Here is a 113,695-nt window from a genome sequence, read left to right as displayed (position 1 = left end):
GCCGGTCGATGATCAGCATATCCCGGATTTCAAGCGTGCGCAGCATCAGGCCAACCCGTCGGGCAGGGTGTTCCCCCGTCCCCCCTTATAGCCAGCGGCCTTGGACGGTCTGGCGATAGATCTGCTGCAACCAGCCATCTCCCGCCGCCTCCAATGTATAGCCCCGCCCGGTCAAGAGCTTGTAGCTGTCCTCATACCAATCTGTTCCTTGGAAGTTATGTCCAAGAATTGCGCCCGCTGTGCGCGCCTCGTTGACCAACCCCAGCGACAGATAGGATTCCACCAGCCGGTGCAACGCTTCGGCGGTATGGGTCGTGGTCTGGAAATCCTCAACCACCACCCGGAACCGGTTGGCAGCAGCGGCAAAATTATCGCGCTTGAGATAATAGCGACCGATTTCCATCTCCTTTGAGGCCAGATGGTCGAAGGCCAGATCGAACTTCAGGATCGCGGCATTGGCGTATTCGCTGTCAGGATAGCGCTCGATCACCTCACGCAGAGATTGCAGCGCCTGAAAGGTCAGCCCCTGATCGCGCCCCACCTCGTCAATCTGATCGTAATAGCTCAGCGCCAAAAGGTATTGCGCATAGGCCGCGTCCTCATCGGTCGGGTAAAAGTCGATGAACCGCTGTGCGGCGGCGCGGCTTTCTTCGTATTCCTTGGCCTGATGATGGGCAAAGGCCTGCATGATCACCGCCCGCTTGGCCAGATCGGAATAGGGATAGAGCCGCTCAACCTCGGCAAAGCTCGTCGCCGCCAATTCAGGATCGCGCTGCGCCAGATCATATTCGCCCCGCTCGAAAATTTGCTGGGCCGTGTAATTCTCGTAATTGACTGTGCCGCGCTCGACGCTTTCCTTATTGCCACAGCCCGCGATGGCCATTGCCACAGCAAAGGCTCCGAACAGCCTGGCCCGGGACGTGCCGATTCTCATGCGCGATCTCACTCTCAGTTACGAAAACGCGGGACAGTTCGCCCGCATCGCCTTGGTCCTAGCACATTAATTTGCGGTGCAAAACGTCTTTGGCACATTTCGCTCGGGTGATCTGAGGCGCGTTGCGGAATTTCACCGTCACGCTCCACACCCCCTGCCATTCACCCGTTAAACAGAAAAAGCCGCCGTGACGGGCGGCTTCTCCAAAGACCCGGCAAAGCGCAGGATCAGTTCGCCTGGCGGCGCAGAAATGCCGGAATCTCGATCTGCTCATCCTCGTCATGTGCCCGCGCCGGAGCGTGCTGCGGCTGCGCGCTACCCATGGTCGGCTGCTGACGTGTCGGGCGCGCGGCCGCCTGCGGACGCTCCGCCTCGGGGGCGGCATGCCCGGTCATCCGGTTGATCAGCGAGTTGATGCCAAAGCGTGGGCGCTCTTCCGGCGCGCGGGCCTCGGGCTCGGGGCGGCGCTGTTGTGGCTGCACCGGGGTTCGACCGACAGCAGCCTGCAACCGCTGCAATGCCTCAGGAGTGGGCGTGCCGGGGGCCGGGGCGCGCGGCGCGACATAGGCATCCAGATCATCCTCTTCGGCATAGGTGCTGCGCGCGAATTCCTCGACGCGCGGCTGATAGGCCGGCGGCGGCAAATCGTCAGCGGCGATCTCGTCGTCAAAGATATCCTCCATCTGCTCCTCGGCAGCGGCGCGCTGCGCGTCCATCGCTCCAAAGAGCGAGGGCTCAGGCTCGGCCACTCGCGCGGCAACCGGTGCAGGCTCGGGCTGTGCAACCGGGGCCGGGGCCGGAACTTCGGCACTGACTTGCTGCTTGAGCGGCTGCGCCATCGAGCGGCGCGGTACAGGTAAATCGGCGGCCACTTGGCTCACGTCGATACCCGTGGCCACAACGCTGACACGGATCGAGCCTTCCATCGACGGATCAAGGGTCGATCCCACGATGATATTCGCATCCGGGTCCACTTCCTCGCGGATGCGGTTGGCGGCTTCGTCCAATTCGAACAGCGTGAGGTCGTGACCGCCGGTGATGTTGATCAACACACCCTTGGCCCCGCGCAGGCTGATTTCATCCAGGAGCGGGTTGGCAATCGCCTTCTCTGCGGCCTGGATGGCGCGATCCTCGCCGCTGTCCTCGCCAGTGCCCATCATCGCCTTGCCCATCTCGTCCATCACGGCGCGCACATCGGCAAAGTCGAGATTGATGAGGCCGGGGCGAACCATCAGATCGGTCACACCCTTGACGCCCTGATAGAGCACATCGTCGGCCATGCTGAACGCCTCGGTAAAGGTCGTTTTCTCATTGGCCAGACGGAACAGGTTCTGGTTGGGGATGATGATCAGCGTGTCGACCATCTTTTGCAGCGCTTCAACGCCTTCTTCGGCTTGACGCATGCGCTTGGCGCCCTCGAACTGGAACGGCTTGGTGACAACACCCACCGTCAGCACACCCAACTCGCGCGCGGCCTGCGCGATGATCGGCGCAGCGCCGGTGCCGGTGCCCCCGCCCATGCCCGCAGTGATAAAGCACATATGCGCACCCGCCAGATGATCAACGATCTGCTCGATGCTCTCTTCGGCGGCGGCGGCCCCGACAGAGGCCCGCGCGCCTGCGCCCAGACCCTCAGTCACCTTGACGCCCAGCTGAATGCGGCTTTCCGCATTACTCTGGCTCAGGGCCTGTGCATCCGTGTTGGCCACCACGAAGTCCACACCATCGAGTTTCTTCTCGATCATGTTGTTCACGGCGTTGCCACCCGCCCCACCCACACCGAAAACGGTGATACGGGGCTTCAGCTCGTCATGTCCGGGCATAGTGAGGTTGAGTGTCATAGCTTGTCCGCCTGTCCTGATGCCCACATTCGCGGGCTGTTTTCCGCCTGATTGGCACCATTCTTACCGATGGTTGGCCCAATCGTCACCTAAAAAACACGAATTAGCCACTAAATATGGCGTCTTTCGTGGTCTTTTTCGCGGGATTTCGCCGATGACGCCACATCTTGCGGTCACCAGTTGTCCCGAAACCATTTCATCGCCCGCTTTAGCGAGCGTGCCGGATAGCGATCGACGGGAATCTCGAAATCCCACCATTCGTCCTGCGGATTGGCCGCAAAGAGACACATACCCACTGCACTGGCAAACCCCGCACCGGTCGCCGCCTGCGGCAGCCCATGCACCCGCAGAGGCCGCCCCAGACGCACCTGCTGCCCCAAGATCTTGCTTGCCAACCCGTCAAGACCGGGGATCTGGCTGCCGCCTCCGGTCAACACGATCTGTTGGCTTGGGAGATGATCGAACCCTGCGGCATCCAACCGCGCTCGCACCTCTTCGAGAATTTCCTCGACCCTCGGGCGCATGATGCCGATCAGTTCGGCCCGGCTCACGCGCCGCCGATCATGCTCGTAATCGCCGGTATCGCCCCCGATCTCGATCATCTCGCGGTCATCCATGCCGGTGGCCACGACCCCCCCGTAAAAGGTCTTGATCCGCTCGGCGGTGGCCTGTGGCACCTGCAGCCCCATGGAAATGTCATTGGTGACATGATCCCCGCCCATGCGCACGCTATCGGCATAGATCATGTGCTTCTTGATAAAGATCGACACACCCGACGTGCCGCCGCCCAGATCAATACAGGCGGCACCCAGTTCCTGCTCGTCCTCGACCAGCGCCGCGATGCCTGACACGTAGGCAGAGCTGGCCACCCCTGCCAATTCCAGATCACACCGCTTGACGCAATAGGCAAGGTTCTGGATCGCGGCCCCGTCAACCGTCAGCATATGCATGTCGGTGGACAAGACCTGCCCCATCTGCCCGCGCGGATCAATCAGGCCGCTGCGATGATCCAGCGCGAAATTGACCGGCTGCGCATGCAGCACCTCGCGGCCCTCACCAAAATCCGGCACATCGCAGGCGCTCAGCACGCGGCTGATATCCTGTTCGCTGACGGTATGGCCTTCAAGTTCGACTTGCCCGGCCAGACCATAGCTGCGCGGCCCTGCGCCCGAAAAACAGGCAATGACATGATCGACCCGGATATTGGCCATCTTCTGCGCCGCCTGAACGGCGGTGCGAATGGCGCGCTCGGTCTCGGCCATGGCGTCGATCTCGCCAAAGCGCACCCCGCGCGAGCGAGTCGTCGCCGCCCCGATCACCCGGAACCCGGCTTGCCCGGCCATCCGGCCAATCCCTTCGGCCTCGTGCAATCGCTCGGTGCCATCAAACCGCAGCACCAGACAGGCAATCTTGGAGGTGCCCACATCCAGCACCGCGACCACGCCCCTCTGCATCGCCGCCTTGCGCATATGGCGCATCGCCCTTTGGGATTCATACAGCTCGATCATCGTCAGTTCGTCCCCAAGCTCATCTGAGTTATCGTCCACCAGTCTTCCATGGCCGCTTCATTCAACCGGATCGTCGGACGCGCCGCGATCCGCATATCCACCGCCGCCAGATCCCGCTCCAGCATGTCCTGCGCCCCATGCAGCACCATCACCCGCTCTAACGCGCGCACCGCCCCGCTCTCGGGCAAGAGAACGCGTTTGCCATCCGACAGAACCAGATCCCAACGTCGCTCACCCATCCGCACAAGGCCGCGCAGCTCCAGTCCCATCGGAGCCGCAGCGCGCAGGAGTTCCAGCGCTTCAGCCACCTGCTCGGGTGCGCCTTCGCCTGCCACCACCGGCAAATCGGCGCGCTCAGAGCGGGCATTGATCACCCCGATCACCTGACCTTCGATATCAATCACGTTCAGCGCATCCCGCGTTTTCCAGAGCGCAACCGGCACGCGCTCGGTGATCTCGGCCACCAAAACGCCACCCTGCCGAATGCGCACCTCAGCACGCGCCACGGCGGGCAATTCCTCGATCATCACGCGAATGTCGTCGAGCACGAGGTCAAACGAGCTCGCGGGCAGATCATAGGGGAAAATCTCGCGAATATCCTCTTGCACGCTCGTGCTCGCGCCTTCGACCGACAAAAGGTTGACCATGAATTCGGGTCGCGTCTCAATCTGGTGGCGGAGGTCCGCAATCTGCTCCACCAGCGCCGTGCGCCGGGCATCGCTGCCCAGATACCCTCCGACCAGCCCTGCAATCACGAGCATCGGCAAACCGAACCGGATCAGGCGTCGATAAAGGGGCGTCAGCATCAGCCGCTGGAGGCGATATGACATCCGTGACGGCGCAGGATCAGCCCGCGGAATTACCGGTTGCATGACGCATCCTCCACCATCCAGCGGCACAGTTCAGGAAAGGAAATGCCCAGCGCCTGCGCCTGTTCAGGCACCAAAGAGGTCGGCGTCATCCCCGGCTGTGTGTTGGTCTCAAGCAGGATCAACCCGTCCAGCCCCTTGGCTTCGTCCCAGCGAAAATCAGTGCGGCTCACTCCGCGACAGCCCAGAACCTCATGCGCCCGCAGCGCATAATCGAGGCATGCGTCGAAAATGTCCTGCGGCACCTCTGCGGGCACCACATGGCGCGAACCACCGGGTTTGTATTTGGCGTCGTAGTCGTACCAGCCGTCGGTCAGGATATCCGTCACCGTCAGAGCCCGGTCACCGATCACCGTAGTCGTGAGTTCACGCCCCGGCGCATAGCTCTCGACCATCACCACATCGGGCATATCATCCGAGAGCGCAGGCGGTCGGTTGGCCCCGGCCTCGACCAGATAGACCCCCACAGACGATCCCTCATTGTAGGGCTTGACCACATAGGGCGGCGGCATCACATGCCCGGCCCGAACCTCGTCACGCCGCGCCAACACGCTGTCGACCACAGGCAGACCAGCACCGCGATAGGCCGCCTTGGTGCGCTCCTTATCCATGGCGAGGGCGGACGACAGAACGCCCGAATGAGTATAGGGCAGGCCCAGCCATTCCAGCATCCCCTGCACACACCCATCCTCACCCCAACGCCCATGCAGGGCATTGAATACCACGTCCGGCTTTATGTCTTGTAAACGCGCACAGAGGTCTGTCGCGGCATCCACCTCGACCACCTCAAACCCTGCTTCCCTCAACGCGACGGCGCATTCACGCCCTGAAGAGAGCGACACGTCCCTCTCCGCCGAGGGGCCGCCCATGATCACCGCCACTTTCGGGGTTGTTCTGCTCGAACCAACCACCATGTGCCTCAATGTCCCGGACCGGTTTACCGGCCCTGTTGTCGTATTGTTTTTGTTAGTCTGCCTGAGGGCTTGCGCCCGGAGCCGGTTCACCGACCCTCATGATTTCCCACTCTAACTCTATTCCACGCATTTGAAAAACCTTTTTTCGCACCTCGTCGCCGAGACCCTCAAGATCAGCAGCAGAGGCCCCGCCGGTGTTGATCAAAAAGTTGGGATGCATCTCGCTCATCTGCGCCGCCCCCCGCCGCGCGCCGCGCAATCCCGCCTCGTCAATCACCTTCCAGGCCTTGAGATCATGCACATCATCGGCCTGCCCGGTCGAGGAAAACCCGGCCGGATTGCGGAACGTGCTGCCGGCGCTGCGCTCTTTGGTGGGCTGTGTGGCGTCCCGCTTGGCGATCTGCTCGGCCATCTTGGCCTCCAGCGTCGCCGGATCGCCCAGCCCCCCCTCAAACGTCGCCTCAAAGATCACCCAGCCGTCGGGCAGCGCGCTGTGCCGGTAGGCGAATTGCAGCTCTCGCGGGCCAAGTGTAACCACCTCACCGCTCCGCGTGACGGCCCGCGCCTCGATCAGATGATCCGCCACATAGGTCCCATAGCAGCCCGCGTTCATCCGCACCGCACCACCGATGCTGCCCGGAATGGTGCGCAGAAACGTGAGATCCACTCCCGCCTCCGCCGCCCGCCGCGCCACATGCGCATCGAGCGCTGCGGCCCCTGCAATCACCCGATTGCCCTCAACGCGAATACCGTTGAACCCGCGTCCCAACCGGATTACCACCGCATGCAATCCGCCATCGCGCACGATGAGATTGCTGCCCACACCCATGGGAAACACCGGCACCGACGCATCCAGCCCAGCCAGAAACCCCGCCAGATCCTCCAGATCAGCCGGTTGAAACAGCCAATCCGCTGGCCCGCCTACGCGCAGCCAGGTCAGTTCGGCCAAAGGCCTGTTCGGGGTCAATGCGCCCCGCGTATCAGGAAATCTCATCATGGCGGTTCTTCTGCCTTCTGCCGCGCCCAAGGTAAAGCCCCATGCGCCCGAGCTACCCCAAGCGCTGCCTGATCCATCGCCCGAGATAGATCACCGGCCAACGCAAAACGCTCATGCCCGCGACCATCACCAACAGACCAATCCAAGGTCCGTTCTGCCATGTGACAAACCCGAGGATCGGCACGCCGAGCGCGATCAGAACATACGCCCGCCGCCAGTAATTGTTGCGGCTTGGCAGCATCGCCAAGACATTCGCAGCCACCGCCCAGAGGCACGCCACAACCAGAGATACCGTCATCCCAACCCTCCAAGGCTCGCGCCCAAGGCGGCCAGCGCCGCCACCAGACCAAACACCGGCACTGCCATCGGCACCCGAAACGCCGCCACCGGCACCCTCCGCTTCATCAGGATCAGCGCGCCATTGACCAACACGAACACCGTCAAGAGCAACGTCGAGGTCACACCCGCCAGCTCCGCCACCGGCAAGGTCAGCGCGCCCCCGATGACCGCCACACCGATCAGCACGGTTGCGCGCACTGGCGTGCCAAACCGGGGATGCGCGTGGTGAAACACGGACAACCATGCACTGCGACGTCCCAGACCAAACAAAACCCGGCTCGCCATCACCATCTGCGCCAGAACGCCATTCAATGCCGCCACCACAGCGATCAACGACAAAAACGCGGCACTGCCGCCCTGCCCCATTTGCCACACCAGCGCCAAGGGCTGCTCGCTCGCGCCAAGCCGATCGAGCGGCACCGACCGCACCGCCGCCCAAGTGACCAACGCGTAAAGCAGGCTCGTGATTATCAGGGACAACAGGATCGCACGCGGCAGGACGCGCTCTGGTTCGCGCACCTCTTCGGCCATGTTGACGATATCCTCAAACCCGATGAAGGCGAAGAAAGCCAGCACCGCCCCGGCCGTCACCCCCGACCAGACTATCTCTTGCGGCATCTGAAAATCCGCGACAGGCGCGGCGCTGAACCCTGCATAAACCACCAGACCCAGTCCCAAGACTTCAACCACCGTAAAGATCGCGGCCAGCGCAAGGCTCTCCAACACGCCGACCACCGCCACCGCCGCCAACAGCGCCCCGATCACCACCATGCTCGGCCCCGCAGGCCATCCCGTCACTGCGCCCAGATAACCCACGCCACCGCGCAACACCGCCGCTGCCGATACCGCCCCGGCCACCACAATCGCCAGCCCGACCAGCGTGCCCAACCATGGCGCTTGCACCCCCTTGGCGACAAAGGCCGCCTCGCCTGCGGCTTCCGGAAACCGGGTGGAAAATTCAGCATAGCTCAGCGCTGTGGGGGCGGCGATGACCCCCGCCAGCACAAAGGCCAGCGGTGCCCAGATCCCAGCTTCGGCGGCCACGGCCCCCACCAGAACGTAAATCCCGGCTCCAACCATGACCCCAACACCGTATGCGGTCAGCAATCCTAGCCCGATCCTGCGTTTGAGGATCTCGGCCATGTCTCTATCCCTTGAGACGCGCAGGTAGCCCGTTGGCCCAGGCACTGATCGTGCCCGCGCCCAGACAGACAACCATGTCCCCCGGTCCGGCCTGCTCGCGCACCAGCCGCTCCAGATCGTCTTCGTCACGGATCGCGCGGGCGTGTCGATGACCGTGCCGGATGAGCCCCGCCACAAGATCATCCCGGCTCGCCCCCGGAATCGGTTCTTCACCCGCAGCGTAGACCTCGGCAATTGCCACCACATCCGCCTCGTTGAAGCAGCCGCAGAAATCGTCAAACAGGCTCGCCAAGCGCGTATAGCGATGCGGCTGATGCACCGCGATCACCCGGCCGGTCGTCGCCTGCCGTGCCGCGCGCAGCACGGCGGCAATCTCCACCGGATGATGACCGTAATCGTCGATAATGGTGACACCGTCCACCTCGCCTACGCGGGTAAACCGCCGATTGACGCCGCCGAAACTGGCCAAAGCCGCGCGGATTTCATCAGCCTTCATGCCCAGATGCCGCGCCACCGCCACGGCACTCAGCGCATTGCTGACATTGTGATCGCCGGGCATCGGCAGGGTGCAGCCCTCGATCACCCGCCCCTCGGCCTGCAGCGCGATGTCAAAATGCGCGACACCCTTCTCATAGGTCAGATTGACCGCGCGCACATCGGCCTGCGCGTTGAACCCATAGGTCATGACGCGGCGATCGGTGATCCGTCCCACCAGCGCCTGAACTTCGGGATGATCGGTGCAACAGACAGCCAGACCGTAAAATGGGATATTGCTGACAAAGTCGTAAAAACCCTGCCGCAACCGCTCGAAATCGCCCCAATGCTCCATATGCTCGGGGTCGATATTGGTGACGATGGCAATGGTCGCGGGCAGACGGTTAAAGGTGCCATCGCTCTCGTCGGCCTCCACCACCATCCACTCGCCCTGCCCCATGCGCGCATTGCTGCCATAGGCATGAATCACACCACCGTTGATCACCGTAGGATCAATCCCGCCTTTGACCAACAGCTCCGCGACCAGCGTCGTTGTGGTCGTCTTGCCATGGGTGCCCGCCACGGCGATGTTGGACTTGAGCCGCATCAGCTCTGCCAGCATCTCGGCCCGGCGCACGACCGGCAAGCCACGCTTGCGTGCCTCATCCAGCTCGGGATTGCCCGGCTTGATCGCGGAGGAAATCACCACCACTTCGGCCCCATTCAAATTCTCTGACCGCTGCCCCTCGAATACCGTGGCGCCGATACCCACCAACCGCTCGGTGATGGGGGTGGATTTCAGATCGGACCCCTGCACCCGGTAGCCATGGTTGATCAGCACCTCGGCAATCCCCGACATGCCGATACCGCCGATCCCCACAAAATGAATGGGTCCGATATCGGTCGGTAGCTTGGTGGCTGCATTCATCGGCTATGCCCTTTATTCGCAATGTCTTCGACCATATCGGCCAGATGTTGTGGCGCGTCCGGCATCCCGCAGCTCAGCGCCGCCTGTGCCATCATCGACGCGCCCCTCGGATCGCTCAGCACGGCGCAGATCTGATCGCTCAGCACGGCCTCGGTCAGCCGGCTCTCGGGGATCACGATCGCCCCGCCAGCCGCCGCCAACCCACGCGCATTGGCGGCCTGATGGTCCCCCGCCGCGGCGGCATAGGGGATCAGGATCGCGGGCCGCCCGATGATGGAAATATCGGCGATACTCGACGCTCCCGCCCGGCTGATGACCAATTGCGCCTCAGTCATGCGCCGCGGCACATCGCGGAAAAACGGCTGGACATCCGCATCAATCCCGGCCCCGGCGTAGAACCGCGCCACGCGGTTCATATCCTCTTCGCGCGCCTGATGGCTCACCCGGACATTGCGCAGGATCGCCTCTGGCAGCGCGGCAATCGCGGCGGGCACCACATCACTGAGGATACGCGCCCCCTGAGAGCCGCCGATCACCAGCACCGACATCGGATAATCTCCGGGCGCGATATAGCCCGCCCCCGCCCGCTCCAGCACCGCTGCACGCACCGGATTGCCCACCGGCACGCCGTCTGCGCCCTCCGGCAGCGTTGTCGGCCATGTGCCGCAGGCCACCACATCGACCCGCCTCGCGAAAATCCGATTGACCCGGCCCAGAACCCCGTTCTGCTCATGGACCATGCGCGGACGCCGCAACGCCCATGCCGCGACCAAGGCCGGAATGCTCGGATAGCCGCCAAAGCCAACCACCACATCCGGCTTGTCGCGCATCATCCGCAGCCCGGCTCCCACCACGCCGCCCGCGACCTGAAACGGCACCATCACTTTGTTGAGAATGCCGCCCCGCGCAAAGGTCGCACTGGCCACCTGCTCGATCTCGACGGAATGCGGAAAGCCGCCCACATAGCGCGCCCCGCGCGCATCGGTGCTCAGACGCACCCGCCAGCCCCGCCGCAGCATCACCTCGGCCAGCGCCTGCGCGGGAAACATATGCCCGCCCGTGCCGCCCGCCGCGATGATCAAGAGGGGCTGCCGCGCGCTCACCGCCGCCCCCGCAGAATATCCCCGATCTGGCCCTGTGGCCGCGTCCGGGTAAAGGCAAGAAGCATGCCCACGGCTATGCCCCCCGCCACTACAGAGGATCCACCGTAGCTCACGAACGGCAGCGTCATGCCCTTCGCAGGCAGGAGGCGCACCGCCACACCCATGTTGATCATCGCTTGCGCCCCAAACATGATCACCAGCCCGGTCCCCGCCAACCGAATGAACGGATCGCGTTCCCGCATCAACCGCATCAGCGAGCGCACGACGACACTGGCATAAAGAGCGATGATGCAGAGCACCAGAACCAGCCCGTATTCCTCAGCCGCCACCGCGATGATGAAATCCGTATGCGCATCCGGCAGGCTCCATTTCACCTGCCCCTCACCCACGCCGACGCCAAAGAACCCGCCCTCGCGGATCGCATTGGTGGCAAAGCCAAGCTGCGTTGTCGGGTCCACCTCCGGGCTCAGAAACCCGTCGATCCGGCGCGCGAAATGCTCGGAATTGGAATAGGCAAAGGTGCCGACAAGCACCACGCCCCCTGCCATGCCCAAAAGCAGCGTCACCGGCGCACCGGCCACAAAATACATCACACCCCAGCCAAACAGCACCAGCGCCGCCTGCCCGAAATCAGGCTGCATTGCCAGAAAGGCAAGGATCACGATGGTCAGAAGAAACGACCAACTCAACCCCGGCGGCCCGTTCACCTGTTGGCTTGCGGCCATCATCCAGGCCGCCACCACCACAAACACCGGTTTGAGAAACTCGGACGGCTGAACTGAGGCAAAGCCCAGACTGTACCACCGCACCGCGCCCTTGCCGAAATCGGTGCCGAGAAACGGCAGCGCCATCAGGGCAAGAAACGCAGCAAGGAAGCCCAACACCGCCAGACGTCGCACCATCTCTGGCCGCATCATCGACACCAGCACCATCACCGCCAGCGCCATCCCGCCAAACAACGCCTGCCTCTGCACGTAATAAAACGCACCAAGCCCGTTTTTCTCTGCCAAGGGCGGCGAGGCCGCAAGGCCCAGCAACATCCCGATACTGAACAGGATCAGAACACAGGTCAGCGACCATTTGTCGATCGTGCGCCACCATTTCGGAAGGACGGGCTCTGCGTCCCGCAGGGGCATTGCCCCGTAGACCATTTCTGTCATCTGACTGCCGCCTCATGCATCTTGCGCCCCTTTTCGGGGTCTGACACATATCCTAGCGTTATTTTCACCTTAATGCCAGAACTATCCCCTTGCCAATCGGCAGCATTTCGCGTCAGAGGCATGCCCATGCGCCACGCCTGCACCACTCTCATCCTCGGCGCCGGGGCCGCCGGCATGATGTGTGCCGCCCATGCCGGGCCGGGCACGCTGGTGATCGACCATGCACGCGCACCGGGCGAAAAGATCCGCATCTCGGGCGGTGGGCGCTGCAATTTCACCAACCTTGGCACGACACCGGCGAATTTCATCTCGGCCAACCCGCATTTCTGCAAGTCGGCGCTGTCGCGCTATACCCAATGGGATTTTCTCGATCTCATCGCGCGTCACGACATCGCCTGGCACGAAAAGACCCTGGGCCAGCTCTTTTGTGACGACAAGGCGACCCAGATCGTTGCCATGCTGGTCAAGGAACTGCGCCAGGCCGGGGCCGATCTCTGGCTCTCGACGCAAGTGTCGGATGTCACCCATGACGGCCGCCATTTCTGCGTCACGCTCGACCGCGAGGGGCGGCGTGTCACCGTCACGGCCCGCAACCTCGTGCTCGCCACGGGGGGCAAATCCATTCCCAAGATGGGCGCTACCGGCATGGCCTATGACATCGCACGGCAATTCGGCCATCAGATGACGGACACTCGCCCCGCCCTTGTGCCGCTCACCTTTTCCGACGCGCCCTTTGCCGCGCTCTCGGGCACCGCGCTGCCGGTGCGCGCCAGTTGCGACGGGGTCAGCTTTGACGAGGCGGCGCTGTTCACCCATCGCGGCCTCTCTGGCCCCGCGATCCTGCAAATCTCGTCCGTCTGGCGTGAGGGTCATCCCATATCCCTTGATCTTGACCCCAACGCCACGCTCTATGACGCACTCCGCCAGCAGCGTCAGACCGCAGGTCGTCGCAACATTACCACCGACCTCAGCCATCACTTGCCCGCGAAACTGGTGGCGTATCTCGCCCCCGCACTTGGCCTCGCAGGCAATCTGGCCGATCACTCCGACGCACGGTTGGCTGCGATCACCGACGCGCTGCGCGGCTGGACGCTCAAACCCACCGGCACCGAAGGCTACCGCACCGCCGAAGTCACGCTTGGCGGTATCGCCACTGACGGGCTCTCGTCGAAGACCCTCCAGTCCCGGCATCTCCCCGGCCTCTATGCCATTGGCGAGGCCGTGGACGTTACCGGCTGGCTCGGCGGCTACAATTTCCAATGGGCGTGGTCGTCGGGCTGGGCCGCAGGCACAGCGATTGCCCAAGGCGGGACAGACGCCTAGCCGTTCGGTCCCAGCCCGCCTCGGTCAGGCCGACAGACCAAAGACTGTATTGCGGCCATTTGCTGACCTTGGCCTCAATCCCCAATGCGCGGAACTAAGGCGCGTAGCGTCGCCGCGCGGCGGCCACCCGCGGTCGGGCACCACGCGGCTCATCGCTTGGGGTCAACGTCAGCAAACGCCCCCACCGCCCCCCTTACATCCTATCCCCGCGCCTCGCGAATGAGCCGCAGAATGTCCTTGGCCGCCTCGGGAATATTCGTGCCCGGCCCAAAGATCGCCTTGACCCCCGCCTTTTGCAGGAACGCATAATCCTGCTGCGGAATGACGCCGCCGCAGATCACGATAATGTCGCCCGCATCGCGCGCCCGCAGCGCCTCGATCAGCTTGGGAGCCAGCGTCTTGTGCCCGGCGGCTTGCGAACTGATCCCAACCACATGCACGTCATTGTCGATGGCATCCTGCGCCGCCTCCTCGGGAGTTTGGAACAAGGGGCCGACATCGACGTCAAACCCGATATCGGCAAAGGCCGTGGCGATCACCTTGGCGCCCCGGTCATGCCCGTCCTGCCCCATCTTGACGACCAGCATGCGCGGACGCCGCCCCTCTACCTCGGCGAAATCCTCCACCGATTTCTGAATGGCGGCAAAGCCCGCGTCGCCCTCATAGGCCGCGCCATACACCCCGGCCAGCGTCTTGACCTCGGCCCGGTGCCGCCCGAATTCCTTTTCCAGTGCCATGCTGATTTCTCCCACAGTGGCGCGCGCCCGCGCGGCATCCACCGCCGCGTCAAGCAGATTGCCGCCCTCGCGCGCACGGCGCGTCAACTCGTCCAATGTAGCCTGACAGGCGGCCTCATCCCGGCTCGCCCGAATACGCTCCAACCGCGCGATCTGAGACCCCCGCACCTTGTCATTGTCGATGTCGAGAATGTCGATCGGGTCTTCCTTGTCCTTGCGATACTTGTTCACGCCGACGATCACCTCGTCACCCCGGTCGATCATCGCCTGCCGGGTCGCCGCCGTCTCCTCGATCCGCAATTTGGGCATGCCGCTCTCGACCGCGCGGGTCATGCCGCCCATTTCCTCGACCTCCTCGATCAGTGCCCAGGCCTTCTCCGCCAGATCATGCGTCAGCTTCTCGACGTAATACGACCCCGCCAGCGGATCGACCACCTTGGTCACCCCGGTTTCCTCCTGCAGGATCAGCTGCGTGTTGCGCGCAATCCGCGCCGAGAAATCCGTGGGCAGGGCAATCGCCTCATCCAGCGCATTGGTATGCAGCGATTGCGTGCCGCCCAGAACCGCGCTCATCGCCTCATAGGCGGTGCGAATGACATTGTTATAGGGGTCCTGCTCCTGCAAACTCACACCACTGGTCTGACAATGGGTGCGCAGCATCTTGGAGGTTTCGCGCGTCGCGGCGAACTCGGTCATGATACGGTGCCACAAGAGCCGCGCCGCCCGCAACTTGGCCGCCTCCATGAAGAAATTCATCCCGATGGCAAAGAAGAACGACAGACGCGGCGCGAAACTGTCCACATCCATGCCCGCCTCAATAGCGGCACGCACATATTCACGCCCATCCGCCAGCGTATACGCAAGCTCCTGCACAAGGTTCGCGCCAGCCTCCTGCATGTGATAGCCAGAGATCGAGATCGAGTTGAACTTCGGCATATGCTCGGCGGTATAAGCAATGATATCCGACACGATCCGCATCGACGGCTTTGGCGGATAGATATAGGTGTTGCGCACCATGAACTCCTTCAGAATGTCATTCTGAATGGTGCCCGACAGCAGGCTCTTGTCATGCCCCTGCTCCTCGCCCGCGACAATGAAACTGGCCAGAACCGGGATCACCGCACCGTTCATCGTCATGCTGACGCTGACCTTATCGAGCGGGATGCCATCAAAGAGGATTTTCATATCCTCGACGCTGTCAATCGCCACGCCCGCCTTGCCGACATCACCCTCGACGCGCGGGTGATCGCTGTCATAGCCGCGGTGCGTGGCCAGATCAAAGGCAACCGACACCCCCTGCTGCCCCGCCGCCAGATTGCGGCGGTAAAAGGCGTTCGACTCCTCCGCCGTGGAGAATCCGGCATATTGCCGGATCGTCCAGGGACGCCCGGCATACATCGTGGCCTTGACCCCGCGTGTGAACGGCGCTGCCCCCGGAATGCCCCCCATATGCGGCAGCTCCGCCACATCCTCGGCGGTGTAGAGCGGCGCGACGGGAATGCCCTCCAGCGTCTTCCAGGTCAGATCTTCGAGCGGCCGTCCCTTGAGTTCCGCCTCCGCCAGCTTACGCCAATCGTCTTTCTTCAAAGCCATTCTGATGTCCTCTTGCATTCTGGCCAGAGGGCAGGTGTCTCCCCGCCTCATCCGGTCCGGTTTCCTCACATAGTCGCGCCAGACCCTCCGCCCCGGCTCCGAGCCAGAACAGATCGTCGGCATAGGCCTCTTGCAGGGCCAATCTCTGATCCCGGTCAAAGGGCTGCCAACGCCCCTCGCCCTCGGGCAATTGCGTCACATCCCCACCCCGCGCCGCCACAGCGCGGCGCAAAGCCGCCAGATGGGGCGCGCGGTTGAGCCAGAGCCGTGACGCCTTGCGCGGCAACGCCTCGATCCCGGTCATGGCGCGCAAGCGATCCTCGGGCCGCCCGGCATGTGCCTCATGCGGCAGCACCACCAGATCGACACCGGGCAGCGCACAGGCCAGATCGCCGATCACCTCGCGCCAATGGCGATTGACCGTCACCAAGCGGTCCAGATCATCGACCTCCGGCACACCATGACCACGCCCGACGCCATAGGCCAATGCCGAGGCCCACCAACTGTCTTGTCCCCGCACCGACAGGGCCACGCGGGTGATGCGCCCATCGAATGCATGCGCAAACCGCGCCATTCGGTCGCCTATGCCCGGATAGAGCCGGCCACGCCGCAGGTTGCGCCGCGCCGCGCCGATCATGTTCTCGTCGCTCACCAGCACGCGGTTCAGCCCCTGCGCCCGCGCCTCGGCCAGCCGCAGCGCGATGCGCCCACGTGCACGGTCCAGCTGCACGGTGGCGCTCATCGCTCCGGCTATCGGAATGACCCCGCTGAGCACCCCGTCGCGCGTCACCTCCGGCCCCCAATAGCCCAGCCCTCGTGCCGCCAGCGCCGCCGTGTTGGCCCGCATGTAATGCTGAAACGATGTCGAGGCGGTGCGATGCGCCCCCAGATGCAGGATGATCTCCATGTCAGGTCTGACCTTTCGAATCGCCGCAATCCGCGGCCGGAAACTCTTGCCTCCGATCCTGCGACCAATTCCTGACCATGCGCTTAACCCTGAAAAATTCACACGGCTGCGGCATTCGCCCTTCGCAAACGCCTCCAACCGGCCTATATCTGTGCCAGCAGGAGAGCCCATGAAACCCATCTTATCCCTTGTTTTAGCGGCATTTATTGCCACTACCAGTTTTGCGCAGGACAGCGGTACAGCCCCCGCATCCGCCTCGATCCTCACGGCAGATGCGGTCAATTTGAATGATTTCCTCTGGCTCAAAAGACCGCTCGTGATCTTTGCGGATACCCCCGCCGATCCGCGATATGTCGAACAGATGGGGTATATCACCGAGCGACTGGATGTGCTGACCTCGCTCGATGTGGTGGTGATCACCGATACGGATCCCAACGCCCGCTCGGATCTGCGCAAGACACTGCGCCCGCGCGGGTTTGGCCTTGTGCTCATCGGCAAGGATGGCGTCATATATCTGCGCAAGCCCGCGCCTTGGCATGTGCGCGAGATCATCCGCACCATCGACAAGCTGCCGATGCGCCAACAGGAACTGCGCGAGCGCCCCGGCGACAGCTGATCACCGCGCCCCATCAGCCCTCTCCCATCGCCACGATCAAGAGCCCGGTGCCGGGATCCATCAGCATCAGCGCGCCGGTCTCCGCCTCCCAGGCCAGAACCGCGCCTGGCTTGCCCAGCAGATGATGAAACACGCTCTCGCTCACCTCGCCCATACAGGCCCGCGCCTCAAGTCCAACCCGCCGCATGGCCATGCCGGTGGGTCTGTCGACATTGGCCATTGCGATCATCGCGGCATCGGGGGCCTGCCCCGGCGCGCCCCATGCCGCGCGCCCCCGCGCGCCCAGCACTCGCGCCATCTCAGGCGCAGAGCCTGCCACGGGCATCGCAGCCTTGATCCGCCCGTCGGCCACCCGGTAGAGACCCACGGCACAGTGCATCGCCGCCGTGAATTCCACAGTCTCGCCCAAGGCAAACCACGCCGCCAACCGCCCCCGCTGCGCCACCTCTGCGTCCCGCGCACAGGCGGACAGCCCTACCAGTCCCGCCAAGCCAAAACCAAGGCCCGTGCGCCCGACACGGCCACATCGCTTGCGAAAGCCGACCAGCCACCCTATATTCAACGGGCAGAGCATGGTGCCCTGCGCAGGTTCAATCGAGGACACGGAACCAATGGAAAAAGATCCTGACATTCCCTTCACTCCGATCCCTGTGACCGGGCGGACAGGTCCGCGTCCCGGCTATTGATCAGCAGGCGCTCCGCCGCAGATGCCCCATCGGCGGCATAGGCCTTGATCAGTTTGAGCGCGAATTGCCCAGTATCAAAGGCTTGGCGCCGCATCTCCAGATAATCTGAATACAGCAGAATGCGCCGGTCCTGAGACAGGCTTTGAAACCGATCTCCCCGCATGTCATCGGCAAGGTTCGCGATTCCCTTGACCAGACTGTAATAGGCCACAACTGCATCAATCGTCTGCCGGGGCAGAACATCAATCTGCGTGGTGATCGCATCGAAAATGTGATCGTGATGCTCTCGCGGAATGAACGGGATGTAATCCGGCTCACGCTGCATCCGGTCTATGGTCTGTCTTGCATAGTCTTGCGCCCTGCCGCTGTCCCACAACGCCGCCAGAGCATTGCCAATCTCGGCATAAATCGCCTTGTGGAAATCGCGCAGCCGCTCGGCCTTGGCCTTGGCCTTGCCCAACTCGTTAAAGATTGCCCCCGTAAGCCAGCCGCCCGCGATCACCAGCCCCGCGATCAAGGCCTGCATGATCGGCACGCTCACACCCAGCCAAGACGCCAAAAGCAGCAAGGGCGCCACCACCAACACCAACAGCGGCAAGGCAATCACAAACATGAATTGCCCGAACACCCGCCGCGCCACCGGCGCCTCCTCCATCACGAAGAAGGCGACCAGCAAAATGCCGGTGGCGCAAGCCCCCAGCAACAGCAGGTTATTCAGGGCAAGCTCGATCATCCCTTCACTCGAACTCCATGATCACATCATCTACCGCCAGACTGTCGCCCGGTCCGGCATGGACCTTAGTCACCACGCCCTTGCGTTCGGCGCGCAGGATGTTTTCCATCTTCATCGCCTCCACCGTGCAGAGCGCCTGCCCCTCCTGCACCTCGTCGCCCGGCGCGACATTGACCTTCACGATCAACCCCGGCATCGGGCAGAGCAGCAGCTTTGATGTATCAGGCGGCAGTTTCTCGGGCATTAACGCGGCCAATTCCGCCTGACGGGGCGTGCGCACATGCACCTTGAGATCAGCGCCCCGCGTGCGGATACGGAACCCGCCGCTGATCTTGCCGACCTTGAGCACCAGCGTCCGGCCATCCACATCAAGCCGCGCCAATTGATCCCCCGGCGTCCAGTCGCTCGTGACCCGCAGCGTATCGCCATCCTCAAAGCGGACAGTCGCCCCCTCACGGTCGGCGGCCACCACCACGCCAAAGCTCTTGCCCTGAAGGCTCACAACCCAGTCCTCGCCGACATGGCGTTCGTGATTGTCCATCCGTCCCGACACCCGCGTGCGCCGGATTTCCGCCACCCGGTGCATTGCCGCCGTGCTCGCGGCAATCGCGCGCAGCGCCTCTTCCGGCAGGGTCACGCCGGTAAAGCCTTCGGGATATTCCTCGGCAATGAACGCCGTGGTGATGTCACCACTGACAAAGCGCGGGTGATCCATCACCGCGCTCAGGAACGGCAGGTTATGGCCAATCCCCTCAACTTCAAAGCTGTCTAGCGCCACTCGCATCCCCTCAATTGCCTCGGCACGGGTATGCCCCCAGGTGCAGAGCTTGGCGATCATCGGATCGTAATACATGCTGATCTCGCCGCCCTCGAAGACGCCGGTATCATTGCGCACCACCGCGCCGTCAATCGCCAACTCCTCGGGCGGGCGATAGCGGCTCAGGCGACCGATGGACGGCAGGAACCCGCGATAGGGGTCCTCGGCATAGAGCCGACTCTCCATCGCCCAGCCCTTCAGCTTCACATCCGCCTGGCGGATGCTCAACGCCTCGCCATTGGCCACCCGGATCATCTGCTCGACCAGATCGACACCGGTGATCAACTCCGTCACCGGATGCTCCACCTGCAACCGCGTGTTCATTTCGAGGAAAAAGAAGTTCTTGTCGCCATCGACGATGAATTCGACCGTGCCGGCACTGGCATAGCCCACCGCCTGCGCCAGCGCCACGGCCTGCTCGCCCATCGCCTTGCGTGTCGCCTCATCCAGAAACGGGCTTGGCGCCTCTTCGATGACCTTTTGGTTCCGGCGCTGAATGCTGCATTCCCGCTCGCCCAGATAGATGCCGTTACCGTGGGTATCGCAGAGCACCTGAATCTCGATATGGCGCGGCTGCGTGACGAATTTCTCGATGAAAATCCGGTCATCCCCAAAGGAACTCGCCGCCTCGTTCTTGGAGCTTTGAAAGCCCTCGCGCGCCTCCTCGTCCGTCCAGGCGATCCGCATCCCCTTGCCGCCGCCCCCGGCAGAGGCCTTGATCATCACGGGATACCCGATCTGGTTCGAGATCGTCACCGCCTCTTCGGCATCGGCGATCAGGCCCATATAGCCGGGCACAGTGCTCACGCCCGCCTCCTGCGCGATCTTCTTCGAGGTGATCTTGTCCCCCATCGCCTCAATCGCCTTTACGGGAGGCCCGACAAAGGCCACACCCGCCGCCTCCAGCGCCTGTGCGAACTTGGGATTCTCGCTCAGAAACCCATAGCCGGGATGCACCGCTTCGGCGCCGGTGGCCTTGACCGCTGCCATCACCTTGTCGATGACGATATAGCTCTCGGACGCAGGGGCCGGTCCGATATGCACCGCCTCATCGGCCATGCGCACATGCAGCGCATTGCGATCCGCATCCGAATAGATCGCCACCGTGGCAATGCCCATCTTGCGCGCGGTCTTGATGACGCGACAGGCAATCTCGCCCCGGTTGGCGATCAATATCTTCTTGAACATCTTCCGTCCCTTCCTCACGTTACGCGGCAGCCCCTCAGGCGGCGCGCCGGATCTCTCTTGGCACAACAAAAAAACCACCGGCGCAGGGCGCGCCGATGGTTCGGTTTGAAATCTTGCGGCGGGCAGGCAAATCGCCTGCATCCGCCTTGTGGATCAGAGGGTCAGCACCGACCAGGATAGGCTTGGCAATAGACCACATTGCCCGCAGCGCCGACCGCAGCCCCTGTAAGAACGCTGCCCCCGACAGCCGCCCCTGTAAGAGCGCCGGCACCGCCCCCCAACAGCGCCTGTTCGGGAACCGTGTCACCGCAGGCCACAAGCGTGCCAAGGGCAAGGACGGCCAAAATGGGGGCAAGGCCCCGTCGGATCGGGTGTAATCGGATATTCTGCATGTGTGGCGTTCTCCTTTGGTGATGCATAGGATATCGCGGGCATAAAACGCTGCGGACAGGGCCGCGTCAAAGCGATTGCGCCGGTGGTCGCCCGCGTCGGCGAATGCCCGCCCACCCGCAAAAGGTGATGGCCCATCACCTGCGCACATAGAAAATGTGGGCGATCCATGCACGCCCGCATGGGATCGCCCACAAGGGGAAGGGCGGCGGGACCGACGCAAGGTCGCGACCTCTGGGGAAAGGACTCCCGCCACTTGCCTCACTGTGCCAGCAACGCGCCGATGCGCCAAGCACGAGCTGCGCCAGACACGCGCGTCGGCAGACCTTTGCCCGTTTGCACAACCTATAGGCAAAATGCCGCCCAAAGCGCCGCCAAAAACTGGGTCACCCCCGCCCATTCTCACTCGAACACCTCGGGAAAGGACGACCGCGCCACATCGAGATCAAGCACCAACAGTGCCTCATAACTCGTGGGATCAAAGGGCTCCTCGGCAGGCTTCACCTCGCGCCCCAATAACCAGCTCAACCTCCCGGCATCCAGATTGCCCCGCTCAAAGGGCTCTGAGCCAAAACATTCCCATATGGCGCGCAAGAATCCGACATCCGCCCGCTTGTCGGCGGGCCTGCGGTCGCGAAACCGCTCACGGGGAAGCAGAGGGGTGGCCCCTTTGGGATTGGCGCGCCGAATCGTGAATTGGAAATCCGTGCCCGGCAAACGACCGGGAAAACCGCGATGCTTCAGCATGTTACGCCCTCCGAATCACTGGGGCGTTGCGCGGAAAGTTTGGTGGACGGGACGGCCCAACCGGTCCGTCCCGTACCTAGCCCAATGGGCTTACTTGTACTTGCCGGTCGAAACGGGCTCTGTGGTGATCGGCTCGACCACAACAAACTCTTCTTCGGCCTGCTGGGCGCATGCTGCAACAAAGGCAACGAGGCCGATTGCGAGAATGCTCTTAACGCTCTTCGACATGTATATCTCCTGTCTCTCGTATCTTCATGAAAAGACGCGCAAGGACACCATGTCCCTGCCCGCCTTAGGGGCGAGGTAAAGGTCGCTTGGGTGCAACCTCGATGCAGCTTATCGGAATTTTTTGGATTTGAACATCTGTCTTCACCAATCCCGTGCGCCTGTGTCTCCAAAGCCTCAGTTGCTCCAAGGTCTTGATTTCGCGGTGCAACATTTTGCGTTTGCATTAGAACATCTCCCAGATGCAGGCTCCGTCCTGCGGCCTGTAGGCCTCAAAGACCTGAATGACTGTGGGGTCGAAAACCCCGAATTCCGACGGTCGGTCCGCCAGCGAAATCACAACCTGAGCGGGCGTTGGCCCAGTATTTGCCAATCGCGGCAGCGCGTAGCTCTCGCACAGCCAGATCAGATCGGCCAGCACCGTTTCCAATTCCGACTCGTCCTCGGACACGCCCTCGAATCCTTCCGCCACGAACCGGAACCGATAGGTGAGTCCCACACCGGGTCGATCCGTCAGCACTTCCTGTATCCGCGCCACAAGACCCGAGGGTAGCGGCAGCGCCTCCTCCTGCGCTGCCGCCCCTTGGGCGAGAGCCAGCCCGGCGCTCAGCGCCACAGCCCGTCCCACCCGTCCCATCATGCGCGCCTCATCCAGCGCGCGCGATTGTCCGCATCCTCCAACACAACCGCAATCAGGGCCTCGCATTTGACGCGATCGAACCGTCCCGCCACAGCCCCTCCGGCCCGCACCTGCATCGCGTCCGCCCGGCGCGTCACCTGCACCACCGGGGCGTAGCCGCGCAGCGATTGCAACGCCCGCCAGAGATCCTGTCGCACCAGATGCGCCAACCGCCGCCGCCCGATTGTGCCAGGCAAGAGGGTGTCCACCGCCAGATCAAAGCGCACAGGCACCCGCCGCGCCACGATGAGAGCGCCCTCCTCCTCGATCACATGCCAGCGGTCCCTGCCCATCCTGCCTCACTTGCGCATCACGGTTCTGCAAATACTCCGGGGGTTTGGGGGCAGGCCCCCAATCCTCACCCCTCACAGCGGAATATTATCGTGTTTTTTCCAAGGGTTGCTCAGCTTCTTGTTGCGCAAGCTCGCAAACGCCCGGCTCACCCGCATCCGCGTGCTACGCGGCTGGATCACCTCGTCGATGAATCCGCGTTCCGCCGCCACGAACGGATTGGCAAACCGCGCCTCGTAATCTTTGGTATGGGCCGCGATCTTGTCAAGCGACCCCAGATCGGCGCGGTGGATGATCTCTGTCGCCCCCTTGGCCCCCATCACCGCAATCTCCGCTGTGGGCCAGGCATAGTTGAAATCGCCGCGCAGATGCTTGGACGCCATCACGTCATAGGCCCCGCCATAGGCCTTGCGGGTGATCACCGTCACCTTGGGCACCGTCGCCTCGCCATAGGCAAAGAGCAGCTTCGCGCCGTGCTTGATAACGCCGCCATATTCCTGACCCGTGCCCGGCAGGAACCCCGGCACATCGACGAATGTGAGAATCGGGATCTCGAACGCGTCGCAGAACCGGACAAAGCGCGCCGCCTTGCGGCTGCTGTCGATGTCCAGACATCCCGCCAACACCATCGGCTGATTGGCGACAACACCGACGGTCTGCCCCTCCAACCGGATGAACCCGGTGATGATGTTCTTGGCGAACTCCGCCTGAATCTCGTAGAAATCCGCCTCATCCGCGACCTTGTGGATCAATTCCTTCATGTCATAGGGCGTGTTGGCATTGTCGGGGATCAGCGTATCAAGGCTTTGCTCCACTCGTCCCGGCTCGTCAAAGAAGGGACGCACCGGCGGCTTCTCGCGGTTGTTCAGCGGCAGGAAATCCACCAGCCGCCGCACCTCGGCCAGCGCCTCCACATCATTCTCGAACGCGCCATCGGCCACGCTTGATTTCTTGGTATGGGTCGATGCGCCCCCCAGTTCCTCGGCGGTGACAACCTCATTCGTTACCGTCTTGACCACATCCGGTCCGGTCACGAACATATAAGAACTGTCGCGCACCATGAAAATGAAATCTGTCATCGCGGGGCTATAGACCGCCCCCCCGGCGCACGGCCCCATGATGAGGCTGATCTGCGGAATGACCCCGCTCGCCATGATATTGCGCTGAAACACCTCGGCATAGCCGGCAAGACTGGCCACACCCTCCTGAATGCGCGCGCCACCCGAATCGTTGATGCCGATGACCGGCGCACCATTCTGCATCGCCATATCCATGATCTTGCAGATCTTCTCGGCATGCGTTTCCGACAGAGACCCGCCGAACACGGTGAAATCCTGCGAAAAGACATAGACCATGCGGCCATTAATCGTGCCCCAACCGGTGACGACGCCATCGCCATAGGGCCGCTCTTTCTCCATCTCGAAATCGGTGCAGCGATGCGCCTTGAACATGTCGAACTCTTCAAAGCTGCCCTCGTCGAGCAACAATTCGACCCGCTCGCGGGCCGTCAGCTTGCCCTTGGCATGCTGAGCCTCGATCCGGCGTTCGCCACCGCCCTTTCGTGCTTCGGCGCGGCGGTTCTCCAATTCCTGAAGGATGTCTTTCATGGCACTCCCCTTGCGATGTTGCGCGCAGCATAGGGATTACAGCCGCGCGGACAAAGGAAAATCGGGCAAATTTGCAAATGTTCGCAAAACACATTCAGCAAATATGTAAACTTGCAAATAATGGCTCACGCGGCATGGACTTCACCGGATGCCACTCCTAGCCATAAGCGATGACCACCGCTCAGCCCCCCCGGTATCTGAACCGCACCACCCCACCGCATATTTCAACGCTGATCCTGCTTGCGGGACTATCGGCGCTTGCGATGAACATCTTTCTTCCCAGCCTGCCGGGAATGACCGCGTATTTCAACACCGAATACCGGTTGATCCAACTGTCGGTGGCGCTCTACCTCGGGGTCAATGCCGGGCTGCAACTTCTGATGGGTCCAATCTCGGATCGATGGGGGCGGCGTCCGGTGATTCTCTGGGGGCTTGGCCTCTTCCTCGTTGCCACTCTGGGGTGCATCTTTGCGCCCAACGTCACCGTGTTTCTCACCTTTCGCATGGTGCAAGCCAGCGTCGTGGTTGCTATGGTTCTCAGCCGTGCCATCGTGCGCGATATGGTCCCGCAGGATCGCGCCGCCTCGATGATCGGCTATGTGACCATGGGCATGGCGGTGGTTCCGATGATCGGTCCGGCCTTTGGTGGGCTGTTGGACGAGGCCTTTGGCTGGCAGGCGAATTTCTGGGCGCTCTTTCTTCTCGGCGCGGCGCTCTTTGGGGTCTGTTGGCGTGATCTCGGCGAAACTGCGCCGCTGTCGGGCCGCACCCTGATGCAGCAGTTCCGCGACTATCCTGCCCTTCTGACCTCTCGCCGTTTCTGGGGCTATGCACTGGCGGCGGGGCTGTCGTCCGGTGCATTCTTTGCCTATCTGGGGGGTGCACCCTTTGTGGGAGACAAGGTGTTTGGCCTGCCGCCCTCGACCCTTGGCATCCTCTTTGGTGCTCCGGCGATTGGCTATTTCCTTGGCAATTTCGCGTCGGGACGGTTCTCGACGCGCGTCGGCGTCAACCGCATGGTGCTCTGGGGCACACTCTTCAACGCGAGTGGTATCGCCCTCAACCTCTTTCTTTTCTATCTCGGGTTTGGCACGGCCTTCACTTTCTTTGGGCTGATGATGTTCATGGGCTTGGGCAATGGCATGGTGATCCCGAATGCGACCGCGGGCGCCCTCTCGATCCGCCCCGATCTCGCAGGCACCGCCAGTGGCCTGTCGGGCGCGCTGATGATCGGCATCGGCGCAGGGCTCTCGGCCTTGGCGGGAATGCTGCTCACCCCCGGAAGTGGGGTCTTTGCGCTTCTGTGGATCATGCTCACAACAGCACTGGCCGCCATCGTCACCATCCTCGCTGTGATCCGGCGCGAACGCAGGCTGGGCCTGGCAGGCTAGGATGCACGACGGACTCCGCCTTTTGCCCAAGAGCCAAGTCTTTCAACCTTAATCACAAATTCTTCATCGCCTCTGGTCCCCGTCGGATCAGGCCCCCACCTGAGACCTGTGCAACCAATAGGAGGTCACCATGTTAAACCGGAACACCCAGCCGCTCGAACCCTTCGCGCCTCTTCATCATCCCCCCGTCCTCGTTTTCTTCACCGATTGGGCAGCGATCTGACCCAAACACGCGACCCTATCGCCACAGTCTGGCTCGGAACGTAAGCATCAACCGCTTTTGATTTTTTCAATCGCGAACGCAGGCATTATATCTGAGTCGACATTTCAGGAGGTTCCGATGATTCATCGCCGCACATTCATGTCCACCGGCCTTGCCACCCTCGGCACGGCAACCCTAGCCCCGAATTTTGCCGGTGCCTTTGAGCTCAACCCGAAATTCGCCCCTCAAGAGGTGTCCTTCGATCCCGTCTATCAACCCGGTCAACTGATCGTGCTGCCGCGCGCGCATTTTCTCTATTTCGTCACCGCGCCGGGCCGGGCTCGCCGTTACGGCGTCGGCGTCGGCAAGGCAGGCTTGGAATTTACCGGCACCGCCACAATCTCTGTCAAAAAGGAATGGCCAACTTGGCGCCCCACGGACGAGATGATCGAACGTGACCCCCGCACTTATGGCCGCTTCAAGGACAATGACTATGTCCAGCCCGGCGGCTCTGACAATCCGCTTGGCTCGCGCGCCCTCTATCTCTTCCAGAATGGTCGCGATACCTATTACCGGATTCACGGAACCACTCAGCCCTCCTCGATCGGGCAATCGGTTTCGAACGGCTGCATCCGGATGATCAACGAGCACGTTCAGGATCTCTACGCGCGTGTGCCGATCGGGACGGTCGTCACCGTTCTCTGACCGGGTCTCTGACCGGGGCGCGGTCGCTCCCCCGGCAGGGATCGCGTGAACGTACGGTCTGACCGCACAAGCGTACGGGGGTCAGATGCGGGGGTCTTGCTTTTCATTTTGGAACTGGCCATATTTCTCGCTGCGACGTTACCGCTATCGACCATCTGTCCTTTACGGCTCAGTCACTCGATCTTGCACGACTTTGCCGGGCTGCCGCACTCCCGCGGGCAGCAAAAACAAAAGGATATCAGTACGATGGCTACTGGCACCGTAAAATGGTTCAACGCCACCAAGGGCTATGGCTTCATTGCGCCCGATGGCGGTGGCAAGGACATTTTCGTTCACATTTCCGCCGTTGAGCGCGCAGGCCTGACCGGCCTGGCCGACGACCAGAAAGTGACTTTCGACATCGAATCCGGCCGCGACGGACGTGAATCAGCGTCGAATATCTCCCTCGCCTGAACGAGAGACGAAGCGATAAATCGCCTGGAATCAAAGACTTATCGCGCCTTAATGTGGCGCGATAAGAGATCGGGCGCAAATACTCCCGAACCTTGCCTTTCCCCTTGAAACCGCCCGCTCGAACGATGACATAGGGCCTGTATCAGGAGGCGAACAATGGCGCTCCCCGTTAGGGAACAGATGAAGTACTGGGGCGCGGCGGCCGTCGTAGCCTTTGTTTTGCTTTGGTTTTTGGGTGATGTGATCCTGCCGTTCGTGCTTGGCGGCGCAATCGCTTATTTCCTTGATCCGGTTGCCGACCGACTGGAACGTCTGGGTCTCAGTCGCGTCACGTCGGTAGGCGTGATCACGCTTCTGGCCATCCTGGCCTTTGTTATCATTGCACTTTTGGTGGTTCCCTCTTTGGTCAATCAGGCCGTTGCCTTGTTCAACATAGCACCGGAACTTGCCAATGATCTCCATCGCTTTCTCAGCACGCATTTTCCCTCTCTTTTCGAGGCGGATTCGGCCCTGAACAAGACGCTGCTGTCCTTGGGAGAGACCATCCGTGAACGCGGCGGCCAATTACTCGAGACAGTGCTCAGCTCCGCCGCGTCAATGGTTAACATATTGATACTACTGGTCATTGTTCCCGTCGTTTCAGTCTACCTTCTCTACGATTGGGACAATATGGTCTCTGAAATCGACCGCCTCCTGCCACGCGACCACGCCCCCGTCATCCGCCGCCTCGCCCGCCAGATCGACAAAACGCTGGCCAGCTTCATCCGAGGCATGGGCACGGTCTGCCTGATCCTTGGCACCTATTATGCGGTCGCCCTGATGCTGGTCGGCTTGCAATTCGGCCTCGTGGTGGGCGCCATCGCCGGACTCATTACCTTCATCCCCTATGTCGGTTCCATCGTAGGCGGCGTGCTCGCCGTCGGACTTGCCCTCTTTCAGTTCTGGGGTGATTGGGTCAGCGTCGGCCTCGTGGCCGCAGTCTTTGTTTCGGGACAAATCATTGAAGGCAATTTTCTGACTCCCAAGCTGGTTGGCTCCTCAGTGGGCCTTCATCCAGTCTGGCTCATTTTCGCACTCTCTGCATTCGGTGCACTTTTCGGCTTTGTCGGTATGCTGGTCGCGGTGCCCGTAGCCGCAGCGCTTGGGGTTATAGCCCGCTTTGCGGTCGACCAATACCGCGACAGCCGGCTTTATCGCGGCATCGAAAGCGTTGATCGCGAATGACGCCCCACCAACTCAGCTTTGATTTGCCAGTGCGGCCTGCACTGGGGAGAGAGGATTTTTTCGTCTCACCGGCCAATGCCGAAGCAGTGGCCATGATCGAATCCTGGGAGACATGGCCCGCACGCAAGTTGATCCTCGCGGGACCCATCGGTTCCGGGAAAACCCATCTCGCACATGTTTGGGCGGCTCTTTCCGGCGCCCGCATCATTGCTGCCACTGATCTCGCCGATGCTGATATTCCCGCTCTTGCGCTCAGTCCTATCGCGATTGAAGACGCTGACCAGACAGCAGGCAACCGCGCTGCAGAAGAGGCACTCTTTCATCTGCACAATCTTAGCCTCGCGGAAGGCCATACGATCCTTCTCACGGCAGAGCGGCCTCCGCACGTCTGGCCACTCAGCCTGCCCGACCTGATGAGCCGCATGCAGGGAACGCTTGTGACCCAATTGCGCGCACCCGATGACGCTTTGCTCGCCGCTGTGTTGACCAAACTCTTTGCTGACCGCCAGATTGCCCCCAGCCCGGACACTGTCCCCTATCTCTCACGCCGCATCGACCGCTCCTTTGCCGCAGTGCGAGAGGTGGTAGAGACCCTCGATGCAGCAGCCCTCTCAGAACGCCGCGCCATCACCCGTGCATTCGCTGCGCAAGTGCTGGACAAAATGGTGTAATAGCGCCACGCTGCGTCACCAATCCGTTACATATCAGCGCGATAAGCCCCTCATGACCCAATCAGATTTCCTGAAACACCCCGCGCCCGAAGCTGTCGAACTGCCTGATCTGGACCTCAGCGGACCGGCGCGGTTCTATAACCGTGAACTCAGCTGGCTTGGCTTTAACTGGCGTGTGCTGGAAGAGGCGCAGAATCCACGCGTGCCGCTCCTTGAGCGGTTGCGCTTTCTGTCGATTTCCGCGACGAATCTGGACGAGTTCTACAATGTGCGCGTCGCGGGCCTGAGAGAGCTGGCGCAAGCGGGCAACACCACCCCCGCTGCCGATGGATTGACCCCTGCCGAACAGCTTGTCCTTATCAACGAGAACGCGCGCAAGCTCTTGGACTCGCAACAAAAAACCTATGACAGCCTGCGCCGAGAGATGGAGGCCGAGAACATCTCTATTCTCGAACACACCTCACTCGGCGAAGACGACAAAACTTATCTTGCGGATGTCTTTCTGAACAAGGCTTTTCCAGTGCTCTCGCCGCTGGCCATCGACCCGGCGCATCCTTTTCCGTTCATCCCCAATCTGGGCTATAGTCTCGCCCTGCATCTTGAGCGCAAGGCGGACAAACGCCCGCTTCAGGCGCTCTTGCCGATCCCGCAACAGATCGCACGATTCATCCCGCTGCCCGCGCCCGAGGGCACCTATCGCTTCCTGCCGCTGGAAGAGTTGCTCTTGTTGCATCTGCACAGCCTCTTTCCGGGCTATCGGTACAAGAGCCATTGTGCCTTTCGTGTGCTTCGCGACAGCGATTTGGAGGTCGAGGAAGAGGCCGAAGACCTCGTGCGCGAATTCGAGGTGGCGCTGAAACGCCGACGCCGCGGCGAGGTGGTGAGGATGAAGATCTCGGCCAATGCGCCAGAGGATCTGCGCCGCGTGATCATGCAGGAACTGCATGTCATCCCCGAAGAGGTGGTCGAAGTCGAGGGCATGATTGGTCTGGCCGATCTCAAGGAACTGGTGCTGGATGCCCGGCCTGACCTGCTCTGGCCGCCCTTTACTCCGCGCGTGCCGGAACGGGTACAGGACCATGGTGGAGATATGTTCGCGGCGATCCGGCAAAAGGACATGCTGCTGCATCACCCCTATGAGACCTTTGACATGGTGGTGCGATTTCTAACGCAGGCCGCGCACGATCCCGATGTGGTGGCGATCAAACAAACGCTCTATCGCACCTCACGCAATTCTCCCATCGTCGAGGCGCTCTGCGAGGCGGCGGAGGATGGCAAATCCGTCACCGCCCTTGTTGAACTCAAGGCGCGGTTCGACGAAGCGGCCAATATCCGGCAATCTCGGCGCTTGGAACGGGCGGGCGCGCATGTGGTTTATGGTTTCATCGACCTCAAGACACATGCCAAAATTTCGACCGTAGTGCGTCGCGAGGGTGACAATTTGGTCACGTATACGCATTATGGCACGGGCAATTACCACCCGATCACTGCCCGGATTTACACGGATCTCAGCTTTTTTACCTGCAATACGCAGCTTGGGCGCGATGCCACAAAGGTGTTCAATTATCTCTCTGGCTATGCGGAACCTGAGGGGCTGGAGAATCTTTCAATCTCGCCCAAGTCGCTTAAACCGCGCCTGCTTGAACTGATTGGTCTCGAGGCAGAGCATGCGCGTGCCGGCAAACCTGCGGCGATATGGGCCAAGATGAACTCGCTGATCGAGCCCGACATTATCGACGCCCTCTATGCGGCGTCAGAGGCAGGCGTGAAGATCGACCTCGTGGTGCGCGGCATCTGCGGATTGCGTCCAGGAATCAAGGGCCTATCCAGCAATATCCGGGTGAAATCCATTGTTGGACGTTTTCTCGAGCATTCCCGGATCGTCTGTTTCGGCAACGGGTTCGGTCTGCCATCAAAAAGGGCGCGGGTGTTCATTTCCTCGGCCGACTGGATGGGCCGAAATCTGAACCGCCGAGTCGAGACCCTCGTCGAAATCGAGAACCAGACCGTAAAGGCACAGATCGTCAGTCAGGTCATGGCCGCCAACATGGCCGATGTGGCGCAGAGTTGGGTCATGGCGCCCGATGGCAGCTTTACCCGTACGCCCGTCCCCGAGGGAGCATTTGCCTTCAACTGCCATCGCTTCTTCATGGAATACCCGTCGCTTTCTGGTCGCGGCTCGGCAGGCGCATCGGATGTGCCTAAATTGACCCATACGGATGATTGACCCACGCGCGCCCGTGTCGCATAGAGGGGGCGCGTAAGACTGGGACGGATATGGACGGCACCAACGATCCAACAGAACCCGACGGCGGCCCATTCGGCCGTCCTCTGTTCGATAGCCCCACCGCGCGTGCGCTCAGCCGCGTGGGTGTGGTTGATGTGGGCTCGAACTCCGTGCGCCTTGTGGTCTTTGACGGCGCTGCGCGCAGCCCCGCATATTTTTACAACGAAAAGATTATGTGCGGCCTCGGTGCGGGCATGTCGGAAAGTGGCCGACTGAATCCGACCGGGCGCAAACGCGCTCTGGAGGCCCTGAAGCGGTTTCAGATGTTGGCCGACGGCATGGACACCGGCCCACTTGTGGCCGTGGCCACGGCCGCCGTGCGCGAAGCCAGTGATGGTGCAGATTTCTGCGCCGAGGTTGAACGCGAAACCGGTCTCAAGCTCTGGGTCATCGACGGTCGAGAAGAAGCGCGCCTCTCGGCGCAAGGCGTTCTCTTGGGTTGGCCAGGATCTTATGGGCTTGTCTGTGATATTGGCGGTTCATCAATGGAACTGGCCGAGATCAATGGCGGCAAGGTCGGCGCGCGGGTGTCCTCGCCTCTTGGTCCGCTGAAACTTCGCGATCTCAAGGGCGGCAAGAAGGCGCGCAAGGCCTATATCCGTCAGACCTTGACTGCGATGCGCGACGAACTTGGTGAACAAAAGAACCGCCTCTTTCTGGTCGGCGGCTCTTGGCGGGCGATCGCCCGAATTGACATGGCGCGACGCAATTATCCGCTACATGTCCTGCACGAATACCGCATGAGCCCTGCCGATGTACGTGCGACGATCAAATACATCGAAAAGCAGGATGCCGAAACACTCCGGCTGCAATCAGGCGTGTCGATGGCCCGGATAGACCTTGTCCCGCAAGCGGTTGAGGTTCTGGGCGAGTTGATCAAAACCTTCAAACCCCGAGACATCGCCGTGTCCAGCTATGGCATCCGCGAAGGCCTGCTGTATGAGCAAATGCCTCAAATGCTGCGCGACCGTGATCCATTGATAGAGGCCTGCCGTTTTGCCGAGCAGAAGGATGCGCGTCTGCCCGGATTTGGCAAAGTCATCTATCATTTCATTCTTCCGCTCTTTAAATCCGCCAAGCCAGAGCGCCGCCGCCTGATGCGCGCTGCATGCCTCTTGCATGACGTCAGTTGGCGTGCCCATCCGGATTACCGCGCCGAAGTCTGTTTCGATAATGCCACCCGTGCCAATCTGGGCGGCCTCAAGCATTCAGAGCGGGTCTATCTGGGCCTCGCCCTGTTGCACCGCTATTCAAACAAGCGCGAGAACAGTCGATTTGCAGATCTTGATGGGCTGATTTCGGATAAGGATCGCCACGAGGCAGAGGTTCTGGGCAAGGCGATGCGTTTTGCCGCAATGCTCTGGCTCAAACGCAATGCCCACTTGGGCGAATTGCGCTGGTTTCCTCAGAAAAAGGTGCTTGAACTGCGCCTGTCGGCAGAGGCCGCCCCGCTCTTTGGCGAGGTGGCTCAGTCGCGCTTTGCGTCGTTGGCCACAGCGTTATCAGCCCGCGTCGTGATCAAGACCCCGAAGTGACAGGGAATTGAGCAGACCAAACCAGCTCAGAGTTCGATTTCACCTTCTGGCAGAGGGGCATCTTTCATCTCTTGCGGAGTCTTGCGGCGCAGGATGATGTCCCCATTGGGTAGAACCTCGGGGGCATGATAGGCGCTCAAATCGCCGACCTCGTCCATCAGGTCGCGCAGCGCTGGCCCCATTTCCTCGACAAACTGACGCAAGGCGGGCTCCATCTCTTGCGCCCTATCGCGCAACCCCTCAAGAGCAGGCCCCATCTCTCGCTGGAGACCCTCGAAAAACAGTCGCGCGCCTTCTTCAATCAGAGAGCGCCCCTCATCTTCGGCCTCTTGAGCGGCCACAGGGGCCGCGCTGAGCGCTGCAATCAGAAAGACAGTGCGGATCAGGCGAGATGGTTTCATTTCACTTATATAGGCAGGTCGGAGGAGGATTTTAAGATCAAAACTCAACATCCAGTGTGACGGGAAAATGGTCTGATGCCGCCAGAAGCGCCTCGCGGAGATCACGATTGTCCCAGCACCCCGGATCGTCGAACGGATGCCAGATCCGCCAGACAGGTCGGCGTGCCATCAGATCCGGTGAGATCAGGATATAATCCAGCAGGGCCTGCATGTAGCGCTTTTTATCGCGGATGTAGAACCGCGCTGTGGTGTGAATAGCCCCGATCCGCTGGGTTAATGCTCCATGCGCATGCGGATCAAAGAGTGTCAGAGCGGTGTCTTGCCCTTCGCCCGTGATAATCTCGAGGGACGAGCGGCCAAAAAGGTGCTCGTATTCATCAAGTCCGGGTCCGTCATTGAGATCCCCCAACACGATCAACGCATCCCCCACCTCCAGATGCGCCGCGATCCTCTGTCGCAACCATACCGCCTGCGCCAATTGCTTTCGCCGATTGGCAATAGCGATGCGCAGGGTCTCATCGCGGCCTTTGGCCCCATGCGGCGCCTTGGATTTCAGATGCGCTCCGATCAAGCGCAGCACCCTGCCCGATTTGGTGGTCAGTTCCACCTCGAGCGGCGGTTTGGAAAACTGGACCCGGTCGGCGTGGTCGTCGATATCGAGATCTATTCTGAATACACCGTCAAATCGCGGCGCCCCTGCCCCGCCGGGCATTGGGTCGCCCTGCGGATCATGCCGCGCGGTCAGGACATCCGGATCGTAGAGCAGCGCCAATTCCTGTTGCGTGTCATTGGCAAAGCCGATTACCGCCCGACGTGCTCTCAAGCCTACGAGCAAAGCGAAATTCTCAAGTGCCGTCACCGTGCTGCGCCGCCCGTTTTGATCTGGGGCCTCAACGACAAGAACAGCATCAGCATCAAGAGCGGAAAAGACAATTCCAAGGGCAGTCAGTTGATCCCCGCGAGTCACCTTGTATCGCGCCGACCATTCGGCATCGTCCAATGGACGCCCTAAATCATCAAAAAGCGCATTGAACCATTCGACGTTATAAGTGGCGATCCGCACTGATACGCGCCTCGCTGATTTCGTCCCACGCGCGATTGATATCGACCAGACGTCTCTCGGCGAGCTTGATCGCTTCGGGGGGCACACCACGCGCCTGCATCCTATCGGGATGTGTCTCGCGCACCAACTGATGCCAGACCTTGCGCACCTCGTCGATCGGCGTATCCACAGTGACTCCCAGCACAGACCAAGGATCGGGTGCGGCATTGGGAACAAACCGCGATCTCAGCGCCCGAAAAGACTGCGGCTTTAGCTCGAAAATCTCTGCCACGCGCTCCAGAAAGGTGTCTTCATTCGGATGATACACCCCATCCGCCATCGCGATGTGAAACAACCCCTCCATGAGGTCACAGAGCGTACCGGGCTGACCGTCGAACATCCGCGCAATGCGTCGAGCATACTCCTCAAACCCTGCCACATCTTGCCGCGCTAGGTTGAATACGCGGGCGGCATTGGCTTCTTCGGCCTCGGCAATCTGGAAGACTTCGCGAAACGCCGTCACCTCTTCACGCGTCACCAGACCATCCGCCTTGGCCATTTTCGCCGAGAGCGCGATAACTGCTATGGTAAAGGCAACACTGCGCTCGGGTGGGCTACGCAGACGGTCGAAAACGGCACTGAGCCCCTCGCCGCTGGCAAGGGCCGACAAGGCTTCGGAGATACGCACCCAGATCGACATGCCAAGTACCTTAGACCCAATCAAGAGCACTGTCAGTGCAAACCGTCACAGGGTTTTCTGTAATAGCACCAAATCCAACCAACGCCCGAATTTTCGCCCCACTTCAGGCATTCGCGCCACCTCAGAGTAGCCGATGGCCCGATGAAAGGCGATGGCCGCTGCATTTTCGCCACTCACACCCGCAACGAGCACATGCAGGTCCGCCGTGCGTGCCACATCCTCTAGTCGCGTCATCAATGCCCGGCCCAACCCGCGTCCCCGTGCGGCTTGGGCTAAAATCACTGTATGCTCCGCTGTACGCGCATAGCCCGGACCCGAGCGAAACCCGCCGTAGCTGGCAAACCCCAGAACCACGCCCTGTTCTTCAATCACCTGAAAGGCCACACCACGTGCGGCCATATCTGCACCGAGGGAGTCAGCCGTCTTTTCCACTGTCGTGAAGGTAACAGAAGTTTCTCGGATGAGCGGATTCCAGAACGCGAGGATCGGCCCGATATCACGCTGTTCCGCTTGTCTGACGATCATTGCAGCACTCTTAGACCATGCGGCGTGGCAATCTCTGCACGCAATTCCGCAGTCCCCGTTTCAAAAACCACTCTGTTGTCGCTTAGTTCGGGCCCAAGCACCGCTTGCAACGTCTTGGCATTTGGATGCGAGACTACCAACCGCAAGAGTCGCGCCCCGGATGGCGTCAATAGCGTCGCTGGATGCGCCGACCCGTGCCACTCGATCAGTGCCGGAAAAAGATTGTTCATCGGTAAAATTCCATTCTGCGGCACCGCCATCCGCCACTTCAGATCCCCACGCGACAGCGCCACTGGCTGTCCGGCCTGCGGATGCCGGATCAGCGTCGCCTCCAGATCGTTCACTCCACAAATCCAATTGTGCAGGCACGGTGGACCGGAAAACCGATCCAGATCGAACCAACGGGGATATCGCGGCGCGGGGGCCTCTGGATCAATCGCAATCACTTCAAGATAAAGGCCATCTGCCAACCCCAAGAGCAAGTTATGCGTGCCAAAATGGGCATGCTTGCCACCGGCTTGAAGACGCAAACCAAGCGCGTCCTCGACATGCGCGCGCCCCGCCTCAAGGCTCTCTGCTGCCACTGCCAGATGATCAATCCGCAGAACCGCGCCGCCCATGGTCAAAGACGCGCCAGAACTTGGGCCATGAAATCCTCACCGCGCTTTTCGAAGTTGTCGTATTGGTCGAAACTTGCCGCCGCCGGGGCCAATAGCACCACGTCACCGGATTCCGCATCGCTCATTGCACTGGCCACGGCCTTCGCCATGGTGGTGCAGACTTCTGAGTCAACCATTCCAAGAGCACGCGCGAATCCCGCTGCCTCACGCCCAATCACATAGGCCTTTCGCACATGCGCAAGCCCCGGTGCCAAGCCAGCAAGGCCGCCGTCCTTTTCCAACCCACCACAAATCCAGCGGATATTCTCAAACGCCTGCAAAGCCTTGAGTGCGCTATCGACATTCGTTGCCTTGCTGTCGTTGACAAAAATGATGCCATCTTTCTCCGCCACCCGCTGACTGCGATGCGGCAAACCCGCATAGCTGTGCAACCCTGCCTCAATCACGCGCGGGGCCAGCCCAAGTGTCCGGCATGCGGCATAGGCGGCGCAGGCGTTCTGATGATTGTGCGATCCGGGCAAACCCTTCACGCCGCGCAGATCAATAGACCCGACCTGCCGCCCGTGACGGTATTCGCTAAGAAATCCCTTGCGGGCAAAGACAGACCAGCCAGAACCCGTTAGTTTATGGTCAACAGAAATCCGGATCACCCGATCATCATTCGGCCCTTCCGCCATCTGCCCGGCAAGATACTGGCCTTCGGGCTCATCCACGCCGATCACGGCCCGGTCCGGCCCGCCTTCGGCAAAGAGCCTGCGCTTGGCCGCGAAATAGCCCCCAAGACCCGCGTGCCGATCCAGATGATCTGGGGAGAAATTGGTGAACACGGCCACATCAGGCGTCAAGGCCCGCGCCAGATCAGTTTGGTAGCTGCTGAGTTCCAGAACGACGACGCCCCCCTCTTCAGGCGGGTCGATATCCAGCACGCCACGCCCGATATTACCGGCGAGTTGGGCCGTTCGCCCTGCCTCGGCAAGTACATGGTGAATGAGCGCCGATGTCGTGGATTTGCCATTGCTGCCTGTGACGGCGATCACCTTGGGCGTCACGTCAAACCCGTCCCAGTCGTCAGTTGCCAGAGATCGGAAAAACAGACCGATGTCATTGTCCACTGGCACACCTGCCGCCTGCGCCGCCACGATCACCCGATTGGGTGCCGGATAGAGATGGGGAATGCCGGGGCTGACAATCAAGGACGCCACCCTGTCCAACGCGCCCGCCCTCGACAGATCAACGATGGCAAACCCCTCAGCCTCAGCGGCCACGCGCGCGGTCTCTGTGTCGTCCCATGCGAGCACCTCTGCACCGCCAGCACGCAATGCCCGTGCCGCCGAAAGGCCCGTGCGCCCCAACCCAAGCACCGCTACCTTTGCCTCGGAATATCCTATGACCGGTATCATCCTGCCCCCATTCAGCCAAATCTGGCCAGCCTTTGCGTATTTGCGCCGGGACTGGGTCAAGATGCAAGCGTCAGCGCCTAGTCTGGTTCAACCTCCTAGACGTGGAAGACGCCTTAGACGGTTCCCACCGCGCACAGCATCTAGCAACTCCAAGAAATTGGGATAGTGGGAGCATCAAAACGCTGCTCACTTGCGCTGTAGCCACATAGCAATAGCGGAGTTTTGTAATCTAAAATCTGACTTCGAGATCGCGTCTGAAAAAGCGGCGCTCACAGCGCCACCAGTGCTAACCACCTTGACCCGGAGTAGGGAACTCGAAGCTCTTTGCCAGCCACCTCGTTTGGATGCTCTCGCACCCAAAATATCCATGCCAAGCGACGGGATTTCGGATCTATCAGAGCTGACGTCAATCAGGGTGCTCTGTTTCAGGCACTGGCACGCGTCACGGCTATCTCCGCTTCTGCTGCGATCACCAGATCATCCAGCCCTTTCCCACCGGTCGCAACATAGGCATGGAGTTGCTCCAGCATGCGCGGCTCCCAATAATCCGTCAAATGCGCGGCGACACGCGCGGAGCGGTCGCTGCCGGGTTGGGTTTTGAAGAATGTGGCGATCTGGTTGGCCATATGGACCATCTTCTCAGGCGACATGAGGAACCTCGGTGTTGATGCGATGGGGATGAGAATAGAGATCAAAACCGCCGCCGCGCGCAAAGGCGGCGATTGAAAGGCCGGAGCTTTCCGCCAGCCTTAGCGCATGGGCGGTGGGCGCAGAAACTGCAATCAGAATGCTGCAGCCTGCCATCGCGCATTTCTGTACCAGTTCGACCGAGAGACGGCTGGTCATCACGATAGCCCCGCTCGCAGGGTCGATACCGTCACGCCACAGCGCGCCGATGAGTTTGTCGAGCGCATTGTGACGCCCCACATCCTCGCGCGCCAAGACCAGACCCTCGCCCGGACGGATGAATCCAGCCGCATGGGTGGCGCGGGTCAGATGATGGAGCGGTTGATGCGCGCTGAGCGCCTCAGTGGCGCGGGCAACCTCGTGCTGCGAGAAAATCGGACCGTGCTGTCTCACATGAGGCACCGACCGGATCGCCTGTTCCAGACTGTCGATGCCGCAAAGTCCACAGCCCACTGGTCCCGCCATGAAGCGTCGCCGAGTCGCGAGCGCCTCTTGCCGGTCGCCGCGCAGCCAGAACCGCGCCTCGATCCCCTGGCCGTGTTCGGCGATCTCGAAGCCCTCGATCTGCGCCAGATCGTTCACAATCCCCTCGGTCAGAGCGAATCCATGTGCGAAATCAGCGACATCCGAGGGCGAGGCCATCATCACCGCCTGCGTCGTGCCATCAAAGACAAAGGCCACCGGGACCTCTTCGGGCAGGGAGCGGGTGACGCAGCGCGCCCCCTCTTGCTGCACCGAGAGGCCCGGCCGGCTCTGGGTGGGAGAAAAGCCCATCGCCATCACTCTGCCGCGGGCAGGATGCGCCGCGCCTGGGCGGCCTGCGCGGCATAATCCTCTTGCCAATCACTTGGCCCGTTCGACAGGCTGATCTGCACCGCTGTCACCTTGTATTCCGGGCAATTCGTCGCCCAATCGGAATAATCGGTCGTGATCACATTGGCCTGAGTGTCCGGGTGGTGGAAGGTGGTGTAGACGACACCGGGACTGACACGGTCCGTGAGCTTGGCGCGCAGCGTCGTTTCTCCCGCACGGCTGGCAAGCCGCACCCAATCGCCCTCTTTCAACCCGCGCACCTCGGCATCGTGCGGGTGGATTTCCAGCAGATCCTCTTCATGCCAGATGACATTGTTTGTGCGTCTCGTTTGCGCGCCGACGTTATACTGGCTGAGAATGCGCCCCGTGGTCAGCAGGAGCGGGAAGCGCGGGCCGGTTTTTTCATCCGTTGCCACATATTCGGTAACAATGAACCGCCCCTTGCCGCGCATGAAACCGTCGACATGCATCAGCGGCGTGCCCTCGGGATGCGCCTCGTTGCACGGCCATTGCACGCTGCCTTTCTCCTCGAGCAGGGCGTAATCCACCCCGGCAAAGGAGGGCGTTGTGGCCGCGATCTCTTCCATGATTCGGGCCGGGTGGCTGTAGTGCCACGCCGCCCCCATGGCATTGGCGAGCATCTGGGTGATCTCCCAGTCGGCATAGCCATTGAGGGGCGGGATCACCTTGCGCACGCGGTTGATGCGGCGCTCGGCATTGGTAAACGTCCCGTCCTTTTCCAGAAAGGTCGAGCCGGGCAGGAACACATGCGCGTAATTGGCGGTCTCGTTGAGAAAGAGGTCATGCACGATGACACAGTCCATCGCCGCCAGACCCGCGGCCACATGTTTGGTGTCAGGGTCGGATTGCAGGATGTCCTCACCCTGACAATAGAGCCCCTTGAAGGTGCCATCGACAGCCGCATCGAGCATGTTGGGAATGCGCAGGCCGGGTTCTGCGTCGATCTGAACGCCCCATGCTTCTTCAAAGACCTTGCGGACTTCCGGGCCTTTGACGTGACGATAGCCGGGCAGTTCGTGCGGGAAAGAGCCCATGTCGCAGGCGCCCTGCACGTTGTTCTGGCCGCGCAGCGGGTTCACGCCGACGCCGGGCCGTCCCATGTTACCAGTCAGCATGGCAAGGTTGGCGATGCCCATGACGGTCGTGGACCCTTGGGAATGTTCGGTCACGCCAAGGCCATAATAGATCGACCCATTGCCACCGGTGGCGAATAGACGGGCGGCGGCGCGCAATGCTGCGGGATCAACGCCGGTCAGCAGCGCGGTTGCTTCGGGAGAGTGGCGCGGATTGCTGATGAAGTCGGCGTAATGCTGGAATTCGTCCCAATCGCAGCGCTCGCGGATGAAGTCCTGATCCATCAACCCTTCGGTCACGATCACATGCGCAAGGGCGCTGACCACGGCGACATTGGTGCCGGGGCGCAGGGGCAGGTGATGGGATGCCGCGACATGCGCCGACTTCACCAAATCAATCCGGCGTGGATCGACCACGATCAACTTGGCCCCCTCCCGCAGCCGCTTCTTGAGGCGCGAGGCAAAGACCGGGTGGCCATCCGTGGGGTTAGCGCCGATCACTACAACCACATCGGTATGCTCAACGGAATCGAAATCCTGCGTGCCCGCAGAGGTGCCAAAGGTCTGACCCAGACCATAGCCGGTGGGCGAATGACAAACGCGCGCGCAGGTATCGGTGTTGTTGTTACCAAAGACTGCGCGCGCCAGTTTCTGCACCAGATAGGTTTCTTCGTTGGTGCAGCGGCTTGAGGTAATCACGCCGATAGATTTCTTGCCATATTTTTCTTGAAGCCCGCGCATACGGCTGGCTGCGAAGCTTAGCGCCTCGTCCCAGTCAACCTCGCGCCACGGATCGCTGATCTGATCGCGGATCATCGGTTTGAGGATGCGGTCCTTGTGATGGGCATAGCCATAGGCAAAGCGGCCCTTGACGCAGGAATGCCCGCGATTGGCCTTGCCGTGCTTGTAGGGTGTCATGCGCACCAGCGTGTCGCCGTTCATCTCGGCCTTGAAGGAGCAGCCGACGCCACAATAGGCGCAGGTGGTGATCACCGAGCGGTCTGGCGTTCCCAGTTCGATGATGGACTTTTCCTGAAGCGTCGCGGTCGGGCAGGCCTGCACGCAGGCGCCGCAGCTCACGCAATCGGAGGCGAGGAAGTCGCCACCCGCATTGCCCGCCGACACCCGGCTGTCAAAGCCACGGCCCTGAATGGTCAGTGCAAAGGTGCCCTGCACCTCTTCGCAGGCGCGAACGCAGCGGTTGCAGACGATGCATTTGCTGGGATCATAGCTGAAATACGGGTTGCTGTTGTCCTTGGGCAGCCATTCCGGGTTTGCCTCGCCGCTCGTGTTGCGGGCTTCGAAATGGTTGACCATGCCGCCCTTTTCCGGGGCCTCGTAGCGCACATCGCGCAGACCGACCGCGCCCGCCATATCCTGCAATTCGCAATCGCCGTTGGCCGAACAGGTCAAGCAATCGAGCGGGTGGTCGGAGATGTAAAGCTCCATCACCCCTTTGCGGATCTTGCGCACTTTGCTTGAGCCGGTATGGACCACCATGCCGGGGGTTACAGGCGTGGTGCAGGAGGCAGGCGTGCCGCGCCGCCCGTCGATTTCCACGACGCAGAGGCGGCAGGAGCCGAAGGCCTCGAGGTTGTCAGAAGCGCAGAGCTTGGGGATGGAAATCCCCGCCTCAGCGGCCGCGCGCAGAACCGATGTGCCCTCGGGCACGGTGACGGCCATGCCGTCGATTTCCAAAGTCACCGGCGCACCCTGTTTGGCGGGCGTGCCCATGTCGCGGTCGTTGGGAATGATGAAATCTTTCATTCGGCGGCCTCCTTTTGGATGGCGAAATCATTGGGGAAATGCGTGAGGGCAGACATCACCGGCAAGGGGGTGAAACCACCAAGGGCACAGAGCGAGCCATCTTTCATGGTCTCGCAGAGGTCCGTCAAAAGCGGGATGGCTGAACCGTCACCGGCAGCGATCCGGTCGATGGTCTCAACACCTCGAACGGCACCAATCCGGCAGGGCGTGCATTTGCCACAGCTTTCCACAGCGCAGAATTCCATCGCGAAACGGGCCATTTGCAGCATGTCCGCAGCGTCATCAAACACCACAAGACCGGCATGCCCAAGCAGCCCGCCCCTATCGTCGAGTTCCTCATAACCGAGAGAGGCGTCGAAATTCGCCACGGGGATATAGGACCCGAGGGGTCCGCCCACCTGCACCGCCTTGACCGGGCGACCAGTGGCGGTGCCGCCGCCTAGATCGTTCACCACCTCGTCCAAGGTGATGCCAAAGGCGGTCTCAAACAAACCGCCCCGCGCCACATTACCTGCAATCTGAAGGGTCACGGTGCCGCGCGAGCGCCCAAGACCGAAATCGGCATAGTGTTGCGCGCCTTTCTCAAAAATCACCGGCACCGTGGCGAGGCTGATGACGTTGTTCACAACCGTGGGCCGCCCAAGAAATCCTTCGAGCGCCGGAAGGGGTGGTTTGGCACGGACGACGCCGCGCTTGCCTTCGAGCGAGTTCAACAGAGAGGTTTCCTCACCACACACATAGGCCCCGGCACCAACCCGGATTTCCATGTCAAAGGCGCGGCCAGACTCTAGTACACTCGCGCCCAAAACACCTGCCGCGCGCGCGATCTCGACTGCGCGGCGCATCACACGGATTGCATCGTGGTACTCCGAGCGCAGGTAAACATACCCGCGGGTCGCGCCCACACCGAGACCCGCAATCGTCATTCCCTCAATCAGGGTAAAGGGGTCTCCTTCCATGATCATCCGGTCCGCGAAGGTGCCGCTGTCGCCCTCATCGGCATTGCAGACGATGTATTTCTGCGGCGCTTGCGCCTCAAACACGGTCTTCCATTTGATGCCGGTCGGGAATCCTGCGCCGCCACGCCCGCGAAGGCCAGATTGTGTGACTTCTGCAACGATCCCGGCCCCGTCCATCTCAATGGCGCGACGCAGGCCCACAAGCCCACCATGCGCCTCGTAATCCGCGATGTTCAGAGGGTCAACGACGCCGACACGGGCGAAGGTGAGGCGCGTCTGCCGCTTCATCCAGTCCAAATACTCAACTGGGCCTAGCGCCTTGGCGCTGCTGCCATCGAGAATGCCCGCAACATCGCCCACGGTCGCCGGACCATAACCGTGACGTATCCCGTTGATCTCGACCTCGACCAGCGGTTCCAGCCAGATCATACCGCGCGTACCGGTGCGGATGATTTGTGCCTCCGGTGCAACGGTGAGGATGGCGGCGACCACCTCTTCAGCGCCAAGCGCCTTGGCGGCACTGTCCATGGGGATGTAAATCTTCATGCGCCCGCCTCCGCCAAGAGGGCATCCATCCGGGCGGCATCCATCCGGCCCACCACGCGGTCGTCCAGCATCGCCGCAGGCGCGCAGGCGCACAGGCCAAGGCAATACACCGGCTCGACCGTGACCGCACCATTCGCGGTGGTGCCGTGCCAATCAAGGCCCAGCTTGGTCAGTGTCGCATCGGCAAGCGCCGTGCCACCGACAGCCTGACAGGCCTCGGCCCGACAGATTTTCAAAATATGCCGCCCGGCGGGATTGGCACGGAAATCGTGGTAAAAGCTGATCACGCCATGCAGTTCTGCTCGGCTTATGTTGAGCGCTTCGGCAATGGGCCGATGCGCTGCCTCGGGGATGTAACCAAAGCTGTCCTGCATTGCGTGCAGGATCGGCAGGAGTGGACCTTCAAGATGCAGATGTTCTGTCAGGATAGCTTGAATATCATCCGGGGCGGGTGTTGTCATGGCTTGCCTCTCGCGGTTGCTGCGATCAGTCAATCAGTTCAAGCCATGAACAATCAATATCAATATACGGTCACTTGATAGGCATATTCTATCAACTATCGGCCCCTAATCGACGCGCCTCGCGCAGGAGGCTTTCCAAGACGGGTGTGTGCGGTTCGCGGTATGGGGCGACCAAACCGACAGAATGGGCAGGTTCGGGACCTGAGAGTGGGATGAGTTTCAGAGGTTTGCCATGGGCATGAAACCGGGCGGCATCTTCGGGGAGGACCGTCATCCATCCGCCGGTTTCTACGGTCGCCATCAGGACCACGGTAGAGTTCGATTCAATCCAGGCTTCTGGCGTCACATCGACGGCAGCAAAGTTGCGGTTGATGATCCTGCGGTTCTGCATATCTGGGGTGAGCAGGCAAAGTTGTTCACCCGCCAGTTCCTCCCAGCCGACGGCGTCGCGCGTGGCAAAGTGCGCAGTCTCCGCGCAAACCAGCATATAGCGTTCCTCATAAAGGGGCTCGGTGCTGACCCGACCCATCGGCTCGTTGTCCAGATAGGAAATACCGGCGTCGATATCGAGATTGTCCAGCATGCTCAGGATCTCGACCGAGGTGCGCGACAGAATGGTAAAGCGTACCTTGGGGTGTTTGGCGTTGAACCTATGACAGAGCCGCGCCGCCCATGTCAGCGCCGTCGGGATTGCCGCGATACGCAGTTGACCAGACAAGCCATGTCGTTTGGCGCGCATTTCTTCACGCAATTGCCGGGCGTCGCCGACGATTCGCCGTGCCCAAACCAGCGTCGCCTGCCCCTCTGGAGTGAGACCGCCGTAGCGTGAGCCGCGAAAAATGAGCTGCACGCCCAACTGTTCCTCAAGCTGTTTGATCCCCGCCGAGAGCGACGGTTGTGTGATCCCGATGCTAACCGCCGCACGGCCAAAATGACCCTCTTTCGCGACAGCAATGAACATCTCCAGCTTGTCCAACATGATAGATCAATCCTATGAGATATTGAGTATCTGATACGGAATAGGAATATATCCGGTAAATCAACCCCGGATGTTCAAGCTAGAAAACTCATCGGCGACACATTGAGGCAACCGGGCCTTAGGCCTCCAGTTCAGCATCCCAATATAGAAAATCGAGCCAGCTGTCATGCAGATGGTTCGGAGGAAATTTCCGCCCTTGATTCCGCAACTGCTCCGCTTCCGGCGTACGGGGTGGTTTGCGCAGGCTCAGACCGGATTGGCGTAGGCTTTTGGACCCTTTGCGCAAATTGCAGGGACTACAGGCCGCGACGACGTTCTCCCAGCTTGTGACCCCACCCGACGCGCGCGGCACAACATGATCAAAGGTCAGGTCCCCCCTGCCACCGCAGTACTGACACATGAATTCGTCCCGCAAGAATAAATTAAAGCGCGTGAAAGCCACGCGCTTTTGGGGTTTTACGTAATCTTTGAGGACGATGACCGAAGGGATGCGTATCGCTGTACTCGGGCTTCTGACCCACTGGTCGTATTCTGCGACAATATCAACCCGGTCAGACCATGCTGCTTTGATAGCTTCCTGCCATGTCCAGAGCGACAGCGGATAATATGACAGCGGGCGGTAATCGGCATTCAGCACAAGCGCCGGGTAATGCCGCAACGCTGCGGGTTCTCTTACAAATTCTGTCCTGAAATCGCCGTCCATCTGACTGACTATCCTCTCACCCCGGTCGTCAGGGGTCTAGGTGCCAGAGCGGGCACCTGACCCCGTCCTGAATCCACTATATATCGCGATTGCAACCTGACAAGTCCGATATGTAGCGCTCGATGAACGGATTTCTAAAGGGGCAAAGTAACTGTCCTATGACAACCCGTTCAAGCTGCCTCTTCTTCCTCTTCGCGCGCCTGCCGTTGCCAGAGCGCCGCGTACCGTCCCTGCCGCGCCAGAAGATCGGAATGTGTTCCCTGCTCAACCACAACACCTTGATCCAAAACGACAATTTTATCTGCGTTGGCCACAGTGGACAACCTGTGCGCAATCATGATGACCGTGCGCCCCTCTGCCGCAAGGGCCAAGGCCCCTTGGATATCCCGCTCAGTTTGGGTGTCGAGTGCACTGGTCGCCTCGTCCAGAAGCAGGATCGGTGGATTTTTGAGCAAAGTGCGCGCAATGCCGACGCGCTGCTTTTCGCCGCCCGAAAGTTTCAGGCCTCTCTCGCCTACCTGCGTGGCATATCCTTCAGGTAAACTGGCAATGAAATCATGGATTTGAGCGGCGCGCGCGGCGTCCTCTATCTCTGACTGCGTGGCACCGGCCCGCCCGTAGCCAATATTATAGCCGATTGTATCGTTGAAAAGCACCGTATCTTGAGGAACAACGCCGATCGCCGCATGCAGGCTTTCTTGGGTCACGTCACGCACATCTCGACCGTCGATCAGCACACGCCCCGCCTGAACATCGTAGAAGCGAAAGAGCAAGCGTCCAATGGTCGACTTGCCCGAGCCCGAAGGTCCAACGACTGCGACAGTCTTCCCGGCTGGCACATCAAGCGTCACGCCTCTGAGAATGGGCCGGTTTGCGTCATATCCAAAATCAATGCCTTCCAATCGAACAGATGCCAAATTCACTTTTAGAACATCTGCGTCAGACTTATCCTTTACATCTGGATTTTGCTCTAACAAATCGAACATTTCAGCCATATCAACCAAAGCCTGCCGTATTTCGCGATAGACCGTCCCCAAGAAGTTGAGTGGCATCGTGATCTGCACCATATAGGCATTGACCATGACGAAATCGCCAACGGTCATCTGTCCGGATTGCACGCCGATTGCCGCCATCACCATCACGATGACCAACCCACCCGTGATGATCAGGGATTGACCAAAATTGAGAAATGCCAGCGAATAGGAGGTCTGGAGCGCAGCTCGCTCATACCCGGCCATGGCGGCATCATATCGGCTGGCCTCGCGCCCCTCTGCTCCGAAATACTTGACCGTTTCAAAATTGAGCAGACTGTCGATCGCCTTTTGATTGGCGTCGGTGTCCTGATCGTTCATCTCTTTGCGCAGACGCACCCGCCACTCGGTTACCTTGAAGGTAAAGGCGATATAGGTTCCGATCACTGCCATGACCACGACCAGATACCAGATGTCAAAGACGACCGCGAGAACCACGCCGATCAGCAACAGTTCCAACGCCAATGGACCTATCGAGAACAGGAGGAACCGCAGCAGAAACTCCACACCCTTGACCCCGCGCTCAATGATCCGGCTGAGACCACCGGTCTTGCGGGTGATGTGGTAACGCATTGACATCGCGTGAATATGTTGAAAAGTTTGCAGTGCAAGCGCGCGGAGGGCACGCTGTGCAACGCGCGCGAAAATCACGTCACGGAGTTGTTGAAAGCCAACTGTCATCAGTCGCGCCATGCCATAGGCAACCGTTAGACCAACGGCACCTGCACCCAGCATCCAAGCTGCGGATTGCCCCTCACCCGCCAGCATATCGACCGCTGCCTTGTAGAAAAATGGTGTGCCGACACCAATCAGTTTCGCGACCAAAAGGGCGATCAGCGCAAGGACAACGCGGCGCTTAACCCACGGCTGATCTGCGGGCCAGAGATAGGGGGCGACGCGCCTGACTGTGCGCCAGCCATTGGCGGGCGCGTCTGAAGTGGTAATGCTGGCGTGACGCATGAGCTAGCCTTTTCAATCACTTGTCTCAGAGATAGCTCTGAGCCACAAGGATTGCCAGTCTGCTCTAGCGTGGCAGGGTAAAGACGTGCCCCGGATAGATCAGGTCCGGATCGCGAATGCGGTCGCGGTTGGCCTCATAGACCCGGACATAGAGCAGCCCCTCGCCATAAGTCTCTCGCGAAATTGCCCAGAGGGTAGAGCCGGGTTGCACCGTGACCGCGCGGATGGAACGGATATCTGCGGTTTGAGCCTCGGCCAAGACGCGTTGATCCTCGCGCTTGAACGGGGTTTCAACTCTCGACGTGACAACTCCTTCAGCGTCGACCTCGTCGACACGCAGGGTGTAGACGCCCGTATCAACCTCTGGCAATGCCGTGGTCCATTCGCCTTCGGGCGTGACCTGCGACGTGGTGACCGGATCATTGTTGAGATAAATTCGAACAAATCCAGTACCTTGCGCACGCCCAGACAGCTCGACCTCGCCATCGGAAGAATATGTGATCGCGTCCAGAGCAACGTTCGCCATCACATCGGGTGAGGCATCGGAGGACGGTGTTTGCAAGACGCGCACGCCGGTTTCGTCGGTCAGGAGAACGGTTTGCGAGCTGTCGGTCTCGCTCAGTTGCGGGGAGGATGTTGCGTCGACAGCGACAGGTTGCGGCGCGGGCATTGGCGTGACGGCGGGGTTGGCAGAGATGTCCGGCGCAACCTCTGGGGTGGGTGCTATGATAATCTCGTCTTGTGAGGCGATTTCCTGGCCAGAGGGGTCAGAGCGCATCTTCAGCGTCAGAACACGCGGCGAGGAGCTTGGGGGGAGATCGAGGAACTGGACGAATTTCCCTGCATTATCAGGGAGTACAAAGCCCATGTTCACGTCGTCCAGCATAATGGACACATTCCATCCCGGCTCTGCCTGACCGGCGATGATCATCTGACCGTTGGGCTCCAGACGAAAAGTGTCGATCGCCGGTGGGGCGGGCATTGGGGGGGTTACGAGGGAGTCGGGTGCGGTCGGGAGCGGAGCTTGCGCGGTTTCAACACTAGGGATCGGTAACCGCTCTGGGTCGGGCTGTGCCCGGAAATAAAGTGCCGCAATCACCGCGCCTAGAACGGCCAACCCGCCAAGACCCATCGCCGATCCAGAACCTAAACCGCCGAAATTGCTCATCTTTCTTACATCCCCATGCCCCAACATTATGTCAGGTTGCTCAAGAATAGCAACAAGGCTATCACGGGTCAAAACAACCCTGTATCAGCCCGGAGTGATTTCATGCCACCGCGTTCCGTCTGTGTCTTTTGCGGCGCACGCGCCGGGAAGAATCCAAGATATATGGAGGATGCATCCGGGACAGGCCAGATGTTGGCCGAAAACGGCTGGCGGCTGGTGTATGGTGCGGGGGATGTTGGCTTGATGGGGGCCACGGCGCGGGCGGCGCAGGCGGCGGGCGGGGAAACCTTTGGCGTCATTCCCGCGCATCTGGTGGCTTGGGAAGTGGGCAAGCGGGATCTGACACAATATGTTGTGACCGAGACTATGCATGAACGCAAGAAGGTGATGTATATGAACTCGGACGCGATCGTGGTCCTGCCCGGTGGCGCGGGATCGTTGGATGAGTTTTTTGAAGTTCTGACATGGCGGCAGCTTGGCCTTCACCAAAAACCTATTTTTCTATTAAATACAGAAGGATACTGGGCACCGCTCGTGCAGATTCTGGATCATGTCGTCGCCCAAGGCTTTGCCGAAGATACGGTGAAATCCTTTGTACAAGCTGTTGATACTGTTCAGGATTTGAGGATCGCCCTGCGTGCGGCCCTGTCCTGACGCAGGCTGGCGGTGGTGTAAATCGCCAAGGCGGTCCAGATCATGCCAAAGGCGATGGCATGCCAGAAGCTGAAGACTTCACGAAATAATACCGTTGCAACAAGGAATTGCAGGCTGGGGTTCAGGTACTGCACCAGCCCCACGGTGGCCAGTGTGATGCGTTTTGTCGCGTAACTGAACATGATGAGCGGGGACGCGGTGAGGATGCCGGAGAAGGCCAGAAGCAGGCTGTCGTGCCAATTGCTGCCAAAAGCACCATGCCCGTCTGAGTGAAACCACCACAAAACCCCCAAGGCGATGGGCGAGAGAAGCAGCACCTCGGCTGTGACCGAAACTACGGGACCGACGGAAAGCCCTTTTTTAACAAGACCATAAAAGCCAAAGCTGGTGGCCAGTATGAGCGCGATCCAAGGTGGGACGCCAAGGCCGATGGTCAGGGTGATGACCGCCGTCGCGGCAAGGGCCACGGCGAAAAGTTGAGCCTTTCCAAGGCGTTCGCGAAAGGCGATGGCCCCCAAGAGCACCGCCACCAGGGGAAAAATGTAATAGCCGAGCGACGCTTCAACCGCCTTGCCGATCTGGATCGAGGTGATGAAAACGAACCAGTTGGTCGAGATCATCAGCGCCGCAAAACCGATCAGGAACACCGAGCGCCGCGCGCCAAGCGCTTGACCCAGAACGGAAATTCTCCCCTGTATCAAAAGGACAAGCGAGAAGAAGATGCATGACCAAAGGGTCCGGTGGGCCAGAATTTCGATGGGGGGAATATGATCGAGCAGCTTGTAATAGATGCCCGACAGCCCCCAGACCGTGCAGGTGGCGACCATCGCCAGAATACCTTTGGTCGCCTCGCGCATGTGATGTCGTCCTTCAGATCCGTTGCCCGAGTGCTGCCGCATGTGGCCGGTGGGGGCAAGGGCAAACCTTAAGGTCTGTAAGGTTTGTAAGGTGATTTTGTAAGGTCTGGCGGCAGATTTCGGTTTGCGCGGCGTGGGTCTTGAGCACGATGCGTCTGATCAGGTTCACATCGCCCTGGCCCCCGAGCCGGGGCCTCTGCGCTGCCTCTGCGAGGTCCCGGGTCGAGCCCGGGACGGGTATGTTTCGATTGAGCGCAACACGCCCTAAATTCAGCGGGATGTTGAGAAACGGTTAACACCGCGGGCGCGATCCGCGCGGCACCTTCGGTGCACTTCGCGCAGGATGGGACACGAAAAAGCCCCCCACGACAGAGGTGGGGGGCTTTGACGTAAGTCAGAAGGTCGATCACATCCGCGAGGCGACGTTTTCCCAGTTGACGAGGTTGTCGAGGAAGTTGGTCAGATAGGCCGGGCGCTTGTTGCGGAAGTCGATGTAGTAGGAATGCTCCCACACGTCACACCCCAGAAGGGCGGTCTGGCCAAAGCAAAGCGGGTTGACGCCATTCTCGGTCTTGGTGACCTTGAGGCTGCCATCCTTGTCCTTGACGAGCCATGCCCAACCAGAACCGAACTGACCGGCGCCAGCGGCGGAGAACGCCTCTTTGAATTTGTCGACCGAACCAAAGCTCTCGGTGATCGCCTTTTCCAAGGCTCCGGGCATGCCGGTCTTGGTCGGGCTCATCATTTCCCAGAACTGGTTGTGGTTCCAGAGCTGGCTGATGTTATTGAAGATACCCGATTGCGCCACGGCGGATTTATCATAGGTGCCGGTGATGATCTCTTCCAGCGACTTGCCATCCCATTCGGTGCCGGCAATCAGCTTGTTGCCGTTGTCGACATAGGCCTTGTGGTGCAGGTCGTGGTGATATTCGAGCGTTTCGGCGGACATGCCATGAGCGGCGAGCGCGTCATGGGCATAGGGAAGGTCGGGAAGTTCAAAAGCCATTTGGGCCCCCTTGTTCGTTTGCAGTCATATCGGATGCCCCCTACATGGTGGCCGGATTGCGCAAAGGTCAACCCCGTGGCCAGAGTTTTTCAGTCAGGATTGACGGATCAGACGTAAAGACCGACCTCGCCACCGGGCTGGGCAGAGACCTTGAGCAGCTCAAAGGCATAGTCCGCAACCGACCGGAAGCAGATGAGATGGAACGTGCCCGTCTCGTCGAGCCAGACGGCGGCAGGCACCTGCGCCATGCGGGTGCGGCGGAACATGCCGGGTTTGAAGCCCTCGGGCGAAAGATCGACCGGGCAGAGCTTGGCCAGCACCTCGCGCGCGCCCTTGCCGGAAATACGCAGGAAGGTGCGCGCGTCCGAGACATTGGCGGCGAGGAAATGCTGACCCTTGAGTGCCTTCTCGAGGGCGGCGATCCGCTCGCCGACCTCGGCATAGGGGCAGAGGAGCAGGAGTTCGTCGGGCGACATCCAGAGGGCGGCGGTGCCCTGCCCCATCAGCGCCTGACGCTGGGCGGGCACGTCGAGGCCGGTGGCGGATTTGACCGCCGCCTTGATCCCGGCGCTGGCGAGATCGCTGCGCAGGGTAATCATGCCCGTGAGGCCCTGATCCGCGATGGTGGCGAGGCCCTGATAATTGGCCCCGTTGAGGGCTGTCACGGCGTTAGACATTCTGTTTCTCCCCGTCCTTGTCGAAGAAAATCGGATCGACGATCTTGGCCTTGATGATACCGCCGTCCACCTTTGGGAAATCGAGCACATCGCCCATGCGGTCGGGGCCGTTATGGACCAGACCCATGGCAATCCCGCGCCCGAGGGTGGGCGAGTAATAGGTCGAGGTCACGCGGCCTTGGGTGTTGCGTTGGCCGTTGGCATTGTGGCCGGAGGCTGTGGCATAGGCGCCATCGGGCAGGACCGAGCCGTCGAGCGTTTCCAGACCAACCAGTTTCCAGCGGTTGGGATCGGCCATATGGCTGCGTTCCTGCGCGCGTTTGCCCAAGTAGTCGTCTTTCTTCTTGGAAATCGCCCAGCCCATGCCCAAATCCTGGGGGATCACGGTGCCGTCGGTTTCATCGCCAATCATGATGAAGCCCTTTTCGGCGCGCATGACGTGCAGGCCTTCGGTGCCATAGGGGGTGACGCCATGTTCTGCCCCGGCCTCCAAGAGCGCATCCCAGAGGGCGCGGCCAAGGCTGGCGGGAACGGCCAATTCATAGCTGAGTTCCCCCGAGAAGGAGATGCGATAGGCGCGCACCGGCATGCCGGCCAGCGTGAGATCGGCCCAACCCATGAAGGGAAGTGCCTCGTTGCTGAGGTCGGCGTCGGTCAGTTTCGCCAGCGTTTCGCGGGCCTTGGGGCCGACGACGGCGATTTGGGCATATTGCTCGGTGACGTTGGCGGTGTAGACCTTCCAGTCCCACCATTCGCATTGCAGCCAATCCTCCATATGCCCATGGATCGATTCAGCGCCGCCGGTGGTGGTGTGGCAGAGGAAGGTATCCTCGTCGATGCGGGCAACGACGCCGTCATCCATCAGGAAGCCGTTTTCATTGCACATGAGGCCATAGCGGCATTTGCCGGGTTTCAGGGTGCTCATCACATTGGTGTAGAGCATGTCGAGGAATTTACCGGCGTCCGGTCCCTTGACGATGATCTTACCCAGAGTGGAGGCATCGAGCAGGCCGAGGCGCCCCCGCGTCTGGTTGATCTCGCGGGTCACGGCGTCGCGGTGGGTTTCCTCGCCCTTGGGGAAGCAATAGGGGCGGCGCCACTGGCCGACAGGTTCGAAATGGGCATTGTTGGCCTCGTGCCAGCCGTGGATCGGGGTTTTGCGGATCGGTTGGAACACCGGGCCGCGCGCCGCCCCTGCGATAGCCGAGAGGGAAATCGGCGTATAGGGCGGGCGGAAGGTGGTGGTGCCAGTCTGTGGGATGGGTTGGCCGAGCGCATCCGAGAGGATTGCCAAGCCGTTGATATTGCTGAGCTTGCCCTGATCGGTGGCCATGCCGAGGGTGGTATAGCGCTTGGCGTGCTCAACCGATTCGTAGCCTTCGCGGGCGGCGAGTTGGACGTCAGAGACCTTTACATCGTTCTGGTAATCGAGCCAGGATTTCATCCGCAGCTTGATATTAGCCCCTTGGGGCATGAGCCAGACCGCCTCAAGCGCCGCCTCGTCGGTGGCACTGGCGGTCGGGGCCTTGGTGGATTTGGGTTTGTGGCCGGTGGCCTTGGCCGCCGTTTTACCTGCGGTGTCGGCGTCGGTGAGCGTGGCCGCCAGATCAAGATAGCCGTTGGCCGAGCCTGCGACGACCACAAACGCCTCGCCCTGCGCGCCGCGCGGGGGGTTGGCGGGGTCGGGGCGGAAATGCGCCTGTGCCGCATCCCAGAGGAGTTTTCCGCCGCAATGGGACCAGAGATGGACCACGGGCGACCAGCCGCCGGACATGGCGACGGCGTCGCATTTGATCTCTTCCAGCACCGCGCCTTCGCCCGCCTGGGCGCAGATGGCGACACCTGTCACGCGCTTGCCGCCTTTGACCTTTGCGATGCCCTTGCCATTCTCAACCCGGATGCCCAAGCTGCGGGCCTCTGCCGCCAGAGCGCCGCCGCCAGATTGGCGGGCGTCGAGGATGGCGGGGATTTCAAGCCCGAATTTCTTGAGCGTGATCGCGGTGCGGTAGGCGTCATCGTTGTTGGTGACAACCACGGTGCGGTCGCCGATGGAGACACCGAAATTGACCGCATAGTCGCGGATGGCCGAGGCCAGCATGACGCCGGGGATGTCATTGCCTGCAAAGCTGAGCGGGCGTTCAATCGCGCCGGTGGCAGTGATGATCTGGCCTGCGCGGATGCGCCAGAGGCGGTGGCGGGGGGCATTGGCACCGGGGGTGTGATCGCTGACGCGCTCGTAGCCCAAGAGATAGCCGTGGTCATAGACCCCTGCCCCCATGCAGCGCAGGCGCAGGGTGACATTGGGCATGTCGCGCAGTTTGGCGATGGTGGCGGTGATCCAATCCTCGGCAGGCTGGCCATCAATCTCGCCGCCATCGACCGGCGCGCGGCCGCCCCAATGGGCGGTTTGCTCCATCAGGAGAACCTTGGCACCAGCCTCTGCCGCCGCGAGCGCGGATTGAAGACCGGCCACGCCGCCGCCGATCACGGCCACGTCGCAGAAGAAATAGAAATGCTCATACCGGTCGGGGTCGCCGGGGTTGGAGGCCTTGCCCAAGCCAGCAGACTGGCGGATGAACGGCTCGTAGACATGTTTCCAGAAGGGGCGCGGGTGGATGAACATCTTGTAGTAAAAGCCCGCAGGCAGGAAGCGCGCGAGATGCGTGTTGATCGCGCCGATGTCATACTCAAGGCTCGGCCAGTGGTTTTGCGAGGTGCAGGTCAGACCGTCGAAAAGCTCGGTCGTGGTGACGCGCTGGTTGGGCTCCATGCGCGTGTCCTCGCCCAAGTGGACGAGCGCGTTGGGTTCTTCGGCGCCAGAGGCCACGATGCCGCGCGGGCGGTGGTATTTGAACGAGCGCCCGACCAGCATCTGATCATTGGCCAGAAGGGCCGAGGCGAGCGTATCGCCGGCATGGCCCTTGAGGCGCTTGCCGTTGAAGGTGAAGTGAAGGGCGCGGCCCTTGTCGAGGAGGCGGCCACCCTTGGCCAGACGCGTGCTCATGTCTTAAACCCTCGTGCCCGGTGCGGGCGTCGTGTTGTGAGTATTTTCGGAACGGTGAAGGCTCATGCGAAGTCGCGCCATGTCCAGCCGGGGCGTTTGGCGGTGATCGCATCGCGGATATGCTGTGGCGGCTCATGGGTCTGGGCGGGATAGGTGCCGTAGACCTCGAGCGTTACGGTATCGCGGGCCATGATGAACCACTTGCCGCAGCCGTTGTTATGCCGCCAGCGTTCGAAATGCGCGCCCTTTGGGTTTTCCTTGGCGAACATATAGGTGTGGAAATCATCGTCCGCAGAGCCGGGGCCGAAACGCTTGAGATGCGCCTCGCCGCCTTGGTGGAATTCCGTCTCTTCGCCCGAAACGCCGCAGCAGGGGCAGGTGAGGATCAGCATGGGTCAAGTCCTCCTTAGTGGGCAACGCCAGCGGCGACGGATTCATCAATAAACCGGCCCTGATAGAAGCGGTCGAGGCCGAATTCGTCGCAGAGCGGGGAATGGCCTTTGGCCATCAGTTCGGCAAAGCCCCAGCCGGAGCCGGGGATGGCCTTGAAACCGCCGGTGCCCCAGCCGCAGTTGATGAAGATGCCATCAACGGGGGTTTTCGACAGGATCGGCGAGCGGTCCCCCGTCACATCCACGATGCCGCCCCATTGGCGCAGCATCTTGAGGCGGGCGACCATCGGGAAGGTCTCGATCAGGGCGCGGACGGTTTCCTCGATATGGTGGAAGGAGCCGCGCTGCGTGTAGTTGTTATAGCCGTCGGTGCCGCCGCCGATGACCATCTCGCCCTTGTCGGATTGGCTCATGTAGCCGTGCACGGTGTTGGCCATGACGACGCAATCCATGCAGGGCTTGATCGGTTCCGACACCAGCGCCTGAAGGGCGACGGATTCGATGGGCAGGCGGAAGCCCGCCATATCGGCGAGGTGGCCGGAGTGACCGGCCACAACGATGCCGAGTTTGTCGCAGCCGATGTCGCCGCGATTGGTGGTGACACCCGTCACGCGGCCATTCTCGCGGGAGATGCCGGTGACTTCGCATTTTTGCAGGATGTGCATGCCCATGGCGGAACAGGCGCGGGCATAGCCCCAAGCGACCGCATCGTGGCGCGCCGTGCCACCGCGCGCCTGATAGAGACCGCCCAAGACGGGATAGCGGGGACCGTCGAGATTGATGATCGGGACAATCTCTTTGACGCGGGCGGGCGAGATGAATTCGGTCGAAACCCCTTGCAGCGCGTTGGCATGGGCCGTGCGCTGATAGCCGCGCACCTCGTGTTCGGTCTGGGCCAGCATGATCAGGCCACGAGGGGAGAACATGATGTTGTAGTTGAGATCCTGGCTCAGCGTCTCATAAAGGCTGCGCGATTTCTCGTAGATCGCGGCCGAGGGGTCCTGGAGGTAGTTCGAGCGGATGATGGTGGTGTTGCGGCCCGTGTTGCCGCCGCCCAACCAGCCCTTTTCCAGCACGGCGACATTGGTGATGCCGAAGTTCTTACCGAGGTAATAGGCGGTGGCCAGACCATGACCGCCCGCGCCTACGATGATGACATCATATTTCTTTTTCGGCTCGGGCGAGGCCCATGCCCGCTCCCATCCCATGTGATGGCGGAGCGCCTCTCGGGCGACGGCAAAGGCGGAATAGTGTTTCATGCGCGCTCTCTGGAGTTGGCTGGATTCGGGCTTGGATGCGAGTGACACCGTAATGCGTCAGGCGGCAGGTTGAAAGGATACTCCGGGCGGCGGAAACGGTATCAATAGCGACATTGCGACATCGGGGCGCGGGCTGGGCGCGGCGATGTGACCGCTTGGGCCTTTTTTCCGGGCGCGCGGGCGGTTACATGAGGACAACACAGAAGGAAAAGACATGGGTTTCTGGATCATCGTTGCGGGTTTGGCGATTGGCGTGGGGGCTGTGCTGGGCCTTGTCCTGCTGCGCGGGCGGGTGGGCGACGCGCCGCCTGCGGCCTATGACTTGCAGGTCTACCGCGACCAGTTGAAGGAAATCGAACGCGACACTGCGCGCGGTGTGATTGCGCCTGAGGATGCCGAGCGGCTGCGCTCGGAGATTTCGCGCAAGGTGTTGGCGGCGGATGCGCAACTGCGTCAGGGTGGCGAGAGCGGCGGGCAGCCGCGCGGCGCAGGCATGGTCATGGCCGGGGTGATCGTGGCGGTGATCACGGGCGGTGGCGTGGTGATCTATGACCGGGTCGGCGCGCCGGGCTATGAGGATTTGCCGATGGCGGCTCGGATTGCGGCCTCGGACGCGGCGCGGGCGACGCGGCTGGATCAGGCGGCGGCGGAAGAGCGGTTTGGTCCCGGCGAGACCGGCGTGCCCGAGGGCACGAGTGAGGACTATCTCAAGCTGATCGAGCAGTTGCGCAAGACGGTGGCGGAGCGACCCGAAGATCAACAAGGCCTGCGCTTTCTGGTGCGCAGCGAGGCCGCGCTTGGCAATATGGTCGCCGCGCGCACGGCGCAGCAGCGGTTGATTGCCGTCAAGGGTGCGACGGCCACGGCGGCCGATCATGCGATGCTGGCGGATCTGATGATCAACGCAAGCGGCGGCTATGTCTCGTCCGAGGCTGAACAGGTGCTGCGTGCCGCGCTGGAGAAGGACGGGCGCGAACCGTCCGCGCGATTCTATCTTGGGCTCTACATGATGCAGGTGGACCGACCCGATGCGGCGTTCCGGCTGTGGGAGGCGCTGCTCGATGAGAGCACGCCGGAGGCCCCTTGGGTGCCCGCAATCCGGGCGCAGATCGAGGACTTGGCGGCGCGCGCCGGGGTGCGCTATACGCTGCCCCCCGAGGAGGGTGCGCCGGGGCCGACCGCAGCGGATATCGCCGCCGCCCAAGACATGGACCCCGAGGCACAGCAAGAGATGATCCGGGGCATGGTGGCGGGATTGGCGGAGCGATTGGCCACGCAAGGCGGCACCGAACAGGATTGGGCGCGGCTGATCAGTGCGTATGGCGTGCTGGGTGAGCAAGACAAGGCGCAAGAGATCTGGGCCGAGGCGCAGGCGGTCTTTGCCGATGAGCCGGAGCGGCTGGCGTTGGTGCGGGCAGCGGCGAACGCTGCGGGTGTGGCGGAATGATCTTTGAGGAGATTGCGGGTTTTGCCGGGGCGTTGCCGCGCGGTCGTGCGATCATGGGTCTCGATCTTGGGACCAAGACGATTGGCGTGGCGCTGTCGGATCGGCTCTGGTCGGTGGCGAGCCCGCATGAAACCGTCAAGCGGGTGAAGTTCACGGCGGATGCCGCGCGCTTGTTCGACATCATGACGGGGCGCGACGTGGGCGGGATCATTCTTGGCCTGCCGCGGAACATGGACGGGAGTGAAGGGCCGCGCGCCCAATCCACCCGCGCCTTTGCCCGCAATCTGTCGCGTTTGACGGACGCGCCCATCGGCTATTGGGACGAGCGTTTGTCGACGGTGGCGGCCGAAAGAGCGCTTCTCGAGGCGGATGCGACACGAAAGCGTCGCATGCAGGTGATCGACAACATTGCGGCGGCCTATATCCTGCAAGGGGTGTTGGACCGGATGAGCCATATGAGGGCTGAGCATGACAGATGAAAGCCCATGGGTGCGAAAAGAGGTCGAGAGCCCCTGCGTCAAGATCTGTGTGGTGCATCCAGAGGCGCGGGTCTGCACGGGATGCCTGCGCTCGATCGACGAAATCACCCGATGGACCAAGATGTCACCTGACGAGCGGCGCGAGATCATGGAGGCCCTGCCCGACCGCGCCGGATTGCTGCGCAAACGTCGGGGTGGGCGCGCGGGGCGCATGGGCCGCGTCTGATCCGGCCAGTATCAGACAGATACGTCCCGAGCCATGCCGCCCGCGCAGAGCGGGGTTGCATACTGTGGTATGGAAAATTGCTGCACCGCAGTATATTTATGCTGCATACGCGGCATATTCATTCGGCATCCTCAGGAGAGTTCAGCCATGGCTTATTCGTCCCACAGCACTGTTTCGGCACCGGCTCTCGGGAATTTCGCCCGCCTGGCGCTTGCGCCGCTGCGATTGATCGACGGGTTTTTCCAGTCCGTGGTCGCTGCAAACCGCTTTGCCCATGACGTTGAAATCCTGTCTGTGGCAAGCGATGCAAAGCTGACCAAACTGGGTCTGAAGCGCGAAACATTGGTTGCCGATCTGGCAGAGCGTTCGGATTTTTTCCGCGCCGCCTGATCGCTACCCCCGAGTTATGGATTAGAAAACGCCCCGGAGATCTCTGGGGCGTTTTTGTTTCGAAGAGAATTTCGTGACCAAATCTCGCAGAGGCGCGCGGTGTTGCGTGCTCTAATGCGTCCAGACCTGACGGCGGCTCGTGGCGAAGTTGTCGCCATAGCCACCGGGGCGGATATTGGGTTTGCGGGCGTGCGGTTCCTGAACCACGGCGTCGATGCCTTGATCCTTGGCATATTGCAGCGCCGCTTCCTTGGACTCGAACCGCAGTCTGACCTGCGCCTGCGTATCCGCGTTGGAGGTCCAGCCCATCAGCGGATCAACCTCACGCGCCGTCTCGGACACAAATTCCAGCACCCAATGCCGCGTCTTGGCGGTGCCGGATTGCATGGCGTTTCGGGCCGGTTTGTAGATGCGTGCGGGCATGTGGCTCTCCGTGATTGATCGCTAAGGTCTTATCCCAAATCGGGCTGGGCGCGGCAAGAGGCGAATAGCCGCGCTCAGGCGGCCTCGCCGTCGGTGAATTGCAGGCGCGCGAGCCGGGCATAGAGACCGTTTTCAGCCACCAGACTGTCATGCGTGCCCTGCGCCACGATCCGGCCCTGATCCATGACCAGAATGCGATCGGCCTTTTTCACTGTCGCCAACCGATGCGCCACGATGATCGTGGTCCGCGTGCGGGCCATCGTCTCGACCGCGCGCTGCACGGCGCGCTCGCTTTCGGCATCGAGCGCGCTTGTGGCCTCGTCCAAGAGCAGCACCGCCGCGTCGCGCAGGATGGCGCGGGCGATAGCGATCCGTTGCTTTTGTCCGCCCGAGAGCATGACACCGCGCTCGCCCACATAGGTGTCATACCCGTCGGGCAAGGCCGAGATGAAATCATGCGCGGCCGCCGCACGCGCTGCGGCCTCGATCTCGGCATCGGTGGCGTCGAGCCGTCCGAAACGGATATTCTCGCGCGCCGAAGCGGCAAAGATCACCGGGTCTTGTGGCACCAGTGCCAGATCCCGGCGGAACTCGTGCCGTGCCATATCGGACAAGGGCACGCCATCCAGCGTGATGCGCCCCGCGTCCGGGTCATAGAATCGCTGGATCAGTTGAATAACGCTGGTCTTGCCCGCGCCCGAGGGACCGACAAGGGCCACGGTCTCGCCGGGGCGGATCGTCAGGCTCACATGATCCAGGGCCGCGATGCCGGGCCGCGACGGATAGGTGAATTGCACATCCTCAAAGGCAATCTCGCCCCGCACTGGGCGCGGCACAGCCACAGGGCGGGCAGGATCGCGCACCGGGTCTTCGGCTTGCAGCAACTCGACCAGACGCTCTGTCGCCCCGGCCGCGCGCTGCAACTCGCCCCAGATCTCCGAGAGTGCTGCCACAGCGCCTGCGACCATCACCGCATAGATCACGAATTGCACGAGACTGCCTGCGGTCATTTCGCCGGCGCGCACATCGCGCGCGCCGATCCAGAGCACACCGACAATGCCGGTAAAGACGAGAAAGATCACGATCACCGTCATCAAGGCACGGGTGTTCACCCGGCGGCGCGCGGCGTCGTGGCTGCGCTCGGTCACATCGGCAAAGCGCGCGCGGGTCTCGCCTTCATGGGTAAAGGCCTGCACGGTCTGCACCGACAGGAGCGCCTCGGAGGCATTGCCGGAGCTATTGGCAATCCAGTCCTGATTCTCGCGGCTGAGCACGCGCATCCGCCGTCCGAGGGTCAGAATGGGCACGATGACCAGCGGCACGATGAGCAGGACGAGGCCGGTCAGCTTGGCCGAGGTCAGCAGCATCAGCCCCATGCCGCCCACAAGGATGAGCAGATTGCGCAGGGCGATGGAAATGGATGAGCCGATCACCGAGAGAATGAGCGTGGTGTCCGTCGTGATGCGGCTCAGCACCTCGCCGGTCATGAGTTTCTCGAAAAAGGCGGGGCTCATGCCGATCACCCGATCGAACACGCCCTTGCGGATGTCGGCCACGACACGCTCGCCCAACCGTGTGACCAAGAGATATCGAAGACCCGTTCCAACCGCCAACAGCGCCGCGAAGAACAGCGCAGCACCGAAATACTGATCAAGGATGGCTCCGTTTTCCGCATTGAAATTGTCCACCACACGGCGCACCGCCAAGGGCAACATCAGCGCGACGCTGGCCGTAACCACCAGGGCCAGTATGGCTGCGGCCAACAAGCGCCGGTAGGGGCGCAGGAAAGGCCACAATTCGGCCAGCGCGCCCACACGTTTCGATTTCTCGCGATCCAGCAGATCAGCGCCGTTTTCGGCTCTGCGCACCATCGGTCTTAATTCCTCACCATTTGGCAACGGTTCTTGGCGGGCGTTGACGTCCGGGTCAAGGGGACAGATCAGCCGCAGGGCATATTCGCTGGGATCAAAATGGAGCGGGCGGCGGGAATCGAACCCGCGTCTCTTGCTTGGAAGGCAAGGGTCTTACCATTACACAACGCCCGCACTTGGGGCGTAATTAGTTGAGCCGCGCGCGAGGGTCAAGACCATCCGGGCATTGGTCTGCACTGCGCGCACGCCCCCGCCCGCTTGATCCCACGCCGCAAAAGCGCCAGAGTGCGCTCAAGGCCGCATCACGTCGGTCCCCATACAGGACCGGCCACATGGGCCGGATTTTCAGAGAGCAGACATATGGCCATTCCCGACACCCTCGCCGCCCGACTGATCGAAACAGTCAAGAGCCACGATCTGGGCGGCAAGTTTCTGATGCTGGGGCGGCAGCGATGGATCGGATCGCGGCGCGGCGCGTCGTCGCGGGTGTTCACTCAGGTGATGGCGGACCATATGCCGGGCGTGAGCGAGACCGATCTCATCCCCGAGGGCGAGACCTATTCGGAAGGCTTCTTTGGAAAACTGGGGTTTGAGTCGGTTGACTCGATGGATTTCTCGGACTTCGAGAAAGCGAGCATCATTCAGGATCTGAGTGCGGACCTGCCAAAGAAACTGGAACGCAAATTCGACGTGATTTATGACGGCGGCACCTGTGAGCATATCTTTGATCTGCCCACCGCCTATCGCAATATCCACAAGATGCTGAAACCCGGTGGCGTGCTGATCGGGCATAGCCCGTGCAACAATTGGGTCAACCATTCCTTTTACCAGATCAACCCCGAGATGGTGTATGGCTTCTGGGAGGCAACGCTGGGCTATGAGGTGCTCCATTGCGCGCTGCAACCGATCAAACCCGCCCATGCCCGCAAGGTGGTGACGACCACTAATCCCAATGTGACCGGCAAGCGTCCGCGCCTGTCGGGATCTCTGGCCGAGGGCGGGATCATCCTCGACTATGCCGTGCGCAAGCCGAAACGCTCGACCAGATCGGCGGATAAGGTCTATCAATCCGATTATGTCAATCGTTGGACCGCGCCGGAGGCGGACGGCGCGGAAGACGCGGCCTGAGGCGTGAAAGCGTTTCAGATAGCGGGGGTCCTGCGCTAGTCTGGTCTTGGCTGACAGACAGAGGACACGCCCGATGCCCGATACAAACGACCCGCTCCCTGACTTGCGTGATCTGCCGTTCGATATCGACCTGCGCCGCATCAATCTTGGTGTGGGTTATGTGGCGCTTGGCCTGCCGGTGTCGCTTGGGCTGGTGTCGATCCTGACCAACACCTGTTTCAACGCCTCGATCAGCCATTATTATTTCAGCCGTATCGGCGGGGATATCCTCGTGGGCGCGCTGAGTTTTATCGGCCTCTTGCTGATGTTCTTTTACAGCTTTCGCGCGCCGGGGCGCGAGGGCTGTCTGGGCTGGCATTGGTATGATGTGGCGCTGCTCAAGCTCGCCGGGGTGGCTGCGGTTATCGTGGCCTTTGTGCCCACAACGGGCTCTGGCTGTGCCTATACCGGCGAGGTGGCGCGCGTGTTCCTGACCAAGGCCAGCGGCTCAGAAGGGTTCCACCCGCCGGGCGGCACGGTCGACGGCACGATCAGCTATGATTTCTGGGCCAGTTTTGCCGCTATCGGCCCGGATGTGCCCACCGCGCTACAGATGATGCATTTCGGCGCGGCGGGGGTGATGTTTCTCGTGTTGGGGTATTTCTCGACTTTCGTCTTTACCCGCGAGAATACGACCACCGCGCGACTTGCTGGCAACCGCAAGGACCTGCGCAATCGGTGGTATCGCATGCTTGGGCGGATCATCTTTGCCGTCGTGGGGGTGTTGGTGGTCAAAGCGGCGCTGCTAGAGGTAATTCTGCCCGTCGGGATCGCCCAAAGCATCCAAGCGCTGTGGGACAGCCTGCGCCTGACCTTTCTGTGTGAAGCGCTCGGGCTCTGTGCCTTTGGCCTCAGTTGGATGATCAAGGGGCGGTTCCTCATTGCCTTTGAGGATGCCGCCGCCCTGCCTCAGGCGCGTGCGGCGTAGAGCGCCACGGCGGCCGCGTTCGACACGTTGAGCGAGCCGAAATCGCTGGCGAACTCGATCCGCACCAGCGCATCGCAGACCTCGCGCGTCCGCTCTCGAAGGCCCGGCCCCTCGGCCCCAAGAACAAGCGCCACAGGTCGGTCACGCTTGCCCTCCATCGCCGCCTCAATGGTCATCTCTGCCTCACCGGCGAGCCCCAGCACCAGATACCCCATCGCCTGCAACTCGATGATGGCGTCCGCCAGATTACGCACCCTGAGGTAGGGTTGCCGCTCCAGCGCGCCGCTGGCGGTCTTGGCGAGCGCCCCGGTCTCGGGGGCGGCGTGGTGGCGGGGGGCGATGACCGCCCGCGCGCCGAACACCTCAGCGGAGCGCAGGATCGCGCCGACGTTATGCGGGTCCGTCACCCGGTCGAGGAGCACCACACGCGGAGCGGTGCGCCCGTCGCCAAGACAGACCTCGGCCATTGGCCCCCAATCAAGCGGCTTAACCTCGAGCGCTGCCCCCTGATGCACGGAGCCGGGATCAAGCGGCGCGTTGAATTTGCGTGGATCGACCTCTTCGGGGGTGATCGCGCTTGCGGCAATCGCCGCCTCCAGCTTGTCCGCGGCATTCTTTGTGACGATCAGGCGCAGCTTTTCACGGGATGGATTCTCCAGCGCGTCGCGCACCGCGTGCAGCCCAAAAAGCCACACGGTCTCAGCGGCCGACGCCCGTTTGGCCTGTTCCTTGTCGATCACCCAACGGGGTTTTTTCATGGCTATAAGGCCCCTCTTTTCCGGCCCGCGACAATGCGACGGGCAGGCATGGCTTGCAAGCGATTTTCCGGTTGACGCAGCATGCAGCCACTAGTAATCAGCCCCCCACGCCAGACGCGCAAGCGCTGGACAGTGGGCGACAGGCCGCAAGGTGTGGCAGGGGACTGTAACTCCCTCGCGGAGACGCACGCCAGGTTCGATTCCTGGGTCGCCCACCACTCTAACCCTCTCAAATTTCGACTGCAGTCTCGGTTTTTTGGCTGCTGGCATTTGCTTTGCGTTGACGCAGGCGGTTCGGTCTCTAGTTTAGATTGAGTGGATGGCGCGATTGGCGCCCTGCATGCTTGATTGACGCAGTTGGGAGAGAGCCTTTCATGTGCCAGATTTGCAGCCATACGGATACCCCGCCCCACGCCGCCCTTGATTGCTGTCTCTGCGGAGCGCCGACGACACAGGCGGCCTTTGCCCGGATTGAGGCGGATCTCAACCGCCGCAAGATGTTGGGCGGGACGGCGGCAATCCTCGGTCTCTACGCGGGCTTTGATCTTGCGCCGCGTAAGGCGCGGGCGCAGACGCCGGGACGCCCACTTCTGCTCAGCAATCTGCGTTATTTCGACGGTCACGGCGCCGCGCTGATCCAAGGGCGCGACATTCTGATCGAGGGCGGGCGGATCACCGCCCTGCCTGCCGCTGGACAGGGGCCAAGCGAGGCGGAGCGCATCGACTGTGGCGGACGGGCGGTCATTCCCGGCCTGATCGACGCGCATTGGCACAGCACGCTGGTCGGTGTGAGCCAGCTTCAGGCGATGACCGCAGACATCGGTTTCGTACATCTGATGGCAGGGCGCGAGGCGGAAGCGACGCTTATGCGCGGATTTACCACGGTGCGCGACACCGGCGGACCGGCCTTTGGCCTGAAACTGGCGATTGACCGGGGCGCGCTTGGCGGTCCCCGCATCCTTGCGTCTGGCGCCATGATCTCGCAGACCTCGGGCCATGGCGATTTTCGCATGATTTCAGAATTGCCGCGCGCCGATGGCGACCTGAGCTATAGCGAGAAGGTTGGTGTGGTGGCCATTGCCGACGGGCGCGCTGAGATTCTGCGCCGCACCCGCGAGCAATTGATGAAGGGCGCGAGCCAGATCAAGATCATGGCCGGAGGTGGTGTCACCTCGCTCTATGATCCGCTCGAGAGCCTGCAATTCACTGACGATGAAATGCGCGCCGCCGTCGAGGCCGCGACGGATTGGGGCACCTATGTTTGCGCCCATGTCTATACGCCCAAGGGCATCCAGCGCGCCCTGCGCGCCGGGGTGAAATCCATCGAGCACGGGCAATTGGCGGATCTCGAAACCGTGCGGATGATGCGCGATGCAGGTGCGTGGTGGTCAATCCAGCCGTTCTTGATGGATGAGGACGCCAATCCCCGCACTGATCCCGTCCAACGCGCCAAGCAGGAAGAGGTGTCCGCGGGCACTGTGCGCGCCTTTGAGATGGGCCGCGCCGAGAAGGTCAACATGGCCTTTGGCACCGACATCCTGATGAACCCTGCAGGCGCCAGCAGTCAGGGGCGGCAACTGGCCAAGCTGAGCCGGTTCATGCCCCCGCTCGAGGCCTTGCGCCTGGCGACGGGGGCGGCGGGCGAACTGCTGGCCCTCTCAGGGGAACGTGCGGGTTATGAGGGGCGGTTGGGCATCATAGCAGAGGGGGCGATGGCCGATCTTCTGGTGGTCGAGGGTGAGCCGGAAACCGGACTCGACTGGTTGGATACGCCCGAGCAAAGCCTCGCGCTGATCGTCAAAGGCGGGTCAATCGTGAAGGACCGGCTCTGATGTCGGCGCGGGTTTTGGCCCTGCTCGCTATCCTGAGCCTTGCTGCGCCGGCGCGCGCGCAGGACTGGAGCGCCCAGATCACGCCCTACGCCTGGGGGACGGGTATTGGTGGCACGATCACGCCACTTGCGGGCGGCCCGTCGCTGCGGTTTGACAAGGGGCTGTCGGATGTTCTCGAAGATCTCGACGCGGCCTTGTTTCTCACGGGGTATGCCCGCTATCAGCAGTTCGTGGTGATGGGGGACATTTCGCACTCGGCCAGTTCGCGGAGCGGGATCGTGCCCCTCCCAGCCCCTGCCCCCGGCCTGCCCGCGCAGGGCCGGATCGAGCAAACCTCACTGACACTCACCGCAGGCTACCGGGCGCTGACGACGCCCGATGCGGCGGTCGATTTCATGGTCGGTTTGCGCCACTGGGAGGTCGAGGGGCGCGCCACGACGCCGGTGCCGGGCCTTGCCGCCGGGATCGACGTGAGCTTTACCGATCCGATCCTGGCCGCGCGCACCAATATCCGCCTCTCGGAACGCTGGTCCTTTATCGGCTATGCCGATGTCGGCGGCTTTGGTGCGGGATCTGACATGACGTCCCAGCTGGTGGGCACGCTCAACTGGCAGGCCAATGACCGGCTCTGGCTCTCGGCGGGTTACCGGCATCTTTATGTGGATTACAGCAAGAATGGCCAAAAATTCGACGCGACATTCTCTGGCCCGCTTGCCGGCTTGACCCTGCGCTTTTGATCCATGCCGGGTGCGGCCATGCGATAACCGCTTTATCTGGACGGTGGAAAACCCCATAGTGGCGGCGGCAGTCAGGCAGGATCACGACAAGAATGGCCCCCAAAAAACAGGCGCCCCAGACATATAATATCCTGATCGTTGGTCAGGCTGGTCGGTTGCAATACGAGGCCATTCTCTTTGCCGCGTCGCTGCGGGCCACCTCGCCCGAGTTTCCGGGGCGTCTTTTTGTGGCGGAGCCGCAGCCCGGACCGCTATGGCGGGATGACCCGCGCATCAAGGACGAGGACAGTCGCGCGCTCTTGAACGAACTCGGCGCAGAATTCCTGCCGTTCGAGAGCCGTCATTTCGGCGCAGCCTATCCCTATGGCAACAAGATCGAGGCCCTCTTTGCCCTGCCCAAAGGGGAGCCCTTTGTGTTTTTCGACACTGATACGCTGATCTGTGGTGATCTTGCGTCCGTGCCGTTCGATTTCAGTCGCCCCACCGCGTCGCTCCGCCGTGAAGGCACATGGCCGCAGATCGAGCTCTATGGGCCAACCCATACCCAGATTTGGAAATCTCTCTACGACAAGTTTGGCATTGAGTTCGAAACCTCGCTCGATCCTGGCCAGCCCGAGGGCTACTGGCAACGCTATCTTTATTTCAACGCCGGCTTCTTTTTCTACCAATGCCCGCATGTCTTTGGTCAGCGGTTTCTCGATTACGCGCTCGGCATCCGCGATGACGCGCCGCGCGAATTGATCTGCCAATCGCTCGATCCTTGGCTCGATCAGGTGGCGCTGCCCCTCGTGATCCATTCGCTTGGCGGCGGACGGGACACGCTGCCGCCCGGTCTTTTGGATGGTGCGGTCAGTTGTCATTACCGGCTCTTGCCGCTGCTCTATGCGCGCGAGGCCGATCATGTGGTCAACGTCCTGCAAGATGTGACCGCCCCGAACAAGATCAAGCGCGTTCTCAAGGCTTACGATCCCGCCAAGCGGATGATCTATCAGGGACGGGGATTGAAGGTGCGGGCGCTCTTTGACCAAGACGACCTGCCACGCCGCGAGCAGGTGATCCGCAACACGATCAAGCGCAACGGATTCTGGATGCGGTGAGGGGCAAGCACCCGACTTGGTCAGGCACTCCCCCTCGGCCCGCGCGCGCGTTAATCTGCCGAATCGGCCGGGGTGGCATTGAGCAGGCCATACCGCTCGGCGCCCAATTGATCGAAGAGGTCGATCTGCGTTTCGAGGTAATCAATATGCCCCTCCTCATCCGCGATCAATTCTTCAAAGAGGTTCTTGGACACGTAATCCGCCACGCTTTCGCAACGGCCGCGCGCCTCGATATAGAGCGTGCGCGCGTCGTGTTCGGCGGCTAGGTCGGCCTCGAGCGTCTCGCGCAAATTCTCGCCGATCCTGAGCGAGTCCAGCTTTTGCAGGTTTGGATGCCCGCCCAGAAAGATGATCCGCGCAATCAGTTTGTCGGCGTGTTGCATCTCTTCGATGCTTTCCTCGCGGGACTTGGCGGCAATGCGGCCATATCCCCAATCCTCCTGCAAGCGGTAGTGCAGCCAGTATTGGCTGACCGCTGTCAACTCACTCCTGAGTGCCTGATTGAGATAGTCGATGACCTTGGCGTCGCCTTTCATATGCGTCTCCCTGTGTGGTCGCGCGGCGAAGTCCGCGCAGGTGCATAGGTATGCTAAGGCTATCCGCTTGACGCATGGTGTCAATAAAGAGTGGCAGACATCCGCCACAGTCAGCCCGCTTGCCCAAGGTGCGGTATACTTTGCCGGGGGTGATCAGCGTGTCCGGATCGGCCGCGCGCATCCAGTCGATGGCCCGGTGAATATCGGTATCGGTGATGGACATACAGTGACAGATCATCATAGCCAGTTCCCCCTGTCTTAATGCCGGGTGGCGCTTGTCGGTTCCGGAATCCGCGCGGATTTCGCACAGAGGTCTGCCCTGTGCAAACACAATCCAAAGCGCGCCGCCGCCTCGGTCAGCGGCAGAATGCCGCGCGCAGTGACAAGCACGCTTGCCATCATCAGGGCATCTTCGCGGTCGCCCAGCGCCGCCTCTTCGACAAACCGGGCAAAGGCGGCCTCGTCCATGCCGACACAGCCGCACTGCGGCGTGTGACAGCGCAATGGGCGGCGTAGAGTTGCCGCCAGCGCCTCGGTCAGATCATGCAGCGCCTCAAACGCCGCGAGCGCCATCGGTTCTGCCATCCGTTCGCACAGCAGGGCATGCGCGCGCAGTGCGCCGCCCGCGTTCCACGCCCGCAGCGAGGCCACCACCAGCCTGCTCAGGAGATGCATCTCAGAGATTTGGGCCACCGGCATCTGGCCGGTCAGATCGCGCGCATGTTTCATTTGGTGAGAATCAGCTTGCCTGCGCGGGTGATGCGCAGCGTGTAAATCTGCCCATCGAGCACGATCAAGGCCGTGTTGGCCCCATTCGTCAGCGCGCGGGCGTCGTGGCAGGCGGCCTCGGCCACCAGATCGGGGTCTGATTTGGTTTGTGCGCGGATCATGCCATGGCCCCCGCTGAGAAAAAATTTACATGTGCCATGCCTTGCAGTCCTCTGTTGCAGGTTACGCCGGGCTCGCACCGCGACGGGCTGGCTTGGCTCGTAATTTCTGACTTAATTAATAAGGTATGTCAATTCTGATTCTTTTGATCAGAAATAACCAGTGAAAATCTGCTGGCCCGATACCCAAGCCCCGCGTTATACGGATCGCAGAGATGTGTGGCGACATGGGGAGCGGACAGGCCGGTGACCCTTTTGAAACTCAAGCAGATGCCGCTCCTCTTGTCGGCGGTCCCCAAGTCGGAGATTCGCACGCAGTTCGCGGCGCTCTGTTTTCGCATGGTCGGGAACAAGCCCGAAATCCTGCTGATCACCAGCCGTGGATCTGGCCGCTGGATATTGCCCAAGGGCTGGCCCGCATCGGGCCGCACCCCGGCCGCCATGGCCCTGCGCGAAGCATGGGAAGAAGCGGGCGTGCAAGGGCGCGCCTACGACACCTGCCTCGGCCTTTATTCCTATGCCAAGGCCATCGGACCTGATCGCGGCCTGCCCTGTGTGGCCCTTGTTTATCCGGTTCGTGTGAAATCGCAGACCGCGCATTTTCCCGAAGCCGGACAGCGCCGCGTGAAATGGTTTCGCCCGAAAAAGGCCGCTGCGCGGGTAAGGGAACCCGAACTGGCAGAGATCATACGAAGTTTCAATCCGCAACGGCTTGGGCTGTAAGATCAAAAGCATAGCTTGAATTTCCCGCGCAGCGGCGTAACTATCGGCGGCACTGCAATGGATCAGGTTATGATTAAATTCACCCTCAAATGCGCCGCAGATCACCAGTTCGACAGTTGGTTTCAATCCGCTGCCGCTTTTGAGAAACTGCATGGCGCAGGCATGATCAATTGTGCAATCTGCGGCATATCCGACGTGCAGAAGGGGTTGATGGCGCCCAGCCTGCACAACACACCGGAGGCAGTGCCCGTTTCTCCCAGCCCTGCCGAACAGGCGCTTGCCCTGCTCAAACATCGAATCGAGACCCAATCTGAATATGTCGGGCTCAACTTTGCCCGCGAGGCGCGTGACATGCACGACGGGCTGACGCCGGAGCGGAGCATCTATGGCGAAGCCAGGCCCGAAGAGACCCGCAAGCTGATCGAGGACGGAGTGCCCGTGGCCCCGCTGCCGTTTATTCCGCGCCGCAAATCCAACTGATCCGAAAGGTCTGACATGCATATCCTCATCACAGGGGCCAATCGCGGTATCGGCCGCGCGCTCGCCGATCAGTACCGCAGCCAAGGGCACAGCGTCACCGCCACCGCACGTAGGCCCTCTGAGGGAGAAATTGCCCTTGACGTGACGGACCCTGCCTCTTGCGCGGCGCTTGGCGACCGCCTCGCCGGTCAGGCGATTGACCTATTGATCTGCAATGCAGGCGTTTATGCGGACAAGGGTCAAACGTTGGAGACTGGCTATCCGGTCGGGATGTGGGCCGAGACCTTTGCCACAAATGTCACCGGCGTGTTTTTGACCGTTCAGGCGCTATTGCCGCATCTGCGCGCGGGCCAATCCGCAAAGATCGCGATCATCTCGAGCCAGATGGCGAGCCACACCCGCGCGCCCGGCGGCAGTTTCATTTACCGCGCGTCGAAAGCGGCGGCTCTGAATCTCGGGCGCAATCTGGCCAGTGAGTTGCGCGGTGACGGGATTGCGGTGGGCATCTATCACCCCGGTTGGGTGCGCACCGACATGGGCGGTGACACTGCGGAGATTTCCGTGGACGAGGCCGCAACGGGTCTGGCGGAGCGTTTTGCCGCGCTGGATATCGCCTCGACGGGCTGCTTTCAGACATGGGACGGGCGCGACCATCCCTATTGAACGCAGAGGGCGGCGGCGGCGCCCGAGCCCTCTACCACACCTCCCCCCTTGCGCAGCGCCTTGCCCGCGCGTAAACCCCGCGCGATAAATCGGCTCAGGACTGCATCCATGCCCGTTCTCGTGATGAAATTCGGCGGCACTTCGGTCGCCAATATCGACCGCATCCGCCGCGCCGCCAAGCGCGTGGGCCTTGAGGTGGCCAAGGGCTATGACGTGATCGTCATCGTGTCGGCCATGTCCGGCAAGACCAATGAAATGGTGGGGTGGGTCGGAGAGATTTCACCGCTGTATGACGCGCGCGAATATGATGCCGTGGTCAGTTCGGGTGAGAATGTCACCGCTGGTCTGATGGCTCTGACGCTTCAGGAGATGGAAATTCCGGCGCGCAGCTGGCAAGGCTGGCAAGTGCCGCTCAAGACCAATTCCGCCCATAGCGCCGCCCGGATCGAAGAAATCCCGACCGACAACATCAATGGCCGGTTCGCCCAAGGCATGCGCGTGGCCGTGGTGGCGGGGTTTCAAGGGATCTCTCCCGAGGGCCGGATCACAACATTGGGGCGCGGCGGCTCTGACACCACCGCCGTGGCCTTTGCCGCCGCCTTTGACGCGGAGCGCTGCGATATCTACACAGATGTGGACGGGGTCTATACCACCGACCCGCGCATCACCTCAAAGGCGCGCAAGCTGGACAAGATCGCGTTCGAGGAAATGCTGGAACTGGCCTCGCTTGGGGCCAAGGTGCTGCAAACCCGTTCCGTGGAACTGGCGATGCGCTATAATGTGAAACTGCGCGTGCTCAGCAGTTTCGAGGAACCATCGGACGCGGCCGGCACGCTTGTATGCGCCGAGGAGGAAATCATGGAATCAAAGGTTGTCAGCGGCATCGCCTATTCCCGCGACGAGGCGAAAATGACCCTTATCTCGGTGGCTGACCGCCCCGGCATCGCCGCCGCCATTTTTGGCCCGCTGTCAGAGGCGGGTGTCAATGTCGACATGATCATCCAGAATATCGCGGAAGAGGGGCGCACCGACATGACCTTTTCCTGCCCGGTCGATCAGGTGATCCGCGCCGAAAAGGCGCTGCGCGATGCCAAAGAGCGCGGCGAGATCAATTATCACGACCTGATCGCTGATACGAATGTGGCCAAGGTCTCGGCTGTGGGCATTGGCATGCGCAGCCAATCGGGCGTTGCCGCCAAGATGTTCAAGACACTGAGCGATGAAGGTGTGAACATCAAAGTCATTGCAACCTCCGAGATCAAGATTTCCGTGCTCATCGACCGAAAATACATGGAACTCGCGGTTCAGGCGCTGCATGATGCCTTCGAGTTAGACAAAGCGGCCTGACCCGGCCCCCACATCACCGGTCCCGGGTCTGGCCAATCCCTGAATCCGCCCCGGGGGACAGCCGCGCATGAGCGACCACTTCAAGACCGACAGCCGCCAGATGTTGGGCCGCTTGCGCGCCATCATGGCCGAGGATGCAGGCGGCCAGACCCGTCTTGACCAGATTACACGCCTGATTGCCGAGGAAATGCGGATCGAAGTCTGTTCGATCTACCTGTTTCGCGACGAGGACACGCTGGAACTTTGTGCCACAGAGGGTCTCAAACCCGAGGCCGTGCACCAGACCCGGATGCGCATGGGTGAAGGTCTGGTGGGCCGTGTGGCGCGCACCGGCGAGGTGATCAACACTGACAATGCCCCCGCAGAGCGCGGCTTTCGCTATATGCCGGAAACGGGGGAAGAGGCTTATTCGTCGTTTCTTGGTGTCCCGATTCAGCGGCTTGGTGAAAAACTGGGCGTTCTCGTCGTGCAATCCAAACAGGCGCGACTGTTCTCGGATGAGGAAATCTATGCGGTCGAGGTGGTCGCCATGGTGTTGGCCGAAATGGCCGAGCTTGGCGCCTTCGTGGGGGAAGGGGCGGCCATGTCGGCCCGGCATCAGCAGGCCGTCCTCTTTCGCGGCACCAGCGCGCAAGAGGGCACCGCGCAGGGCCGTGTCTGGCTGCACGAACCGCGCGTGGTTGTCACCAACCCCATTGCCGATGATCCGGTCCGCGAGCTGACCCGTCTCAACGAGGCGGTCGAAACGTTGCGCGTGGGCGTTGATCGTATGCTGACGTCTGCCAAGGGTGGCGACAAGGACCAGATGGAGGTGCTCGAGGCCTATCGCATGTTCGCCAACTCCAAGGGCTGGATGCGCCGGATGGAGGCCAATATCGACAGCGGCCTCTCGGCAGAGGCCGCTGTGGAAAAGGAACAATCCGCAGCCCGCGCACGCATGACGCAGGTCACGGATGCCTATCTGCGCGAGCGTTTGCACGATCTTGATGATCTCTCGAACCGCCTGCTGCGCATCCTGACCGGGCAGGGCAAAGAGACCGGCGCCGATATGCCCGCCGATCCGATCCTCATCGCGCGCAACATCGGCCCGGCGGAACTGCTGGATTATGGCCGCAGCCTCAAGGGGATCGTGCTGGAAGAAGGCTCGGTCGGCTCTCATGCCGCGATTGTCGCGCGGGCGCTGGCGATTCCGTTGGTGATCCATGCCAATCGCATCACCACCGAGGCGCTCAATGGCGATCTGATTCTTGTCGATGGCGATCAAGGCATCGTGCATCTGCGCCCCGACGATACAGTCGTTTCCGCCTTTCGCGACAAGATGGCGATGCAGGCCGAGGCGCAGCAACGCTATGCCTCGATCCGCGACAAGCCCGCCGAGACGCTCTGTGGCCAGCATATCAAACTCAAGATGAATGCGGGCCTTATGGCGGATCTGCCGAGCCTTGCCGGATCCGGGGCCGAGGGGGTGGGCCTGTTTCGCACCGAGTTGCAGTTTCTCATCCGCAACCACATGCCCAAACGGGCCGAATTGTCAGAGCTTTATGCGCGGGTGATGGACGCCGCGGGCCAACAGCGCGTGGTGTTCCGCACGCTGGATATCGGCTCGGACAAGGTGCTGCCCTATATGAAACCCAATGACGAACCCAACCCGGCGATGGGCTGGCGCGCGATCCGGGTTGGGTTGGACAAGCCGGGGGTGATGCGGATGCAGCTTCAGGCGCTCATTCGCGCGGCCAAGGGCCGCCCGCTGACCATCATGTTCCCCTTTGTCGCACAGCGCGACGAGTTCACCGCCGCCCGCGCCGAGATGGAAAAGGCGCTGGAGCGCGAGCGCATTCTGGGCCATCCGATTCCCGAACAGATCGAAGTGGGGGCGATGCTGGAAACCCCATCGCTCGCCTTTGCGCCGGATGCGTTTTATTCCGAGGTGGATTTCATCTCGGTGGGGGGCAATGATCTCAAGCAGTTCTTCTTTGCCGCCGACCGCGAGAACGAGCGCGTGCGCCGCCGGTACGACACGCTCAACATCAGCTTTCTGAATTTCCTTGAGGGTATTGTCTATCGCTGCGCCACCCTTGGCACGCCGCTCAGTTTCTGTGGCGAGGATGCGGGCCGCCCCGTTGAGGCTGCGTGTCTTGCCGCCATCGGCTTTCGCACGCTCTCGATGCGCCCCGCCTCTATCGGCCCGGTCAAAAGCCTGTTGCGGCGGATCGACCTTGGGGGATTGCGTGATGTGATCCATATCGAGCGTGCGAATGGCGCGCAAAGCGTGCGCCCGGCTGTGATGGATTATCTACGCGAGCAGATGTAGGGCGAAGGGAACTTAGTGCCCGCCACCCCCGGCAAGACCCACGCCCGACACCAGCGATCCCCAGACCTTGATGCGCAACCCGACCGCCTTGATCACGCCCGTCGCCGCAATCACATGGCCAAAAAAGCCCGGAAGATTGCTGGTATAGGTCTGGATCAGGCATCCGCTGCCATCCAGCATGATCTTTTCGTGCTCGGGATACTCAAGCTCGAGATAAACCAGAATCGACCCGCGCCGCAGCATTTCGGCAGGGTCCAACAAGCGCCCACCCGGCACGATCTGCCCCGTGGAAATCGCAGGCTGGACAGAGACCACCCGCGCCGGCAGGACCGCGTTGCGGAACGACAGGCTGACGTTGCTGTCGCAGGCAATTTCAGCGGGCATTCCCTCATAAATGGTCCCGCGAGCGACCTGAGAAAACCCCGCGATCGTCCGCACCGGCCATCCCTCGGGCCGGTCCGGAATGATCACCATGGCCGGGCTGAGGATCAGGGTCGAGGCCGGACTGCCCAAGCTCATCGCAAGCTGCGTTACCACGCCCCCAGAATAGCTGCGCACCTCGGTCTGAGCGACCGCGACTTTTGCACTCTCCAGCACAGCTTCAGCCGCCCGACGTTGCGCCGGCAGGCTTTCGGAAATATCCGTTTGGGCGAGGCCCACTTGTGCCTCTGCGGATTCCAATGCGGCCTGCGCCATTGCGACCGAGGCCTCAAGCTCGCGAACCGCATCTCGTGTCCCGACATTTCTGGACACCAAAGTCTGCGCATTCTCCAGATCGACCCTCAGCTTTTCCAGCGATGCCGTCGCCTCGACCACACTGTACTGCGCCACCTTCAGGGTCTCACCAGCCTTGGTTTCTGCCGCGCTGATCTTGGCAAACTCGGCCTCTGCCTGTGCCAGAGCAGCCTGTTGGGACCGGCTGTCAACACGGAACAGGAGATCACCGGCTTCGACCCGTTGACCATTGCGGACTGGAAGGTCGGTGACCGGTCCACTGGCCTGCGCCACGACGGAAATGGTGCGAAAGGGGACGATGCCCGAATAGGATTTGGGGTGAAAGTAAAAGATGACGAGGAACAGCAGGAACGCCAGCACCGCCCAGATCAGCACCGCCGTGCGCATGTTCCAGACGGTCAGCGCCTCTCCCCGGCGCTTGAGCTGAAAGTAGCGGATGATGACCGGAAAGGACGTCAGCAAAAGCTCAAACATGGCCGCCCTCGCCCGTCTTCTCGCCCGTCTTAGGGGCTTGATCATGCGCCGCGTCCGGGGCCGCGCCGCGCAGGTTGAACCGCGACCAATCCGCCATGAGCGCAATCAGGATCGCACTGACCGGCAAGAGGATGTGGAAATGCCCAAGCGGAAAGATTTCATAAAGCAGGGCAATGGTCAGCATCGTGGGGATTGTTTTCGCAAGCGGCGTGCCATGCGATTCGCGCTCGGCCCAGCGGTCAAAGGCCGCGTAAAGCGTGACGAGCGCGTAAAGCGCTCCGATGATCAAGGCCAAAGACAGCCAAGCGAGGAAATCCGCATCACCGGGAGATGCGAACCATGACGGCAGAGCGTGTCCATGATCTGATTCTGCTGCCATATCGACCACCTGACTTAAATTCATTGTCCCGACGGTATGATCTCGGCAAAGAATATCAAGAAAATTCGCAGCCCGTGGCAGTATAGCGGTCGTTTTTGGCGGTCGCGGCCCCGGGTCGGGTGCTGTTTGGTCCTATCCAGCCGAGAGGCGCGTGTCGTGTCCTTGGGCACCGCAAGCCACGCGTTTCCGGACCGTTTCCGGGCCGTTCTGGGTAAATTCTGTAACGCCTAAGAAATTGATTTTGATAAACTTATACGCGCCAAATCCATCAATCTGTTCCCGATATTCGCTACCGTTTTCGGAGCCGTGCCTTGGCGGCTTTCGCGCGGAATTCCGCAACCACATCTTGTCTCTCGCGACCCGCATCAATCGCCAACCGCCGTAGCCCGAAATGCACCTGCGCCATATCCTGATAGTAGCGGGTATAGGCATAGTTGGTGGCCGCCCCCGCCGCAGCGCCCAGGATCGGAACCGTTTGCGCCGCCAGTTTTTGCCCAAGCACCGCCGCCAGACGCGGGGCCACCCGCGCGATCAGCGCGTTGAGTGCGGGGCCTGTGACCGTCATCCGCGTCCCGATAAAGCCCGCATTGGCCCCATCATCACGTTCAAGCGGACCGGCCGCGCCGAACACCTCGATGGAATCGAACCGAATACTGGGTTCGGACGGATCAAACCCATGCTCTAACGCAACATCTTGAATCGCCCGGAGCAGCACCGTCACCGTCATCGGCAACTCTGCCAAGGCCGTTGGCAAACCGCCCATGCCGCCCACAGCCCCCATCGAGGCGGTCAGCGCGCGTGTCCTCCATCCGGGTTGTTCGCCCACGACGCTGCGCGAGCGATGCGCCATCTCGGCAGCACGGCGGAGCGCCTCTTCGGTGGTCTCGTTGAGCCGCATCCGCAGCGCCGGTGGCAGGCGGTCCAGCAGCCCCTCGGCACGGCCACCCACGAGGTTGAGCAAGTCAATCACGCCATTGCCCGCCTGCGCGTTGCGCGCCACCAACGCTTTCATGCGCGTTTCGATCTCGGTCTCGCCGATTGGTCGGCCCAATAGCTCCATCTGCGTGCTCCGCAAGGGTTTTACCCGGTTGAACTGGCCACGGCGGCGTTAAAATTCAAGCATCGCGCGCCACTTTGCCCGCCACAGTGTCCCATGCACCCGGGCGCAGTTCCAGCCCCAGAACGCGCTCTGGGTTGGTGGGGGGCGGCATTTCCACCGAGGTCAGCTTGGCAAATCCAAAGCGGCTGTAATAGGGCGCATCGCCCACCAGAATGACCCGCTCCCAGCCCAGCGCCTCTGCCCGCTCCAAGCTGTCGCGGATGAGCAGCCCGCCCAGCCCCTCGCCTTGATGCGTGGGATGGACAGCGACGGGGCCCAGCAAGAGCGCGCGCGCCGCCCCGATCCGCTCAGGCCCTATACGGACTGGCCAAAAGCGGATCGCTCCGGCCAGAATTCCCATGCCATCGCGCACAACAAGGCACAGATCGCGCACTGGCGGCACATCGTCACGCAGCCGGTAGGACGACAGCGCCTCGCGCCCCGGTGCAAAGCACAGGTCATAGAGAGCCTCAACCTCCCAATAATCAACGGCTTTCTCCGTCTCGAGGGTGAACATGCCGCGCGTTGCCCTTGCCAAATATCGACTGGCCATGCGCGTAGCACGACGTTACGACGGGCACAAACCCGATGACCAAGGAGAGGCGGATGTTTTACAGACCCGAGGATGGCCACGGCCTGCCGCACAACCCGTTCAACGCCATTGTGACGCCGCGCCCGATTGGCTGGATCTCGAGCCGTGGGGCGGACGGGCAGGACAATCTGGCCCCCTATTCGTTCTTCAACGCGGTGGCCTATGTGCCGCCACAGGTGATGTTCGCCTCGACCAGCACCAAGCCGGATCGCGGCGATACCAAGGACAGTGTGGCCAATATCCGTGAGACCGGCGTGTTTTGCGTGAATATCGTGAGCGAGGCGTTGCGGGACGCGATGAATCGCACCTCTGGCGCATGGGGGCGTGAGGTAGATGAATTCACCGATGCGCGGTTGGAAAAGGCGGACTGCGAAATCATCGCCTGCTCACGCGTGGCGGCCTCACCCGCCAGTCTGGAATGCAAGCTGACGCAGATCGTGCAACTGCCGGGTGAGGCGAATTTCGTGGTGTTCGGCGAGGTGACGGGCATTCACATGCGCGATGACTGCATGGTCGAGGGCCGGTTCGACGTGACCCGGTTCAACCCGCTGACCCGGCTTGGGTATCAGGATTATTCCGTGATCCGCGAGACCTTCAGCTTGAAGCGACCGGGGGAATGAGGGCACTGCAGTGAGCCGCGCGGTGCCCGACCGCCGGGTGGGCGCAGCCACAGAAGTGATAGACAGTTTATGCCTGCCAAGTCTTTCGCGCTCTCAATGAGATGAAACGTTGCAAAGGCGCCCGCCCGTCACGCCAGAGGCGTGCCAATTTGAAGTGGCGCACCTACGGTGCGACGGGGCGGTCGGGCGCCGCGCGGCGGCGTGCAAGCACGCCTTGATTCCGCGCTTTGGTGCATGGTGCCGATGTCGGCTCAAGGTCAATCCCCAACTCACCCCGCCGAAATCGCCGTGCCCAGCTTGGCCGCACGCCGTCCCATACTCTCGCGGCCCAGCGTGCGACAGAGGATCAGCACCGGGATCAGGCCAAAGCCCACCAGCACCAGCGAGGGCACCGCCGCCTCTGAGAGCCGCTCATCAGCGGCGAGGCGATGCGCCTGCACCGCCAGCGTCTGAAAGTCAAAGGGATGCAGGATCAGCGTGGCCGGGAGTTCCTTCATCACATCGACGAAAACGATCAAGAGCGCGGTCACCACCGAGGTGCGCGCCACCGGCAAATGCACACGGGTCAGGAGCTTGGGTCCGGGCTGTCCCAAGGAGCGACCGATCGCGTCCAGATGCCCCGGCACCGTCGCCATGCCACTGTCATAGGCATTGAGCGCAGCCGCCATGAACCGCACGATATAGGCGAGGATCATCAACCAGATTGATCCCGTGATCAAAAGCCCGGTGCGGATGCCGAATGTCTCTTGCATGAAGGCGTCGATGGCATTGTCCAGCCCCGCCATTGGCACCATCAGCCCCACCGCAATCACCCCACCCGGCACCGCATAGCCAAGCCCGGCCCCCAACACCAGCCAGCGAGAGCTGCGCCCCGGACGGGTGCGCGCGCGAAATCCCACAAGGATTGCCCCCGCGACGGTCAGCACGGCGGCCACACTCGCAAGGAGGATTGAGTTGGACATGAACCCAAGATACCGCGCTGAGAGAATATTCTGCCCCGAGCCGATCGCCATCACCCCCAGCATGATCACCGGCAGCACAAAACCCAGGAGCACCGGAAGGAAACAGAGCAAGAATGCCCCCCAGCCCGCCGCTCCCTTTAGAACAGGCCGCTCCATCGTCTCGAAGCGCGCGCCGCGTCCGGCGGTGCGCGACCGTCCCCGGCTGCTGCGCTCCAGCCCCGCCAGCAACAGCGCAAAGGTCAGCAGGCAGAGCGCCAGTTGCGCGGCTGCGGCCCGGTCGCCCAAGCTGAACCACGCCTGATAGATGCCGGTGGCAAAGGTCTGAACGTTAAAGAACGCCACGGTGCCGAAATCCGCGATCGTCTCCATGATGGCAAGGAGCGCACCGCCCGCAATCGCCGGACGCGCCATCGGCAGGGCCACGCGCCAGAACGCCTGCATCGGCGAGCGTCCCAGCGTGCGCGCCACCAGAAACGCATTGCCCGATTGCTGCCGGAACGAGGCGCGCGCCAGCAGGTAGACGTAAGGGTAAAGCACGATGGTCAGCATCACCGCCGCACCGCCCAAGCTGCGGACCTCGGGAAACCAATAGTCACGCGGCCCCCATCCGGTCACGGCACGCAGCGCCGTTTGCACCGGGCCGGGGTGATCCAGCATATGAGTATAGGCATAGGCCATCACATAGGCCGGAAAGGCCAGCGGCAGGGCCAGTGCAACCTCCAGCAGCCGGGCACCGGGAAAGCGATAGACGGTCACGAGCCAAGCCGTGACCGACCCGATCACCGCCGTGCTCAGCCCGACAATCACGACCAGTGTCAGGGTCGTGGCTGTATAGCGGGGCAGGACGGTGGACAGCACGTCGCGCCAGGTCTGCAAATCGCCCGTCACCGCCGCGAGCGCCGCCGCGAGGATAGGGGCCACGCAGAGCACGACCACGACCCATGCAAGGCGGTGCAAAAGTTTTTCGCTCATGGGCCTGACGCTCCGGGATAATCCGACGATTTTAATCAGTATTCCGGGGCAACAGGCGGGTCAAGGCGATGACGCCAGAACAGGCAGCGTCATGCGCCCGTCACGCCCGCCTCTGCAAAGGTGGCCATTCCGGAATGGCAGGCCAAGGCCGCCTGAACCACGCTCACCGCCAGCACGCCGCCCGATCCCTCGCCCAGACGCAGGCCAAGCGACAGGACCGGCACCTTGTCCAAGACCTGCAAGAGCCGCGCATGTCCTGGCTCTGCGCTGACATGCCCAGCGACGGCATGATCGAGCGCACCGGGGCATTCTGCCTCAAGGCAGGCTGCAGCGGCAGTGCAGATGAAACCGTCGAGAACCACCGGAATGCGCAGGCTCCGCGCCCGCGCCATCGCCCCGGCCATCGCCACCAACTCGCGCCCGCCTAGGCGGCGCAATACCTCTAGCCCCCCTGCCCCGCTGGCCGCGTTGACCCTGACCGCGCGAGCTACGATCTTTGCCTTGTGCGCAAGGGCAGAGTCCGCCAGCCCCGTGCCACGCCCCGTCCAGCCAACCGCGTCACCGCCGTGGAGCGCCAAGGCAATTGCCGCAGCGCTGGTGGTGTTGCCGATGCCCATTTCCCCCACGACCAAGAGATCACTGGCCGGATCCACCGCATCCCAGCCGGTGCTAAGCGCGATCAGCATCTCGTCTTCGGACATGGCCGGGCCAAGGCTGATGTCACCCGTGGGCCGGTCGAGATCGAGCGCGTGCACGTCCATTCGCGCCCCCACGAGCGCCGCCAATTGGTTGACTGCTGCACCGCCTGCGCGGAAATTCGCGACCATTTGCGCCGTGACTTCGGGCGGAAAGGCGGAAATGCCCTGCGCCACCACCCCGTGATTGCCGGCAAAGACGATCACCTGTGGGGCCGTCACCCGCGCCCGTGCCTCGCCGCGCCAGCCGCAATACCAGAGCGCCAGATCCTCGAGCCGACCGAGCGCGCCGGGGGGCTTGGTCAACTGTGCGTCGCGCCTCTGTGCGGCTTGGGTGGCAGCCGTGTCGGGGCCGGGCATTTCGCCAAGGAGTGCCGCAAAATCGGACAGCGAAGAGAAGGCACCCGCCATGCAAAGCCTCATTGATTGTGATCTGTCCTTTCTGTATCGCAGGCAGAGCCTCCGCCCCAGACGAAAAAGGGCACGCCCATGGCAGAAAACGACAAAGCCTTGATCCGGTTCAGAGATGTGCCGCTGGCGCTGAGCCTCCTCAGCCGCTTGCCTGTGCCGGTGCGGCACTATGAGCGGGGCGCGCGGGCGGCTTGGGCCTATCCGCTGGCGGGCGTGGTGATGGGCGGGCTTGCAGCCTTGGGCGGGCTGGTCGCGCTCTGGCTGGGATGGCCGACACCGTTGGTGGCGCTCTTGGTCGTGGCCACTCCGATTCTGCTGAGCGGTGCCCTGCACGAGGATGGGCTTGCCGATACCGCCGATGGTCTCTGGGGCGGTTGGACGCGCGAGTGGCGGTTGGCGATCATGAAAGACAGCCATATCGGCAGTTATGGGGTGATCGCGCTGATCCTGTCCCTTGGGGCACGCGGTGTCGCGCTCTGGCTGCTCTACGAGGTCAGTCCGGGAGCGGCAACCTCCGCCATGCTGGCGGCAGCCCTGCTCTCGCGCGCAATGATGCCGGTGGTGATGTTTGCCCTGCCACATGCCCGCGACACGGGGCTGTCACAAGCACAGGGGCGCCCGACGGTCGCAACTGTGGCTCTGGGGATTGGGCTGGCGGCGGCAGTGGCATTTGGGCTGCTTGGCGGCGCGGGTCTTACAGCGCTGGTATGCGCAGGTTTCACGACGTTGGCCATCGCCTTGATTGCGCGCGCCAAGATCGGCGGACAGACGGGCGACATCCTTGGCGCAACGCAGCAACTGGCAGAAATCGCGGTGTTGATCAGCCTCTTGGCGTGAGGCACGAGAAAGGCCGCACCTTGCGGCACGGCCTTTGTCTATCTGAGGTGATCGGGCTCACGCGGCGCGCGAAACCAGCACCTCATCCACCTGACGCGCGGCCAGCACTTCATCTCCGCCGGAAACGGCAGCGACTTCGCGGGTCAAACGCTCGAGCGCGGCCTCATAGAGCTGGCGCTCGGAATAGCTTTGCTCGCGCTGGTCGTCAGAGCGGTGCAGGTCGCGCACCACTTCGGCAATAGCGATAAGATCACCGGAATTGATCTTTTGTTCGTATTCCTGTGCCCGACGTGACCACATCGCGCGCTTGACCTTGGCTTTGCCTTTGAGCGTGCTCATGGCCTTGGACACGACATCGGGGCTGGACAGGCCACGCATTCCGATCTCGGTGGCCTTGTTGGTCGGCACACGCAGGGTCATCTTGTCTTTTTCGAACGAGATTACGAACAGTTCCAGCGTGATGCCGGCGATTTCCTGCTCTTCGATCGAAACGATCTGGCCCACGCCATGCGCGGGGTATACAACATAATCATCAGGGCGAAATTCGGACTTCTTGGTCTTCGACATTCAGGTCTTCCTCGCAGGGCTGCCAGCTCAGACGCACAAAAACATATGCCAAGGGCCATATTGGTCCACGGAATATGTGACTCTGTCGCAGAGTAATCCACCCCCGGGCAGCAACGCGGGTGAATAGATATCAGGCTATCTCTTCATTTGTCATGAAACTGTATCACAAAAAACCGCTCATTGAAAGGGCGGTGTTCTGGCGGAGGGCACTCACGCCCTCAAATCAACGCCTTACGGCGTTCACGATTTCGCGCGCGGCCCAGTCTGCCGCACCCTGTCCCCGAATCAGTCTCAGCCGCCTTCGCCGGGAACCTCGGAAAAATATTTATCCAGCTTGCCAGTCTCACCGTCGCGCTCTTCGGCCTCGGGCAGCGGGTCTTTCTTGGTGATGATCACCGGCCACATCTCGGCATATTTGCGGTTGAACTCGACCCATTTCTCCATATCCGGCTCGGTGTCCGGGCGGATCGCGTCGGCGGGGCATTCCGGCTCGCAGACGCCACAGTCGATGCATTCATCCGGATGAATGACCAACATGTTCTCGCCCTCATAAAAACAATCGACCGGGCAGACCTCGACACAGTCGGTGTATTTGCAGGCGATGCAGGCGTCGTTCACGATATAGGTCATGGCCGTCTCTCATTCTTGCCGAATTGCGCCTCACCTAATCCAGTGGGGCGGATCAATCAAGCGGTCCCGGTCCATTGAGGTCGAGTTTGCGGCGGTCACGCTTGGTCGGGCGTCCTTTTCCCTCATATTTGGGCGCGGGCGGAACGCTGTCCTGCGTCACCGGGTCGCTGAGATCGTCATAGAGCGCCTGCGCCTCGGGTGCCGGGCCGCGCCGGGTGCCGATTTCGACGATCCGCACCACCCGCACCCGTGTGGCCTGTGAAAATGTGAGCACATCCTGCGGCCCGACGCCCTGCGCGGGTTTGCTCACCCGTGCTCCATTCACCCGAACATGCCCGGCCGATATTTCCTTGGCCGCCAGCGTGCGCGTCTTGAAGAACCGCGCCTGCCAGAGCCATTTGTCGAGCCTGATTTTTACGCTCGGCCCGTCCAAACGCTCAGCCCTTGGTCCTCAGCCCCATGAGCGCGGCGGCAAAGGGATTGTCCGGGTCGATCCGGTCATTCTTTTTCTCGGGCTTGGCGGCATAGGTCTTGGGCTGTTCTTCGCGCGCCTCGCGCGGTTTGCCCTTGCCGGGTTTGCCGCGTGGTTTGCCACCTTGACGCTGCGGTCTGCCGTCCCGCTTTTGCGCGTCGCCGCCGTCGCTTGGGGCACCCTGTGCCCCCTGCGCGCCACGCGGCCCGCGTCCGGTTTGCGCCGGACGTTCGCCACGGGGCCGACTCGCACGCGGAGCCCAGGTGAAGGTATAGAAAACCTCAATCTCGGGGGCGGCCACGTCCGGCGTTTCGCCGGGGACCAGTTCCTCGGCGGGGGCCGCATCCAGAGCGGCGGGCGTTTCGGCCTCGGTCACGGGCTCTGCCGCGATTGGAGCGACGCCCTCATCGGGAATATCCGCGACCACATCGCCTACAGTTTCAGCCTCGGCGGCTTGGGCGGCATCGGCAGGCGCATCGGCGATCGCCTGATCCACCGGTTTGACTTTTTCGCGCTCGCCACGCTCGGCCTTGTAGCCTAGCCCCTGCATCAAGAGGGCGAATTGCTCCAGCGTCATGCCGGTGATCGAGAGCATGTCCGGCTTGGCCTCGAACCCAACCCGCGTATCCTCGCCGCGCAGCATGTCCGCCAGACGCTCGAGCATATCAATCCGAATCGCCCGATCTCCGGCGGCGCGATAGCCAGCCATGGTAAAGTAGCCTTTGGGCGCGTCACTGCGCGCGGGAACCGTCACCAGACCCGGTGGCGGTGCTTCGGGGAACTCATCCATCCCTTGGCTCAGCGACCACAGCACCAGCCGCAGGCGCGTCGGCGCGGGCTTGAGCAGGAGCGGCAGGAATACCGTAAACTGACCAAAACGGATGCCATGTTTGCGCAGCGCGCCCCGGGCGTCCTGATCCAGCGCCTTGACTTCATCGGCCACTTCGCCGCGCGGGATGAGACCCATCGCCTCGACCATGCGAAAGCCGAAACCGCGCGCCAGACCGTTCAGCGTCTCGTCGCGCTGGATGTTCAGGAGCGGCTCGAACAGCGTTGCAATCTTGCGGTCGATGTAATGCTGCAAGCGGCGTTGCACCTTGGCGGCCACATCCGGCCCCGCCTCGTCATCGACAAAGGCCACGATCTGCGGCTTGAGCGGGTCGGCGCCGGGCGTCAGTTTGCCCACCGCCTCCTTGCCCCACAAGAGGCCGCCTTGCTCGGTAAAGTCGATCTCGGTGTCGGGCGCGTTGTAGAACCGGTCCGCCTTGAGATGAAAATGCGGGGCCAGTGCCGCCGTGCTCGCCTGTTGCAGCGTGCGCGCTTCGTTACCCGCCGCAGACCTGTCCTGCATAAAGCGGAACCCTTCGAGCCGTCCGACGAATTCGCCTTCGACGGTCACGTCACCTTGATCGTTCACTTCGGCCACCATGGCTTCCTTCTGCTTGAGCCGGCGCAAGAGCACGGATGTGCGCCGGTCCACAAATCTCTGGGTCAGACGTTCGTGCAGCGCGTCCGACAGGCGGTCTTCTACAGCGCGTGTCGCGCCGCGCCAATGTTTTTCGTCATCCACCCAACCTTTTCGCTGCGCGACATAGGTCCATGTGCGGATATACGCCAACCGTTTCGACAGTGTGTCGATATCGCCATCGGTCCGGTCAATGCGGTTCACCTGCTGTGCCAGCCAGTCATCGGGCACCCGACCATACTCAACCAGATCACAAAAAATTCGTTCCACAAGGCTCGCGTGTTCTGCCGCGCTGATGCCCCGGAAATCGGGAATTCGGCAGACATCCCAGAGCAGTTTCACCGCAGGCCCGCCGATGGCCCGCCGCGCCACGTCCGGAAGGTCAGACAAGGTCTTGAGCGCGGTGAGATCATCCGCCTCGCGGGCCCGGGCCAGCAACTCGTGCTCCGGTCGCGCCTCAAGACTGCCGATCAGTGCGGCCGTGGTGCCGAATTGCAGGCGCGCATTGCGCCATTCGAGTTTGCGGATCGGCGCAAAGCGATGCTCCATGATCGCCTCGGCCAGTTCGGGATCAAGATCGGGGGCGTCGCCGGTCACGCCAAAGGTGCCGTTGCTCATCCCCCGCCCGGCGCGCCCGGCGATTTGCCCCAACTCATTCGGCTGCAAATAGCGCATTCTGCGCCCGTCGAATTTGCTGAGAGAGGAAAACGCCACATGGTTGATATCGAGATTGAGCCCCATGCCGATGGCATCCGTCGCGACGAGATAATCGACATCGCCATTCTGATAGAGCTCTACCTGTGCATTGCGGGTGCGCGGGCTGAGCGCGCCCATGACCACTGCGGCCCCGCCTTTTTGACGGCGCAGCAATTCGGCGATGGCATAGACATTCTCAACCGAAAACCCGACAATCGCGCTGCGGGCGGGCATCTTGGCGATCTTCTTGGGGCCGGTGTATGTCAGTTGTGACATACGCGCGCGACTCAGGAATTCCACCCCCGGCACCAGCGCGGCAATGGTTTGGCGCATGGTGTGACTGCCGAGAAATTGCGTCTCGCGCAATCCGCGCATGCGCAACAGCCGGTCGGTGAACACATGCCCACGCTCAGGATCGGCGCAGAGCTGGATCTCATCCACCGCGACGAAATCCGTGCCCATCCCCTCGGGCATCGCCTCGACCGTGCAGACCCAATACTGCGCGCGCTCAGGCACGATGCGTTCTTCGCCCGTGACAAGCGCCACGACAGAGGGGCCGCGCACGGCCACGATCTTGTCGTAGACCTCGCGTGCCAAGAGGCGCAACGGCAGGCCGATGATTCCGGTGCGATAGCCCAGCATCCGCTCAATCGCGTAATGCGTCTTGCCGGTATTGGTCGGGCCCAGAACCGCAAAGGTTCTTGACTGCTCGGGCATCCGCCGTGCTCCTTGAAGGTGTCAGAGTTCCGCGCCGCCCAAGTCCCGGGTTACGCTCTCCCGGGCCTTGGTTACGTCCTCGTGATGGGGATGTATAGCCAAGGCGCGCGAAAACGCATCCTCTGCCAGATCGGGCTGGCCGAGTTCTTCCAAAAGCACACCCAAGCCGTAGATCACGTTGAAATGCCGCGGCTCGAGGGCCAAGGCCTGCTCGATGTCATGCAGCGCAAGACCGTATCTTTCCTGCTTGAAGAACGCGACGGATCGCAGGTGCCACGCCTCGGCAAAGTCCGGCGCATGGTCGATGGCGGCACTCAAATGCTCGATTGCCGCCCCAAGATCCCCCGCTTCGAGCGCATCCTGCCCGCGCCTCAGCAAGAGGTCCATCGCGGGCGACCCAGAGCGCGACAACGCCAGCTCTATCTCTGCGGCAATCTTGCGCGCCTCGGGCGCCTCGGCCTGCGAGAGCTGGGCGAAGAGTTCATCCAATCGCGTCTCCTCCGCCAGAACGGGTAGGGAAAACGTGACTATCGCGACACCTGCCGCGACGATACGGTTGAGATTGATGATTGCTGCACCCATAACATATGTGAGTTTAGCGCAGATTGTCCGGTTGCACAGCCCCGGCATCGCAAATGTGAAAGGAAGCGCAAATGAGCGACGTTATGACCGCAGCAGTGGCTGCCCTGAATGAAAAACTGGGCGGCGAAGGGTTTGACGGCACCGCGAAATTCGTGATCGAGGACGAGGGTGCGATCGTGATCGACGCGGATGGCGCGCGCGAAGGTGACGACGAGACCGATGTCACGATGACGGCAAGCCGCGACACGTTCGAATCGATTCTCGCCGGCGATCTCGATCCGACCGCCGCCTTTATGTCTGGCCGCCTCAGCGTCGACGGCGACATGGGCATGGCGATGAAGCTGGGCAGCGTGCTGGCCTGATGCACGAGGCACCGCTCTTTGACGACGTGGCCCACGGGCCCGAGGGCGGTGCTGCATGGTGGCTGACCGCAGCCGATGGCGTGCGCATTCGCGTTGGCTTGTGGAACCGGCAGGCGCCGAAGGGCACCATTCTGCTGTTTCCCGGACGGACGGAATACATCGAAAAATACGGTCAAGCCGCCACGCATTTTACTGCATGCGGCTATGCGACTTTGGCGATCGACTGGCGCGGTCAGGGTCTCTCTGACCGGCTGACCGAGGATGCCATGGCGGGCCATGTGCATCACTTCATAGACTACCAGCAGGATGTCATCGCTATGAGCGAGGCCGCCAAGCGCCTCAACCTGCCGCGCCCATGGTATCTCTTGGCGCATTCCATGGGCGGCTGCATCGGGCTGCGTGCGGTGATCCAGGGGCTGGACGTCCAAAGCTGTGCCTTTTCCAGCCCGATGTGGGGCATCCATATGGCCCAAGCGCTGCGCCCGGTCGCTTGGTCGCTGTCTTGGGGCAGTCGACAACTTGGCATGAGCCATCGCTATGCCCCTGGCACGGCGGGCGAACATTATGTGCTGGCCGAACCGTTCGAGACCAACAAGCTGACCAATGACCGCGAGATGTATGACGACATGGCGCGGCAGTTGCGGGCGCATCCGGAACTTGGGCTGGGCGGCCCCAGTCTGCACTGGCTGCACGAGGCCCTGCGCGAGACCCGCGATCTGGCACGCCTGCCCTCACCCGCCCTGCCCTGCTTGACCATTCTGGGCAGCGATGAGCAGATCGTCGATGTGCCCCGTGTGCACGAGCGCATGGCGCAGTGGCCGAGCGGACACTTGGAAGTGGTGCCCGGCGGGCGCCATGAGACGCTTATGGACAGGCCGGACATGCGCAAACGCCTGCTGCAACAGCTTTGCGATTTCTACGGCAGCGCCGCGCGCCTTGGCTCTAGCGGTCGCGCACCACGGGCGAGCGCTGCTCCCCAAGCCCGCTGATCCGCAACACCATTTCATCGCCCTCGGCCAGATAGCGCGGCGGCCTTTGGCCCATGCCCACACCGGGAGGCGTGCCCGTTGCGATCACGTCGCCGGGCTCAAGAGTCATCAATTCGCTCAGATAAGCCACGATATACGCCACCGGAAAGATCATCCGTGCCGTGCTGCCGGTCTGCATCCGCGTGCCATTGAGGTCGAGCGAAAGGTCGAGCGCCTCTAGATCACCCACCTCGTCAGGCGTGACCAGCCAGGGACCAATCGGCGCAAAACTGTCACAGCTCTTGCCCTTGGTCCATTGGCCGGCCCGCTCCATCTGATAGGCGCGCTCTGACACATCGTTGACGATGGTGTAGCCCGCGACATGGCACAACGCGTCTGCCTCGGTCACGTATTTTGCGCGACGACCGATTACCACGCCCAACTCGATCTCCCAGTCGCCCTTGCGCGCGCCACGCGGCAGGCTGACCGGGTCATAGGGGCCGGTGATGGCCGATGTCGCCTTGAGGAACACCACCGGCTCTGATGGGGCGTCAACGCCCACCTCCTCGGCATGGTCGGTATAGTTCAGCCCAATGCAGATCAGCTTGCCCACCTGACCCACCGGCGGGCCGATCCGGGGCGTTCCCTTGACCAATGGCAGGCTCTCGGGGTCGATGCGCGGCAGGTCCGCCAACAGCGGCCCCGCCAGATCAGGCAAAACGCCCGACAGATCGCGCAACCGTCCCTGATCGTCCAGAACCGCAGGCTTCTCCTGCCCCGCCGTACCATATCGTGCGAATTTCATGTCTCACCTCCCCGGTTCATGGTGCGCGCCACCCTAGCCAGCAGGTCGCGAATGGCAAGCACCAGTGGTGCCTGTCCTCTTGTAGCCCCGGCACCTCCGGCCTATGTCTGGGCCATATCAACACGAGGTACCCCCATGCTCAATCTGCCGTTTCCCGTCCGCGACGCCAATGCAACATCTGGTAACAGGAACCTGGGAAACCTGCCGGAATGGGATCTGAGCGATCTCTACACCTCGGAGACGGCCCCCGAACTCAAACGCGATCTAGAGTGGCTGCAGAGCGCCTGCGCCGAGTTTGCCGCTGATTACGAGGGCAAACTGGCCACGCTCGACGCCAAAGGCCTTGTGGACTGTATCCAACGCGATGAGGCGATCAGCAATATCGCGGGACGCATCATGTCCTACGCGGGCCTGCGCTATTACCAGCTGACCACCGATGGCGGGCGCGCGAAATTCATGTCCGATTGTCAGGAAAAGGTCACGAATTCGACCACGCCGCTGGTGTTCTTTTCGCTGGAGTTGAACCGGCTCGACGAGACAGCGCTGACGGCGATGTATTCCGAGAACGCCGAGCTTGCCCGCTACAAGCCGGTGCTCGACCGCATCCGCGCGATGAAACCCTACCAGCTCTCGGATGAGTTGGAGAAATTCCTGCATGATCTGGGCGTTGTGGGCGACGCATGGGAGCGGCTCTTTGACGAGACCATCGCCGGGCTGACCTTTACCGTCGATGGCGATGACCTCAGCATCGAGGGCACGCTGAACCTGCTCACCGAACAGGACCGCAGCAAACGCGAAGCGGCGGCACGCGAACTGGCGCGGGTCTTTGGCGAGAACATCCGCACCTTTGCCCGTGTCCACAACACGCAAGCCAAGGAGAAGGAGGTCATCGACCGCTGGCGCAAGATGCCCACGGCGCAGACAGGACGCCACCTCTCGAACGATGTCGAACCCGAGGTCGTCGAGGCGCTGCGCAACGCGGTTGTGGCGGCCTATCCGAAACTCTCGCATCGCTACTACGACCTCAAGCGCAAGTGGCTGGGGCTGGACCGCATGCAGGTCTGGGACCGCAACGCCCCCCTGCCAATGGAGGCCACGCGCATCGTTGATTGGGACGAGGCGCGCGAGACAGTGATGTCGGCCTACGGCGCCTTTGATCCTCGGATGGCCGATCTGGCGCAGCCGTTTTTTGAGCGGGGATGGATCGACGCGGGCGTCAAACCGGGCAAGGCTCCGGGGGCCTTTGCCCATCCCACCGTGACCAATGTGCACCCCTACGTGATGCTCAACTACCTCGGCAAACCGCGCGATGTGATGACATTGGCGCATGAGTTGGGCCACGGCGTGCATCAGCGGCTGGCGGCGGATCAGGGCGAACTGCTATCCTCCACCCCACTCACACTGGCCGAGACCGCAAGCGTGTTTGGCGAGATGCTCACCTTCCAACGCATGCTCGACGGGGCCAAAACGCAGGCCGAACGCAAGGTTCTGCTGGCGGGCAAGGTCGAGGACATGATCAACACGGTCGTGCGCCAGATCGCGTTTTACGATTTCGAATGCAAACTCCACGCAGCGCGACGCGACGGCGAATTGACCCCTGACGATATCAACGTGCTCTGGATGTCTGTGCAGGCCCAAAGCCTCGGTGAAGCGTTTGATTTCATGGACGGGTATGAGACCTTTTGGGCCTATATCCCACATTTCATCCACTCGCCCTTTTATGTCTATGCCTATGCGTTCGGCGACGGGCTGGTGAACGCTCTTTATGCGGTCTACGAGGAAAATCCCGAGGGATTTCAGGACAAGTATTTCGAGATGCTCAAGGCGGGTGGGTCCAAACATCACAAGGATCTGCTTGCACCCTTCGGGCTTGATGCCTCTGACCCGGCGTTCTGGGACAAGGGGCTCAGCATGATCTCTGGCATGATTGACGAGCTGGAGGCGATGGAGGGCTGAGGCTCGGTCGGGCTTTCATCTTGCCCAAAATACTTCGGGGGAATTGGCCGTAGGCCAAGGGGGCAGAGCCCCCGCTTTACCCCCTCACTTCAACTGGCTGTCCTTTGATCCGCGCCGGTTGATGCCGCCGCGTGGGGATTGGGCCGCGTCGCGCTCTTGCTGGCAGTCGATACAGAGCTTGACCCCCGGAATCGCCACACGCCGCGCCTCGGGGATCGGTTCCTCGCATTCGGCGCAATGCGTCAGGCTCTCGCCCTGCGGGCCGCGCCGCGCCTTCAGCCGCGCCAATTCATCGGAAATCGACGCCTCGATCTGTTCACTTACCGCACCGTCGCGCGCCCATCCTCCAGCCATGGCATCCTCCTTTCGCAGAGTTTCAGTCTACGCGCCCTGTCCTTTGCGTCAATTCCCACCTCCTCAGGGCTGCAACACTTTGGGTTTGGGAAGGCGCAGCGCCATGCTCTTGATGAAGTCACTGCTCTGTGCCCCGGATTCGGACAATATCTCGCGCAGAAGACCGATGGCGGCAGGCGATGTAACGGGCACAAAGTGATTGAGCCCGGACCCATCCGCCAAAGTGCTGAAGTCGAAGACCTGAACATCCGGGCGCTGCACCTTGTCGACGGTGTCGATCATGCCCAAACGCGGTTTGCGCCCGGTGATGAACCCCGAGACAGTCAGCGCCCGGTCCGCCTTGGTGATGAAGATCAGGAACGGTTGCGGCAGTTTGCCGATCACCTCGGCCTGACGGTCAAACACATCCGGGTCGATATCAGGCGACATCAGCACCACACCGCTGATCCGGTTCAGCAAATGGCGGTCCCCGCTGAGGGCGATTTCGCGCAGTGATTCCATCACAAGGCTCGACCCCATGGAATGCGCCAGCAAGAACACCTTGTCACCCGGCGCACGGGTCAGGTGGCGCAGCATACCAGTCAGATCATCGCGCGCATAAAGCACCGAGTCGCGGTCATAAATATAGCCACGCGGATCGCCCGCCGAGGGCCACGAAAACAACAGTCCCGGCATGCTCGTGTCGAAATCGGTCTGGATCTGTGCCAGCCGATACATCGCTTCGGACAGCGTGTTGTTGTAGCCATGCACAAAGAGCAGGGTCTCGCGTCCTGCGTGCTCTTGCCTGACCTCGTTGACCATCGCGCCGGGACTGGGGAAGACCTCGGTTCCGGTGACGACAAAATCCGTGGCCGCGTCCGGCGGGCCGTCCGGCCATTCGATTTGCCCCGGTTGATGGGTTGGTGGAACGGACACATCGGTCCGGAAATAGCGCAGACCCTCTGTCCGCTCCAACCCGAAAATCGGCCCGGTCTGATCGAGCCTGCGCCCCGTCGCAACATAGATCGGCACGACCGTTGCAGCGGGATTGGGGGCCGCACGCTGTGCAGTTACGCGCGGCGCACAGGCGGCGATGAGAAGAACCATGCCAAAACACAAAAACCTGACACCACGGTTTGCCCCTGTCACCGCCTGCCCTGCTGCTTGCTTCACTGTATCCCTCGCACATTTGTTGTCGGTCGAGAGATACGCGCATTGTTCGGTCGCGCCAAGCGTTGCTTCAGACTGATGCAAGCATGCCTTTTTCCTGCGCCAGCGCCCGCATCCGTTTTTGCAGTTTTTCAAAGGCCCGCACCTCGATCTGACGGATACGTTCCCGGCTCACGTCATATTCGGTGCTCAGATCTTCGAGGGTCACGGTTTCGTCGCTCAGGCGGCGCTGTGTCAGGATATCGCGCTCACGCTCGTTGAGCACGTCCATCGCCATGGTCAGCAATTCGCGGCGCGCATCCATTTCGTCGCGCCGCTCGTAATCACCAGCCTGATCGGCATCCTCATCCTCGAGCCAGTCCTGCCACTGCATCGACCCTTCGCCCTCAGAGCCAACCGTGGCGTTGAGCGATGCGTCAGCCCCTGCCATCCTCTGATTCATGCTGATGACTTCGGCCTCGGTCACACCCAGATCAGTCGCGATCTTTTTGACGACTTCGGGCCGCATATCGCCATCTTCCAGAGCGCCGATCTTGGCTTTGGCCTTGCGCAGGTTGAAGAACAGCTTTTTCTGCGCAGAGGTGGTGCCCAATTTTACAAGGCTCCACGAGCGCAGGATATATTCCTGAATGCTGGCGCGAATCCACCACATCGCATAGGTTGCAAGCCGGAAACCGCGCTCGGGGTCAAACCGCTTGACCGCCTGCATCAGACCGACGTTGGCCTCTGAAATCACCTCGGCCTGCGGCAGTCCATAACCGCGATAGCCCATGGCAATCTTGGCAGCGAGACGCAGATGGCTCGTGACCATCTTGTGCGCGGCCTCGGTGTCCTGTTCCTCGACCCAACGTTTCGCAAGCATGTATTCCTCTTCCGGCTCTAGCAGCGGGAATTTGCGGATTTCCTGCATGTAGCGGTTCAAACCGCCTTCCGGCGTTGGGGCCGGCAGATTCTTGTAATTTCCCACTCGGTTGTCCCTCCTGATGTTTACATCGTTAACATTGAACTAGGTACAGGCTGACACCCTTTCAAGGTGCTGTCGTGCTCTAAGTCAACTAACGTTGATCTAGGATGGTTCCGTCGCTACGCCCGCATTATGACAAAAAGTCACGCGATCTTGCGCCTCTGTCACGATCCACGCAGCGCAGCGATCAAGGTTGTCATGTCCTCTGGCAGCGCTGCCTCGAACCGCAGGGCCATCCCGCTCACCGGATGCATAAACCCCAGCACAGCCGCATGCAGCGCCTGCCGGGGAAAGTCGCGCGCGGCCACCACGGCCATGGCTGGAAGCGCCTTTTCCGAGAGTTTTCGGCGTCCGCCATAAACCGGATCACCAATCAGCCCGTGCCCGGCATGCGCCATATGCACCCGAATCTGGTGGGTGCGCCCGGTCTCCAGCCAGCACTCCATGAGCGAAACAACGCCGGGCGTCCCAAAGGACTCGATCACCCGTGCCCGCGTCACCGCATGCCGCCCACCCTCAAACAACACGGCCTGTTTTTGACGGTCTGTCTTGTGGCGGGCCAGACGGGTGGCGATGCGCAGGATATTGCCAGCCTCGAAACTGATGCCGGGCAGCCCCCGCAGACGCGGGTCGCCAGCATCGGGCACACCATTGACCACGGCGCGGTACGAGCGCTCGACGCTATGCGCCTCGAATTGCGCGGCCAGCCCCTGATGCGCGGCATCCGATTTGGCAACCACCAAGAGGCCGCTGGTGTCCTTGTCGATGCGGTGGACAATCCCCGGCCGCTTGGCCCCGCCCACCCCTGACAGGCTGTCGCCGCAATGATGCAACAGCGCATTGACCAGCGTCCCCTCCGGACTGCCGGGGGCCGGATGCACCACCATGCCCGCTGGTTTGTTGATCACGATCAGATCGTCATCCTCATACACAACGGTCAGCGCTATCGCCTCGGCGCTGATATGGCTCTCGCGCGCCTCTGGCACGAGGATTTCTATCAGGTCGCCCGCGGTCACCCGCGCCTTGGCGTCGCGCATCACCGCACCATTGACCTGCACAGCCCCCTGTTCGAGCAGCCGCGCCAGACGGGTGCGCGACAGAGTCGCCTCCTCTGGCACATCGCGCGAAAGCGCCTTATCAAGGCGTTGAGGTGGATCATCCCCGATCCGAAAGACAAGTGGTTCTAACCCCATGGATGACAACTCCGCGCCGATCAGTCCGGCGACACTGAAATTTCTGGCGCGGCTGGTCACTGTCCTGACCGCCACCATGATTGTGGGCCTTCTAGTGATCGTGGGGCTGCTTGTCACCCGCTTCTGGGGGTATGACACCGTGGCGCGGCCTGTTTTGCCCGACAGCATCGCCCTGCCAGACGGTACCGCCGCCACCGCCTTCACCCAAGGCCGCGACTGGTATGCGATCGTGACCGAAGACAACCGCATCTTGATTTATGACCGCCAGAGCGGAACGCTGCAGCAAACCGTGACCCTTGAGCGGCAAGACTGACCCCGAAAGACCGGGGGGCATCGGACCACATCGCGCAGCCACTCGGGCCCGAATGGCCGATCAACCATCTCACGGGGTCGCCACGGTCAGGGCCTATGAATTTTCCGGAAACTGCGCGTTGCACTGCTTTACGCCATTTGCGGCCCTGGCGGCGTAATCGGGCAACAAACGTTTGTATTGCAAAAGTTTTTCCTTCTCATGGCTGACATCAATCGCCACCGGCGTTGTCTGGGTCCGGTATTGGGTTGACGGGCAGGGATAGGGCAACGTCCGGTATGTATAGGGATCGGTCCGGTGGCAGATGCCTTGGACGGTATAGGGCACGCTTTGCGAATGGACCGCGTAGCCCCGAATGATATTTTGCTGCGTTTCGACCATCAGACTTTCAAGCGCCCTGTAGTCACGCGTCACAGAGGCGATGCAACTTTCGCGCGGCGTGCTGCAGCCAGCGGCAAATGATGCCAGCAAAAGGGCTGCAAAGATTCTTGAAACTCTGGTCAAAGCGTTGATCTCCGAATGTCGCGTGGCAGAGGCGGCACCAGCATGGCGCGTCACTGGAAGTAATACCCGGTCGGGCCACCGGGTAAACGGCAAAGGCACACGCGAGGGTTGCTCGTGCACAGTCCTGCACCCCAGTCCCGCGCCGCCGAACGGGGCGTCTTTCGCGCATTATGCATGATGCTGACGCCTTTCACGACTCCAGAGTTTCCAAGATTTGAGTGAAGCCCCGCAAACTCTGCTCGCCTGACCTCAGCCGAATGCGTGAATGACGTGCCATACTCCAGCAAAGGCAAGACAGGACGCCTGATCCGCTCTGCTTTGCCCATTCATTCCAGATGTCTGACCGTCTGTCAGCGATCATGACCCCTGCCGTTGCGCTCGACGTCAATCAGGCGGCGCGCCTCGAGATGGTCTTTCGAGATGTCCGCGCCGATGGTATCCTTCATCATCTTCGCTGTCCTTTGCGTGTCGTGCATGACGTCTTGCCGCTGCGCATCCGTTCAGGTCTCAGGCGAAGACGGGCCAACCACCCCACGACCGGACAGACTGAGGGAGAACACGAATGACAACTGGAACACTCCGAACCACCAAAGGCCGAGGACGCCTCTACGATTCGATCCTTGACACCGTTGGCGACACACCCGCCGTCCGCATCAACAATCTCGCGCCGGCGGGTGTGCGCGTTTACGTCAAGGCCGAATTTTTCAATCCGGCAGCATCAGTCAAGGACCGGCTAGCCCTCAACATCATAGAGGCTGCGGAACGCGCAGGCACTCTGAAGCCGGGTCAGACCGTGGTCGAGGCCACCAGCGGCAACACCGGCATCGGGCTCGCGATGGTCTGTGCGCAGAAAGGTTATCCGCTGGTTGTCACCATGGCCGACAGCTTTTCGGTCGAACGTCGGCGGATGATGCGGATGCTGGGCGCCAAGGTCGTGCTGACGCCGCGCGCGGAAAAGGGGACGGGAATGTATATGAAGGCCGTGGAATTGGCCGAAAAGAACGGCTGGTTCCTCGCGCATCAATTTGAGACATCGGCAAATGCGGACATCCACGAATCAACAACCGCGCGCGAGATCATCAATGATTTTGCCGGTGACAGGCTGGATTACCTCGTCACAGGATACGGAACCGGCGGCACGGTCACGGGACTCGCGCGGGTTCTGCGCAAGGAACGTCCGGAGACAAAGATCATTCTCAGCGAACCCGCGAATGCCGCGCTGATCGCTAGTGGGATCGCTCAGGAGCGTGGCAGCAACGGTGCCCCCGCGGGCAGTCATCCCGCCTTTGAGCCGCATCCCATCCAAGGTTGGACGCCGGATTTCATTCCACTGGTGCTCCAAGAAGCCCTGGACACCGGCGGCTACGACGACTTGATCCCGGTGACTGGTGCAGACGGCATCGCTTGGGCCAAGAAACTCGCAGCACGCGAGGGTATCCTGACCGGCGTCTCGGGAGGCGCGAGCTTTGCTGTCGCCATGCAGATTGCCGAACAGGCGCCCAAGGGATCGGTGATCCTCGCCATGCTGCCCGACACAGGAGAGCGGTACCTGTCCACGCCCCTGTTCGAAGACATTGTCGAGTTCATGGATGACGAGGAACTGGCCATGTCAAACTCGACGCCGGGATACCGAATGGCGGCTGAGTAGCCCGTGACTGAACCAAGGTGGTGACGGGCACGCGCCCTGACATGATCCGCAGAGGCCCAACGATGCATAGCGGTCGGGCTTGGGGCAAAGACACGCAGCGTAGAACCTAAACCGGATACACGTCAGACCACCGCAAACCTGTTCGAACCGGAGGGACCACATCAGTCCGTTGCAGTCGCATGGCGAGATCACGCAGGATCTCTGAACTAGTCAGATCCACTTGGCGTGATAGGGCCGTGCAGTTTAGTGACGGATGACGTCGCCCGCGTGCGATGCTGCTCGAGCCACGCGATCAACTCCGCGCGGCGGTAGAGCACGCGCCGGGGACCAATCTTGTAGTAGGGGGGACCGTCTCCGAACACGCGGCGCTTTTCGAGCCACGAGCGAGACAGACCTATGAAACAAGCCGCCTCTTTGCTTGTTAGATAGTCCTCATCGGTGTGTGCCATGCTGGCCTCCAGTTCCTGGTTTTCACACACCAAGAAATGGACTTACATCAGGATAAATTCTACGAAATGGTGAAGCGGGAGTTTTTCGTTATTTGGTAAATTGCTTGCTAATGTCGCGACCACGGGCGTACTGGTACTCCACACTGCGCAGCTCCTGCCCCGTCATTTCGGCGTATTTCACTTGCGCCTGACGCTTGCTCATTGGCTTGGAGACACCCCTTTTGCCTTCAGGGCTTTTCTTAAGTGCAATCTTGTCCAGTGTTAGAATGAGGTTCACCGAAGAATAGGTTTCCATGTCGCGAAAGGGTTTGCTTCCGCCTCGGTTTCCTCTGGGGTCACCTCGCAGGAGCGCAACCAATATGTCACGCACCTGATCATCAACTTTGCCACCAAACCTCAGGTACTCTGCAAGTGCACTCGGTTGGCCGTTCATGATGAATTTCATCCACGCATAATTTGCTCGGTCATTCTGGTAGACGTCTCGTTCCTCATCTGAACTCGGAAGCGGTTCAACGTCTTGCCGAAATTTCTTCACCATGCGCCTAGGTATCCGGAACGTTTATAATTCGAAAAAGGGTACCAAAATTCTGAGAGTGAGTCCCACTTTTTTCCGGCATCAACACCCGCCCTTCAAGGTACCCGCCAGGCCAATGGCGCGCACAAAGTGATCAACAACGCGTATAGAGGTGCCGCTGATGCGGTCACCTGCGCACCTAGCAGTAAGTCTGATCACAAAGATGTTTTGCACCAGCCCAACGCAAAAGGATCCGTGTTTGGCACTGTTTGCGCACGCGTTCGGGTGCCGCTCCAGTCTCGCAAAGTACCTGCATGGTACCATCACGGACAGGGGCTATGGGGGAGTTTTCTGAACCGCTCTGCGCGCGCGAACCGCCAGCATCGCCCGGGTTCAGGGTCGTTGACTGGGACCAATTCGTTTCATTGCGAACACAAGAAACTCCTGATCGCCAGAGGGTTTTCACACCGGCCAAACTCAGCGGCCAAAGGCCAAAAAATCCGCGACGTTGGACCCATGCCACAGTCAGAGGTGCTCGCAATGATACAATCACGGACGAGTTCGCGGAGGCAGTTCCGCGCGCGCGGAGGCCAATTGCCAAGTTTGTCTCCCTGAGTTTAGGCGGGATATTTGGGTATGACGATTGTCGCCTCTTGCAAGGCGCGCGCGATGCCAGTATTCTGTCCTTGCATAAAGAGCGGGCCTTGAGCCCTCACCAACCTGCTGACCCAGCAAGGTGGTTCCCTCATCGGGAGATGCGGCCGAAAGTCAGGCAACGAAAGGGTCTCTCCCATGAGGCAAGCTGAGATATTCTGTTTGAATGCCGTTAAGAACGGCACCCTGAAGGGCCTTTGGTCTTTTCTGTATTCCCAGAGAAGGCGAAGGCACGCGGCACAATATCACCCCCAGAGCTTTGACCAGATAACTCGTGCCATGTTTTTGCGGTTGACGCCTGCACGTGCAGCAATACGCCGGTTACGCCAGCGCGCTTACAGCAAACGGCGAGACCGAGCAAAGCGATGCCATACGGCGATGGCGGCTCAACCGGTGTTGAGCGATAAAATTTTCAAGAAAAGCCTAGTTTCAACATCAATCCTCCCATGAAAGGAGATACGCGCATGTCCGAACTGACCAGAAGAAGCTTTTTGACCGCACTACTGGCGGCCGGGTTCTGTTTTCCAGGCGAGGAAAGCAACGCAAGTGCCTTGGCGGATCTTGATGTCCTCGGACGCATACTGAAAACCGAACCGCTGATCTTTGACGTTCTGCAAGATGGTGAACTGGTTGCGTTCAATTATTTGCCGAATGCCGATCGCTACACGGCGTATGACGTATCACCCGAAGACCTGGAGTTTGGCGAGGGAACCTATGACCTGCTCGATCGCATTCAGGCCATGCAAGACGCCATCTACACATACGCCTTTGATATCACCGAGGATGCCGAGGCGTTCGAAGAGTGGGATACCGATATGGCTGCCGACTTCGTCGACACCCTGCCGGACGACAAACGAGCAGACCTGACCCGATATCTTCGGCGTTGGTTCGAAGAGGCGCCTGACTTCGAGGAACGTGATAGCAACGATATCGTCCGTCCCACGGACGGGCGTCAGTTGGCATTCCGACTGTTCAGGGACCTCGACCCTGAAATTCTTGACGCCTTGGAGATCTTCGTCGTCGAAGGCGACAGTCCTGGCAGCGCCTATTATGCGGCTGAAATGCATGGCGACGTTGACGAGGCTAATCGCATAGCACGGGAGCTTGAGATGCCTTGGAACTTCAGGCGCGGATGATCATTCGCAATGTTTCAACGCATCGCGAGCACGTCTTCTACCTTTGCCAACCCGGCTGACCCGGCAAGGTCGCCGCCCGAAGCTGTTGCACTCAGCCACACTCAAACGGCCTTTCACGCCCATCAAAGGAGAATACCATGATCACGCGTCGAAACTTTATCGCTGCCAGTGCCGCGACGGCATCGGCCCCATTGGCCCTAGGAGCCGCCGAAGAGGACCGGCGTCTGCCCCTGAAGGCAGAGCCAAGGGTCCGGACCATTCTTGCAAAATCAGCCGAGAATGGGCGGCTCCTCCTGATCAGCGACGGGCCGGAGGCTCCCGCCAAGCTGATCAGGCCAGAAGCGCTTGAGCGCGTCTTTGGCACGGGCACTGAGCTCGTTTTGCATCAGCCGGATCACTGGCGGATGATAGAAGAAGGATGGTTCAAGGAAGAGGACCTCTACGAGCCCAGCGATGGCGAGGATGCCGCCTTTGACATCTGGCAGGCCAATTACAGGCCAGAGATCGAGGCTCATGACCTTCTCTACAATTTATTCGAAGACGATATCACCGGACCGTTCGGTGCGCGTATCGAGCAATGCGGGCTCGTACTCGGCGAGCATCCGACCACGCCGCGTTATGCGACCGCGAAGCTCGATGGCGCTTGGTGTCTGAACGCCTTGGCCGCCGAAGTCGCCAAGCGAACGAGTTGGGTTGTAATCGGAGATCTGGGACGTCCCGTGTCAAAGGCTGCGCAAGGTTAGGCCATTTGAGGCGCCGCGTACGAAAATGATAGACTGCGCATTTAACTGACCGTCACGAAGGCCAATCAGTGCCACCATGGCGCGGGCATTCAACACACGTTTGCTTCTTTGGACTCGAGTAGGGAGGCAAAGAAGCAGGCCGCGCGTTCCAGAAGTCTGCCTCTGCTGCGTCATCGGTCACGCGCTCACTCGAGGGGTACGCAACTGCGGCAAGCTGCGGCAACCTGCCTTGTCCCCGACGCTTTACGCCGGGTGACGTGGCAAGAGGTAATTCGGGCCTGCTCGGATTCTGCCGATCTGACCTGGCTGCCGAAGGCTATGAAGGAGAAGCACGGGATATATCCGCAAACTTTACCCTGTTGGGTCTTCTCGGTCTTTGGCGCGATCCTGCTTCGCCGCTACAACCAGTGGGGTGCTCTGGTTAAAGAGACGCGTTTGAACGGCCCATTCTGAATCGCCAACTGTCTCAACGCCGCACTGCAGCTTTCGCTTTGCGGCCAGTCACAAGTCAAATAGCATTTCGTTGAGAACTCGACGAATAAGACAAGTCATACGCTTTACAGCAGCCTGACTATGTCTTCTGCGCTCAGCACCTTGCCTGTCGACACGACCTTTTCGTCGATGACAAGGCCGGGTGTGGCCATCACGCCGAAGGCGGCAATCTCGGCGATATCCGTGATCTTGATAATTTCGGCCTCTTTCCCCGAAGCATCGGCCGCCGCTTTTGCATTTTCACCAAGTGCGATGCACTTCTTGCAGCCTGAACCTAAGATTTTGATGATCATGGAGATTTTCCTTTCAGATGAACCAGTGGGTGATGGCGTTAAACACAAAACCTATGCCTAGGATGCCGCTGACCACCACGGTCAGGAACAGAATCAGCAGCGGCATCTTGACCACACGCTTGAGCATGATGATCGACGGGAGCGACAAGGCGGTGACGGCCATCATGAAGGCGAGCACCGTTCCCAGCCCCACGCCCTTGCCCACCAGCGCCTCGGCGATCGGCAGGGTGCCAAAGATGTCGGCGTACATCGGCACGCCTACAAGCGTCGCCAGCGGCACTGACCACCAATTGCCCTGCCCCAAAAGGGCGGTGATAACGTGCTCTGGGATCCAGTTGTGGATGGCGGCCCCGATCCCTACACCGACCAAGATATATGGCCAGACCCTTTGAACTATCTCGCTCACCTGATCGCGGGCAAAACGGAGGCGGTCCACGCGGGTCATGACGTGATCCATATCCTGAACCGGAACGGTGCGGACGAAATCGGCCACCTGATCCTCCATCCCGGCGCGTCCGATCAGCGTGCCGCCGACAATCGCAACCACAAGCCCGACACCCACATACGCCAGCGCGATGGGCCAGTTGAAGATTGAAGCCAGCAGGATGACCGAGGCCAGATCCACCAGCGGCGAGGAAATCAGGAAAGAAAACGTGATCGCCAAGGGCAGCCCTGCGGCGGTAAAGCCGATGAACAAGGGAATCGACGAGCAGGAACAGAACGGCGTGATCGTCCCCAGCAATGCCGCGAGCGTGTTGGCCCATATTCCCGTTCGCCCGCCAAGGATACGGCGGGTCCGTTCCGGTGGGAAATAGCTTTGCACCCATGAGATCGAGAAGATCAGAACTGACAGCAGGATGAAAATCTTGACAACGTCATAGACGAAAAAATGCACCGACCCCCCCAGCCTGGACGCCGGATCGAGGCCCGCAGTTGAGACGCCGGTTGCGACCAGATCGGAAAGCCACAGCATCCGGAGAAGCTGGTCGTTCAACCATTCCAAAATATTCATAGTGCGATTACCTCACGCACATCGAATCACATGTGGACGTTCAGCACATTGATTTGCATCAGCGTCGGCTGTTTTGCAGACCAGAATTTCATCTTCGGCGAAGTTACACGCATCGGATGCTCGATCGGCCCATTAGCGGACATCGAGGGAGCAACCTCTGAAAGGCAGCTTTCGGCGTCGCGGCCGGTACGGCTGATCCGTCCGCAAGGGATGCCGACTCAGAGGTTGGCAGCGACCCTACGATCTCGCGGGCAGCGGGCAGACCCTTTCATAAAACCAAAGCGCCGCCTGGACCGCCGCTTTCCCGGTCAAAAGCCTATAGGCTGAATTTTGCCGATACGCTTACGTAGGGTAAATGTCATCCAGTTTGAAACACTTGAAGCATGGCCGCACAACCATGGGTGGACGAAGTCGCCCCAGTTCCAGAGGTTTCGGCGAAATTCTTGGATTTTTCACGGATCGGCTCGCGTTAATCGTGTATTCTGGGGCCTGATAATCCATATTTGATAGGTTGGTCATGGCATTTCGCGCTTCGAATTTTGCAATCATCCTTTTCGCAGCAGCAGTCCTTTCGCAGTCGGCTGGGCACGCCCGTGCCCAAGAGGATAGACCGGACAAGCCAATGGAATGCGCGCCGTTTCACGGCGCGGTGAACGCACTTCGGGCCGATACCGAAGGTCCACTTCCTGCCAAGTTCGAACGTACGGTTTGCGCGGATATCGTCGCCCTGGACCAGACGCTGGTCTACAATCGGTTCGGCAGCTTCAATCCTTTCGGGATGATGTACGCGCTGCGCCGCGACGTGGTGTCGGCCGATAGCCCGATCAAGAGCCTGACGGCCGATGACTGCGATGCCCTGACCGGCGTCGAAAGCGGCATTCCCGGCCAGCCCCAGACGCTCAGGCCGGGCGACGTCCGTCTCAAGGACTGCAAGCGTCCGCGACCGCTGACCTTGCGGGCCAATGTCGGCGACATTTTGCACCTGCGCCTGACCAACCTGTTGCGGCCACTTGAACCGGGCGTCGCGCGGCCCGGCAATGCGCCGGACCTGTCGCGGGATTTCTGCAAGGAAACAGACCCGTCGCGCTTTGGCCAGCTCTTTGCGGTGCTGCACGACTGGGTCAGCTGGGGCAGCGACAGCGAGGTGTCTCATGGAGAGGCCACCTGCGTCGAAGAGCCCGTGTCGACCGGCGTTGACCCAGCGATAGGCGATCCGAACTGGCCTCTGACGCGCGGCGCAAACCTTGCCATTCAGGGCCTCACGGCGTTCCGTTTGCAGGACGGCGCGCTGGTCGAGGCGGCAGATGCTTGCAAGGGTCTTGCGGCGATCCCGCCGGGCGAAGCCATCGACTGCTACTACATGGTGGAACACGAGGGGCCGTACTTCATGGCCTCGACCGGGGCGCCTGCGGGTGGGCAGGGGGACGGTGGATCCCTTGTCCACGGCCTATTCGGCGCAGTTGTCGCGGAACGTCAGGGCAGTGCATGGTACCGCAGTCAGCTGACCTCGGCCGGCTTCGATCTTGCGTTCCGCCGTTCCGAGACCTCGGACCGGCCTCATGCGCGCCGCGGCGACGATATCATGGACCATTCGCGTTTCGACGTCATGGCCAAGGACGAGGCCGGCGAGGAGGAAATTCCCGTTCTGGCCATGCTCAAGCAGCGCGGCCGTGGCGCGTTCGAACTGGTCCATGGCGATCTCAATGCGATCATCCACATCCCCGATGCGCCCGACGAGAGCTTCCGCGAATTTTCCGTCTTCTTTCATGACGAGCTCAAGACCTTTTATCCCCGCAACTTCGAGGAACTGGGCGATTTCGCAGGGGGACAGCTGGCCGGCGTGCGCGACGGTTTTGCGATCAACTACGGCGCCAGCGGCATGGGCGACATGCTTCTGGCCAACCGCAAGGGCATCGGTCCCGCGGCGAACTGTCAGGAATGTCTTTACGAAGAATTCTTCCTCACGTCCTGGGCCAATGGCGATCCGGCTTTGCTGGAACAGTTTTCGGACGATCCCTCGAACGTGCATCATTCCTATCTCAACGACCGGGTGGTTTTCCGCAATTTCCATGCGGGTCCGAAGGAAACCCACGTTTTTCACCTTCATGCGCATCAGTGGTTCGCCGGCAATGATGGCGGTCGGGGATCTTATCTCGACAGCCAGACGGTGGGGCCGCAGCAGGGGTTCTCTTACGACATCTACGGCGGCGGCACAGAGATCTACCACAGGGGCGAGGGCGACGCGCCTGGCTGGTTCGAAACGCTGGGTTCGGGCAACCGCAACCGGACGGTTGGCGATTCGATCTTTCACTGCCACCTCTACCCGCACTTTGCCCAAGGCATGTGGGAGCTGTGGCGCGTGCATGACGTGCTCGAGGACGGCACCCGCAAGCTGCCGGACGGGCAATGGGAACCGGCCCTGTCCCTGGCCGAGATGTCGGCCGACACCCGGGCCAAGAAGCGGCCCGGGTCGGTCGATCCCGCAACCGGGCGTCTGATCGTGCCCGGCGCGGACCTCGAGGCGAAGAACATCGGCACGCCCGTTCCCGCGCTGGTCCCGCTGCCGGGTCAGGCCTGGCCCGTCCTGCCCAGCTATGCCGAGGACACGGTTGCGCTGCAGACGGATGGCACGCTGTCCAAGCCAGCCGAGATCGTGGCAGAGGCGACGCCCTCCGCGCTCAAAGCCTTTCCCGGTTATCCGTTCTACATCGCCGGCAAGCCGGGCCACCGCCCGCCGCAGGCCCCGATGGACCTCGCGCGCGAACTGGAAGAAGGCAGCGACGATGTCACCGACGGTTATCTCGACGGCGGCCTGCCGCGCCATGTGATGACCGATGACAGCACCCGCAAGCTGCCCTTTGAATTGCCGCAGGCGGCCGCAGAGCGTCTGGGCAAGGATGTGACCCCGACCACCCTGGCCGAGGCGTTGACGGACAGCGATCTGCGCGACCGCGAGGCGTTGCAGAACCAGGTGGTTGCCGCGGCTCTTGCCTTGGGCGATCTGACGCTGAAGCTCGAGACCGCGACACTGGACCTGCTGCCTTACGATGGCACCGCGCTGGAACGCAGCGCCATGGCCTTTCACCACCGCGGCGAGGCGGACGGCGTCGTGCTGGACATCGTGGCGGCCGACGGGTCGACCGCCGCCTATGATGCAACCGAGGGCGGATATGTCGGCGCCGACGGCAGACCCTTTGCCGTCAACAGTTCCGCGCCGAAACCCGGTGCGCCCTTCGCCGACCCCTGCGGCGCACCATTGGCGCTCGGGACGCTGATCCGGCAGGAAGCGGGCAGCTACGTCTGGATCGAGGGCGGCAGCGAAGAGCCCGTCTTTACCGATGCGGCCCTCACCGTTCCGGCGACCGACAGGGATGTGACCCACTGGGTTCACCGCGAACGGCCGACGACCGACCCGCGTCCTGATTTCTTTGTCGCGGGCCGGCCCGATCCCTTGCCACGCGACACGATGGTGCGCGAGCAGGATCCCTTTCTATCCGGCCTCGAAACCCTCGCCGGGTTCGGCGATACCGCATTTACGCCCGATCCGGCCGTCGTGGGCTACCGCCGGTACGAGGCTTCGGCCGTGCAGGTCGACATGGTCACCAATCGCGCGGGCTGGCACGATCCGCAGGCGCGGATCAACGTCCTGACCGACCGCTCCGACGGGTACAAGACCGGCGATGGCAAAATCTCTCCAAAGGTGACGGCCAGCGAAGAGCCGTTCTTCTTTCGTGCCCTCTCGGGTGAATGCATCGAGTTCCGTCACACGAACGAACTGCCGAAGGACCTCGAGCTGGACGATTTCCAGGTAAAGACCCCGACCGATACGATTGGTCAGCACATCCACTTGGTCAAGTTCGACGTAACCTCGTCGGACGGTTCGGGCAACGGCTTCAACTATGAAGATGGCACGATGGCGCCGGGCGAGGTTGCCGCGCGGATTTGTGCCGCCAAGAACACGGCGACCGCCGCCAATGTGACCGAAAATCGCACGGCAGGCGTGCTGATGATCCGCGAATTCCCGGGCCTGTGCAGCCAGGATTCAGAAGGGCACTGGCACGTCGCGGACCAGTTCTACAAGAAGATCTGGCAATTGCCGATGCAGGACAAGACGAATGACAGGCCGAACCGGGACCTGTTCCAGACGACGACGCAGCGGTGGTTCGCAGATCCGATCCTGTCCGACATGCGCCGGGGGAATGACGAGGCGGGGCGCACAGACCGGACGCTTCGGACGGTCTTTAGCCACGACCATTTCGGACCCTCGTCGATCCAGCAGCATGGTTTTTACACAGCGCTGGTGATCGAGCCGCAATCGGCGATGATCTGCGACGAGTCCAGCACCGACTGCACCGATCCGCGGTCCGACCGCAGCCTGGTCGTGGCCTCGGACGACGACGTCGGAGCGCGCAAGGTCATCGTCGACCTGCATCCTGTCACGGCGCGCGAGCCGAACCTGGACGACGCCGCGATCCGCCGCGAATTCGCGGTCTCGATCGCGGATTTTGCCACGCTCTACGATCCACGCGCGGCGATTTCCGAGCGCCAGTTCGAGGCCGAGTTGGCCGCAGAGAACGAGGTGCCTTTCGACGGCATGGCCACCTTGCTCTGCGAGGCGCGCCATGCCGCATCGCCCGAGGACGCCGCGAAATTCTGCGGCAGCCCGCTGGACAAGGACGCGACCGGCTGGCACGGCGCGGCGGGCGAAATGGTGCCCGCATGGGTGGCCGAAGGGCACCCCGACGATGCCCCGGACCACCAGCAGGGTATGGAGCCCGGTTTCTTCACGGCGTTGCGCATCGACGATCACGGCACGCTGCTGGCGCCGGATGCCTTCCTCGACCACTACGTCAAGGATTACCGCGCGAAGGCGGCCGGATATGACAGCCACACCGCTCGCGGTGCCCGGCTTGCCAAACCCGTCGCGCCGCCATCGCGGCCCGAAAGCATCTCGGTCGACCATCATGATCCCTACCTCGTCAACTATCGCGGCGAGCCGTTCCCGCTGCGGGTCGGCACCGACAGTTCTTCGGGCAGCGATTGTGCTCTCAAGCCGCTTGGCCACTGGGTCGGCGCGCTTGGGTCCGGCGTCACGGAAACCTGCGAGATCAGCGAACAGAAGCCGGACGAGAGCGGGGATTTTGCCAACGTCCTGCGGTCGGAACCTCATGACGACCCGGTCGTGCCCATCCTCAACAGCTTTGACGAGGAAGCACTGCAATTCCGCCTGATCCAGGGCGCGCAAGAGGTGCAGCATACCTTCAACATCGAAGGCTACACCTGGACGCGCAACATCGATCAGCGATTCCCGTCCATGATGCGCGAACTCGATGACAACACGCGCCGCCGCACGCTGGTGCGGGCCTGCTATGAAACTCCGGGCAACGCATCAGGCCTGAGGATCGCGCGCGAGGGGCGACCCGAGGAATATCACGTCTGGATGAACGAGGGCCTCGATGCGTTCGCCCTAGGCAGCGCGGAGCGGCTTTTCTGGAGCGATATCGAGACGTTCATCGCGACCTGCTTCAACGTCGACGGGCGTGTCGCGGCGCAGGAAATCGGTATCTCGGAACACTTCGAATTTGCGGCGGCGTTTCATGAAGGGACCAACGTGCCCTACACGCCCCGCATGCTTATCGCGCCTCCGCCCTTGGCCGACAACGGGGATGAGCATGCCACCACCACGGTCAACGACATCCAGCGCAACCTTCGGGCGCGGCTGGATGAAATCGCCACTTTCAGCGACACGCCCTATCACTTTGGCACCCAGGATGCACAGTGGAACGGCGCCTGGGGTCTCGTGCGTGTCCGGCGCCTGCCCGCCATCGAGGAAGAGGTCGACGACTACCGTCGGGATCTGTCGGACCTGCTGCGGGATTTCTCGCGGGTCGATCGCTCTTTGACGCTCGACCGGTTGCGGGCCGATCCGCGCAACCGGCTGCTGGCCGACCGTTTCGGTGACCTCACCCTGCGCGATCCGCGGCTGATCCCCCGTCCGCGCCCGATGCCCAGCCCGAGCCCGGCGGTCGAACTGATGCCGCCGCGCGGCGCGGAAACCGAAGACGAGGATATCCGTAGGGTGCAGCAGGCCACGGCGCTCGTGCCGCTGGAAACCTACCGGACCGACCCGTTCGTGGTGGACCGGGTGACCTCGGCCTTCGGCGCCGATGCGGCGCAGTCCGGGCCGTCGGACCGGCCGGGGCGCGGCACGCCCTCTCCGGGCGAAGACACGATCGAGATGGCCTGTGACGCGGCCGCGCCGCGCGTGCATACCGCCATCGCCGCCATCGAGGTCGAGGACGTCTTTGACAGCGACGGTGTCGAGGGCACGGCCTATTCCGAAGAACTCAGCGATCCTGACGGTCTGTTCTTTGCGCTGATCGATCCGCGCCGACTGCTGAACCCTCGCGACCCTGCGTCGGTGACGCCGGACCGGATCCGCGATCCGAACCAGTGGACAGGCATCCGCCGCAACGCGGTCATCGACGCGATCCGTCTGGCCTACGACCGGCCCGAGCCACTGGTGATGCACGTCAAGGCGGGCGATTGCGTCCACGTCACGGTCATCAACGCGCTGACCTACGAAAACGACGGCCCGCGGCAGGACAACGGCGACCAACCCGGCGACGCGCGCATGCCCGGCATCACGTCGATCAACACCGATCCCGATTGGGATCCGGCGATAGAGGGTGGCAACACCCCCATCATCACGACGCTGGTCGCGGACAGCCGCCGCAAGGACGTCAAGCCCTCTGCGCGGCTGGCGGTTTCTCTGCCGCTGCCGATCATGACCAACCAGTCCAACTACGCGCGACCCTTCGGGGAAAATCCGCTGCTCGCCCTGTCCGGCACGCGCGCCTCTGAGACAAATCCGCAGCTGTCGATGCGCGGGACATTCTTCATGTCCGGCGATCCCAACATGGAGCAGTTCGAGTTCTACGCCGGACTTGCAAGTGGCAAGCGGGCGGACCCGAACGCGATCAGCGGCCAGTCCGCACCCTCGCTGGTGCTTGGCAATCTGGCTCCGTCGCTTCGGACGGTTGACTTGCCGCTCCAGTCGGGCAGCCCGGTTCGTGTCGACGATCTCGTCAGCCGGATTTCCACACGGACAAACGCGGTGCGGACACTGGCCAGGGACGTCGAAACGCTGTCCGACAGCGGTCCCGAAAGGCTGAACCTTTCCGGCGGGATTGCCGAACTCTCGCAAGAGATGGAAATCCTCGGCGCCGACATGGAAACGCTTGGGCGGGACGTTCAGGCCATTGCCGCCGACAACCTCGTGGCATCCCAGCTGGCGGTCGATCTGGCCCAGCTTGGCCTTGCTGTCGATTTCAAGCCCTATGCCTTTGGCGCGGTGCCGCTGAAATCCTTTGGCGACCTCATCGGACATCCGACCCACGGACTGATCGGTGCGGTCACCGTTGCACCGAAAGGCGCGCAGCTCTCGGAAGAACGCGTTGTCCGGACGACCCTTGCGGGCTGCGACCGCCTGATCTTCGATCCGGCGACCCTGCGCCCTGTGATGCGTCAGAGCATCGCCGAGAAACTGGGGATCGACCTGGCCCGGACGCCGTTCGGCCGCAACGACATTAACGATCTGCGCATCCGCCTGAACCGGTGCCAGGACTATGTGCTGGTCCCGCGCGCGCGGCCGGAGCAGGGAACGGGCATACAGTACATGCCGCTCGCCTCGACCCTGATCAAGATGAAGGGCCTGGGCGAGGAAGGCGATCACAGCATCCGCCAGTTCACGCTGTTCTGGCAGGACGGGCTGCACATGCGTGACCGCGCCAGTGCCAACCGCTGGCGGCTTCCCTCGGGTCTGACGGTGCCGCAATTCGAGATCCCGGACCTGACCATACCCGAATTCGAGCCCCTGCGCCCCGAGATCGGGCGTCTGCCCCTGCGCGATCTTCTGCCGCCCGATGCGGTGGAGCGTCTGCGTGGACGGTTGCCCGAGCCGACGCTTGGCGCGCTGAGCGAAGCGGCGCGCGAGGATCCGTCTGCGCAGCGTTTCCTGCGGCTGATCGAACGCGAGGATCTCGTCCGGGTGATCGACGATTTGCGGATCGTTCCGCGCCCGCGGCCGGCGGAACGCATCGTCTGGGACTGCGCCATCTGCGACGACACCTACGATTTCGGCGAGGCCGGAATCAGTTACAAATCCGAACCCTTCGACATCCGCCTGCGCGACTGGCAGGGCAACAAATCCGGGATCGAACGTCACTACGACTTCAACCCCTACGAATTCGGTTCCGGGCCGGCGTCCTTTTTCAGGCTGTCCGGCTCGGAAGATCCTCGCTGGCCGTCGTCTCCTGTGCCGGTTCTGCGCGTGATTGAGGGCGAAGAGCTGGTCATCCATGTGGTCCACCCCGGCGGCCGGGCGCGCCAGCGGGCGCTGACGACATTCGCCCAAAGTTATGACGATCTCTTCCCCGGTTTCGGCTTTCCGAACGCGGCGTTGCTGGCTCCGGGAAAGGCGCTGACGGCCTCGGTCCGCAAGACGATGGAAGAGGGGTGTTACCTCTTTGGGGACGGCCCGACACAGATCCGGGGCAGCGGGGTCTGGGGTTTGATCGACGTGGTCAGCACCCAAAGCCTTGGCGGTCGGCCGATCGAAAGCAGTCGCCAGAGCAGCTGCATGAGGGCGCGCCGGTGATCTGCCGACGCATTCTTGGCCCCGCGCTGGCGTTGACGCTTGCTGCGGCAACACCTGTGTCGGCGCAGGTCAGCCTGCAGGCCGACCTGGCACTTCTCGATCCGGTCACCGAGCGGCCGATGCGCCCCGGCGACGGCGAAAAGGTCAGGCTGCAGGTGCGCCTGACAGAGCCCGCCACCGGCGCCACCCCGCGCGGGCTTTACCTCTGGGCCTGGGCGCGCCCCGTGACGCAGGGCGACGCGGACTGCGCCCGCGCGGCGCAGAACTTCCGCGCCACGCGCCAGACGCCGGTCGGATCGGTCAGCCTCAACGGGGTGATCTTCACGACGCTCAATCGCGACGCATCGCTCAGCGTCGTCGATCCGCGCCTGAACCTTTACAGTTCGAACATGCTGTCCGCCCATGTCTTTAACGCAGCACCTGCAGCCATGGCGATGGATCCGGGGCGGATGCGCGCGCTTCTGGCCCATACCACAGGGGACATCATCGAGGCTGACCTTGCGGGACCGTCGCGGCGGACGCTGGCGACCGGGCTTGGCCCGCTCGCGGATATAGAGGTTGCGCGCGAAGGTGACATCTGGCTGGGCACCGCGGATGGCAGGCTTGTGCGGCTTGCGCCGGACGGCACGGAGATATCGCAAAGCGTCTTCGGATCCGGAGAGGTGCAGCTTGAAAGGCCGCTGGATCCCGATAATCCGCTGTTGCTGGTCCATGAATCGGATGGCAACGCCCGGCTTCTGGATGCCGATACGGGTACCGACCGCGTGACGACCCGGTTTCCCGCGCCGCTTGTGGATGTGGCGGCCATGCAGGACGTGGGAATTCTGGGGCTGAGCGCCGGGTCGTCCAGCCTGCAGATTCGCTATGCCGATGCGCCCGATCAGCCGTTCGACGTGCCCCTCGGCGCGCAGTTCACCCGCGTCGACACCGGTCCCGAAGGCCGCGTGGCGGTGGTCTGGACACCGGCGGATTCCCTTGTGGCGCTTGTCGATCTTGCCGAAGGTCGCGTGGTGCAGCAGGTGTCGCTGTCCGGTGCCGGCGTGACCGAGGTCGCCTTCACCGACAACGCCGCCTGGCTGCTGAGCCATGATGGCGGTTTCGTTGGCGTTCTGGATCTGGCCACGGTGGCGCTGGGGCAATCCGCCATCCTGCGCCAGGTACGGCTGGGCCTGAACGCCGACATCCCGCCGCCCGAGGGGCGCCTGCTGCTGCCGCTTCTGCCCTCGCCGCAGGTTCTGGCCGTCTCTCCGGAGAGCCAGACGGGGTGGCTGATCGGCGAGCTTGCCTCAAGCGTCGAGATGCCGCCGATGGAGAGCCTGAGACTGCGCGGCGGGATCCCGGCGGATGTTCACGCCGTCGACCGCAGTTTCCGCGAAGTCGAACCGGGCGTCTATGAGGCCG

General features: G+C 61.7%; 107 protein-coding genes, 2 tRNA genes and 1 riboswitch (2 of these 110 cut by a window edge). Of the genes, 36 read left to right on the top strand and 73 right to left on the bottom strand.

The window, feature by feature from the left end:
• The 12 genes from recN to ftsW form a co-directional block, all read right to left on the bottom strand.
• Positions 1-46: the 5' end (the start) of a DNA repair protein RecN gene (recN, locus tag ACSSVY_RS04435; RefSeq protein WP_454268215.1), read on the bottom strand. It extends 1,604 nt beyond the left edge of the window; only the first 46 of its 1,650 coding nucleotides appear in the window; its start codon is at positions 44-46; its stop codon lies off the left edge, out of view.
• 39 nt (positions 47-85) lie between these two features.
• Positions 86-934, bottom strand: coding sequence for an outer membrane protein assembly factor BamD (locus tag ACSSVY_RS04430; RefSeq protein WP_454268214.1), 849 nt, complete (start codon positions 932-934; stop codon positions 86-88).
• Positions 935-1,161: 227 nt separating this feature from the next.
• Entirely contained in the window at positions 1,162-2,775 is a 1,614-nt protein-coding gene (gene ftsZ / locus ACSSVY_RS04425) for a cell division protein FtsZ (RefSeq protein WP_454268213.1), read from the bottom strand.
• A gap of 173 nt (positions 2,776-2,948) precedes the next feature.
• Entirely contained in the window at positions 2,949-4,283 is a 1,335-nt protein-coding gene (gene ftsA / locus ACSSVY_RS04420; RefSeq protein WP_009819504.1) for a cell division protein FtsA, read from the bottom strand.
• 2 nt (positions 4,284-4,285) lie between these two features.
• Positions 4,286-5,089: a cell division protein FtsQ/DivIB gene (locus tag ACSSVY_RS04415; RefSeq protein ID WP_454268212.1), complete on the bottom strand. Its 804-nt coding sequence runs from the start codon at positions 5,087-5,089 to the stop codon at positions 4,286-4,288.
• A 53-nt stretch (positions 5,090-5,142) separates the two neighbouring features.
• On the bottom strand, positions 5,143-6,066 hold the full coding sequence (locus ACSSVY_RS04410; protein WP_454268211.1) for a D-alanine--D-alanine ligase: 924 nt from the start codon (positions 6,064-6,066) through the stop codon (positions 5,143-5,145).
• 52 nt (positions 6,067-6,118) lie between these two features.
• The gene (gene murB / locus ACSSVY_RS04405) at positions 6,119-7,060 is read right to left on the bottom strand and encodes a UDP-N-acetylmuramate dehydrogenase (RefSeq protein WP_454268232.1); all 942 of its coding nucleotides are present in this window, start codon (positions 7,058-7,060) and stop codon (positions 6,119-6,121) included.
• 55 nt (positions 7,061-7,115) lie between these two features.
• Entirely contained in the window at positions 7,116-7,361 is a 246-nt protein-coding gene (locus ACSSVY_RS04400; protein WP_454268210.1) for a DUF2484 family protein, read from the bottom strand.
• A complete protein-coding gene (locus ACSSVY_RS04395; protein ID WP_454268208.1) occupies positions 7,358-8,545 on the bottom strand; it encodes an APC family permease in 1,188 nt (395 codons plus the stop codon). Before ACSSVY_RS04395 ends, ACSSVY_RS04400 begins: the two co-directional genes overlap by 4 nt.
• A 4-nt stretch (positions 8,546-8,549) precedes the next feature.
• Positions 8,550-9,947, bottom strand: coding sequence for a UDP-N-acetylmuramate--L-alanine ligase (gene murC, locus ACSSVY_RS04390; protein ID WP_454268207.1), 1,398 nt, complete (start codon positions 9,945-9,947; stop codon positions 8,550-8,552).
• Positions 9,944-11,050: a UDP-N-acetylglucosamine--N-acetylmuramyl-(pentapeptide) pyrophosphoryl-undecaprenol N-acetylglucosamine transferase gene (locus ACSSVY_RS04385; protein ID WP_454268205.1), complete on the bottom strand. Its 1,107-nt coding sequence runs from the start codon at positions 11,048-11,050 to the stop codon at positions 9,944-9,946. The genes murC and ACSSVY_RS04385 overlap by 4 nt, the downstream gene beginning before the upstream one ends.
• Positions 11,047-12,210: a putative lipid II flippase FtsW gene (gene ftsW / locus ACSSVY_RS04380; protein ID WP_045681976.1), complete on the bottom strand. Its 1,164-nt coding sequence runs from the start codon at positions 12,208-12,210 to the stop codon at positions 11,047-11,049. Before ftsW ends, ACSSVY_RS04385 begins: the two co-directional genes overlap by 4 nt.
• Before the next feature lie 126 nt (positions 12,211-12,336).
• On the opposite strand from ftsW, the gene ACSSVY_RS04375 reads away from it, so the two are divergent.
• Positions 12,337-13,533: an NAD(P)/FAD-dependent oxidoreductase gene (locus ACSSVY_RS04375; protein ID WP_454268231.1), complete on the top strand. Its 1,197-nt coding sequence runs from the start codon at positions 12,337-12,339 to the stop codon at positions 13,531-13,533.
• 200 nt (positions 13,534-13,733) lie between these two features.
• Here ACSSVY_RS04375 and scpA read toward each other — a convergent pair whose 3' ends face one another.
• Both scpA and ACSSVY_RS04365 read right to left on the bottom strand, forming a co-directional pair.
• The gene (gene scpA / locus ACSSVY_RS04370) at positions 13,734-15,863 is read right to left on the bottom strand and encodes a methylmalonyl-CoA mutase (RefSeq protein ID WP_454268204.1); all 2,130 of its coding nucleotides are present in this window, start codon (positions 15,861-15,863) and stop codon (positions 13,734-13,736) included.
• Positions 15,835-16,770, bottom strand: coding sequence for a hypothetical protein (locus tag ACSSVY_RS04365; protein WP_454268203.1), 936 nt, complete (start codon positions 16,768-16,770; stop codon positions 15,835-15,837). The genes scpA and ACSSVY_RS04365 overlap by 29 nt, the downstream gene beginning before the upstream one ends.
• A 169-nt stretch (positions 16,771-16,939) precedes the next feature.
• Between ACSSVY_RS04365 and ACSSVY_RS04360 the strand changes: the two genes are divergently transcribed.
• On the top strand, positions 16,940-17,386 hold the full coding sequence (locus ACSSVY_RS04360) for a DUF4174 domain-containing protein (RefSeq protein WP_454268202.1): 447 nt from the start codon (positions 16,940-16,942) through the stop codon (positions 17,384-17,386).
• Between the two features lie 13 nt (positions 17,387-17,399).
• Here ACSSVY_RS04360 and ACSSVY_RS04355 read toward each other — a convergent pair whose 3' ends face one another.
• The 9 genes from ACSSVY_RS04355 to ACSSVY_RS04315 all read right to left on the bottom strand — a co-directional run bounded on the left by ACSSVY_RS04355 (position 17,400) and on the right by ACSSVY_RS04315 (position 24,749).
• Entirely contained in the window at positions 17,400-18,017 is a 618-nt protein-coding gene (locus ACSSVY_RS04355; RefSeq protein ID WP_454268200.1) for a hypothetical protein, read from the bottom strand.
• Between the two features lie 5 nt (positions 18,018-18,022).
• On the bottom strand, positions 18,023-18,805 hold the full coding sequence (locus tag ACSSVY_RS04350; protein WP_454268199.1) for a hypothetical protein: 783 nt from the start codon (positions 18,803-18,805) through the stop codon (positions 18,023-18,025).
• Positions 18,806-18,809: 4 nt separating this feature from the next.
• Complete coding sequence (locus ACSSVY_RS04345) at positions 18,810-20,810, bottom strand: acetyl-CoA carboxylase biotin carboxylase subunit (protein WP_454268198.1); 2,001 nt, start codon at positions 20,808-20,810, stop codon at positions 18,810-18,812.
• A 161-nt stretch (positions 20,811-20,971) separates the two neighbouring features.
• The gene (locus ACSSVY_RS04340; RefSeq protein WP_454268197.1) at positions 20,972-21,202 is read right to left on the bottom strand and encodes a hypothetical protein; all 231 of its coding nucleotides are present in this window, start codon (positions 21,200-21,202) and stop codon (positions 20,972-20,974) included.
• Positions 21,203-21,602: 400 nt separating this feature from the next.
• On the bottom strand, positions 21,603-21,947 hold the full coding sequence (locus ACSSVY_RS04335) for a hypothetical protein (protein WP_454268196.1): 345 nt from the start codon (positions 21,945-21,947) through the stop codon (positions 21,603-21,605).
• A 90-nt stretch (positions 21,948-22,037) separates the two neighbouring features.
• A complete protein-coding gene (locus tag ACSSVY_RS04330) occupies positions 22,038-22,175 on the bottom strand; it encodes a hypothetical protein (RefSeq protein WP_009819523.1) in 138 nt (45 codons plus the stop codon).
• 223 nt (positions 22,176-22,398) lie between these two features.
• A complete protein-coding gene (locus ACSSVY_RS04325) occupies positions 22,399-22,812 on the bottom strand; it encodes a DUF6497 family protein (protein WP_454268195.1) in 414 nt (137 codons plus the stop codon).
• Positions 22,809-23,144, bottom strand: a complete 336-nt coding sequence (locus ACSSVY_RS04320) for a hypothetical protein (RefSeq protein WP_454268194.1) — start codon at positions 23,142-23,144, stop codon at positions 22,809-22,811. The genes ACSSVY_RS04325 and ACSSVY_RS04320 overlap by 4 nt, the downstream gene beginning before the upstream one ends.
• A gap of 72 nt (positions 23,145-23,216) precedes the next feature.
• The gene (locus ACSSVY_RS04315) at positions 23,217-24,749 is read right to left on the bottom strand and encodes an acyl-CoA carboxylase subunit beta (protein WP_454268193.1); all 1,533 of its coding nucleotides are present in this window, start codon (positions 24,747-24,749) and stop codon (positions 23,217-23,219) included.
• 170 nt (positions 24,750-24,919) lie between these two features.
• Here ACSSVY_RS04315 and ACSSVY_RS04310 point away from each other — a divergent pair, with 170 nt between their 5' ends.
• The 7 genes from ACSSVY_RS04310 to ACSSVY_RS04280 all read left to right on the top strand — a co-directional run bounded on the left by ACSSVY_RS04310 (position 24,920) and on the right by ACSSVY_RS04280 (position 33,217).
• Complete coding sequence (locus ACSSVY_RS04310) at positions 24,920-26,140, top strand: multidrug effflux MFS transporter (RefSeq protein WP_454268191.1); 1,221 nt, start codon at positions 24,920-24,922, stop codon at positions 26,138-26,140.
• Between the two features lie 340 nt (positions 26,141-26,480).
• The gene (locus tag ACSSVY_RS04305; RefSeq protein WP_454268190.1) at positions 26,481-27,047 is read left to right on the top strand and encodes a L,D-transpeptidase; all 567 of its coding nucleotides are present in this window, start codon (positions 26,481-26,483) and stop codon (positions 27,045-27,047) included.
• A 246-nt stretch (positions 27,048-27,293) separates the two neighbouring features.
• Positions 27,294-27,500 carry a cold-shock protein gene (locus ACSSVY_RS04300; protein ID WP_454268230.1) on the top strand — a complete coding sequence of 69 codons (207 nt, stop codon included), beginning with the start codon at positions 27,294-27,296 and terminating at the stop codon, positions 27,498-27,500.
• 156 nt (positions 27,501-27,656) lie between these two features.
• Positions 27,657-28,724 (top strand): AI-2E family transporter, encoded by a 1,068-nt coding sequence (locus tag ACSSVY_RS04295; RefSeq protein ID WP_454268189.1) that lies wholly within the window; start codon positions 27,657-27,659, stop codon positions 28,722-28,724.
• Positions 28,721-29,395, top strand: a complete 675-nt coding sequence (locus tag ACSSVY_RS04290; protein WP_454268188.1) for an HdaA/DnaA family protein — start codon at positions 28,721-28,723, stop codon at positions 29,393-29,395. The genes ACSSVY_RS04295 and ACSSVY_RS04290 overlap by 4 nt, the downstream gene beginning before the upstream one ends.
• Before the next feature lie 52 nt (positions 29,396-29,447).
• On the top strand, positions 29,448-31,622 hold the full coding sequence (locus tag ACSSVY_RS04285) for an RNA degradosome polyphosphate kinase (RefSeq protein WP_454268187.1): 2,175 nt from the start codon (positions 29,448-29,450) through the stop codon (positions 31,620-31,622).
• Between the two features lie 50 nt (positions 31,623-31,672).
• The gene (locus ACSSVY_RS04280) at positions 31,673-33,217 is read left to right on the top strand and encodes a Ppx/GppA family phosphatase (RefSeq protein ID WP_454268186.1); all 1,545 of its coding nucleotides are present in this window, start codon (positions 31,673-31,675) and stop codon (positions 33,215-33,217) included.
• 26 nt (positions 33,218-33,243) lie between these two features.
• Here the strand turns inward: ACSSVY_RS04280 and ACSSVY_RS04275 are convergent, their stop codons facing one another.
• From ACSSVY_RS04275 to ACSSVY_RS04205, 15 genes are all read right to left on the bottom strand, one after another.
• On the bottom strand, positions 33,244-33,618 hold the full coding sequence (locus ACSSVY_RS04275) for a hypothetical protein (RefSeq protein ID WP_454268184.1): 375 nt from the start codon (positions 33,616-33,618) through the stop codon (positions 33,244-33,246).
• 37 nt (positions 33,619-33,655) lie between these two features.
• The gene (locus tag ACSSVY_RS04270; RefSeq protein WP_454268183.1) at positions 33,656-34,681 is read right to left on the bottom strand and encodes an endonuclease/exonuclease/phosphatase family protein; all 1,026 of its coding nucleotides are present in this window, start codon (positions 34,679-34,681) and stop codon (positions 33,656-33,658) included.
• Positions 34,662-35,360, bottom strand: a complete 699-nt coding sequence (locus ACSSVY_RS04265; RefSeq protein ID WP_454268182.1) for a TerB family tellurite resistance protein — start codon at positions 35,358-35,360, stop codon at positions 34,662-34,664. The genes ACSSVY_RS04270 and ACSSVY_RS04265 overlap by 20 nt, the downstream gene beginning before the upstream one ends.
• A gap of 45 nt (positions 35,361-35,405) precedes the next feature.
• Positions 35,406-35,885 (bottom strand): N-acetyltransferase family protein, encoded by a 480-nt coding sequence (locus tag ACSSVY_RS04260; protein ID WP_454268181.1) that lies wholly within the window; start codon positions 35,883-35,885, stop codon positions 35,406-35,408.
• Complete coding sequence (locus tag ACSSVY_RS04255; RefSeq protein ID WP_454268180.1) at positions 35,882-36,505, bottom strand: VOC family protein; 624 nt, start codon at positions 36,503-36,505, stop codon at positions 35,882-35,884. The genes ACSSVY_RS04260 and ACSSVY_RS04255 overlap by 4 nt, the downstream gene beginning before the upstream one ends.
• Before the next feature lie 2 nt (positions 36,506-36,507).
• Entirely contained in the window at positions 36,508-37,905 is a 1,398-nt protein-coding gene (murD, locus tag ACSSVY_RS04250; RefSeq protein WP_454268179.1) for a UDP-N-acetylmuramoyl-L-alanine--D-glutamate ligase, read from the bottom strand.
• A gap of 425 nt (positions 37,906-38,330) precedes the next feature.
• Positions 38,331-38,555 (bottom strand): formate dehydrogenase subunit delta, encoded by a 225-nt coding sequence (locus ACSSVY_RS04245; RefSeq protein ID WP_454268178.1) that lies wholly within the window; start codon positions 38,553-38,555, stop codon positions 38,331-38,333.
• On the bottom strand, positions 38,545-39,372 hold the full coding sequence (fdhD, locus tag ACSSVY_RS04240; protein ID WP_454268177.1) for a formate dehydrogenase accessory sulfurtransferase FdhD: 828 nt from the start codon (positions 39,370-39,372) through the stop codon (positions 38,545-38,547). The genes ACSSVY_RS04245 and fdhD overlap by 11 nt, the downstream gene beginning before the upstream one ends.
• The gene (gene fdhF / locus ACSSVY_RS04235; protein ID WP_454268176.1) at positions 39,372-42,266 is read right to left on the bottom strand and encodes a formate dehydrogenase subunit alpha; all 2,895 of its coding nucleotides are present in this window, start codon (positions 42,264-42,266) and stop codon (positions 39,372-39,374) included. Before fdhF ends, fdhD begins: the two co-directional genes overlap by 1 nt.
• Positions 42,263-43,771, bottom strand: a complete 1,509-nt coding sequence (locus ACSSVY_RS04230; protein WP_454268174.1) for an NADH-ubiquinone oxidoreductase-F iron-sulfur binding region domain-containing protein — start codon at positions 43,769-43,771, stop codon at positions 42,263-42,265. The genes fdhF and ACSSVY_RS04230 overlap by 4 nt, the downstream gene beginning before the upstream one ends.
• A complete protein-coding gene (locus ACSSVY_RS04225; RefSeq protein WP_454268173.1) occupies positions 43,768-44,232 on the bottom strand; it encodes a formate dehydrogenase subunit gamma in 465 nt (154 codons plus the stop codon). The genes ACSSVY_RS04230 and ACSSVY_RS04225 overlap by 4 nt, the downstream gene beginning before the upstream one ends.
• A 91-nt stretch (positions 44,233-44,323) precedes the next feature.
• Positions 44,324-45,211: a LysR family transcriptional regulator gene (locus ACSSVY_RS04220; protein WP_454268172.1), complete on the bottom strand. Its 888-nt coding sequence runs from the start codon at positions 45,209-45,211 to the stop codon at positions 44,324-44,326.
• Between the two features lie 118 nt (positions 45,212-45,329).
• Positions 45,330-45,914 carry an HNH endonuclease gene (locus tag ACSSVY_RS04215; protein ID WP_454268171.1) on the bottom strand — a complete coding sequence of 195 codons (585 nt, stop codon included), beginning with the start codon at positions 45,912-45,914 and terminating at the stop codon, positions 45,330-45,332.
• A gap of 170 nt (positions 45,915-46,084) precedes the next feature.
• Positions 46,085-47,905 (bottom strand): ABCB family ABC transporter ATP-binding protein/permease, encoded by a 1,821-nt coding sequence (locus ACSSVY_RS04210; RefSeq protein ID WP_454268170.1) that lies wholly within the window; start codon positions 47,903-47,905, stop codon positions 46,085-46,087.
• Positions 47,906-47,969: 64 nt separating this feature from the next.
• Complete coding sequence (locus tag ACSSVY_RS04205) at positions 47,970-49,073, bottom strand: LysM peptidoglycan-binding domain-containing protein (protein ID WP_454268169.1); 1,104 nt, start codon at positions 49,071-49,073, stop codon at positions 47,970-47,972.
• A 102-nt stretch (positions 49,074-49,175) separates the two neighbouring features.
• Here ACSSVY_RS04205 and ACSSVY_RS04200 point away from each other — a divergent pair, with 102 nt between their 5' ends.
• Positions 49,176-49,727 (top strand): LOG family protein, encoded by a 552-nt coding sequence (locus ACSSVY_RS04200; protein WP_454268168.1) that lies wholly within the window; start codon positions 49,176-49,178, stop codon positions 49,725-49,727.
• Here the strand turns inward: ACSSVY_RS04200 and rarD are convergent.
• From rarD to ACSSVY_RS04170, 6 genes are all read right to left on the bottom strand, one after another.
• The gene (rarD, locus tag ACSSVY_RS04195; protein ID WP_454268167.1) at positions 49,688-50,584 is read right to left on the bottom strand and encodes an EamA family transporter RarD; all 897 of its coding nucleotides are present in this window, start codon (positions 50,582-50,584) and stop codon (positions 49,688-49,690) included. The genes ACSSVY_RS04200 and rarD overlap by 40 nt on opposite strands.
• 406 nt (positions 50,585-50,990) lie before the next feature.
• Positions 50,991-51,590 (bottom strand): superoxide dismutase, encoded by a 600-nt coding sequence (locus tag ACSSVY_RS04190; protein WP_009819567.1) that lies wholly within the window; start codon positions 51,588-51,590, stop codon positions 50,991-50,993.
• A 107-nt stretch (positions 51,591-51,697) separates the two neighbouring features.
• Complete coding sequence (locus tag ACSSVY_RS04185) at positions 51,698-52,267, bottom strand: sarcosine oxidase subunit gamma (RefSeq protein ID WP_454268166.1); 570 nt, start codon at positions 52,265-52,267, stop codon at positions 51,698-51,700.
• The gene (locus tag ACSSVY_RS04180) at positions 52,260-55,271 is read right to left on the bottom strand and encodes a sarcosine oxidase subunit alpha family protein (protein ID WP_454268165.1); all 3,012 of its coding nucleotides are present in this window, start codon (positions 55,269-55,271) and stop codon (positions 52,260-52,262) included. The genes ACSSVY_RS04185 and ACSSVY_RS04180 overlap by 8 nt, the downstream gene beginning before the upstream one ends.
• Positions 55,272-55,333: 62 nt before the next feature.
• A complete protein-coding gene (locus ACSSVY_RS04175; RefSeq protein WP_454268164.1) occupies positions 55,334-55,663 on the bottom strand; it encodes a sarcosine oxidase subunit delta in 330 nt (109 codons plus the stop codon).
• A 14-nt stretch (positions 55,664-55,677) separates the two neighbouring features.
• Positions 55,678-56,922: a sarcosine oxidase subunit beta family protein gene (locus ACSSVY_RS04170; RefSeq protein ID WP_454268163.1), complete on the bottom strand. Its 1,245-nt coding sequence runs from the start codon at positions 56,920-56,922 to the stop codon at positions 55,678-55,680.
• Between the two features lie 214 nt (positions 56,923-57,136).
• On the opposite strand from ACSSVY_RS04170, the gene ccmI reads away from it, so the two are divergent.
• The 4 genes from ccmI to ACSSVY_RS04150 all read left to right on the top strand — a co-directional run bounded on the left by ccmI (position 57,137) and on the right by ACSSVY_RS04150 (position 59,464).
• A complete protein-coding gene (gene ccmI / locus ACSSVY_RS04165) occupies positions 57,137-58,369 on the top strand; it encodes a c-type cytochrome biogenesis protein CcmI (RefSeq protein ID WP_454268162.1) in 1,233 nt (410 codons plus the stop codon).
• A complete protein-coding gene (gene ruvX, locus ACSSVY_RS04160; protein ID WP_454268161.1) occupies positions 58,366-58,848 on the top strand; it encodes a Holliday junction resolvase RuvX in 483 nt (160 codons plus the stop codon). Before ccmI ends, ruvX begins: the two co-directional genes overlap by 4 nt.
• Complete coding sequence (locus ACSSVY_RS04155; protein WP_454268160.1) at positions 58,838-59,074, top strand: DUF1289 domain-containing protein; 237 nt, start codon at positions 58,838-58,840, stop codon at positions 59,072-59,074. The genes ruvX and ACSSVY_RS04155 overlap by 11 nt, the downstream gene beginning before the upstream one ends.
• A 147-nt stretch (positions 59,075-59,221) precedes the next feature.
• On the top strand, positions 59,222-59,464 hold the full coding sequence (locus ACSSVY_RS04150) for a hypothetical protein (protein WP_454268159.1): 243 nt from the start codon (positions 59,222-59,224) through the stop codon (positions 59,462-59,464).
• A gap of 111 nt (positions 59,465-59,575) precedes the next feature.
• On the opposite strand, the gene ACSSVY_RS04145 is transcribed toward ACSSVY_RS04150, so the two are convergent.
• From ACSSVY_RS04145 to ACSSVY_RS04135, 3 genes are all read right to left on the bottom strand, one after another.
• Complete coding sequence (locus ACSSVY_RS04145; RefSeq protein WP_009819558.1) at positions 59,576-59,887, bottom strand: ETC complex I subunit; 312 nt, start codon at positions 59,885-59,887, stop codon at positions 59,576-59,578.
• Positions 59,888-59,961: 74 nt separating this feature from the next.
• Entirely contained in the window at positions 59,962-61,758 is a 1,797-nt protein-coding gene (locus ACSSVY_RS04140) for an ABC transporter transmembrane domain-containing protein (RefSeq protein ID WP_454268158.1), read from the bottom strand.
• Between the two features lie 100 nt (positions 61,759-61,858).
• Positions 61,859-61,932: transfer RNA gene (locus tag ACSSVY_RS04135), tRNA-Gly, on the bottom strand.
• A 186-nt stretch (positions 61,933-62,118) separates the two neighbouring features.
• Between ACSSVY_RS04135 and ACSSVY_RS04130 the strand changes: the two genes are divergently transcribed.
• Together ACSSVY_RS04130 and ACSSVY_RS04125 are read left to right on the top strand one after the other, a co-directional pair.
• Positions 62,119-62,886 carry a methyltransferase gene (locus tag ACSSVY_RS04130; RefSeq protein ID WP_454268157.1) on the top strand — a complete coding sequence of 256 codons (768 nt, stop codon included), beginning with the start codon at positions 62,119-62,121 and terminating at the stop codon, positions 62,884-62,886.
• A gap of 73 nt (positions 62,887-62,959) precedes the next feature.
• Entirely contained in the window at positions 62,960-63,853 is an 894-nt protein-coding gene (locus tag ACSSVY_RS04125) for a hypothetical protein (RefSeq protein ID WP_454268156.1), read from the top strand.
• Here ACSSVY_RS04125 and rlmB read toward each other — a convergent pair.
• A complete protein-coding gene (gene rlmB, locus ACSSVY_RS04120) occupies positions 63,835-64,611 on the bottom strand; it encodes a 23S rRNA (guanosine(2251)-2'-O)-methyltransferase RlmB (RefSeq protein WP_454268155.1) in 777 nt (258 codons plus the stop codon). The genes ACSSVY_RS04125 and rlmB overlap by 19 nt on opposite strands.
• Before the next feature lie 134 nt (positions 64,612-64,745).
• Between rlmB and ACSSVY_RS04115 the strand changes: the two genes are divergently transcribed.
• The 4 genes from ACSSVY_RS04115 to ACSSVY_RS04100 all read left to right on the top strand — a co-directional run bounded on the left by ACSSVY_RS04115 (position 64,746) and on the right by ACSSVY_RS04100 (position 68,277).
• Positions 64,746-64,829, top strand: a tRNA-Tyr gene (locus tag ACSSVY_RS04115).
• 156 nt (positions 64,830-64,985) lie between these two features.
• Entirely contained in the window at positions 64,986-66,443 is a 1,458-nt protein-coding gene (locus ACSSVY_RS04110) for an amidohydrolase family protein (RefSeq protein WP_454268154.1), read from the top strand.
• Positions 66,443-67,180, top strand: a complete 738-nt coding sequence (locus tag ACSSVY_RS04105; protein WP_454268153.1) for a hypothetical protein — start codon at positions 66,443-66,445, stop codon at positions 67,178-67,180. The genes ACSSVY_RS04110 and ACSSVY_RS04105 overlap by 1 nt, the downstream gene beginning before the upstream one ends.
• A 92-nt stretch (positions 67,181-67,272) precedes the next feature.
• Complete coding sequence (locus ACSSVY_RS04100; RefSeq protein ID WP_454268152.1) at positions 67,273-68,277, top strand: hypothetical protein; 1,005 nt, start codon at positions 67,273-67,275, stop codon at positions 68,275-68,277.
• Positions 68,278-68,327: 50 nt separating this feature from the next.
• Here ACSSVY_RS04100 and bfr read toward each other — a convergent pair whose 3' ends face one another.
• From bfr to hemP, 4 genes are read right to left on the bottom strand one after another with little or no spacing between them, the layout of a single operon-like run.
• Positions 68,328-68,813 (bottom strand): bacterioferritin, encoded by a 486-nt coding sequence (gene bfr, locus ACSSVY_RS04095; protein ID WP_454268151.1) that lies wholly within the window; start codon positions 68,811-68,813, stop codon positions 68,328-68,330.
• Positions 68,761-69,054: a (2Fe-2S)-binding protein gene (locus ACSSVY_RS04090; RefSeq protein ID WP_083781571.1), complete on the bottom strand. Its 294-nt coding sequence runs from the start codon at positions 69,052-69,054 to the stop codon at positions 68,761-68,763. Before ACSSVY_RS04090 ends, bfr begins: the two co-directional genes overlap by 53 nt.
• Positions 69,055-69,071: 17 nt before the next feature.
• Positions 69,072-69,542, bottom strand: a complete 471-nt coding sequence (locus ACSSVY_RS04085) for a hypothetical protein (protein WP_454268150.1) — start codon at positions 69,540-69,542, stop codon at positions 69,072-69,074.
• Entirely contained in the window at positions 69,539-69,703 is a 165-nt protein-coding gene (gene hemP, locus ACSSVY_RS04080; protein ID WP_454268149.1) for a hemin uptake protein HemP, read from the bottom strand. The genes ACSSVY_RS04085 and hemP overlap by 4 nt, the downstream gene beginning before the upstream one ends.
• Before the next feature lie 243 nt (positions 69,704-69,946).
• Between hemP and ACSSVY_RS04075 the strand changes: the two genes are divergently transcribed.
• The 5 genes from ACSSVY_RS04075 to ptsP all read left to right on the top strand — a co-directional run bounded on the left by ACSSVY_RS04075 (position 69,947) and on the right by ptsP (position 75,224).
• Positions 69,947-70,423, top strand: coding sequence for an NUDIX hydrolase (locus tag ACSSVY_RS04075; RefSeq protein WP_454268148.1), 477 nt, complete (start codon positions 69,947-69,949; stop codon positions 70,421-70,423).
• 69 nt (positions 70,424-70,492) lie between these two features.
• On the top strand, positions 70,493-70,903 hold the full coding sequence (locus ACSSVY_RS04070; RefSeq protein ID WP_454268147.1) for a DUF1178 family protein: 411 nt from the start codon (positions 70,493-70,495) through the stop codon (positions 70,901-70,903).
• A gap of 15 nt (positions 70,904-70,918) precedes the next feature.
• Complete coding sequence (locus tag ACSSVY_RS04065) at positions 70,919-71,566, top strand: SDR family oxidoreductase (RefSeq protein WP_454268146.1); 648 nt, start codon at positions 70,919-70,921, stop codon at positions 71,564-71,566.
• A 108-nt stretch (positions 71,567-71,674) separates the two neighbouring features.
• On the top strand, positions 71,675-72,913 hold the full coding sequence (locus tag ACSSVY_RS04060) for an aspartate kinase (protein ID WP_009819543.1): 1,239 nt from the start codon (positions 71,675-71,677) through the stop codon (positions 72,911-72,913).
• 67 nt (positions 72,914-72,980) lie between these two features.
• Positions 72,981-75,224 (top strand): phosphoenolpyruvate--protein phosphotransferase, encoded by a 2,244-nt coding sequence (ptsP, locus tag ACSSVY_RS04055; RefSeq protein WP_454268145.1) that lies wholly within the window; start codon positions 72,981-72,983, stop codon positions 75,222-75,224.
• 12 nt (positions 75,225-75,236) lie between these two features.
• On the opposite strand, the gene ACSSVY_RS04050 is transcribed toward ptsP, so the two are convergent.
• The 4 genes from ACSSVY_RS04050 to ACSSVY_RS04035 form a co-directional block, all read right to left on the bottom strand.
• On the bottom strand, positions 75,237-76,433 hold the full coding sequence (locus tag ACSSVY_RS04050; RefSeq protein WP_454268144.1) for an HlyD family secretion protein: 1,197 nt from the start codon (positions 76,431-76,433) through the stop codon (positions 75,237-75,239).
• Positions 76,426-76,812: a hypothetical protein gene (locus ACSSVY_RS04045; protein WP_454268143.1), complete on the bottom strand. Its 387-nt coding sequence runs from the start codon at positions 76,810-76,812 to the stop codon at positions 76,426-76,428. The genes ACSSVY_RS04050 and ACSSVY_RS04045 overlap by 8 nt, the downstream gene beginning before the upstream one ends.
• Positions 76,813-77,101: 289 nt before the next feature.
• Positions 77,102-77,872: an EcsC family protein gene (locus ACSSVY_RS04040; RefSeq protein WP_454268142.1), complete on the bottom strand. Its 771-nt coding sequence runs from the start codon at positions 77,870-77,872 to the stop codon at positions 77,102-77,104.
• 55 nt (positions 77,873-77,927) lie between these two features.
• Complete coding sequence (locus tag ACSSVY_RS04035) at positions 77,928-78,428, bottom strand: GNAT family N-acetyltransferase (RefSeq protein WP_454268141.1); 501 nt, start codon at positions 78,426-78,428, stop codon at positions 77,928-77,930.
• An 89-nt stretch (positions 78,429-78,517) separates the two neighbouring features.
• On the opposite strand from ACSSVY_RS04035, the gene ACSSVY_RS04030 reads away from it, so the two are divergent.
• Entirely contained in the window at positions 78,518-79,123 is a 606-nt protein-coding gene (locus ACSSVY_RS04030) for a flavin reductase family protein (protein WP_454268140.1), read from the top strand.
• A 269-nt stretch (positions 79,124-79,392) separates the two neighbouring features.
• Here the strand turns inward: ACSSVY_RS04030 and ACSSVY_RS04025 are convergent, their stop codons facing one another.
• Positions 79,393-81,057: an ABC transporter permease gene (locus ACSSVY_RS04025; protein ID WP_454268139.1), complete on the bottom strand. Its 1,665-nt coding sequence runs from the start codon at positions 81,055-81,057 to the stop codon at positions 79,393-79,395.
• Between the two features lie 89 nt (positions 81,058-81,146).
• Complete coding sequence (gene cobT / locus ACSSVY_RS04020; RefSeq protein WP_454268138.1) at positions 81,147-82,163, bottom strand: nicotinate-nucleotide--dimethylbenzimidazole phosphoribosyltransferase; 1,017 nt, start codon at positions 82,161-82,163, stop codon at positions 81,147-81,149.
• 78 nt (positions 82,164-82,241) lie between these two features.
• Here cobT and ACSSVY_RS04015 point away from each other — a divergent pair, with 78 nt between their 5' ends.
• Positions 82,242-83,000, top strand: coding sequence for an adenosylcobinamide-GDP ribazoletransferase (locus ACSSVY_RS04015; protein ID WP_454268137.1), 759 nt, complete (start codon positions 82,242-82,244; stop codon positions 82,998-83,000).
• A gap of 57 nt (positions 83,001-83,057) precedes the next feature.
• Here the strand turns inward: ACSSVY_RS04015 and ACSSVY_RS04010 are convergent, their stop codons facing one another.
• The 5 genes from ACSSVY_RS04010 to ACSSVY_RS03990 form a co-directional block, all read right to left on the bottom strand.
• A complete protein-coding gene (locus ACSSVY_RS04010; protein WP_037242295.1) occupies positions 83,058-83,567 on the bottom strand; it encodes a CarD family transcriptional regulator in 510 nt (169 codons plus the stop codon).
• A gap of 291 nt (positions 83,568-83,858) precedes the next feature.
• Positions 83,859-84,197, bottom strand: a complete 339-nt coding sequence (gene fdxA, locus ACSSVY_RS04005) for a ferredoxin FdxA (RefSeq protein WP_454268136.1) — start codon at positions 84,195-84,197, stop codon at positions 83,859-83,861.
• Positions 84,198-84,249: 52 nt separating this feature from the next.
• Positions 84,250-84,630 (bottom strand): RNA-binding S4 domain-containing protein, encoded by a 381-nt coding sequence (locus tag ACSSVY_RS04000; protein WP_454268135.1) that lies wholly within the window; start codon positions 84,628-84,630, stop codon positions 84,250-84,252.
• Positions 84,631-84,634: 4 nt separating this feature from the next.
• Complete coding sequence (locus tag ACSSVY_RS03995) at positions 84,635-87,547, bottom strand: helicase-related protein (RefSeq protein WP_454268134.1); 2,913 nt, start codon at positions 87,545-87,547, stop codon at positions 84,635-84,637.
• 21 nt (positions 87,548-87,568) lie between these two features.
• On the bottom strand, positions 87,569-88,129 hold the full coding sequence (locus ACSSVY_RS03990; RefSeq protein ID WP_454268133.1) for a tetratricopeptide repeat protein: 561 nt from the start codon (positions 88,127-88,129) through the stop codon (positions 87,569-87,571).
• A gap of 71 nt (positions 88,130-88,200) precedes the next feature.
• Here ACSSVY_RS03990 and ACSSVY_RS03985 point away from each other — a divergent pair, with 71 nt between their 5' ends.
• A complete protein-coding gene (locus tag ACSSVY_RS03985; RefSeq protein WP_009815573.1) occupies positions 88,201-88,491 on the top strand; it encodes an SCP2 sterol-binding domain-containing protein in 291 nt (96 codons plus the stop codon).
• The gene (locus ACSSVY_RS03980; protein ID WP_454268132.1) at positions 88,491-89,480 is read left to right on the top strand and encodes an alpha/beta fold hydrolase; all 990 of its coding nucleotides are present in this window, start codon (positions 88,491-88,493) and stop codon (positions 89,478-89,480) included. Before ACSSVY_RS03985 ends, ACSSVY_RS03980 begins: the two co-directional genes overlap by 1 nt.
• Here ACSSVY_RS03980 and ACSSVY_RS03975 read toward each other — a convergent pair.
• Positions 89,434-90,264 carry a fumarylacetoacetate hydrolase family protein gene (locus tag ACSSVY_RS03975; RefSeq protein ID WP_454268131.1) on the bottom strand — a complete coding sequence of 277 codons (831 nt, stop codon included), beginning with the start codon at positions 90,262-90,264 and terminating at the stop codon, positions 89,434-89,436. The two genes, ACSSVY_RS03980 and ACSSVY_RS03975, sit on opposite strands and share 47 nt — an antisense overlap.
• A 135-nt stretch (positions 90,265-90,399) precedes the next feature.
• Between ACSSVY_RS03975 and ACSSVY_RS03970 the strand changes: the two genes are divergently transcribed.
• Positions 90,400-92,220 carry a M3 family oligoendopeptidase gene (locus ACSSVY_RS03970; protein ID WP_454268130.1) on the top strand — a complete coding sequence of 607 codons (1,821 nt, stop codon included), beginning with the start codon at positions 90,400-90,402 and terminating at the stop codon, positions 92,218-92,220.
• Between the two features lie 84 nt (positions 92,221-92,304).
• On the opposite strand, the gene ACSSVY_RS03965 is transcribed toward ACSSVY_RS03970, so the two are convergent.
• The 4 genes from ACSSVY_RS03965 to ACSSVY_RS03950 all read right to left on the bottom strand — a co-directional run bounded on the left by ACSSVY_RS03965 (position 92,305) and on the right by ACSSVY_RS03950 (position 95,880).
• Entirely contained in the window at positions 92,305-92,574 is a 270-nt protein-coding gene (locus tag ACSSVY_RS03965; protein WP_009815577.1) for a DksA/TraR family C4-type zinc finger protein, read from the bottom strand.
• Between the two features lie 63 nt (positions 92,575-92,637).
• Positions 92,638-93,660: an alpha/beta hydrolase gene (locus tag ACSSVY_RS03960; protein WP_454268129.1), complete on the bottom strand. Its 1,023-nt coding sequence runs from the start codon at positions 93,658-93,660 to the stop codon at positions 92,638-92,640.
• A 133-nt stretch (positions 93,661-93,793) separates the two neighbouring features.
• Positions 93,794-94,690, bottom strand: coding sequence for an RNA polymerase sigma factor RpoH (gene rpoH / locus ACSSVY_RS03955; protein WP_454268128.1), 897 nt, complete (start codon positions 94,688-94,690; stop codon positions 93,794-93,796).
• Positions 94,691-94,851: 161 nt separating this feature from the next.
• A complete protein-coding gene (locus ACSSVY_RS03950; protein WP_454268127.1) occupies positions 94,852-95,880 on the bottom strand; it encodes a pseudouridine synthase in 1,029 nt (342 codons plus the stop codon).
• Here ACSSVY_RS03950 and ACSSVY_RS03945 point away from each other — a divergent pair.
• Positions 95,879-96,193: a DUF6476 family protein gene (locus ACSSVY_RS03945; protein ID WP_454268126.1), complete on the top strand. Its 315-nt coding sequence runs from the start codon at positions 95,879-95,881 to the stop codon at positions 96,191-96,193. The two genes, ACSSVY_RS03950 and ACSSVY_RS03945, sit on opposite strands and share 2 nt — an antisense overlap.
• Positions 96,194-96,286: 93 nt before the next feature.
• On the opposite strand, the gene ACSSVY_RS03940 is transcribed toward ACSSVY_RS03945, so the two are convergent.
• A complete protein-coding gene (locus ACSSVY_RS03940) occupies positions 96,287-96,571 on the bottom strand; it encodes a hypothetical protein (RefSeq protein WP_454268125.1) in 285 nt (94 codons plus the stop codon).
• A gap of 685 nt (positions 96,572-97,256) precedes the next feature.
• Between ACSSVY_RS03940 and ACSSVY_RS03935 the strand changes: the two genes are divergently transcribed.
• The gene (locus ACSSVY_RS03935) at positions 97,257-98,342 is read left to right on the top strand and encodes a PLP-dependent cysteine synthase family protein (RefSeq protein ID WP_454268124.1); all 1,086 of its coding nucleotides are present in this window, start codon (positions 97,257-97,259) and stop codon (positions 98,340-98,342) included.
• 206 nt (positions 98,343-98,548) lie between these two features.
• Here ACSSVY_RS03935 and ACSSVY_RS03930 read toward each other — a convergent pair whose 3' ends face one another.
• Positions 98,549-98,791, bottom strand: a complete 243-nt coding sequence (locus ACSSVY_RS03930; RefSeq protein ID WP_454268123.1) for a helix-turn-helix transcriptional regulator — start codon at positions 98,789-98,791, stop codon at positions 98,549-98,551.
• Positions 98,792-98,879: 88 nt separating this feature from the next.
• Positions 98,880-99,236 carry a hypothetical protein gene (locus ACSSVY_RS03925; protein WP_454268122.1) on the bottom strand — a complete coding sequence of 119 codons (357 nt, stop codon included), beginning with the start codon at positions 99,234-99,236 and terminating at the stop codon, positions 98,880-98,882.
• 752 nt (positions 99,237-99,988) lie between these two features.
• Positions 99,989-100,095: riboswitch (SAM-I-IV-variant riboswitch) on the top strand.
• A gap of 328 nt (positions 100,096-100,423) precedes the next feature.
• On the opposite strand from ACSSVY_RS03925, the gene ACSSVY_RS03920 reads away from it, so the two are divergent.
• Complete coding sequence (locus ACSSVY_RS03920; protein ID WP_454268121.1) at positions 100,424-101,095, top strand: hypothetical protein; 672 nt, start codon at positions 100,424-100,426, stop codon at positions 101,093-101,095.
• Positions 101,096-101,232: 137 nt separating this feature from the next.
• Positions 101,233-101,838, top strand: coding sequence for a hypothetical protein (locus ACSSVY_RS03915; protein WP_454268120.1), 606 nt, complete (start codon positions 101,233-101,235; stop codon positions 101,836-101,838).
• Between the two features lie 557 nt (positions 101,839-102,395).
• Here ACSSVY_RS03915 and ACSSVY_RS03910 read toward each other — a convergent pair.
• Together ACSSVY_RS03910 and ACSSVY_RS03905 are read right to left on the bottom strand one after the other, a co-directional pair.
• On the bottom strand, positions 102,396-102,623 hold the full coding sequence (locus ACSSVY_RS03910; RefSeq protein WP_454268119.1) for a thioredoxin family protein: 228 nt from the start codon (positions 102,621-102,623) through the stop codon (positions 102,396-102,398).
• Positions 102,624-102,636: 13 nt separating this feature from the next.
• Complete coding sequence (locus ACSSVY_RS03905) at positions 102,637-103,596, bottom strand: permease (RefSeq protein WP_454268118.1); 960 nt, start codon at positions 103,594-103,596, stop codon at positions 102,637-102,639.
• A 661-nt stretch (positions 103,597-104,257) separates the two neighbouring features.
• On the opposite strand from ACSSVY_RS03905, the gene ACSSVY_RS03900 reads away from it, so the two are divergent.
• Both ACSSVY_RS03900 and ACSSVY_RS03895 read left to right on the top strand, forming a co-directional pair.
• Positions 104,258-112,294, top strand: coding sequence for a hypothetical protein (locus tag ACSSVY_RS03900; RefSeq protein ID WP_454268117.1), 8,037 nt, complete (start codon positions 104,258-104,260; stop codon positions 112,292-112,294).
• Positions 112,291-113,695, top strand: the 5' portion of a protein-coding gene (locus ACSSVY_RS03895; RefSeq protein WP_454268116.1) for a hypothetical protein. The gene runs 419 nt beyond the window's last position; only the first 1,405 of its 1,824 coding nucleotides appear in the window; its start codon is at positions 112,291-112,293; its stop codon lies off the right edge, out of view. Before ACSSVY_RS03900 ends, ACSSVY_RS03895 begins: the two co-directional genes overlap by 4 nt.

It is taken from the genome of Roseovarius sp. MBR-51, assembly GCF_053628575.1.
This window is presented reverse-complemented; position numbering and strand designations above follow the sequence as displayed.

Coding starts and splice junctions, on each gene's coding strand:
- ptsP (WP_454268145.1), top strand. CDS start 72,981: ATGAGCGACCACTTCAAGACCGACAGCCGCCAGATGTTGGGCCGCTTG.
- ACSSVY_RS04365 (WP_454268203.1), bottom strand. CDS start 16,770: ATGGAGATCATCCTGCATCTGGGGGCGCATCGCACCGCCTCGACATCG.
- ACSSVY_RS04220 (WP_454268172.1), bottom strand. CDS start 45,211: ATGTTGGACAAGCTGGAGATGTTCATTGCTGTCGCGAAAGAGGGTCAT.
- ACSSVY_RS04025 (WP_454268139.1), bottom strand. CDS start 81,057: ATGAGCGAAAAACTTTTGCACCGCCTTGCATGGGTCGTGGTCGTGCTC.
- ftsA (WP_009819504.1), bottom strand. CDS start 4,283: ATGATCGAGCTGTATGAATCCCAAAGGGCGATGCGCCATATGCGCAAG.
- ACSSVY_RS04030 (WP_454268140.1), top strand. CDS start 78,518: ATGTTTTACAGACCCGAGGATGGCCACGGCCTGCCGCACAACCCGTTC.
- ACSSVY_RS04190 (WP_009819567.1), bottom strand. CDS start 51,590: ATGGCTTTTGAACTTCCCGACCTTCCCTATGCCCATGACGCGCTCGCC.
- ACSSVY_RS03915 (WP_454268120.1), top strand. CDS start 101,233: ATGATCACGCGTCGAAACTTTATCGCTGCCAGTGCCGCGACGGCATCG.
- ruvX (WP_454268161.1), top strand. CDS start 58,366: ATGATCTTTGAGGAGATTGCGGGTTTTGCCGGGGCGTTGCCGCGCGGT.
- ACSSVY_RS04100 (WP_454268152.1), top strand. CDS start 67,273: ATGGCCCCCAAAAAACAGGCGCCCCAGACATATAATATCCTGATCGTT.
- ACSSVY_RS03975 (WP_454268131.1), bottom strand. CDS start 90,264: ATGAAATTCGCACGATATGGTACGGCGGGGCAGGAGAAGCCTGCGGTT.
- ACSSVY_RS03980 (WP_454268132.1), top strand. CDS start 88,491: ATGCACGAGGCACCGCTCTTTGACGACGTGGCCCACGGGCCCGAGGGC.
- ACSSVY_RS04260 (WP_454268181.1), bottom strand. CDS start 35,885: ATGATCGTCAGACAAGCGGAACAGCGTGATATCGGGCCGATCCTCGCG.
- fdhF (WP_454268176.1), bottom strand. CDS start 42,266: ATGAAAGATTTCATCATTCCCAACGACCGCGACATGGGCACGCCCGCC.
- ACSSVY_RS04170 (WP_454268163.1), bottom strand. CDS start 56,922: ATGAAACACTATTCCGCCTTTGCCGTCGCCCGAGAGGCGCTCCGCCAT.
- ACSSVY_RS04265 (WP_454268182.1), bottom strand. CDS start 35,360: ATGTCGATCTGGGTGCGTATCTCCGAAGCCTTGTCGGCCCTTGCCAGC.
- ACSSVY_RS04110 (WP_454268154.1), top strand. CDS start 64,986: ATGTGCCAGATTTGCAGCCATACGGATACCCCGCCCCACGCCGCCCTT.
- ACSSVY_RS04375 (WP_454268231.1), top strand. CDS start 12,337: ATGCGCCACGCCTGCACCACTCTCATCCTCGGCGCCGGGGCCGCCGGC.
- ACSSVY_RS04230 (WP_454268174.1), bottom strand. CDS start 43,771: ATGAAGATTTACATCCCCATGGACAGTGCCGCCAAGGCGCTTGGCGCT.
- ACSSVY_RS04130 (WP_454268157.1), top strand. CDS start 62,119: ATGGCCATTCCCGACACCCTCGCCGCCCGACTGATCGAAACAGTCAAG.
- ACSSVY_RS04280 (WP_454268186.1), top strand. CDS start 31,673: ATGGACGGCACCAACGATCCAACAGAACCCGACGGCGGCCCATTCGGC.
- ACSSVY_RS04285 (WP_454268187.1), top strand. CDS start 29,448: ATGACCCAATCAGATTTCCTGAAACACCCCGCGCCCGAAGCTGTCGAA.
- ACSSVY_RS04395 (WP_454268208.1), bottom strand. CDS start 8,545: ATGGCCGAGATCCTCAAACGCAGGATCGGGCTAGGATTGCTGACCGCA.
- ACSSVY_RS03930 (WP_454268123.1), bottom strand. CDS start 98,791: ATGGCACACACCGATGAGGACTATCTAACAAGCAAAGAGGCGGCTTGT.
- ACSSVY_RS03985 (WP_009815573.1), top strand. CDS start 88,201: ATGAGCGACGTTATGACCGCAGCAGTGGCTGCCCTGAATGAAAAACTG.
- ACSSVY_RS04335 (WP_454268196.1), bottom strand. CDS start 21,947: ATGCTGAAGCATCGCGGTTTTCCCGGTCGTTTGCCGGGCACGGATTTC.
- ACSSVY_RS03945 (WP_454268126.1), top strand. CDS start 95,879: ATGGATGACAACTCCGCGCCGATCAGTCCGGCGACACTGAAATTTCTG.
- ACSSVY_RS03925 (WP_454268122.1), bottom strand. CDS start 99,236: ATGAAATTCATCATGAACGGCCAACCGAGTGCACTTGCAGAGTACCTG.
- ACSSVY_RS04140 (WP_454268158.1), bottom strand. CDS start 61,758: ATGGTGCGCAGAGCCGAAAACGGCGCTGATCTGCTGGATCGCGAGAAA.
- ACSSVY_RS04175 (WP_454268164.1), bottom strand. CDS start 55,663: ATGCTGATCCTCACCTGCCCCTGCTGCGGCGTTTCGGGCGAAGAGACG.
- scpA (WP_454268204.1), bottom strand. CDS start 15,863: ATGGCTTTGAAGAAAGACGATTGGCGTAAGCTGGCGGAGGCGGAACTC.
- rlmB (WP_454268155.1), bottom strand. CDS start 64,611: ATGAAAAAACCCCGTTGGGTGATCGACAAGGAACAGGCCAAACGGGCG.
- rarD (WP_454268167.1), bottom strand. CDS start 50,584: ATGCGCGAGGCGACCAAAGGTATTCTGGCGATGGTCGCCACCTGCACG.
- ACSSVY_RS03900 (WP_454268117.1), top strand. CDS start 104,258: ATGGAATGCGCGCCGTTTCACGGCGCGGTGAACGCACTTCGGGCCGAT.
- murC (WP_454268207.1), bottom strand. CDS start 9,947: ATGAATGCAGCCACCAAGCTACCGACCGATATCGGACCCATTCATTTT.
- ACSSVY_RS03970 (WP_454268130.1), top strand. CDS start 90,400: ATGCTCAATCTGCCGTTTCCCGTCCGCGACGCCAATGCAACATCTGGT.
- ACSSVY_RS04300 (WP_454268230.1), top strand. CDS start 27,294: ATGGCTACTGGCACCGTAAAATGGTTCAACGCCACCAAGGGCTATGGC.
- ACSSVY_RS04200 (WP_454268168.1), top strand. CDS start 49,176: ATGCCACCGCGTTCCGTCTGTGTCTTTTGCGGCGCACGCGCCGGGAAG.
- fdxA (WP_454268136.1), bottom strand. CDS start 84,197: ATGACCTATATCGTGAACGACGCCTGCATCGCCTGCAAATACACCGAC.
- ACSSVY_RS03960 (WP_454268129.1), bottom strand. CDS start 93,660: ATGGTTCTTCTCATCGCCGCCTGTGCGCCGCGCGTAACTGCACAGCGT.
- ACSSVY_RS04145 (WP_009819558.1), bottom strand. CDS start 59,887: ATGCCCGCACGCATCTACAAACCGGCCCGAAACGCCATGCAATCCGGC.
- ACSSVY_RS04355 (WP_454268200.1), bottom strand. CDS start 18,017: ATGTCAGGATCTTTTTCCATTGGTTCCGTGTCCTCGATTGAACCTGCG.
- ACSSVY_RS04125 (WP_454268156.1), top strand. CDS start 62,960: ATGCCCGATACAAACGACCCGCTCCCTGACTTGCGTGATCTGCCGTTC.
- ACSSVY_RS04185 (WP_454268166.1), bottom strand. CDS start 52,267: ATGTCTAACGCCGTGACAGCCCTCAACGGGGCCAATTATCAGGGCCTC.
- ACSSVY_RS04090 (WP_083781571.1), bottom strand. CDS start 69,054: ATGATGATCTGTCACTGTATGTCCATCACCGATACCGATATTCACCGG.
- fdhD (WP_454268177.1), bottom strand. CDS start 39,372: ATGGCGATGGGCTTTTCTCCCACCCAGAGCCGGCCGGGCCTCTCGGTG.
- ACSSVY_RS04320 (WP_454268194.1), bottom strand. CDS start 23,144: ATGGGCAGGGACCGCTGGCATGTGATCGAGGAGGAGGGCGCTCTCATC.
- ACSSVY_RS04045 (WP_454268143.1), bottom strand. CDS start 76,812: ATGGCAGCAGAATCAGATCATGGACACGCTCTGCCGTCATGGTTCGCA.
- murD (WP_454268179.1), bottom strand. CDS start 37,905: ATGATACCGGTCATAGGATATTCCGAGGCAAAGGTAGCGGTGCTTGGG.
- ACSSVY_RS04150 (WP_454268159.1), top strand. CDS start 59,222: ATGGCTTATTCGTCCCACAGCACTGTTTCGGCACCGGCTCTCGGGAAT.
- ACSSVY_RS03950 (WP_454268127.1), bottom strand. CDS start 95,880: ATGGGGTTAGAACCACTTGTCTTTCGGATCGGGGATGATCCACCTCAA.
- ACSSVY_RS04295 (WP_454268189.1), top strand. CDS start 27,657: ATGGCGCTCCCCGTTAGGGAACAGATGAAGTACTGGGGCGCGGCGGCC.
- ACSSVY_RS04310 (WP_454268191.1), top strand. CDS start 24,920: ATGACCACCGCTCAGCCCCCCCGGTATCTGAACCGCACCACCCCACCG.
- cobT (WP_454268138.1), bottom strand. CDS start 82,163: ATGGCGGGTGCCTTCTCTTCGCTGTCCGATTTTGCGGCACTCCTTGGC.
- ACSSVY_RS03965 (WP_009815577.1), bottom strand. CDS start 92,574: ATGGCTGGAGGATGGGCGCGCGACGGTGCGGTAAGTGAACAGATCGAG.
- ACSSVY_RS04245 (WP_454268178.1), bottom strand. CDS start 38,555: ATGTCGCCTGAGAAGATGGTCCATATGGCCAACCAGATCGCCACATTC.
- hemP (WP_454268149.1), bottom strand. CDS start 69,703: ATGATCCGCGCACAAACCAAATCAGACCCCGATCTGGTGGCCGAGGCC.
- ACSSVY_RS04010 (WP_037242295.1), bottom strand. CDS start 83,567: ATGTCGAAGACCAAGAAGTCCGAATTTCGCCCTGATGATTATGTTGTA.
- ftsW (WP_045681976.1), bottom strand. CDS start 12,210: ATGACAGAAATGGTCTACGGGGCAATGCCCCTGCGGGACGCAGAGCCC.
- ACSSVY_RS04035 (WP_454268141.1), bottom strand. CDS start 78,428: ATGTTCACCCTCGAGACGGAGAAAGCCGTTGATTATTGGGAGGTTGAG.
- ACSSVY_RS04015 (WP_454268137.1), top strand. CDS start 82,242: ATGGCAGAAAACGACAAAGCCTTGATCCGGTTCAGAGATGTGCCGCTG.
- ACSSVY_RS04050 (WP_454268144.1), bottom strand. CDS start 76,433: ATGTTTGAGCTTTTGCTGACGTCCTTTCCGGTCATCATCCGCTACTTT.
- ACSSVY_RS04065 (WP_454268146.1), top strand. CDS start 70,919: ATGCATATCCTCATCACAGGGGCCAATCGCGGTATCGGCCGCGCGCTC.
- ACSSVY_RS04305 (WP_454268190.1), top strand. CDS start 26,481: ATGATTCATCGCCGCACATTCATGTCCACCGGCCTTGCCACCCTCGGC.
- ftsZ (WP_454268213.1), bottom strand. CDS start 2,775: ATGACACTCAACCTCACTATGCCCGGACATGACGAGCTGAAGCCCCGT.
- murB (WP_454268232.1), bottom strand. CDS start 7,060: ATGAGATTTCCTGATACGCGGGGCGCATTGACCCCGAACAGGCCTTTG.
- ACSSVY_RS04255 (WP_454268180.1), bottom strand. CDS start 36,505: ATGGGCGGCGCGGTTCTGCGGATTGATCATCTGGCAGTGGCAGCAGAG.
- ACSSVY_RS03905 (WP_454268118.1), bottom strand. CDS start 103,596: ATGCTGTGGCTTTCCGATCTGGTCGCAACCGGCGTCTCAACTGCGGGC.
- ACSSVY_RS04290 (WP_454268188.1), top strand. CDS start 28,721: ATGACGCCCCACCAACTCAGCTTTGATTTGCCAGTGCGGCCTGCACTG.
- ACSSVY_RS03990 (WP_454268133.1), bottom strand. CDS start 88,129: ATGGGTGCAGCAATCATCAATCTCAACCGTATCGTCGCGGCAGGTGTC.
- ACSSVY_RS04430 (WP_454268214.1), bottom strand. CDS start 934: ATGAGAATCGGCACGTCCCGGGCCAGGCTGTTCGGAGCCTTTGCTGTG.
- ccmI (WP_454268162.1), top strand. CDS start 57,137: ATGGGTTTCTGGATCATCGTTGCGGGTTTGGCGATTGGCGTGGGGGCT.
- ACSSVY_RS03935 (WP_454268124.1), top strand. CDS start 97,257: ATGACAACTGGAACACTCCGAACCACCAAAGGCCGAGGACGCCTCTAC.
- ACSSVY_RS04400 (WP_454268210.1), bottom strand. CDS start 7,361: ATGACGGTATCTCTGGTTGTGGCGTGCCTCTGGGCGGTGGCTGCGAAT.
- ACSSVY_RS04415 (WP_454268212.1), bottom strand. CDS start 5,089: ATGCTGACGCCCCTTTATCGACGCCTGATCCGGTTCGGTTTGCCGATG.
- ACSSVY_RS04040 (WP_454268142.1), bottom strand. CDS start 77,872: ATGGAGCTATTGGGCCGACCAATCGGCGAGACCGAGATCGAAACGCGC.
- ACSSVY_RS04210 (WP_454268170.1), bottom strand. CDS start 47,905: ATGCGTCACGCCAGCATTACCACTTCAGACGCGCCCGCCAATGGCTGG.
- ACSSVY_RS04330 (WP_009819523.1), bottom strand. CDS start 22,175: ATGTCGAAGAGCGTTAAGAGCATTCTCGCAATCGGCCTCGTTGCCTTT.
- ACSSVY_RS04105 (WP_454268153.1), top strand. CDS start 66,443: ATGTCGGCGCGGGTTTTGGCCCTGCTCGCTATCCTGAGCCTTGCTGCG.
- ACSSVY_RS04180 (WP_454268165.1), bottom strand. CDS start 55,271: ATGAGCACGCGTCTGGCCAAGGGTGGCCGCCTCCTCGACAAGGGCCGC.
- ACSSVY_RS04070 (WP_454268147.1), top strand. CDS start 70,493: ATGATTAAATTCACCCTCAAATGCGCCGCAGATCACCAGTTCGACAGT.
- ACSSVY_RS03920 (WP_454268121.1), top strand. CDS start 100,424: ATGTCCGAACTGACCAGAAGAAGCTTTTTGACCGCACTACTGGCGGCC.
- ACSSVY_RS04085 (WP_454268150.1), bottom strand. CDS start 69,542: ATGAAACATGCGCGCGATCTGACCGGCCAGATGCCGGTGGCCCAAATC.
- ACSSVY_RS04360 (WP_454268202.1), top strand. CDS start 16,940: ATGAAACCCATCTTATCCCTTGTTTTAGCGGCATTTATTGCCACTACC.
- ACSSVY_RS04340 (WP_454268197.1), bottom strand. CDS start 21,202: ATGCAGAATATCCGATTACACCCGATCCGACGGGGCCTTGCCCCCATT.
- ACSSVY_RS04275 (WP_454268184.1), bottom strand. CDS start 33,618: ATGAAACCATCTCGCCTGATCCGCACTGTCTTTCTGATTGCAGCGCTC.
- ACSSVY_RS04350 (WP_454268199.1), bottom strand. CDS start 18,805: ATGATCGAGCTTGCCCTGAATAACCTGCTGTTGCTGGGGGCTTGCGCC.
- bfr (WP_454268151.1), bottom strand. CDS start 68,813: ATGAAAGGCGACGCCAAGGTCATCGACTATCTCAATCAGGCACTCAGG.
- ACSSVY_RS03995 (WP_454268134.1), bottom strand. CDS start 87,547: ATGCCCGAGCAGTCAAGAACCTTTGCGGTTCTGGGCCCGACCAATACC.
- ACSSVY_RS03940 (WP_454268125.1), bottom strand. CDS start 96,571: ATGGTCGAAACGCAGCAAAATATCATTCGGGGCTACGCGGTCCATTCG.
- ACSSVY_RS03910 (WP_454268119.1), bottom strand. CDS start 102,623: ATGATCATCAAAATCTTAGGTTCAGGCTGCAAGAAGTGCATCGCACTT.
- ACSSVY_RS04410 (WP_454268211.1), bottom strand. CDS start 6,066: ATGGTGGTTGGTTCGAGCAGAACAACCCCGAAAGTGGCGGTGATCATG.
- ACSSVY_RS04215 (WP_454268171.1), bottom strand. CDS start 45,914: ATGGACGGCGATTTCAGGACAGAATTTGTAAGAGAACCCGCAGCGTTG.
- ACSSVY_RS04325 (WP_454268195.1), bottom strand. CDS start 22,812: ATGATGGGACGGGTGGGACGGGCTGTGGCGCTGAGCGCCGGGCTGGCT.
- ACSSVY_RS04205 (WP_454268169.1), bottom strand. CDS start 49,073: ATGAGCAATTTCGGCGGTTTAGGTTCTGGATCGGCGATGGGTCTTGGC.
- ACSSVY_RS04225 (WP_454268173.1), bottom strand. CDS start 44,232: ATGACAACACCCGCCCCGGATGATATTCAAGCTATCCTGACAGAACAT.
- ACSSVY_RS04345 (WP_454268198.1), bottom strand. CDS start 20,810: ATGTTCAAGAAGATATTGATCGCCAACCGGGGCGAGATTGCCTGTCGC.
- ACSSVY_RS04315 (WP_454268193.1), bottom strand. CDS start 24,749: ATGAAAGACATCCTTCAGGAATTGGAGAACCGCCGCGCCGAAGCACGA.
- ACSSVY_RS04155 (WP_454268160.1), top strand. CDS start 58,838: ATGACAGATGAAAGCCCATGGGTGCGAAAAGAGGTCGAGAGCCCCTGC.
- ACSSVY_RS04060 (WP_009819543.1), top strand. CDS start 71,675: ATGCCCGTTCTCGTGATGAAATTCGGCGGCACTTCGGTCGCCAATATC.